This window comes from Streptomyces sp. NPDC087428 (genome assembly GCF_044744085.1).
GTDB lineage: Bacteria > Actinomycetota > Actinomycetes > Streptomycetales > Streptomycetaceae > Streptomyces.
This window is the reverse complement of the sequence record NZ_JBIUXR010000012.1, coordinates 228073-328042: the sequence shown is the minus strand read 5'-3', so window position 1 is coordinate 328042 and position 99970 is coordinate 228073. Positions and strand designations below refer to the sequence as shown.

Annotated in this window: 100 protein-coding genes; 56 read left to right on the top strand and 44 right to left on the bottom strand. The window is 71.3% G+C overall.

All coding sequences use genetic code 11. From position 1 onward, the window contains the following. Nucleotides 1–110: 110 nt before the first annotated feature. Nucleotides 111–1730 (top strand): amidohydrolase family protein, encoded by a 1620-nt coding sequence (locus ACIO3R_RS26715; protein ID WP_402109257.1) that lies wholly within the window; start codon nucleotides 111–113, stop codon nucleotides 1728–1730. A gap of 12 nt (nucleotides 1731–1742) precedes the next feature. Here the strand turns inward: ACIO3R_RS26715 and ACIO3R_RS26710 are convergent, their stop codons facing one another. Next, nucleotides 1743–2603 carry a siderophore-interacting protein gene (locus ACIO3R_RS26710; RefSeq protein ID WP_385036128.1) on the bottom strand — a complete coding sequence of 287 codons (861 nt, stop codon included), beginning with the start codon at nucleotides 2601–2603 and terminating at the stop codon, nucleotides 1743–1745. Between the two features lie 71 nt (nucleotides 2604–2674). Between ACIO3R_RS26710 and ACIO3R_RS26705 the strand changes: the two genes are divergently transcribed. After that, complete coding sequence (locus tag ACIO3R_RS26705; RefSeq protein WP_402109253.1) at nucleotides 2675–3505, top strand: TetR/AcrR family transcriptional regulator; 831 nt, start codon at nucleotides 2675–2677, stop codon at nucleotides 3503–3505. A 10-nt stretch (nucleotides 3506–3515) separates the two neighbouring features. Here ACIO3R_RS26705 and ACIO3R_RS26700 read toward each other — a convergent pair whose 3' ends face one another. Beyond that, nucleotides 3516–3692, bottom strand: a complete 177-nt coding sequence (locus ACIO3R_RS26700) for a hydrophobic protein (RefSeq protein WP_385036126.1) — start codon at nucleotides 3690–3692, stop codon at nucleotides 3516–3518. 110 nt (nucleotides 3693–3802) lie between these two features. Here ACIO3R_RS26700 and ACIO3R_RS26695 point away from each other — a divergent pair, with 110 nt between their 5' ends. Beyond that, nucleotides 3803–4654 carry a DUF1206 domain-containing protein gene (locus tag ACIO3R_RS26695; protein WP_385036125.1) on the top strand — a complete coding sequence of 284 codons (852 nt, stop codon included), beginning with the start codon at nucleotides 3803–3805 and terminating at the stop codon, nucleotides 4652–4654. A 137-nt stretch (nucleotides 4655–4791) separates the two neighbouring features. Here ACIO3R_RS26695 and ACIO3R_RS26690 read toward each other — a convergent pair whose 3' ends face one another. The 4 genes from ACIO3R_RS26690 to ACIO3R_RS26675 form a co-directional block, all read right to left on the bottom strand. Next, on the bottom strand, nucleotides 4792–5685 hold the full coding sequence (locus tag ACIO3R_RS26690) for a serine protease (protein WP_385036618.1): 894 nt from the start codon (nucleotides 5683–5685) through the stop codon (nucleotides 4792–4794). Between the two features lie 158 nt (nucleotides 5686–5843). After that, nucleotides 5844–6503 (bottom strand): response regulator, encoded by a 660-nt coding sequence (locus ACIO3R_RS26685; protein ID WP_402109251.1) that lies wholly within the window; start codon nucleotides 6501–6503, stop codon nucleotides 5844–5846. Continuing rightward, nucleotides 6500–7654: a sensor histidine kinase gene (locus ACIO3R_RS26680; RefSeq protein ID WP_385036616.1), complete on the bottom strand. Its 1155-nt coding sequence runs from the start codon at nucleotides 7652–7654 to the stop codon at nucleotides 6500–6502. The genes ACIO3R_RS26685 and ACIO3R_RS26680 overlap by 4 nt, the downstream gene beginning before the upstream one ends. Further along, entirely contained in the window at nucleotides 7651–8493 is an 843-nt protein-coding gene (locus ACIO3R_RS26675; RefSeq protein ID WP_402109248.1) for a lysostaphin resistance A-like protein, read from the bottom strand. Before ACIO3R_RS26675 ends, ACIO3R_RS26680 begins: the two co-directional genes overlap by 4 nt. Before the next feature lie 220 nt (nucleotides 8494–8713). Between ACIO3R_RS26675 and ACIO3R_RS26670 the strand changes: the two genes are divergently transcribed. The 4 genes from ACIO3R_RS26670 to ACIO3R_RS26655 all read left to right on the top strand — a co-directional run bounded on the left by ACIO3R_RS26670 (nucleotide 8714) and on the right by ACIO3R_RS26655 (nucleotide 11793). Beyond that, the gene (locus ACIO3R_RS26670) at nucleotides 8714–8926 is read left to right on the top strand and encodes a DUF4287 domain-containing protein (protein ID WP_385036614.1); all 213 of its coding nucleotides are present in this window, start codon (nucleotides 8714–8716) and stop codon (nucleotides 8924–8926) included. 76 nt (nucleotides 8927–9002) lie between these two features. Beyond that, nucleotides 9003–9836 (top strand): arylamine N-acetyltransferase, encoded by an 834-nt coding sequence (locus tag ACIO3R_RS26665; protein ID WP_402109246.1) that lies wholly within the window; start codon nucleotides 9003–9005, stop codon nucleotides 9834–9836. 226 nt (nucleotides 9837–10062) lie between these two features. Then, nucleotides 10063–11274, top strand: a complete 1212-nt coding sequence (locus ACIO3R_RS26660) for a pyridoxal phosphate-dependent aminotransferase (protein ID WP_385036612.1) — start codon at nucleotides 10063–10065, stop codon at nucleotides 11272–11274. A 102-nt stretch (nucleotides 11275–11376) separates the two neighbouring features. Then, nucleotides 11377–11793 carry a hypothetical protein gene (locus ACIO3R_RS26655; RefSeq protein WP_385036611.1) on the top strand — a complete coding sequence of 139 codons (417 nt, stop codon included), beginning with the start codon at nucleotides 11377–11379 and terminating at the stop codon, nucleotides 11791–11793. 63 nt (nucleotides 11794–11856) lie between these two features. On the opposite strand, the gene ACIO3R_RS26650 is transcribed toward ACIO3R_RS26655, so the two are convergent. Continuing rightward, a complete protein-coding gene (locus tag ACIO3R_RS26650; RefSeq protein WP_385036610.1) occupies nucleotides 11857–13683 on the bottom strand; it encodes a phosphoenolpyruvate carboxykinase (GTP) in 1827 nt (608 codons plus the stop codon). A gap of 213 nt (nucleotides 13684–13896) precedes the next feature. Here ACIO3R_RS26650 and ACIO3R_RS26645 point away from each other — a divergent pair, with 213 nt between their 5' ends. From ACIO3R_RS26645 to ACIO3R_RS26635, 3 genes are all read left to right on the top strand, one after another. Further along, entirely contained in the window at nucleotides 13897–14592 is a 696-nt protein-coding gene (locus ACIO3R_RS26645; protein ID WP_385353868.1) for a hemolysin III family protein, read from the top strand. A 206-nt stretch (nucleotides 14593–14798) separates the two neighbouring features. Continuing rightward, nucleotides 14799–16274 carry an MFS transporter gene (locus ACIO3R_RS26640; RefSeq protein WP_402109294.1) on the top strand — a complete coding sequence of 492 codons (1476 nt, stop codon included), beginning with the start codon at nucleotides 14799–14801 and terminating at the stop codon, nucleotides 16272–16274. Between the two features lie 11 nt (nucleotides 16275–16285). Beyond that, nucleotides 16286–16918, top strand: coding sequence for a TetR/AcrR family transcriptional regulator (locus tag ACIO3R_RS26635; RefSeq protein ID WP_385036608.1), 633 nt, complete (start codon nucleotides 16286–16288; stop codon nucleotides 16916–16918). Nucleotides 16919–16924: 6 nt separating this feature from the next. Here the strand turns inward: ACIO3R_RS26635 and ACIO3R_RS26630 are convergent, their stop codons facing one another. Next, nucleotides 16925–18970 (bottom strand): thioredoxin domain-containing protein, encoded by a 2046-nt coding sequence (locus ACIO3R_RS26630; RefSeq protein ID WP_385036607.1) that lies wholly within the window; start codon nucleotides 18968–18970, stop codon nucleotides 16925–16927. Nucleotides 18971–19156: 186 nt separating this feature from the next. Between ACIO3R_RS26630 and ACIO3R_RS26625 the strand changes: the two genes are divergently transcribed. Both ACIO3R_RS26625 and ACIO3R_RS26620 read left to right on the top strand, forming a co-directional pair. Then, nucleotides 19157–19723 (top strand): Uma2 family endonuclease, encoded by a 567-nt coding sequence (locus tag ACIO3R_RS26625; RefSeq protein WP_402109241.1) that lies wholly within the window; start codon nucleotides 19157–19159, stop codon nucleotides 19721–19723. Between the two features lie 160 nt (nucleotides 19724–19883). Then, on the top strand, nucleotides 19884–23138 hold the full coding sequence (locus ACIO3R_RS26620) for a tetratricopeptide repeat protein (RefSeq protein ID WP_385036619.1): 3255 nt from the start codon (nucleotides 19884–19886) through the stop codon (nucleotides 23136–23138). A 119-nt stretch (nucleotides 23139–23257) separates the two neighbouring features. Here the strand turns inward: ACIO3R_RS26620 and ACIO3R_RS26615 are convergent, their stop codons facing one another. Both ACIO3R_RS26615 and mca read right to left on the bottom strand, forming a co-directional pair. Beyond that, nucleotides 23258–23503, bottom strand: coding sequence for a hypothetical protein (locus tag ACIO3R_RS26615; protein ID WP_363022407.1), 246 nt, complete (start codon nucleotides 23501–23503; stop codon nucleotides 23258–23260). 1 nt (nucleotide 23504) lies between these two features. After that, nucleotides 23505–24386: a mycothiol conjugate amidase Mca gene (gene mca, locus ACIO3R_RS26610; protein ID WP_362953855.1), complete on the bottom strand. Its 882-nt coding sequence runs from the start codon at nucleotides 24384–24386 to the stop codon at nucleotides 23505–23507. A gap of 149 nt (nucleotides 24387–24535) precedes the next feature. On the opposite strand from mca, the gene ACIO3R_RS26605 reads away from it, so the two are divergent. Together ACIO3R_RS26605 and greA are read left to right on the top strand one after the other, a co-directional pair. Then, nucleotides 24536–24952, top strand: a complete 417-nt coding sequence (locus ACIO3R_RS26605; RefSeq protein WP_402109237.1) for a DUF4307 domain-containing protein — start codon at nucleotides 24536–24538, stop codon at nucleotides 24950–24952. Nucleotides 24953–25134: 182 nt separating this feature from the next. Continuing rightward, nucleotides 25135–25632: a transcription elongation factor GreA gene (greA, locus tag ACIO3R_RS26600; RefSeq protein WP_024488974.1), complete on the top strand. Its 498-nt coding sequence runs from the start codon at nucleotides 25135–25137 to the stop codon at nucleotides 25630–25632. Nucleotides 25633–25796: 164 nt separating this feature from the next. Here greA and ACIO3R_RS26595 read toward each other — a convergent pair whose 3' ends face one another. Both ACIO3R_RS26595 and ACIO3R_RS26590 read right to left on the bottom strand, forming a co-directional pair. Next, nucleotides 25797–26660: an ABC transporter permease gene (locus tag ACIO3R_RS26595; RefSeq protein ID WP_385035677.1), complete on the bottom strand. Its 864-nt coding sequence runs from the start codon at nucleotides 26658–26660 to the stop codon at nucleotides 25797–25799. Next, nucleotides 26657–27664 (bottom strand): ATP-binding cassette domain-containing protein, encoded by a 1008-nt coding sequence (locus tag ACIO3R_RS26590; protein ID WP_385035679.1) that lies wholly within the window; start codon nucleotides 27662–27664, stop codon nucleotides 26657–26659. The genes ACIO3R_RS26595 and ACIO3R_RS26590 overlap by 4 nt, the downstream gene beginning before the upstream one ends. Before the next feature lie 401 nt (nucleotides 27665–28065). On the opposite strand from ACIO3R_RS26590, the gene ACIO3R_RS26585 reads away from it, so the two are divergent. The 5 genes from ACIO3R_RS26585 (at nucleotide 28066) to ACIO3R_RS26565 (ending at nucleotide 33951) form a co-directional block, all read left to right on the top strand. After that, nucleotides 28066–29094, top strand: coding sequence for a LacI family DNA-binding transcriptional regulator (locus ACIO3R_RS26585; RefSeq protein WP_385035681.1), 1029 nt, complete (start codon nucleotides 28066–28068; stop codon nucleotides 29092–29094). Nucleotides 29095–29108: 14 nt separating this feature from the next. Then, on the top strand, nucleotides 29109–30500 hold the full coding sequence (locus tag ACIO3R_RS26580; protein WP_402109234.1) for an FAD-dependent oxidoreductase: 1392 nt from the start codon (nucleotides 29109–29111) through the stop codon (nucleotides 30498–30500). Nucleotides 30501–30520: 20 nt separating this feature from the next. After that, nucleotides 30521–31861, top strand: coding sequence for an MFS transporter (locus tag ACIO3R_RS26575; protein ID WP_385035685.1), 1341 nt, complete (start codon nucleotides 30521–30523; stop codon nucleotides 31859–31861). Nucleotides 31862–31919: 58 nt separating this feature from the next. Continuing rightward, nucleotides 31920–32954, top strand: a complete 1035-nt coding sequence (locus tag ACIO3R_RS26570; protein ID WP_402109232.1) for a zinc-binding dehydrogenase — start codon at nucleotides 31920–31922, stop codon at nucleotides 32952–32954. A 76-nt stretch (nucleotides 32955–33030) separates the two neighbouring features. Then, nucleotides 33031–33951 (top strand): carbohydrate kinase, encoded by a 921-nt coding sequence (locus tag ACIO3R_RS26565; protein WP_385035689.1) that lies wholly within the window; start codon nucleotides 33031–33033, stop codon nucleotides 33949–33951. A gap of 53 nt (nucleotides 33952–34004) precedes the next feature. Here the strand turns inward: ACIO3R_RS26565 and ilvA are convergent, their stop codons facing one another. Further along, nucleotides 34005–35234: a threonine ammonia-lyase gene (gene ilvA, locus ACIO3R_RS26560; protein ID WP_402109230.1), complete on the bottom strand. Its 1230-nt coding sequence runs from the start codon at nucleotides 35232–35234 to the stop codon at nucleotides 34005–34007. A 156-nt stretch (nucleotides 35235–35390) separates the two neighbouring features. Here ilvA and ACIO3R_RS26555 point away from each other — a divergent pair, with 156 nt between their 5' ends. The 4 genes from ACIO3R_RS26555 to ACIO3R_RS26540 all read left to right on the top strand — a co-directional run bounded on the left by ACIO3R_RS26555 (nucleotide 35391) and on the right by ACIO3R_RS26540 (nucleotide 37019). Further along, a complete protein-coding gene (locus ACIO3R_RS26555; protein WP_385035693.1) occupies nucleotides 35391–35921 on the top strand; it encodes a MarR family winged helix-turn-helix transcriptional regulator in 531 nt (176 codons plus the stop codon). A gap of 60 nt (nucleotides 35922–35981) precedes the next feature. Then, on the top strand, nucleotides 35982–36458 hold the full coding sequence (locus ACIO3R_RS26550) for a sigma factor-like helix-turn-helix DNA-binding protein (protein WP_385035695.1): 477 nt from the start codon (nucleotides 35982–35984) through the stop codon (nucleotides 36456–36458). Beyond that, the gene (locus ACIO3R_RS26545; protein ID WP_385035697.1) at nucleotides 36455–36706 is read left to right on the top strand and encodes a hypothetical protein; all 252 of its coding nucleotides are present in this window, start codon (nucleotides 36455–36457) and stop codon (nucleotides 36704–36706) included. Before ACIO3R_RS26550 ends, ACIO3R_RS26545 begins: the two co-directional genes overlap by 4 nt. 121 nt (nucleotides 36707–36827) lie before the next feature. Continuing rightward, complete coding sequence (locus tag ACIO3R_RS26540) at nucleotides 36828–37019, top strand: DUF1059 domain-containing protein (protein WP_250967994.1); 192 nt, start codon at nucleotides 36828–36830, stop codon at nucleotides 37017–37019. Nucleotides 37020–37122: 103 nt separating this feature from the next. Here the strand turns inward: ACIO3R_RS26540 and ACIO3R_RS26535 are convergent, their stop codons facing one another. Continuing rightward, a complete protein-coding gene (locus ACIO3R_RS26535; RefSeq protein ID WP_385035700.1) occupies nucleotides 37123–38268 on the bottom strand; it encodes a cystathionine gamma-synthase in 1146 nt (381 codons plus the stop codon). Nucleotides 38269–38334: 66 nt separating this feature from the next. Between ACIO3R_RS26535 and ACIO3R_RS26530 the strand changes: the two genes are divergently transcribed. The 3 genes from ACIO3R_RS26530 (at nucleotide 38335) to msrA (ending at nucleotide 40412) form a co-directional block, all read left to right on the top strand. Further along, complete coding sequence (locus ACIO3R_RS26530; RefSeq protein ID WP_385035701.1) at nucleotides 38335–39438, top strand: hypothetical protein; 1104 nt, start codon at nucleotides 38335–38337, stop codon at nucleotides 39436–39438. Nucleotides 39439–39540: 102 nt separating this feature from the next. Further along, nucleotides 39541–39663 (top strand): hypothetical protein, encoded by a 123-nt coding sequence (locus ACIO3R_RS26525; RefSeq protein WP_363022387.1) that lies wholly within the window; start codon nucleotides 39541–39543, stop codon nucleotides 39661–39663. A gap of 83 nt (nucleotides 39664–39746) precedes the next feature. Then, nucleotides 39747–40412, top strand: coding sequence for a peptide-methionine (S)-S-oxide reductase MsrA (gene msrA, locus ACIO3R_RS26520; RefSeq protein ID WP_402109226.1), 666 nt, complete (start codon nucleotides 39747–39749; stop codon nucleotides 40410–40412). Between the two features lie 129 nt (nucleotides 40413–40541). On the opposite strand, the gene ACIO3R_RS26515 is transcribed toward msrA, so the two are convergent. Further along, nucleotides 40542–40748 (bottom strand): DUF397 domain-containing protein, encoded by a 207-nt coding sequence (locus ACIO3R_RS26515; RefSeq protein ID WP_402109224.1) that lies wholly within the window; start codon nucleotides 40746–40748, stop codon nucleotides 40542–40544. Then, complete coding sequence (locus tag ACIO3R_RS26510) at nucleotides 40745–41440, bottom strand: DUF5753 domain-containing protein (RefSeq protein ID WP_402109291.1); 696 nt, start codon at nucleotides 41438–41440, stop codon at nucleotides 40745–40747. The genes ACIO3R_RS26515 and ACIO3R_RS26510 overlap by 4 nt, the downstream gene beginning before the upstream one ends. 107 nt (nucleotides 41441–41547) lie before the next feature. Here ACIO3R_RS26510 and ACIO3R_RS26505 point away from each other — a divergent pair, with 107 nt between their 5' ends. Next, nucleotides 41548–42147 (top strand): TIGR03086 family metal-binding protein, encoded by a 600-nt coding sequence (locus ACIO3R_RS26505; protein ID WP_402109222.1) that lies wholly within the window; start codon nucleotides 41548–41550, stop codon nucleotides 42145–42147. 97 nt (nucleotides 42148–42244) lie between these two features. Here ACIO3R_RS26505 and ACIO3R_RS26500 read toward each other — a convergent pair whose 3' ends face one another. The 5 genes from ACIO3R_RS26500 to ACIO3R_RS26480 all read right to left on the bottom strand — a co-directional run bounded on the left by ACIO3R_RS26500 (nucleotide 42245) and on the right by ACIO3R_RS26480 (nucleotide 45295). Further along, nucleotides 42245–42676 carry a hypothetical protein gene (locus tag ACIO3R_RS26500; RefSeq protein WP_402109220.1) on the bottom strand — a complete coding sequence of 144 codons (432 nt, stop codon included), beginning with the start codon at nucleotides 42674–42676 and terminating at the stop codon, nucleotides 42245–42247. Nucleotides 42677–42749: 73 nt separating this feature from the next. After that, complete coding sequence (locus tag ACIO3R_RS26495; RefSeq protein ID WP_402109218.1) at nucleotides 42750–43181, bottom strand: hypothetical protein; 432 nt, start codon at nucleotides 43179–43181, stop codon at nucleotides 42750–42752. 537 nt (nucleotides 43182–43718) lie between these two features. Continuing rightward, nucleotides 43719–44576: a helix-turn-helix domain-containing protein gene (locus ACIO3R_RS26490; protein WP_402109215.1), complete on the bottom strand. Its 858-nt coding sequence runs from the start codon at nucleotides 44574–44576 to the stop codon at nucleotides 43719–43721. Continuing rightward, complete coding sequence (locus tag ACIO3R_RS26485) at nucleotides 44560–45096, bottom strand: DUF6879 family protein (protein WP_402109212.1); 537 nt, start codon at nucleotides 45094–45096, stop codon at nucleotides 44560–44562. Before ACIO3R_RS26485 ends, ACIO3R_RS26490 begins: the two co-directional genes overlap by 17 nt. Continuing rightward, nucleotides 45077–45295 (bottom strand): hypothetical protein, encoded by a 219-nt coding sequence (locus ACIO3R_RS26480; protein WP_402109209.1) that lies wholly within the window; start codon nucleotides 45293–45295, stop codon nucleotides 45077–45079. The genes ACIO3R_RS26485 and ACIO3R_RS26480 overlap by 20 nt, the downstream gene beginning before the upstream one ends. A 406-nt stretch (nucleotides 45296–45701) precedes the next feature. Here ACIO3R_RS26480 and ACIO3R_RS26475 point away from each other — a divergent pair, with 406 nt between their 5' ends. Next, nucleotides 45702–46106: a YrdB family protein gene (locus ACIO3R_RS26475; protein ID WP_402109205.1), complete on the top strand. Its 405-nt coding sequence runs from the start codon at nucleotides 45702–45704 to the stop codon at nucleotides 46104–46106. A 78-nt stretch (nucleotides 46107–46184) separates the two neighbouring features. On the opposite strand, the gene gdhA is transcribed toward ACIO3R_RS26475, so the two are convergent. From gdhA to ACIO3R_RS26460, 3 genes are all read right to left on the bottom strand, one after another. Continuing rightward, nucleotides 46185–47561 carry an NADP-specific glutamate dehydrogenase gene (gene gdhA / locus ACIO3R_RS26470; RefSeq protein WP_363022453.1) on the bottom strand — a complete coding sequence of 459 codons (1377 nt, stop codon included), beginning with the start codon at nucleotides 47559–47561 and terminating at the stop codon, nucleotides 46185–46187. Nucleotides 47562–47910: 349 nt separating this feature from the next. Beyond that, nucleotides 47911–48177 carry a hypothetical protein gene (locus ACIO3R_RS26465; protein ID WP_385035716.1) on the bottom strand — a complete coding sequence of 89 codons (267 nt, stop codon included), beginning with the start codon at nucleotides 48175–48177 and terminating at the stop codon, nucleotides 47911–47913. A 60-nt stretch (nucleotides 48178–48237) separates the two neighbouring features. Further along, nucleotides 48238–48600, bottom strand: a complete 363-nt coding sequence (locus ACIO3R_RS26460) for a DUF1330 domain-containing protein (RefSeq protein ID WP_385035718.1) — start codon at nucleotides 48598–48600, stop codon at nucleotides 48238–48240. A 294-nt stretch (nucleotides 48601–48894) separates the two neighbouring features. Here ACIO3R_RS26460 and ACIO3R_RS26455 point away from each other — a divergent pair, with 294 nt between their 5' ends. After that, nucleotides 48895–49368 (top strand): RDD family protein, encoded by a 474-nt coding sequence (locus ACIO3R_RS26455; protein WP_402109288.1) that lies wholly within the window; start codon nucleotides 48895–48897, stop codon nucleotides 49366–49368. A gap of 180 nt (nucleotides 49369–49548) precedes the next feature. On the opposite strand, the gene ACIO3R_RS26450 is transcribed toward ACIO3R_RS26455, so the two are convergent. The 4 genes from ACIO3R_RS26450 to ACIO3R_RS26435 all read right to left on the bottom strand — a co-directional run bounded on the left by ACIO3R_RS26450 (nucleotide 49549) and on the right by ACIO3R_RS26435 (nucleotide 53994). Then, nucleotides 49549–50232, bottom strand: a complete 684-nt coding sequence (locus ACIO3R_RS26450; RefSeq protein WP_123461265.1) for an ABC transporter ATP-binding protein — start codon at nucleotides 50230–50232, stop codon at nucleotides 49549–49551. Between the two features lie 141 nt (nucleotides 50233–50373). Continuing rightward, a complete protein-coding gene (locus tag ACIO3R_RS26445; RefSeq protein ID WP_402109201.1) occupies nucleotides 50374–51843 on the bottom strand; it encodes an ABC transporter permease in 1470 nt (489 codons plus the stop codon). A gap of 177 nt (nucleotides 51844–52020) precedes the next feature. Beyond that, nucleotides 52021–53286, bottom strand: coding sequence for an Ig-like domain-containing protein (locus ACIO3R_RS26440; protein WP_385035726.1), 1266 nt, complete (start codon nucleotides 53284–53286; stop codon nucleotides 52021–52023). A gap of 285 nt (nucleotides 53287–53571) precedes the next feature. Continuing rightward, nucleotides 53572–53994 carry a hypothetical protein gene (locus ACIO3R_RS26435; RefSeq protein ID WP_402109199.1) on the bottom strand — a complete coding sequence of 141 codons (423 nt, stop codon included), beginning with the start codon at nucleotides 53992–53994 and terminating at the stop codon, nucleotides 53572–53574. A 107-nt stretch (nucleotides 53995–54101) separates the two neighbouring features. Between ACIO3R_RS26435 and ACIO3R_RS26430 the strand changes: the two genes are divergently transcribed. Beyond that, nucleotides 54102–54392, top strand: a complete 291-nt coding sequence (locus ACIO3R_RS26430; RefSeq protein WP_402109196.1) for a hypothetical protein — start codon at nucleotides 54102–54104, stop codon at nucleotides 54390–54392. A gap of 80 nt (nucleotides 54393–54472) precedes the next feature. Here the strand turns inward: ACIO3R_RS26430 and hutH are convergent, their stop codons facing one another. From hutH to ACIO3R_RS26405, 5 genes are all read right to left on the bottom strand, one after another. Next, nucleotides 54473–56023 carry a histidine ammonia-lyase gene (gene hutH, locus ACIO3R_RS26425; RefSeq protein ID WP_402109193.1) on the bottom strand — a complete coding sequence of 517 codons (1551 nt, stop codon included), beginning with the start codon at nucleotides 56021–56023 and terminating at the stop codon, nucleotides 54473–54475. 79 nt (nucleotides 56024–56102) lie between these two features. Continuing rightward, nucleotides 56103–57290 (bottom strand): diguanylate cyclase domain-containing protein, encoded by a 1188-nt coding sequence (locus tag ACIO3R_RS26420; RefSeq protein WP_385036750.1) that lies wholly within the window; start codon nucleotides 57288–57290, stop codon nucleotides 56103–56105. 96 nt (nucleotides 57291–57386) lie between these two features. After that, entirely contained in the window at nucleotides 57387–58199 is an 813-nt protein-coding gene (locus ACIO3R_RS26415) for an enoyl-CoA hydratase/isomerase family protein (RefSeq protein ID WP_385036748.1), read from the bottom strand. A gap of 76 nt (nucleotides 58200–58275) precedes the next feature. Further along, nucleotides 58276–59457 (bottom strand): adenylate/guanylate cyclase domain-containing protein, encoded by a 1182-nt coding sequence (locus tag ACIO3R_RS26410; protein ID WP_385036746.1) that lies wholly within the window; start codon nucleotides 59455–59457, stop codon nucleotides 58276–58278. A gap of 121 nt (nucleotides 59458–59578) precedes the next feature. Next, a complete protein-coding gene (locus tag ACIO3R_RS26405; protein WP_385036744.1) occupies nucleotides 59579–60481 on the bottom strand; it encodes a biotin--[acetyl-CoA-carboxylase] ligase in 903 nt (300 codons plus the stop codon). A gap of 133 nt (nucleotides 60482–60614) precedes the next feature. Between ACIO3R_RS26405 and ACIO3R_RS26400 the strand changes: the two genes are divergently transcribed. The 4 genes from ACIO3R_RS26400 to ACIO3R_RS26385 all read left to right on the top strand — a co-directional run bounded on the left by ACIO3R_RS26400 (nucleotide 60615) and on the right by ACIO3R_RS26385 (nucleotide 63273). Continuing rightward, on the top strand, nucleotides 60615–62198 hold the full coding sequence (locus ACIO3R_RS26400) for an acyl-CoA carboxylase subunit beta (protein ID WP_385036742.1): 1584 nt from the start codon (nucleotides 60615–60617) through the stop codon (nucleotides 62196–62198). 14 nt (nucleotides 62199–62212) lie between these two features. Continuing rightward, nucleotides 62213–62419: an acyl-CoA carboxylase epsilon subunit gene (locus tag ACIO3R_RS26395; RefSeq protein WP_362953928.1), complete on the top strand. Its 207-nt coding sequence runs from the start codon at nucleotides 62213–62215 to the stop codon at nucleotides 62417–62419. Nucleotides 62420–62495: 76 nt separating this feature from the next. Continuing rightward, entirely contained in the window at nucleotides 62496–62624 is a 129-nt protein-coding gene (gene mmpB / locus ACIO3R_RS26390) for a morphogenic membrane protein MmpB (RefSeq protein ID WP_093900106.1), read from the top strand. A gap of 31 nt (nucleotides 62625–62655) precedes the next feature. Next, a complete protein-coding gene (locus ACIO3R_RS26385) occupies nucleotides 62656–63273 on the top strand; it encodes a nucleoside triphosphate pyrophosphatase (protein ID WP_363022361.1) in 618 nt (205 codons plus the stop codon). A gap of 10 nt (nucleotides 63274–63283) precedes the next feature. On the opposite strand, the gene ACIO3R_RS26380 is transcribed toward ACIO3R_RS26385, so the two are convergent. After that, complete coding sequence (locus ACIO3R_RS26380; RefSeq protein WP_385036738.1) at nucleotides 63284–63742, bottom strand: hypothetical protein; 459 nt, start codon at nucleotides 63740–63742, stop codon at nucleotides 63284–63286. Nucleotides 63743–64130: 388 nt separating this feature from the next. On the opposite strand from ACIO3R_RS26380, the gene ACIO3R_RS26375 reads away from it, so the two are divergent. Further along, nucleotides 64131–65885, top strand: a complete 1755-nt coding sequence (locus ACIO3R_RS26375; protein ID WP_402109185.1) for an acetyl/propionyl/methylcrotonyl-CoA carboxylase subunit alpha — start codon at nucleotides 64131–64133, stop codon at nucleotides 65883–65885. Nucleotides 65886–66039: 154 nt separating this feature from the next. Next, nucleotides 66040–66627, top strand: a complete 588-nt coding sequence (locus ACIO3R_RS26370; RefSeq protein WP_385036734.1) for a TetR/AcrR family transcriptional regulator — start codon at nucleotides 66040–66042, stop codon at nucleotides 66625–66627. Nucleotides 66628–66679: 52 nt separating this feature from the next. On the opposite strand, the gene ACIO3R_RS26365 is transcribed toward ACIO3R_RS26370, so the two are convergent. Both ACIO3R_RS26365 and ACIO3R_RS26360 read right to left on the bottom strand, forming a co-directional pair. Beyond that, nucleotides 66680–67636 carry a DeoR/GlpR family DNA-binding transcription regulator gene (locus tag ACIO3R_RS26365; RefSeq protein ID WP_385354939.1) on the bottom strand — a complete coding sequence of 319 codons (957 nt, stop codon included), beginning with the start codon at nucleotides 67634–67636 and terminating at the stop codon, nucleotides 66680–66682. Between the two features lie 186 nt (nucleotides 67637–67822). Beyond that, the gene (locus tag ACIO3R_RS26360) at nucleotides 67823–69262 is read right to left on the bottom strand and encodes an NAD(P)H-quinone dehydrogenase (protein ID WP_402109181.1); all 1440 of its coding nucleotides are present in this window, start codon (nucleotides 69260–69262) and stop codon (nucleotides 67823–67825) included. Between the two features lie 249 nt (nucleotides 69263–69511). On the opposite strand from ACIO3R_RS26360, the gene ACIO3R_RS26355 reads away from it, so the two are divergent. From ACIO3R_RS26355 to ACIO3R_RS26345, 3 genes are all read left to right on the top strand, one after another. After that, the gene (locus ACIO3R_RS26355) at nucleotides 69512–69949 is read left to right on the top strand and encodes a gamma-glutamylcyclotransferase (RefSeq protein WP_024490113.1); all 438 of its coding nucleotides are present in this window, start codon (nucleotides 69512–69514) and stop codon (nucleotides 69947–69949) included. A 135-nt stretch (nucleotides 69950–70084) separates the two neighbouring features. Next, complete coding sequence (locus ACIO3R_RS26350) at nucleotides 70085–70909, top strand: purine-nucleoside phosphorylase (protein WP_385036728.1); 825 nt, start codon at nucleotides 70085–70087, stop codon at nucleotides 70907–70909. Between the two features lie 117 nt (nucleotides 70910–71026). After that, nucleotides 71027–72667, top strand: a complete 1641-nt coding sequence (locus ACIO3R_RS26345; protein ID WP_402109178.1) for a phospho-sugar mutase — start codon at nucleotides 71027–71029, stop codon at nucleotides 72665–72667. Nucleotides 72668–72819: 152 nt separating this feature from the next. Here the strand turns inward: ACIO3R_RS26345 and ACIO3R_RS26340 are convergent, their stop codons facing one another. Further along, nucleotides 72820–74232, bottom strand: coding sequence for an aminopeptidase P family protein (locus tag ACIO3R_RS26340; protein ID WP_385036724.1), 1413 nt, complete (start codon nucleotides 74230–74232; stop codon nucleotides 72820–72822). Between the two features lie 192 nt (nucleotides 74233–74424). Between ACIO3R_RS26340 and ACIO3R_RS26335 the strand changes: the two genes are divergently transcribed. Continuing rightward, on the top strand, nucleotides 74425–75408 hold the full coding sequence (locus tag ACIO3R_RS26335) for a LuxR family transcriptional regulator (RefSeq protein WP_402109175.1): 984 nt from the start codon (nucleotides 74425–74427) through the stop codon (nucleotides 75406–75408). A 68-nt stretch (nucleotides 75409–75476) separates the two neighbouring features. On the opposite strand, the gene ACIO3R_RS26330 is transcribed toward ACIO3R_RS26335, so the two are convergent. Together ACIO3R_RS26330 and ACIO3R_RS26325 are read right to left on the bottom strand one after the other, a co-directional pair. Then, complete coding sequence (locus ACIO3R_RS26330; protein ID WP_402109172.1) at nucleotides 75477–76139, bottom strand: choice-of-anchor D domain-containing protein; 663 nt, start codon at nucleotides 76137–76139, stop codon at nucleotides 75477–75479. 197 nt (nucleotides 76140–76336) lie between these two features. Further along, entirely contained in the window at nucleotides 76337–76975 is a 639-nt protein-coding gene (locus ACIO3R_RS26325; protein ID WP_402109171.1) for a PH domain-containing protein, read from the bottom strand. 146 nt (nucleotides 76976–77121) lie between these two features. Between ACIO3R_RS26325 and deoC the strand changes: the two genes are divergently transcribed. The 3 genes from deoC to ACIO3R_RS26310 are packed head-to-tail and all read left to right on the top strand — an operon-like array spanning nucleotide 77122 to nucleotide 80409. Beyond that, complete coding sequence (gene deoC, locus ACIO3R_RS26320) at nucleotides 77122–78069, top strand: deoxyribose-phosphate aldolase (RefSeq protein WP_363022449.1); 948 nt, start codon at nucleotides 77122–77124, stop codon at nucleotides 78067–78069. 5 nt (nucleotides 78070–78074) lie between these two features. Beyond that, on the top strand, nucleotides 78075–79511 hold the full coding sequence (locus ACIO3R_RS26315; RefSeq protein ID WP_402109168.1) for an aldehyde dehydrogenase family protein: 1437 nt from the start codon (nucleotides 78075–78077) through the stop codon (nucleotides 79509–79511). Beyond that, nucleotides 79504–80409 (top strand): aldehyde dehydrogenase family protein, encoded by a 906-nt coding sequence (locus ACIO3R_RS26310; protein WP_402109166.1) that lies wholly within the window; start codon nucleotides 79504–79506, stop codon nucleotides 80407–80409. Before ACIO3R_RS26315 ends, ACIO3R_RS26310 begins: the two co-directional genes overlap by 8 nt. A 56-nt stretch (nucleotides 80410–80465) precedes the next feature. Here the strand turns inward: ACIO3R_RS26310 and ACIO3R_RS26305 are convergent, their stop codons facing one another. After that, nucleotides 80466–80873, bottom strand: coding sequence for a hypothetical protein (locus ACIO3R_RS26305; protein WP_402109163.1), 408 nt, complete (start codon nucleotides 80871–80873; stop codon nucleotides 80466–80468). A 141-nt stretch (nucleotides 80874–81014) separates the two neighbouring features. Here ACIO3R_RS26305 and ACIO3R_RS26300 point away from each other — a divergent pair, with 141 nt between their 5' ends. From ACIO3R_RS26300 to ACIO3R_RS26290, 3 genes are all read left to right on the top strand, one after another. Then, nucleotides 81015–81653 carry a uridine kinase gene (locus ACIO3R_RS26300; RefSeq protein ID WP_385040835.1) on the top strand — a complete coding sequence of 213 codons (639 nt, stop codon included), beginning with the start codon at nucleotides 81015–81017 and terminating at the stop codon, nucleotides 81651–81653. A 255-nt stretch (nucleotides 81654–81908) separates the two neighbouring features. Further along, entirely contained in the window at nucleotides 81909–84086 is a 2178-nt protein-coding gene (locus ACIO3R_RS26295) for an alpha-L-rhamnosidase C-terminal domain-containing protein (protein ID WP_402109160.1), read from the top strand. 43 nt (nucleotides 84087–84129) lie between these two features. Further along, nucleotides 84130–86391, top strand: a complete 2262-nt coding sequence (locus ACIO3R_RS26290; RefSeq protein WP_402109158.1) for an alpha-L-rhamnosidase C-terminal domain-containing protein — start codon at nucleotides 84130–84132, stop codon at nucleotides 86389–86391. Between the two features lie 196 nt (nucleotides 86392–86587). Here the strand turns inward: ACIO3R_RS26290 and ACIO3R_RS26285 are convergent, their stop codons facing one another. Further along, on the bottom strand, nucleotides 86588–87349 hold the full coding sequence (locus ACIO3R_RS26285; protein WP_385036413.1) for a SigE family RNA polymerase sigma factor: 762 nt from the start codon (nucleotides 87347–87349) through the stop codon (nucleotides 86588–86590). A gap of 192 nt (nucleotides 87350–87541) precedes the next feature. Between ACIO3R_RS26285 and afsQ1 the strand changes: the two genes are divergently transcribed. From afsQ1 to ACIO3R_RS26260, 5 genes are all read left to right on the top strand, one after another. Then, complete coding sequence (afsQ1, locus tag ACIO3R_RS26280; RefSeq protein WP_026171255.1) at nucleotides 87542–88219, top strand: two-component system response regulator AfsQ1; 678 nt, start codon at nucleotides 87542–87544, stop codon at nucleotides 88217–88219. Beyond that, nucleotides 88216–89754, top strand: coding sequence for an ATP-binding protein (locus ACIO3R_RS26275; RefSeq protein ID WP_385036414.1), 1539 nt, complete (start codon nucleotides 88216–88218; stop codon nucleotides 89752–89754). The genes afsQ1 and ACIO3R_RS26275 overlap by 4 nt, the downstream gene beginning before the upstream one ends. Then, the gene (locus ACIO3R_RS26270) at nucleotides 89754–90368 is read left to right on the top strand and encodes a hypothetical protein (RefSeq protein ID WP_402109286.1); all 615 of its coding nucleotides are present in this window, start codon (nucleotides 89754–89756) and stop codon (nucleotides 90366–90368) included. The genes ACIO3R_RS26275 and ACIO3R_RS26270 overlap by 1 nt, the downstream gene beginning before the upstream one ends. A gap of 87 nt (nucleotides 90369–90455) precedes the next feature. After that, on the top strand, nucleotides 90456–91004 hold the full coding sequence (locus tag ACIO3R_RS26265; protein WP_385036416.1) for a VanZ family protein: 549 nt from the start codon (nucleotides 90456–90458) through the stop codon (nucleotides 91002–91004). A 94-nt stretch (nucleotides 91005–91098) separates the two neighbouring features. Next, nucleotides 91099–91305 (top strand): PspC domain-containing protein, encoded by a 207-nt coding sequence (locus tag ACIO3R_RS26260; protein ID WP_385036417.1) that lies wholly within the window; start codon nucleotides 91099–91101, stop codon nucleotides 91303–91305. Nucleotides 91306–91389: 84 nt separating this feature from the next. Here the strand turns inward: ACIO3R_RS26260 and ACIO3R_RS26255 are convergent, their stop codons facing one another. Next, nucleotides 91390–91725, bottom strand: a complete 336-nt coding sequence (locus ACIO3R_RS26255; RefSeq protein WP_385036418.1) for a hypothetical protein — start codon at nucleotides 91723–91725, stop codon at nucleotides 91390–91392. Between the two features lie 135 nt (nucleotides 91726–91860). Beyond that, nucleotides 91861–93015, bottom strand: coding sequence for an adenosine deaminase (locus tag ACIO3R_RS26250; RefSeq protein WP_385036419.1), 1155 nt, complete (start codon nucleotides 93013–93015; stop codon nucleotides 91861–91863). A gap of 113 nt (nucleotides 93016–93128) precedes the next feature. Here ACIO3R_RS26250 and ACIO3R_RS26245 point away from each other — a divergent pair, with 113 nt between their 5' ends. The 3 genes from ACIO3R_RS26245 to ACIO3R_RS26235 all read left to right on the top strand — a co-directional run bounded on the left by ACIO3R_RS26245 (nucleotide 93129) and on the right by ACIO3R_RS26235 (nucleotide 96184). After that, a complete protein-coding gene (locus ACIO3R_RS26245) occupies nucleotides 93129–93890 on the top strand; it encodes an alpha/beta hydrolase (protein ID WP_402109153.1) in 762 nt (253 codons plus the stop codon). 37 nt (nucleotides 93891–93927) lie between these two features. Beyond that, a complete protein-coding gene (locus tag ACIO3R_RS26240; protein ID WP_385036421.1) occupies nucleotides 93928–94395 on the top strand; it encodes an NUDIX hydrolase in 468 nt (155 codons plus the stop codon). Nucleotides 94396–94540: 145 nt separating this feature from the next. Then, the gene (locus ACIO3R_RS26235; protein WP_402109149.1) at nucleotides 94541–96184 is read left to right on the top strand and encodes a hypothetical protein; all 1644 of its coding nucleotides are present in this window, start codon (nucleotides 94541–94543) and stop codon (nucleotides 96182–96184) included. A gap of 198 nt (nucleotides 96185–96382) precedes the next feature. Here the strand turns inward: ACIO3R_RS26235 and ACIO3R_RS26230 are convergent, their stop codons facing one another. After that, complete coding sequence (locus ACIO3R_RS26230) at nucleotides 96383–96913, bottom strand: MarR family winged helix-turn-helix transcriptional regulator (protein WP_402109146.1); 531 nt, start codon at nucleotides 96911–96913, stop codon at nucleotides 96383–96385. A 58-nt stretch (nucleotides 96914–96971) separates the two neighbouring features. Between ACIO3R_RS26230 and ACIO3R_RS26225 the strand changes: the two genes are divergently transcribed. Together ACIO3R_RS26225 and ACIO3R_RS26220 are read left to right on the top strand one after the other, a co-directional pair. Continuing rightward, nucleotides 96972–97916, top strand: a complete 945-nt coding sequence (locus tag ACIO3R_RS26225; RefSeq protein WP_402109143.1) for an amidohydrolase family protein — start codon at nucleotides 96972–96974, stop codon at nucleotides 97914–97916. Between the two features lie 241 nt (nucleotides 97917–98157). Next, the gene (locus ACIO3R_RS26220) at nucleotides 98158–99795 is read left to right on the top strand and encodes a hypothetical protein (protein WP_402109141.1); all 1638 of its coding nucleotides are present in this window, start codon (nucleotides 98158–98160) and stop codon (nucleotides 99793–99795) included. The last annotated feature ends 175 nt before the right edge of the window (nucleotides 99796–99970 follow it).

The window sequence follows — 99970 nt, the reverse complement described above, 5'->3', positions numbered from 1 at the left end:
GCCCCCCGCCCCCCGGCCCCCGCCCCCCCCCCCCCCCCCCCGGGGGGGGGGGGGGCGCGGGGGGGGGGGGGGGCCCCCCCCCCCCCCCCCCCGTCCCGAAAGGCACCCCCATGGACCTCGTCATCCGCGACGCCCGCGTCATCGACGGCACCGCCACCCCCTCCTACCGCGCCGACGTCGCCGTCCGCGACGGCCGCATCGCGGAGATCCACCCGGAGCACGCCCCGGGCCCGCGCCCCTCCGCCGCCCGCACGCTCGACGCCGGCGGTCTCGCCCTCTCCCCCGGCTTCGTCGACATGCACGCCCACAGCGACCTCGCCCTGCTCCGCGACCCCGACCACAGCGCGAAGGCCGCGCAGGGTGTCACCCTCGAAGTCCTCGGCCAGGACGGGCTGTCGTACGCCCCCGTCGACGACCGCACCCTCGCCGAGGTCCGCCGGTCCATCACCGGCTGGAACGGTGACGGGAGCGACATCGACTTCGACTGGCGCACCGTCGGCGAGTACCTGGACCGGCTCGACCGCAACTTCGGCGGCCGGGGCATCGCCGTCAACGCCGCCTATCTGATCCCGCAGGGCACCGTCCGGATGTACGCGGTCGGCTGGGACGACCGGCCCGCCACCGACGCCGAGCTGACCCGGATGAAGGAACTCGTCGCCCGGTCCATGACCGAGGGCGCCGTCGGCATGTCCTCCGGGCTCACCTACACCCCGGGCATGTACGCGGACGACGCCGAACTCACCGCGCTCTGCCGGGTGGTGGCCCGGCACGGCGGCTACTACTGCCCGCACCACCGCTCCTACGGGGCGGGCGCGCTGGAGGCGTACGAGGAGATGGTGCGGCTCACCCGTACCGCGGGCTGCGCCCTCCATCTCGCGCACGCCACCATGAACTTCGGGGTGAACGAGGGGAAGGCGCCGGAACTGCTCGGCCTCCTGGACCGGGCCCTGGACTCGGGCGCCGACATCTCCCTCGACACCTACCCGTACACCCCGGGCTGCACGACGCTGGTCGCCATGCTGCCGAGCTGGGCGAGCGAGGGCGGACCGGAGTCGATCCTGGCGCGTCTCGCCGACGACACGGCGGCCGCGAGGATCCGCCACGCCATGGAGGTCGTCGGCGCGGACGGCTGCCACGGTGTGCCGATCGAGTGGGACACCATCGAGATCTCCGGCGTCAGCGTGCCCGGACTCGACGCGTACGTCGGCCGTACGGTGGCCGAGTCCGCGCGGCTGCGCGGCGAGGAGCCCTGGGTGACCGCGCGGCGGCTGCTGCTGGAGGACCGGCTGGGCACGACGATCCTCCAGCACGTGGGCCACGAGGAGAACGTCCGGCAGATCATGCGCCACCGCGTCCACACCGGCGGCAGCGACGGCATCCTCCAGGGCGACAAGCCGCATCCGCGCGCGTACGGCACCTTCCCGCAGTACCTCGGCCGGTACACGCGGGAGCTGGGCATCCTCACGCTGGAGGAGTGCGTCGCCCACCTCACGTCCCGCCCGGCGGCCCGGCTGGGGCTGACCGACCGGGGTCACGTGCGCGAGGGCTACCGCGCCGACCTGGTGCTGTTCGACCCGTCGACGGTGGCCGCGGGCTCGACGTTCGAACAGCCGCGCACCCTGCCGTTCGGCATCCCGCACGTGCTGATCGACGGCCGCTTCGTCATCGAGGACGGCAGGCGGACCCAGGTCCTGGCCGGCCGGTCGGTGCGCTCCGCGCCCCGCGGGTAGCCGCCGCCCGGCTCAGGCCCCGGCCGCCCGCTCCCGTGCCCACGCCAGGTCCTCCTCCGTGGGTGCGTCGTCCTGGGTGAGCGCCCGCCGCCAGTAGCCGCTGAACTCGACGGCGGACCTGGGCAGTCCGCGTTCCTCGACGAGGTGGCGGCGCAGCGCACGGACCGTGCCGGCCTCGCCCGCGAGCCAGGCGGCCGCGCCCTCCCCGGGCAGCGCGGCCGACCGGACCGCGTCCAGCAGCGATGCGCCCGCGTCCCGGTGCACCCAGCGCACGGTCAGCTCGGCCGCGGTGTCGAAGCGCTGCTCCTCCGCGGCGTCGGCGACCTCGGCGCAGACCGTCGCCCGCGCACCGGCCGGCAGCGATGCGAGGATCGTCCCGATCGCCGGGAGCGCCGACGCGTCGCCGGCCAGCAGCAGGTGCCCGGCCCCGGGCAGCGGCCGCGCGTACGCCGAGGACGGGCCGACCATGCCGGCCACGTCCCCGGGCCCGGCGGCGCGGGCCCAGCGGGTGGCGGGCCCGCCCTCGCCGTGGAGCACGAAGTCGACGGCCATGAGCCCGGAGCCGGGGTCGTACGAGCGGACGGTGAAGCTCCGCATGAGCGGCCGCTCCGGTTCGGGGATCGCGAGGTACGCCTCGTACCACCGCATGCCGTAGGTGTCCTCGGCGTCCGGCTCGGGCAGCCGGGGCACGCGCTGCCCCGGCCTCGGGAAGCAGAGCTTCATCTGCTGGTCGGGCCGGTCCTCCATGAGCGACGCCAGCGCGTCCCCGGAGAAGGTGATCCGCAGCATCCGCGGGGTGATCCGCTCGACATCCGCGACCCGCACGTACGACACAGCCAAGGTCCGCGCCACCGCGACACCAGCCTCTCTCACCGGGGTTTGATACTTTACGCCATAAGGAGTTGCCGGGGAACGAAGTTACTTTACGGCGTAAGGAGTCGCAAGTGGTGGTCTATGCCGGGCAGGGCGATGCCCGACGGTCGATGTCCCTGCTGTGGCGCTCGGCCGCGCCGGAGCAACCGGACCGCACCCCCGGTCCCGGCCCCAGGCCCGGACTGACGGTCGACGCGATCGTGGCCGCCGCGATCGCCGTCGCCGACGAGGACGGCATGACCGCGCTCTCGATGCGGGCGGTGGGCGAACGGCTCGGGCGAACGGCGATGGCGCTCTACACCTACGTTCCCGGCAAGAGCGAACTGCTGGACCTGATGTACGACGCGGTGCACGCGGAACTCCCGGCCGCCCGCTCCGGAGCCGGCGACTGGCGCACGGATCTGACGGACTGGGCGCGGGACACGCTCGCGTTCCACCTGCGCCACCCGTGGGTGCTCCAGGTCTCCCGGGCCCGTCCGGTGCTCGGCCCGCACGAGTACGCCGGCCTGGACACGCTCGTGCGCTGCCTCTACGGCACGGGGCTCGACGCCGGGGCCGTCAGGCGGCTGGCCGGGACGCTGTCCCAATTCGTACGGGGCGCCGCGCAGACCGTCGCCGACGCACGCGAGGCGGCGTCGGCGACGGGTCGGCCGGACGAGGAGTGGTGGTACGCCCGCTCGGCGGCGCTCGTCGAGCTGGTCCCGGACTTCGCGGACCGCTACCCGGAGTTGAGCCGGATGGAGCGGGAGTCGACGCCGCCGGAGCCGGCCGGGGACGACACGGTCCCGTATCCGGAGCGGGAGGCGCGCGCGACATTCGCCGCGGGCCTGGACGTGCTGCTGGACGGCATCGGGGCGGCGGTCCGGCGCAACCGGGGGTCAGGGCGTACGGACACGCCCTGACCCCCTCGGTTCACCAGCGGTACCACCGGCCGCGACTGGCTCCGGCCCCCGAACGCATGAGGAATCCGAGCAGCCAGACCACGAGCACGATGCCCGCTATCCACCAGAGCAGATTGAGCGCGAATCCGGCACCGAACAGCACCAGGACGAGCAGAAGAACGACTAGCAGGGGAACCATTTTTATCAACCTCCAGAAATCCGAGTTCCCGGGACCCGCTCATCCACACCTCGGAATCGAAATCCTTTCCGGACCGGGCAAGAACGTTTCCCCTCCGTTTTCCGGGGCACTCGGGGCGCATGAATATTTCTGCGACAGCCCGAAAAGGACATGGAAAGGCAAGACGCGCAGGAAGCGGTTCAGCGGTCGAGGCGGGCGGCCGTGCGGGGTTCGTGGCCCGTGGAGTCATCTACTTCCTGGTCGGCGTCCTGGCCCTGCGCATAGCGTTCGGCGACACCGGCGGTGGCGGCGGAAAGACGGCGGACCGGGGCGGGGCGCTCAGCGAGATCGCGCAGAAGCCCTTCGGGTCCGTCCTGCTGTGGGTCCTCGGTGTCGCCCTGGTGGGAATGGCCCTGTGGCGGCTGTCCGAGGCCGCGTTCGGGGCCGCGGGCCCCGACGGGCGGAAGGCGACCAAGCGGCTGGCGTCGGCCGGGCGCGCCGTCTTCTACGGCTTCATGTCCTACTCGGTCCTGATGTTCGCGGCGGGCGACAAGGGCAGCGGCAGCGGTTCCAGCGACGCGCAGTCGCAGGACGTCACGGCACGGGTCCTGGACATGCCGGGCGGCCGCTGGCTGGTGGGGGCGGGCGGCGTGGCCGTCGCGGGCGCGGGCCTGTGGATCGCCGGCCGGGCCGCGCTGCGCAAGTTCCACAAGCATCTGCGCACGGGCGAGATGTCACGCACCGAACGACGCGCCGTGGACATCACCGGCGTCTTCGGCGGGGTCTCCCGCGGGCTCGTCTTCACGGTGGCGGGCGGTTTCGCCGTGGCAGCCGCGGTGAAGGCCAGGTCCGGCCAGGCGAAGGGCATGGACGACACGCTGCGGTCCTTCACCGCGACACCGGCCGGCCCCTGGCTGCTGGCCCTGATCGCGGTGGGGCTGGCGGCCTTCGGCCTCTTCTCCTGCGCGAACGCCCGGTGGCGCCGGATCTGATTTCTCCCGCGTGAACGCCCGGTGGCGCCGGATCTGATTCTCCTGCGCGAACGCCCGGTGGCGCCGGATCTGAGGGAGCGGACGGGTCCGGGCGGGGCGGGAGTGTTCTCCCGCCCCGCCCGACCGCGCTCCCGCCGTTACGGCTTGGGCAGCTCGCACCCGGCCGCGTCCAGGTCGAACGCGTTGCCGGCGCCGATGCACGGCACGATGCCGTAGGTCTCCTGGGCGTAGTTGATGCCCTCGCGGACCGTCACCCGGCCGTTCTCATCGACCTCGCACGGGTTGTTGTCCGTGCACTGCTGACCGTCCTCGTTGCCGGTGTTGTTGACGGCGACGACCTTGCCGGTGGCGTTGTCGATCACCGGCGAGCCGGACGTGCCGCCGATGGTCTGGCAGGCGGAGGTGTAGCGGACCGAGTCCTTCCAGGTCCACTCCCCCTCCTTGAGGCGGTAGACGAACCCGTCGACGTTGCAGCTGTAGGTGCGCTTCCAGTACCCGGACGCGACCGTGATCGCGGTGCCCTGCACCGGGTGCGCGGTGTTGAGCTCCAGCGCCTTGATGCCGTAGCTGCTCTCGATCTGGGCGTACGTGGAGGTGAGTTGGTACACCGATATGTCGGTGTCCGTCATCGTCCCGTACGCGATCTTGCTCGCCCGCAGCGTGCCGACGCCGGTGCCCGCGTTGTTCAGCAGGGTGAAGGTGCGGGTGGACGGCTGGTCGATCACGACCTCGCCGGGCCCGGGGAAGCCGGACTCCATGCAGTGCCCGTTGGAGAGCACGAGCGCGGGATCGCCCGGCTGGGAGCCGGGCGTACGGACGACCGATCCCGAACAGTTGCTGAGCGCCACGGTCCCGGCGAAGCCGACGGCCTTGGTCCTGGCCTTCGCTCCGACTGCCGCGTGGCTCGATGACGCCGCCGCCTTGACCGTGCTGGGCGCTGCCGCGTCGTGGCTCATGGCCGCGGTCGCGGGTGCGGTGCCGGCTCCGAGGAGCAGAACGGCGAAGAGCGCACCGACGAGAGGCTTTTTCATGTGGGGGTCCCCTCTAGTGACCAGTGCAGAGCGTGTGGGGCCTCTGCGACCGGAGTTCTTCCGGTTTTGACATGCGCATGGTGGCGTATTGAGGGGAGCCGCACAAGGGGCGGATTCCGGCCGCCGGGTCCGTTCCGTTCGGCACGCGCCCCGCCCGCTCAGGTCACCAGGCCCTGGCGGTAGGCGTAGACGACCGCCTGGACCCGGTCCCGGAGCCCCAGCTTGCTGAGGATGCGGGACACGAAGGTCTTGACGGTCTCGTGACTGATCAGAAGGGTCACGGCGATCTCGCTGTTGGAGAAGCCGTCCGCGATGAGGCGGAGGACCTCCAGTTCGCGCGGGGTCAGCGGGATGTCGTGCGGGGTGCCGTCGACGGGCCGGATCCGGGCCGCGTACCGGCCCACCAGCCGGCGGGTCACCTCGGGGTCCAGCAGCGCCGAACCCGTCTCCACCGTTCTTATCCCGTGCAGCAGTTGGGCCGGCGGTGCGTCCTTGAGCAGGAACCCGCTCGCCCCGGCGCGCAGCGCCTCGTAGACGTACTCGTCCAGGTTGAACGTGGTCACCACGAGCACCTTGACGGGATGGGCCACCCCGGCGCCGGCCAGCAGCCGGGTGGCCTCGATGCCGTCGAGCACCGGCATCCGGATGTCCATGACGACGACGTCCGGGCGCAGTTCACCGGCCAGGTCGACCGCGGTCCGCCCGTCCCCGCACTCGCCCACCACCTCCAGGTCGGGCTGGGCGTCGATGATCGTGGCGAGGCCCGTGCGCACCAGGATCTGGTCGTCGCAGATCAGGACCCGGATGGGCGCGGTCACGAAGGGCTCCCGGCGGGTATGCGCGCCCGGACGACGAAGCCGCCGTCGGCGCGGGGGTCCGCGCTGAAGTCGCCGCCGAGGACGTCGACCCGGTCACGGAGACCGGCCAGGCCCCGCCCGCTGCCGCCGGGGACCTTGGCCCTCGATCCGGAGCCGTCCGTGCCGACCTCCACGGTGATCTCTCTTTCGCTGTGCCGTACGTGGACCGAGGTCCGGCTGCCATGGGCGTACTTGAGGGCGTTCGTCAAGGCCTCCTGCACGACCCGGTAGGCCACCAGGTCGGCGCTGCCGGTCGACGCGGCCGGGGTGCCCTGCTCGGTGAACTCCACCGGCTGCCCGGCGCGGCGGGTCTGCTCCACGAGGGTGAGGACCCTGCCGACGGTCGGCGTCCTGGCCTCGGCGCCGTGGTCGGGGTTGAGGAGGTCGAGCAGGTGGCGCAGATCGGTGATGGCCCGGCGGCCGGTGTCGGTGACCGTGGTCAGGGTCTCGTCGAGACGGTCGGGCGCGGCGGTCAGATAGCGTGCCGCCTCGGCCTGCACGACCATCGCCGTCACATGATGGGTCACCACATCGTGCAGCTCACGCGCGATGCGGGTGCGTTCGGCGACCCGGGTGTCCTCGGCGACGCGGTGACGGCGTTCGGCCTCCAGGGCGCGGGTGTAGCGCAGCCAGGTGCCGGTTCCCCAGGCGAGGGCGAGAGCCAGGTAGAACGCCACGAAGTCGGCGACGCTCTCGCCGGGCCCGATCCGGGAGAGCGCGACCGCCAGTGCCGCGTACCCCCCGGAGAGCACGAACGCGACGGGGCGCCGGTGCCGTTCCAGATAGGACCCCGCGCTCAGCAGGGCGATGGGCAACGCGGTCCCCGCGAGCAGGTGGTAGCCGCGGAGCTGGTCCAGGGCGAAGCCGAGCGGCACCAGCACGAGGCAGACCATCGGCAGCCGCCGCCGCACGGCGAGCGGGAGGCTCTGGAGGGCGACGGCGACGACGGCCAGCGCGTCGAAGGAACGTCCGGGCAGGCCGCCGACCTCCGTCCCCCGGTTGTGCAGGGCCGGCAGGAACGACGCGCCGAGGAAGACCAGCCCGAGGGGCAGGTCGCGGACCGTGACGTCCAACCGGTGCCACAGCTCGGGGAACTTACGGAGACTGGTCACCGGGAGACTGTAGTGGCGTCGGCCTCGGCCTCGACAACACGCCGGCCGCGCCGGGGCACCAGGTTGCCGCGCCGGTGGGCCAGCCACATGAACGCGATCGTCAGCAGCACGCCGAACAGCACGGAGTACACGCTCCCCTCCGGGCCGAAGTCACCGCCGGTGATCCACTTCGAGCCCGAGGTGGTGGAGTCGAGTATTCCCTTCGGGGTGTCGTTGCCCGAGACCTCCGTACTGAAGATGCCGGACGCGGCGAAGTTCCAGCCGAAGTGCAGGCCCATGGGCAGCCACAGCGTGCGGGTCGCGGCATACGCCGCGGCCAGCATGCCGCCGGCCTCGATGGCGATGGCGACGGCGCCCCACAGGCTCGCGTTCGGGTTGAGCAGATGCATCAGACCGAACAGCGCACCGGTCAGCACCAGCGAGAGCCAGGTGCCGCCCCACTCCTCGACGAGCCGGAACAGGACGCCGCGGAACACCAGTTCCTCCGTCACGGCGGCGGCCGCCATGAAGCCGAACAGCCCCACCGCGCCGGTGACCGAGCCCAGGCCGTCGACCTCGTAGTCACCGGCGAAGGCCAGGTTGGTGATGACGGCCGCGAACAGGGCGACACCGATCAGCACGCCACGGCCGGTCGCCGGCCCGGCACCCTCTGCGGACAGCTCCGTGACCGCGCGGCGCTCGGTCCGCCCCACCACCCACTTGTACGTACCCACCGCGAGCACGACCGCCAGGAGGCCGACAACGAGCGTGAGCCAGGGGTTCCCGTCCACCGCGGCAACGCAACGGCCACCGATCATCCAGGCGGCGACGACGGCCAAAAGCTGCCAGACGACTCTCATCAGAACTCCCTTTCCGGGCCGGCGGGCCCCTCGCCGCGGCTTCGCTCGAACGCTACGGATCGGGCGGCCCGGAATCGTCACCGCACGGTGGACACCCGCGCGTAGCTCGCACGGGGGACAACGCCCGCGCACGGCACCCGCGGCGGGAGTCGTGCTGCCGCCGCGGGCCTTCCCGGGCTCTCCCCGGGCCACTGTCGGACCCGCCTGACAGACTTCCGTCATGACTGATGCAGTGAAGGGACCCGCCTCCTATTTCCCGTCGATCGAGCAGAAGTACGGCCGCCCGGTCGCGGAGTGGAAGGACCTCATCCGCGCCTCGCCGCTGACGAAGCACATGGAGCTCGTGGCCTGGCTCAAGTCCGAGCACGCGATGGGACACGGCCATGCCAACGCCCTGGTCGCGCACACGCTCGCCGAGGACAAGGGCAAGTAGTCCGGGCAGCGGTGCGGGCGCCGGGCCGGCGGACACCCGGAGGCGTGGGGCCGGACCGGCTGCGTACCGTCGGAGCATGACCTCCGACCACGAGCACGTTCTCGACCTCGACGCCTATCTCGCCCGCATCGGCTGGAGCGGGGAGCGCCGGCCCACCGTTGCCGTGCTGCGCTCGGTGCACCGTGCGCACGCGCTGGGCATCCCCTTCGAGAACCTGGACCCCGTCCTCGGCACCGTGCCCTCGCTCGCCCCGGCCGATCTGGAGGCGAAGCTCGTCCGCGGCGGGCGCGGTGGCTACTGCTACGAGCAGAACACGCTGCTCACCGCCGCGCTGAGGGCGCTCGGCTTCGAGGTCACGCTGCTCTGCGCCCGGGTGGTGCTGGGCGCGCGCCCCGGGGACGTCCGGCCGCGGACGCACATGCTGATGCGGGTCGGGGTGCCGGGCGAGACGACGCCGTACCTCGCCGATGTCGGCTTCGGCGCCCGGGGCTCGCTGCTGGAGCCGATCGCGCTGGTCACGGGGGCCGAGCTGCGCGACGCCCCGCGCCACCACCGGCTCGTCCACCCGCCGCACGACGGGCCGCTGGAGCTGTGGGAGCTCCAGGCCGAGGCGGACGGCGGGGTGTGGGAGGCGCAGTACGCGTTCACGGTGGAGCCGTTCGAGGCGCCCGACTTCGAGGTCGTCAACTGGCACATCGCGACCAACCCGCGCTCGCCGTTCGCACGTCTGCTGTACGTCCAGCGCACCACGGAGGACGCCCATCTGGCGCTCTCCGGCCGCACCCTCGTGGTGACGTCGGACGACGGCGGGCGCGAGGAGCGGGAGCTGGCGGACGCGGCCGAGGTGGAGCGGGTCCTCGCGGACGCCTTCGCGATCCGGCTGCCGGAGGGGGCCCGGCTGCCGGAGTGACGGTCCGCCGCGGCGCCCCGTGGCGCATCTCACCCGTGCCGGCCCGTCACGTCCCGCGCCCACCCCTTTCCAAGCCCGGCCCCCGTCCGCGCCCCGGGTTCCCACGGTGCGCGGGCGGTGGGCGCATGGGATGGAAGCCCGGGGCGGGCCGGCCGGGCGACCCGGGTGGGTCAACCTGCGGGGAAAGGCCGGGCACCCCGCGAAACACAGTCGTAAGCTCGCAGACATGCAGGTCATCCAGTCCACGAAGCTCGCCAACGTCTGTTACGAAATCCGGGGCCCCGTGCTTGAGGAGGCGATGCGGCTGGAGGCAGCGGGCCATCGCATCCTGAAACTGAACACCGGCAACCCCGCCGCGTTCGGTTTCGAGTGCCCGCCGGAGATCCTTGAGGACATCCTGCGCAACCTCTCCGGGGCGCACGGCTACGGCGACGCGAAGGGGCTGCTGTCCGCGCGGCGGGCGGTGATGCAGCACTACCAGACCAAGGGGATCGACCTCGACATCGAGGACATCTACCTGGGCAACGGCGTCTCCGAGCTGATCCAGATGTCGATGCAGGCGCTGCTCGACGACGGGGACGAGGTGCTCGTACCGGCTCCGGACTATCCGCTGTGGACCGCGTCGGTCTCGCTGGCCGGCGGCACGGCCGTGCACTACCGCTGCGACGAGCAGTCCGACTGGATGCCGGACCTCGCCGACATCGAGCGGAGGATCACCGACCGCACCAAGGCCATCGTGATCATCAACCCGAACAATCCGACGGGTGCGGTGTACGACGACGAGATGCTGCGCGGGCTGACGGAGATCGCCCGGCGCCACAACCTGGTCGTCTGTTCCGACGAGATCTACGACCGGATCCTGTACGACGGGGCGACCCACACCCCGACCGCCGCCATCGCGCCCGATCTGATGGTCCTCACCTTCAACGGGCTCTCCAAGAACTACCGGGTGGCGGGGTACCGCTCCGGCTGGATGGCGGTCTGCGGGCCGAAGGCGCACGCCTCCTCGTACATCGAGGGGCTGACGATCCTGGCCAACATGCGGCTGTGCGCCAACATGCCCTCGCAGCACGCCGTGGCCACCGCGCTCGGCGGGCGGCAGTCGATCAACGAACTGGTGCTGCCGGGCGGCCGCATCCTGGAGCAGCGGGACGTGGCGTACGACCTGCTGACGCAGATCCCGGGTGTGACGTGTGTGAAGCCGAAGGGGGCGCTGTACCTCTTCCCGCGGCTCGACCCGAAGGTCTACAAGATCAAGGACGACCGGCAGATGGTCCTCGACCTGCTGCGGGCCGAGAAGATCATGGTGGTGCAGGGGACGGGGTTCAACTGGCCGGAGCCCGACCACTTCCGGGTCGTGACGCTGCCCTCGACCGAGGATCTGACGGACGCGATCGGCCGGATCGCCCGCTTCCTGGACGGGTACAGCCAGGTGTAAACCCGGTCCCTGCGATGGTTCCCATCGACCGGTCGCGAATCTGGACAACTTTAGACTGAATCCAAGCTAGGATGGTTCCACAGCATCACCAGGAGGCCATCCATGTACGAACCGATCCGCACCAAATCGGTCCACACACCGGCCGACCACGCCGACGACTTCCCGCACCGCACCCGCGAGGAAGAGCTGGACATCCAGCTCGCCGGACATCTGGCCGCACTGCTCGCGGTCACCGACGAACTGGGACTCGGCGAGGCGGGCGACCGCATCGCCGGACAGGTCGCACGGTTGCGCGGTACGCCGCCCACCCGGCACGCCGGTCTGACCGAAGCCCCCGCACCCGCCCTGCACCGCCGCGCCCACGCCCTCGCGGGCCGCGCGCTGGTGGTGGCGGCGTCCCGCGCCGACACGGCCGTCGCGATCCTCTCGGCCGAGCGCATGGACGCCCACGCCGCGGCGGCCCCGGCCGCTGCCGCCGACTCCCCCGCGACCCCGTCGCACCTGGTCGGCGCCCTCTGACGGCCCCGGCCCACGTGCCGTAGAGGCGCGTGGGCCGGGTGCCACCTACCGGCTCCCGGGGGATCAGCCCAGCCGCTGGACCAGGGCGCGGTACTCGTCCCACAGCTCCTTCGGCGCGTGGTCGCCGAAGGTGTTGAGGTGCTCGGGGATCAGCGCCGCCTCCTCGCGCCAGACCTCCTTGTCGACCTTGAGCAGGAAGTCCAGGTCCGACTCGGAGAGGTCCAGGCCCTCGGTGTCGATCGAACCCTTGGCCGGCAGGATGCCGATCGGCGTCTCGACGCCCTCGGCCTTGCCCTCCAGGCGCTCGACGATCCACTTCAGGACGCGGCTGTTCTCACCGAAGCCGGGCCAGACGAACGTGCCCGCCTCGTTCTTGCGGAACCAGTTCACGTAGTAGATCTTCGGCAGCTTCGACTGGTCCGGCTTGTCCGCGCCGACCTTGATCCAGTGCTTCATGTAGTCGCCCATGTTGTAGCCGCAGAACGGCAGCATGGCGAACGGATCGCGGCGCAGCTCCCCGACCTTGCCCTCGGCGGCGGCGGTCTTCTCGGAGGCGACATTGGCTCCGAGGAAGACGCCGTGCTGCCAGGTGAAGGACTCGGTGACCAGCGGTACGGCCGAGGCGCGGCGGCCGCCGAAGAGGATGGCCGAGATCGGCACGCCCCTGGGGTCCTCCCATTCCGGCGCAATGATCGGGCACTGCCCGGCCGGGACGGTGAAGCGGGCGTTGGGGTGGGCGGCGGGCGTGCCGGACTCGGGGGTCCAGTCGTTGCCCTTCCAGTCCGTGAGGTGCTCGGGCAGTTCCTCGGTCATGCCCTCCCACCAGACGTCGCCGTCGTCGGTGAGGGCGACGTTGGTGAAGACGGAGTTGCCCCACATGGTCTTCATGGCGTTGGCGTTGGTGTGCTCGCCGGTGCCGGGCGCGACGCCGAAGAAGCCGGCCTCGGGGTTGATCGCGCGGAGCCGGCCGTCCTCGTCGAACCGCATCCAGGCGATGTCGTCGCCGATGGTCTCGACGGTCCAGCCGGAGATCGTGGGCTCCAGCATGGCGAGGTTCGTCTTGCCGCAGGCGCTCGGGAACGCCGCCGCGACGTACTTCGACTCACCGCGCGGCGGCGTGAGCTTGAGGATCAGCATGTGCTCGGCGAGCCAGCCCTCGTCGCGCGCCATGACGGAGGCGATGCGCAGCGCGTAGCACTTCTTGCCGAGCAGGGCGTTGCCGCCGTAGCCGGAGCCGTAGGACCAGATCTCGCGGTCCTCGGGGAAGTGCGAGATGTACTTGGTGGAGTTGCAGGGCCACGGAACGTCCTCCTGGCCCTCCTCCAGGGGAGCGCCCAGAGTGTGGACGGCCTTGACGAAGAAGCCGTCGGTGCCCAGCTCGTCGAGGACGGGCTGTCCCATCCGCGTCATGGTGCGCATCGAGACGGCGACGTACGCGGAGTCGGTGATCTCCACACCGATCGCGGAGAGCGGCGAGCCGACGGGGCCCATGCAGAAGGGCACGACGTACATGGTGCGGCCGCGCATGGAGCCCCGGAAGACGCCCTGGTCCCCCACGAAGATCTCCCGCATCTCGGCGGGGGCCTTCCAGTGGTTCGTCGGACCGGCGTCCTCCTCCTTCTCGGAGCAGATGAACGTACGGGTCTCGACCCGCGCGACATCGCTCGGGTCGGAGGCGGCGTAGTACGAGTTGGGGCGCTTGATCTCGTCGAGTTTGGTGAACGTGCCCTTGGCCACGAGCTCCCCGCACAGGCGCTCGTACTCGGCCTCCGAGCCGTCGCACCAGACCACCCGGTCCGGTTCGGTGAGGGCTGCGATCTCGTCGACCCAGGAGACGAGCTCCTGGTGGTTGGTGGGAACAGTGAGGGGAGCCGCGATGTCGCGCGCCACGATCGCTCCTTGATGAGGGTGTCTGTCTGGAAGGTGCCCCGTGGGGGCTGCGACCCGGATGCTTCTACCCCTTCGAATTACCCCTGGCGCTCATCCGGTGCCGACCGCACTCATTTGATCATCCGACCGTTCCGCCCATATGTCCAGAGGGCCGCCCACGTGAGCATCACCACTCATATCCGCAACCTACGGTGGCGTAGGTACGATGCGGGAATGACTGCCGCCGCCGCGCCCGAACCCGCCGGGCTGGATCCAGCCGGGACCGCCGAAGTCGAACTGAAGCCACGGATGCGCGGCTGGCTGCACGCCGGCATGTTCCCCGCGGTCCTCATCGCGGGCATCGTGCTCATCGCGCTCACGGACACCGCGCGCGGCCGGATCGCCTGCGGCGTCTACATCCTGACCGCGTGCCTGCTGTTCGGCGTGAGCGCCGTCTACCACCGAGGCACCTGGGGGCCGCGCGGCGAGGCGGTGCTCCGCAGGCTCGACCACGCCAACATCTTCCTGATCATCGCGGGCACCTACACCCCGCTGACCCTGCTCCTCCTGCCCCGCTCCACCGGGACGCCACTCCTGTGGGCGGTCTGGGGCGCGGCGGTCGCGGGCATCGCCTTCCGGGTGTTCTGGGTCGGCGCCCCGCGCTGGCTCTACACGCCCTGTTACATCGCGATGGGCTGGGCGGCGGTCTTCTTCCTGCCGGACTTCATGCGGACCGGCGGGATCGCGGTGCTCGTGCTGGTCGTCGTCGGCGGACTGCTCTACAGCGCCGGCGGCGTCATCTACGGCATCAAGCGGCCGAACCCGTCACCGCGCGTGTTCGGATTCCACGAGGTCTTCCACTCCCTGACCCTGGCGGCGTTCGTCGTGCACTACGTCGGCATCTCCCTGGTGGCGTACAGCCAGAACTGAGCCCCGCCACCTCCTCAGCCCGCTCCCCCTCATGGCCGTGACTTCCGAGTCACGGCCATGACGCGCGTCCGGGCACGTATCCGGCCACCCCTCACCCTCGCATTGACACTCACCATCTTTTGAGAGTTACTGTCATTTGACTAACACTCTCAAAGGAGAACACCGTGAACCGACGCTGGTGGGCCCTGGGCGCGCTGGTGGCGAGCATGCTCGTCCTCGGCTTCGACATGACGATCCTCAACGTGGCACTCCCGACCATGGCCGGTGAGCTCGGCGCCTCCACCGGCGCGCAGCAGTGGATGGCCGACGCGTACGTCGTCGTGTTCGCCGCGCTGATGCTTCCGGCGGGACTGCTCGGCGACCGCTTCGGCCGCCGGCGGATGCTCATCACCGGCCTCGGCATCTTCCTCGTCGGCTCGCTCATCGGCACACTCGCCGACGACGTGCCGACCGTGATCGCCGCCCGCGTCGTGATGGGCGTCGGCGGTGCGCTCGTGATGCCGCTCGCCCTCGCCGTACTGCCCTCGCTGTTCGGTGAGCCGAAGGACCGGATGAAGGCCATCGGCATCGTCTCGGCCGCCTCCGCGCTCGGCCTGCCGCTCGGCCCGATCCTGGGCGGCTGGCTGCTCGACCACTTCTGGTGGGGCTCGGTCTTCCTGGTCAACATCCCGATGGTGGGCATCGGCGTCGCCGCCTGTGTGTTCCTGCTCCCGGAGACCCGCGACCCGGCGGCCCCCAGGGTCGATATCGTCTCCACCGTGCTGACCGCGACCGGTCTCGGCGCCCTGATCTACGCGGTCATCGAGGCGCCGGGCCGCGGCTGGGGCGACCCGCTGGTCCTGGCCGTGCTGGCGGCGGGCGTGGTCCTGATCACCGCACTCGTCCTGCGCGAGCGCAGGGCCGCCCGCCCGATGCTCGACATGTCCCTGCTGCGGCAGCGGGCGTTCCTGCTCAGCGCCCTCGCGGCGACGCTCGTGATGTTCGTACTGGCGGGGCTGATGTTCATCCTGCCCGGGTACCTCCAGGCCGTGCTGGGCAACGACGCCTTCGGCACCGGGGTGCGGATGCTGCCGATGATGGGCGGGCTGATCGTCGCCACCCGGGCGGGCGGCCCGGTCAACGCACGCTTCGGGGCCCGCGCCACGATGTCGGCGGGACTCGTCGTGCTCGCCTTCGCCGCGCTGCTCGGCAGCCGCACCACGGTCGACAGCGGCTACGGCTTCACCGCGCTGTGGCTCTCCGTCGCGGGGGTCGGCTTCGGCTTCGCCGTCGTCCCCGCCATGGACGCCGCGCTGGGCGCCCTGCCCCCGGACCGCGCCGGCAGCGGCTCGGGACTCCTGATGACCGTGCGCCAGACGGGCAGCGCCCTCGGGATCGCCCTGCTGGGCAGCCTGCTCGCCGGCGCCTACAGCGGGCGGCTCGACACCGCGGGCGTACCGGCCGCCGCCGCGGACACCGCCGGGGACTCGGTCGTCGCCGCCCACGCCGTCGCGGCCAGGCTCGGCGTGCAGCGGCTCGCGGACTCCGCCGACGCCGCCTACCTGCACGGCATGAGCCTGGTCATGCTGGTCATCGGCGCCACCGCACTGGTCAGCGCCCTGCTGGTCGGGGCCCTCATGACCGGCCCGGAGCAGAAGCGGAGCGAACCGGCCGACGTGGCCGCCACCCCGGTCGATGCCTGACAATGGCGACCATGGCCGCCACCTCCCGTACCCCGTCCCCCGCCGCACCCGGTGCACAGCCCCCGATGGGGCTGCGCGAGCGCAAGAAGCTCAGGACCCGGGTCGCGATCCGGCAGGCGACCTACCGGCTGATCTCCGAGCAGGGGTACGACGCGACGACCATCGAGCAGATCGCGGAGGCGGCCGAGGTGTCGCCGAGCACGGTGTTCCGGTACTTCGCGACGAAGGAGGACATCGTCCTCACCGACGAGTACGACCCGGTCATGGCGGCCGCGCTCCGGAGCCGTCCACTGGACGAACCTCCGCTGGAGTCCCTGCGGTTGATGATGCGGGAGGCACTCGCGTCGTTCATGACCGCGGAGGACGAAGAGCTGCGCCAGCGCACCCGGCTGATGGTGGAGGTGCCCGCCATCCGGGCGCGGATGACGGAGACCATGTCGGACACGGCGAAGCTCCTCTCCGAGGTGGTCGCCGAACGCGCCGGCCGCAGCGCGGACGACCTGGAGATCCGGGTCTTCATCGCGGCGGTGCTGGGCGCGCTGCGCGAGGTGACGCTGTACTGGGGCGAGCACGGCCTGGAGGGCGACATCGTGGAGATGATCGACACGGCCCTGGACACGCTGGGGGGCGGCCTGCGGCTGTGACGCCGGTCAGGACGCGGCGCCCCCGAGGGCGTCCGCCAGCACCGCCGGGTCCGTCGTCGGCGCCTCGCAGACGAAGTGCCTGCACACGTACGCGGTCGGCGCGCCGTCCACCATCGGACGGTCCGCCAGCAGCGGGAACTCCGACCCCGCCGTCTCCCCGGCCGCGACCACCGCGCCGGGCGCCCGTCCCAGCAGCGCCGTACGGTGCAGCTCACCGCCGACCGGCCCGGCGACGGCCACCTCGCGCGGCCCGTCGAGCAGCGCCTCGGCCACCGCGAGCCCCCAGCCGATGAACCGGGGCGCCTTCGGGCCCAGCGCCTTCACCACACCCAACGCCCCCTCGGCGGCGGTGCGGTGGGGCTCCGACCCGGTGTACGCGGCGTACGAGAGCAGCGCCCCGGCCGCCGCCGTCCAGCCGGCCGGGGTGGCACTGTCGGTGGGGTCCTGCGGGCGCCGGATCAGTTGCTCGGCATCGTCCGCGGTGTCGTACAGCTGGCCGCCCTCGCCGGTGAAGTGCTGGAGCACGATGTCCAGCAGGAAGCCCGCGAACTCCAGCCAGACGCCCTCGCCGGTGACCGCGGCCAGGGCGAGGAAGCCCTCCGCCACATCCCCGTAGTCCTCCAGCACCCCGGCGTGCTCACCGGCGCGGCCGTCCCTCGAGGTACGGACCAGCCGGGCGACCGGGCCCATGTGGAGGCGCACCAGCAGGTCCGCGGCCTCGGTGGCGCGCTCGATCAGGTCGGGGCGGTCGAAGTACGCGCCCACCTCGGCGAGCGCGGCGACGGCCAGCCCGTTCCACGCGGCGACCACCTTGTCGTCCCGCCCCGGCCGCTCGCGCAGCTCACGGGCGGCGAGCAGCCGGGCCCGCACATCGGCGGCCCGCGCGTCGTCCACGACCTGGCCCGTCCGCGGCGGGTGGTGCGGGCCCTTCGGCGGGAGCCGGAGCACAGAGGAACCCTCCTCGAAGGTGCCCTCCTCCGTCACCCCGAAGTGCTCGGCCGCGAACGCGGCGTCGTCCTCGCCCAGCACCTCGCGCAACTGCGCCGGCGTCCAGACGTAGTACGCGCCCTCGACGTGCCTGCCGTGGGCGTCCTCGCTGTCCGCGTCGAGCGCGGAGGCGAAGCCGCCCTCTGCGGTACGCAGCTCCCGGACCATGAAGTCGGCGGTCTCCAGGGCCACCCGGCGGGCCGACTCCGAGCCGGTCGAGCGCCACAGGTGGGCGTAGACCCGGCAGAGCAGCGCGTTGTCGTAGAGCATCTTCTCGAAGTGCGGTACGACCCACTCCCGGTCCACCGAGTAGCGGGCGAAACCGCCGCCGAGCTGGTCGTACATCCCGCCCCTGGCCATCGCCTCGCAGGTGTCGGCCGCCATCTGGAGCGCACCGTCCGCGCCGGTACGGGCGTGGTGGCGCAGCAGGAACTCGATCGTCATCGACGGCGGGAACTTGGGGGCGCCGCCGAAACCGCGGTTCTTCTCGTCGTACTCACGGGTCAGTCCGAGCAGGGCCTGCGCCAGCTCCGACTCGGCGGGCAGCCCCTCGCCGCCGTGCGCGAGTGAGCGCTCCGACAGATCCCGGACGATGCGCCCGGCGACCTCGCCGACCTCGTCGCGCCGGTCGGTCCAGGCGGCCACCACGCCTTCGAGCACCTGCCGGAAGGACGGCAGGCCGTGGCGGGACTCGGGCGGGAAGTACGTCCCGAAGTAGAAGGGTTCGGCGTCGGCGGTGAGGAAGACGGTCATCGGCCAGCCGCCCTGCCCGGTCGCCGCCTGCACGGCCTCCATGTAGACGGCGTCGACGTCGGGGCGCTCCTCGCGGTCGACCTTGACCGGCACGAAGTGCTCGTTCAGGTACGCCGCGACGTCCTCGTCCTCGAACGACTCATGAGCCATCACATGGCACCAGTGGCACGCGGAATAGCCGACCGACAGCAGAACGGGGACGCCGCGCCGCCGCGCCTCCTCGAAGGCGTCCTGCCCCCAGGGCCACCAGTCGACCGGATTGTCAGCGTGCTGCAGCAGATAAGGCGAGGTCACACCAGCCAGCCGGTTCATACGGCCCAGCCTCTCACAGGGCCCGATCGTGCCGGCGAAGCCCGCGCGGCCCCGCCGCGCTCCGGACAGGAGGAGGCAGCGGGGAGACGCCCTCGCGCGTCAGGCGCCCCGGCGGCACAGGACAGTAGGCTGAAACCGGCAGCGCGGGGACCCGCCGAGGCTCCTCGAACTCGAAGGAGGTACACCATGACCGCCGAGATGGTGGCGCCCGCCTGGATGCATACGCAGATCAGCGCGGAGCAGTACGACTCCTGGTCCGAGGAGCAGTGTGCCGGTATTGAGATCGTGGACGGGATGGTCGTCGTGAGCCCGAGCGCCTCCAAGCGGCACAACCGGCTGACCAGGATCCTGGCCAATGCGCTGGACGCCGCCGCGGGCCCGGACTGGAACGCCGACACGGACTTCGATGTCCGCCTCCAGGACGTCCCCCTCACCAACCGCCGTCCGGACGTCATCGTCTACCGGGCGGAGACCATCGACCTCACGCCTACCCGCCCCGAGCACGTGCTCCTGGTCGTCGAGGTGGTATCGCCCGGCTCGGAGACCACGGACCGGATCGTGAAGGTCGACCAGTACGCCAAGGCCGGCATCCCCTTCTACTGGCGGATCGAACAGGCCGCCACCGGTGTCCCCATCATCTATACCTACGTCCTCGACCCCGCCACCAAGACCTACCGGGACGGCGAAATGTTCACCGGCGCGGTCAAGGCCGCCGTGCCCTTCTCCGTGACGGTCGACCTGGCAGCCGTCTGACACCGCCCTACGTCGCACCCCCGCGCCCCGTTCCCCCTGCCGCTGTCGGCGCAGTCTCGCGGACGCCCTGTCGCGCACCGGCCGGAGGCAGGAGACTGGTACTCCGTGCTGCCGGGTGCCGGTCCGGCCGACGGGCGGGAACCGAGGGGGACTTATGCGGATGCGGGACGGCCACCGGGCGGATGCCGAGAGGCTGTTGGTGCGGGCCGTGGAGGAAGAGGCGCGGCGCACCGGCGGGCGGACGGACTCCGGCGTACTGATGACGCGTGCGCGGGGCGCCCTGGACACCATGGCGGCGGGTGCGGCCGAGGAGTACGCCGCGTACGTCCAGGCCCTCGACACCGCGGCGGCCGGGGAGATGCCGCTGGCGAACCGGCTCAACCGGACGACGCTCGGAACACCGTTGCTGGTCACCGGAGTTGCCGCGACCGCCGCCTTCGGCGCGGATCTGGCACTCGGTACGGCGTCGGGCCTGGCGCTCGGCGCGGGGGCCGTCGTCGCGGTCGCGGGCGCCACCGCGACGGTCGCCAAGGTCACCGCGTCGCACTGGCCGGCCGCGTCCCGCCGGGCGGGCGCCCTCGGACAGCCGGGCGGGACCGAGCAGTTGCGGCTCCAGTGGCTGACGGCGCTGGAGGTACGGGGCATCCGGCCGTTCCTGGACCAGCAGCGGATGCTGACCGCCTCGTCCCGCACCCCGGCGAAGAAGGCCGCCACCGTGCAGGCCCGTACGGCGCCGGCCCTGCGCGGCGGGGACCGCAGTGCGGCGGCGCGGATGCGTTCGCTCCTTGAGCAGTCGTTCGGCCATCTCCCGTCGCCCGAGGCCCGGTTCGCGGGGCGCCGGGCCGAGCTGGCGCGAATCGCCCAGTGGGTGCACGCGGCCCGTGCGTCGACGGAGACGAAGCCGACCGTGGTCGTGCTGCACGGCCCGCCGGGTGCCGGGCGCACCACGCTGGCCGTGCGGGCGGCGCACGATCTGAAGGACCAGTTCCGGGGCGCGTGCGTGGTGGACCTGCGCGGCGGTGCGGACGGTGAGCCGCCGCTGCCGACCCGTGACGCGCTGCTCCATCTGCTGAACCGGCTGGGGGCGCCCCGCGAGCAGCTGCTGTTCCGGGACGGGGGCTCCGCCGGCCGGTCGGCCGGGTCCTCCGCCGAGCAGCAGGTGCGCAGGCTCAGCGAGTTGTACCACCAGCACCTGACCGGGACGCCGGTGACGATCGTCCTCGACGACGCCAGTGACGTGGAGCAGGTCCGCACGCTGATCCCGGAGCGCTCCGACAGCCTCGTCCTGGTCACCGCCCGCGAGCCGCTCGATCTGCCCGGGTCCCTCCCGGCGTGGGTGCACCGGCTGGAGGTCGGGGCGCTGGACCCGGCCGGCGCGGAGGAGCTGCTGCGCGAGGCCTCCCAGGAGGAGGAGCAGGGCCTGTACGACTACCCGTCGAGCGAGGCGATCACCGAGCTGTGCGGCGGGCTGCCGCTGGCCCTGCGGATCGCGGGTTCCTCGCTGGGGACGCGTACCCCCGGCGCGCTGGCCGCTGATCTCGCCGCGTACGGCCCGGTGCCCCCGGTCGAGCGGGCGCTGTGGCTGCGCTACACCGACCAGCCCGAGCAGGCGCGGCGGCTGCTGCGCCGGCTCGCGCTGGCCGGGCGGGCCAGTCTGGGCGCCGCGGCGGCCGCCGCGCTGCTGTCGGCCGACGAGCAGGAGGCCGAGCGGCTGCTGACCGCCCTGTCCGGGGCGGGCCTGCTGGACCACGTACGCGGTTCGCGCTACCGGCTGCACGACCTCGTACGGGGCTTCGCCCTGGCCCGGCTGCTCGACGAGGAGGAACCGGCCGAGCGCACGGCCGCGCAGGAGCGGCTGATCGTCAACTACGCGGAGCTGGCCGGTGCCGTGATCCGGATGGTGGACGGAAAGATGTCCACCCGGGCCGGGCAGTTCGGCTCGCACGGCTTCACCTCCCTGGACGCGGCGCTGCGCTGGCTGGACGAGGAGTCGAGCTTCATCACGTCCGCGCTGCGGCACGCCGAGGGCGTCGACCAGGCGGCGGTGCTCGATCTGCTGGGCGCGCTGTGCGACTACTGCCTGCTGCGCGGCGACCTCTACCGGCTGGGTGAGATCAGCGAGTTGACGCAGGCGGTCGACCAGGGGCTGCTGGAGCGTTCGGTGCAGTGGCGTACCGGGATCGCGGCCCGCCAGCTCGGTGAGCTGGACAAGGCCCGCACCACGCTGTCCTCCGTCGTCGGCCTGTACCGCGAGGCGCAGAACGACTCGGGTACGGCGCTGGCGCTCTGTTCGCTCGGCATCACCCTGCACCACCAGGGCAATCTGACGGAGGCGGCGGCGCGGCTGCGGGAGGCGCTCGAACTACAGACCTCCGACGACCAGGCCGAGGACCGGGCCTGGTCGCTGCACGCGCTGGCCGCGGTGGAGCGCGACCGGGCGAACCCGGCCGAGGCGCTGACGCTCCTGGACACGGCGCTGGTCCTGCACCGCGAGGGCGAGTCGCTGCACGGGGAGGCCTGGACGCAGTTCCAGCTGGGTCAGGTGCTGCTGCGGATGGGTGATGTGGAGGGGGCCGAGCTCGCGCTGCGTACGGCCCTGGATCTGTACGGGCGTACCCGCGACGAGCGCGGCGAGGCCTGGGCGCTGACCCAGCTGGCCCGTGCGCGGCTGCTGGACGGCGATCCGGCGCCCGCGGTCGAGCAGCTGAACGCGGCGTTGTCCCGGCACCGCGACAACGAGGACGCGCGGGGCGAGGCGTGGACGCTCTACTACCTGGGCCAGGCCCTGGAGGAGACCGGCGAGACCGATCAGGCGGTGCGGCAGCTGGAGCGGTCCCGCACGATGTTCTCCCGGATGCGGGACGTGTACGGCCTGGCGTGCGCCCGGCACCACTCGGGCCGGGTCACCCGAGACCAGCGGGCCGCGCAGACGGGCAACCTGCGCAACTCCGGTTTCGCCCGCCAGCTCCTGGTGGACGCGCGGGCCGACTTCCGGCGCATCGGGGTCCCCCACGGTGAGGCCTGGACGTGTCTGGAGCTGGCCCTGATCGACGCGGGCAACCATCGCGCGCCGCAGGCGCTGGACCTGTGCGGCGAGGCGGCCGCGCTGTTCGACTCGTACGGCGACGCACGCGGCGCGGACTGGGCCCGCTTCCTGCGCTGCACGCTGCTGCCGTACGCGTCGCCGGGCGGCATCGAGGTGGGCACGGTGGTGGCGCAGCAGGAACTGGCCGACCTGACCGCGGCCGGCCACCCGACCCGGGACGGCAAGCTGGATGACTGCGCGGAGGCGTTCCGGGTGGTCCTGAACCGCGGAGTGGACCTGGAGGACGGCTGGCAGGCCTGGCGCCTGGGCCTGACCCCGACCCGTCACGCCCGGGAGATCATGGGCGTACGCGTCCCGGCCAGGCCGTGACCCGGCCGGCGGGCGCCCGGGGGCAGCCCTCGGGCCCGTCCGGCGCCTGAGGACGACCCCGGCCCCGCCCGGCGACCGAAGGCGGAGCGGCTACCGGACCCCGGTGCCGCCCCGCCCCCCTACTTCCGCTTCGCGGACCCCGCGGCACCGGCCGCGGCCCCCACAGCCGCCGCATCGCCGGGCGCCTCCGGCGCCTCCTCGAAGTCGACCTTCCCCATGTGCCGGTTCATCGACTTCATCAGCAGCCACACGCCGATGGCGAGCGCGGCGAAAACAATGAAGCCGAGGACCCCGGGGGTCACCTTGTTCTTGTCCAGTTCCTCGGCGAGCGGGACGAGGTGCGTCAGTGCCTGAGTCGCGTACATATCAGGCATTGTCGCGGATGCCCGCGAAGAGGTCGCTCTCGGGGAGGGAGGTATCGACGAGGGACTTCGCCAGCTCGTACTCCTCGGTCGGCCAGACCTCGCGCTGGATGTCCATCGGAACGCGGAACCAGCCGCCCTCCGGGTCGATCTGCGTCGCGTGCGCGATCAGCGCCTTGTCGCGGATCTCGTAGAAGTCCGCGCACGGAACATGCGTGGTCAGCGTGCGTTCGGCGCGCTCGAACTCCTTCCAGCGCTCCAGCCAGTCCGCGTACGGGGACTCCATTCCGCGGGCCAGCAGCGCCTCGTGCAGGGCGACCGTGCGCGGCTTGTTGAAGCCCTGGTTGTAGTACAGCTTCCGCGGCGCCCAGACCGGACCGAACTCCGCCTCGGGGAACCTCTCGGCGTCCGCCGCGCCCTCGAAGGCGATCATCGAGATCGTGTGGGTCATGATGTGGTCGGGGTGCGGGTAGCCCCCGTTCTCGTCGTACGTGGTGATGACCTGCGGCCGGAACGCACGGATCTTCGCGACCAGACGCCCGGCCGCCGTCTCCGCGTCCTCCAGTGCGAAGCAGCCCTCGGGCAGCGGCGGCAGCGGGTCGCCCTCGGGCAGCCCGGAGTCGACGAAGCCGAGCCACTCCTGCTTGACGCCCAGGATCTCCCGGGCCTCGTCCATCTCCTTCTTGCGGACTTCGTGGATGTTCTCCTCGATGTACGCGTCGCCCTGGAGTTTCGGGTTGAGGATGGAGCCGCGCTCACCGCCCGTGCAGGTCACTACCAGCACGTCCACCCCCTCGGACACGTACTTGGCCATGGTGGCCGCGCCCTTGCTCGACTCGTCGTCGGGGTGGGCGTGCACGGCCATCAGTCGAAGCTGCTCAGTCAAGACTCGATCCTCAGTGATTGATCGCCATCAGGGTGCCGTCCCGCGGGGACGTCGGTGTGGGGTGGCGGTCGGGTGACGGGTGGAGGCTTCTATAGTGACCGAACCGGGGGGCGGAAAATTCCTCAATCCCCGGTACGGGAGGAACGATCATGACTGCGGTGCGCGAGGCGCCCTCCGAGAACCGCTACGGCCGCTCCGCGGACCAGCGTGCGGACCGCAAACTCAAGATCATCGGCTCGGTGCTCGGCGCCGCTCTGCTCGGCGTGCTCGGCTGGATCGGTTACGACTACATCGCAGGTCAGGGCGTCAGTGCCGAGCTGATCAAGTTCAAGGTCGTCTCGGACGACCGGGTCGAGGTGCACCTGGAGGTCCGCAAGGACCGGAACGCCAAGGGCTACTGCACGATCCGCTCGCAGCGCGAGGACGGTACCGACGTCGCCCGCAAGGACTTCCGCTTCGACGAGGACACCGACCGGATCGACCGCGTCCTCTCCCTGCGTACGACGTCCAGGGCGACCAGCGTCGAGCTGCTGGGCTGCACGGACGACGGCGGGGCGTCGCATTGACCGCCGCACGCACCTCCTGATCCGCTCTTGGCGGCACTGACCTGCGGTTCCCTACATGCGGTCGGTTACCTTCTCCCCCTTTTCCTGGGGAATTGTTAGGCTCGTGGTTTCGCCCACCCGTAGAAGCGCATGCTTCGGGTAGGGCGATGCTTTGTATTCCCAGTACCGACGAGGAGCACCCTGTGACCCAGACCAGCGAAAACGTCACCTGGCTCACGCAGGAGGCGTACAACCAGCTCAAGGCCGAGCTGGAGTACCTGTCTGGTCCCGCGCGCACGGAGATCGCCGTAAAGATCGCGGCGGCCCGTGAGGAGGGGGACCTGCGTGAGAACGGCGGGTACCACGCGGCCAAGGAGGAGCAGGGCAAGATGGAGCTCCGGGTGCGCCAGCTGACCCAGCTCCTGGAACACGCGAAGGTCGGCGAGGCGCCGGCCGACGACGGTGTGGTCGAGCCCGGCATGGTCGTGACGATCGCCTTCGACGGCGATGACGACGACACGACGACCTTCCTCCTGGCCTCCCGTGAGTACGCGAGCGCGGACATCGAGACGTACTCGCCGCAGTCCCCGCTCGGCGTGGGCGTGAACGGCAAGAAGATGGGCGAGACCGCGGACTACGAGCTGCCGAACGGCAAGACCGCGACGGTGAAGATCCTTTCGGCGAAGCCGTACTCCGGCTGATCCCCGGACAGCGAAGGAAGCCTCCCGCCCGATGGGCGGGAGGCTTCGTCGCTCCGTGCGTCAGCTCCAGGTCAGCCGCTCGCCGTCCTCGTCGACGTGAGGCGGGGTGAGGGTCCACATCTGATGTTCTTCTGATGTGCGCCGGACGCGGCCTGGATTTGGGCTCAGTTTGCCGCCGAGCGGTACTTGCGCACCGCCAGCGCCCGGAAGACAGCGATGATCAGCACGGACCAGATGATCGAGGCCCAGATCGGGTGCTCCATCGGCCACGCGCCGGTGACCGTCTTCGGGACGCCCGGCATCGTGTTCCCGAAGAGTTCACGGGCGCCCGCCACAGTGGCACTGAACGGGTTCCACTCGGCGACATGCTGAAGGAACGTCGGCATACCGGTGACCGGCACAAAGGCGTTCGAGATGAACGTCAGGGGGAACAGCCAGATAAGCCCGCCGGAGGTCGCCGCCTCCGGGGTCCGTACCGACAGGCCGATCAGGGCGCCGATCCAGGAGAACGCGTAGCCCAGCAGAAGCAGCAGCAGGAAGCCACAGAGCACCTTCCCGATGTTCTCGTGGGTCCGCCAGCCGACGATCAGGGCGACTCCCGCGAGGACGACGAGCGTGAAGCTGGTCTGCACGAGGTCGGCGAGCGTCCGTCCGGTGAGGACCGCGCCCCGGGCCATCGGCAACGACCGGAAGCGGTCGATGAGCCCCTTGTGCATGTCGTCGGCGATGCCCGCGCCGGCGCCCGCGGTGGCGAAGGTGACAGTCTGGGCAAAGATGCCCGCCATCAGGAATTCCTTGTACAGCTGCGGGTCGGTGGAGCCGCCGACGCTGATCGAGCCGCCGAAGACGTAGGTGAACAGCACCACGAACATGACTGGCTGGATGACTCCGAAAAGGAGCATCTCAGGAATCCTGGTCATCCGGATCAGGTTGCGCCGGGCGATGACCAGGGAGTCGCGCACGGCCTGGCCGATACCGCCGCCGGCGCGTGGGGCGGGGGCCGCCGCCGTCTCGGTGAGTGCGCTCACTTCTCCGCCTCCGTCCCGGCCGCGACGGACTGCTCCGCCGCCCCGTCCCCGTCGTGTCTCTGCTCTTCCGCCGCGTGGCCGGTGAGGGAGATGAACACGTCGTCGAGGGTGGGGCGGCGCAGCCCGATGTCGTCGATCTCCACCCCTCGGGCGTCGAGGTCGCGGATGATCTCGGCGAGGAGCTTGGCCCCGCCGTCGACCGGGACGGTCAGTTTGCGCATGTGCGGGACGACCGCGACCTCGCCCTTGCCGAGGCGGCCGAGGGCGGTGCGGGCCGGTTCGACCTGGTCGGGCTGGTGGACCACGACCTCGACGCGCTCGCCGCCGATGCGGGCCTTGAGCTGGTCGGAGGTGCCGCGGGCGATGACGAGGCCGTGGTCGATCACGCAGATGTCGTGGGCGAGACGGTCGGCCTCCTCCAGGTACTGCGTGGTCAGCAGCAGCGTCGTACCGCCTGCCACGAGCTCCTCGATGACCTCCCAGAGCTGCTGCCGGTTGCGCGGGTCGAGGCCGGTGGTCGGCTCGTCCATGAACATGACCGGCGGGGAGACGACCAGGGCCGCCGCGAGGTCGAGGCGACGGCGCATGCCACCGGAGTACGTCTTGGCGGGGCGGTCGGCCGCGTCGGCGAGGTGGAACCGCTCCAGCAGCTCCCTCGCCCTGGCCTTCGCGTCGCGCCGGCTCATCTGGTAGAGCTGGCCGACCATCTGGAGGTTCTCGCGGCCGGTCAGGTACTCGTCGACGGCGGCGAACTGGCCGGAGAGCCCGATCGAGCGCCGTACCTCGTTGGGTCTCCTCAGCACGTCGATGCCCGCGACGAAGGCGCTGCCGCTGTCCGGCATGAGCAGCGTCGTCAGGACGCGCACAGCGGTCGTCTTGCCGGCGCCGTTGGGGCCGAGAAGGCCGAGGACGGTGCCCTCGGGCACGTCGAGGTCGACACCGCCGAGTGCGGTGACGTCGCCGAAGGTCTTCACCAGACCTTCGGCGTGAATGGCGCCTGGCATATGGGGTCCCCCGTGCGTTTGGGTGGCTTCCTCACAGATCCTAGATTTGCCCGTCCTGCCGCGCCCGGCGAACACACGAAGCGAACACACGAAGCGAACGCGTGCACGTCCGGGGCCGGACGCGGGCACAGTAACGCGATACATCGCGACACACAAGACATGCACCACCGGCCCGCCGCCCGGGACCGCCTCACCAGCCACCCGCGGGCACCTCCCCGGCCGCCGGAGAGATCACGCGGCGGGCATTGACGGCGGGGTGAGGCGTGCTTAAGGTAATCGCTAACCCCAACGTTTACCCCCCGGAAATCAACGCGACATGCAGGGTAAACGTTTACCTAGAGGGCGGACCACGGTGGGAAGGAAGCGCGATGCGGGCTGACGGGCGTGTGACGCTCAAGACGATGGCCGACTCCTTGGGAGTCTCCGTGAAGACCGTGTCACGGGCCCTGGCGGGCAAGGACTCGGTCGGCGAGGAGCTGAGGGCCCGTATCCGCGCGGAGGCCGACCGGCTCGGCTACGTGCCGAACTCGATGGCCAGGTCACTGGTCTCCGGCGACACCATGACCCTGGGCATGGTCATCACCCATCCGGCGAACCCGTTCTACGCGCAGCTGATCAGCGCCGTAGAGGAACGCTGCCGCGCGAACGGCTACTCACTGCTGCTCATGGTGACCGAGGAAGACCTGGAGACGGAGCGGGACGCGGCCAGGACACTCCAGCGGTGGGGAGTGGACGGAGCCGTGGTGATCCCCGTCCAGGAGGGCGCGGAGCACTGGCGGAAGCTGCGGGACTCCGGGGTGCCGATCGTGCTGGTCAACCGTGGACTGGACGGCTTCGCCTGCGACTTCGTCGGGGTCGACCACGAACGCGGGGCCTACGAGGCCGCCTCCCATCTGCTCGACACCGGTGCCTCCAGCATCCACCTGCTGGAGGAGGACGTGCCGTTCTCCTCGGCCGCCGACCGGCGCGCCGGTTTCCACCGCGCACTCACGGAGCGCGGCCTCCCCGTGCGGGACGACACCGTCACGCTGGTGCCGCCGTCCGCGCAGGGGCGGCGGGTGCTGCCGTGGGAACCGGACGCCGCCTACGAGTGCGCCCAGCAGCTGGTGAGCGGCCTCGAACCGGGCGCGGCGGTACTGACCGGGAGCGACTACTTCGCGCTCGGCCTGTACCGCGCACTGTCCGAGAGGGGCATCGACGTGCCCGCGCAGGTCGCGGTGATCGGGCACGGTGACCTGCCGTTCGCCGCGTATCTGCAACCCGCGCTGGCCAGCGTCCGGCCACCCGCCGACGAGATCGGCGCGAGGGCCGCGGACCTGCTGTTCGAACGCATCCAGGGCTCGGCCGCACCCGCCAAGACCATCTGTCTGCCGCCTGAGCTGAGGATTCGCGCCTCGGCCGGCGGCGACGACCGACGTACAGCCAACTGATGAGGAACATGGCGATGCCGCATACGGAAGAACAGCGGACCACGGTGTACGAACAGGCCCGGGACATCCCCGTGGTGGCCGACGTCGACGTCCTGGTCGTCGGCGGTGGTCCGGCCGGTGTGTGTGCCGCCGTCGCCGCGGCGCGGGCGGGCGCGAGTACGTTCCTCGTCGAACGGCACGGTTTCCTCGGCGGGATGTGGACCGCGGGAATGGTCCTCACGCTCGCCGGCTACAACTCCTGGCTGCGCCCGTACCAGCGCTGTGTGGACGGCGTTCCGGCGGAGTGGCTCGCCCGCGCCGCCGAGCAGGGCGGTGCGGTCGACGGCGACGGCTGGGTGCTGAACTCCGACCCCGAGGTCATGAAGCGCGTCGCCGACGAGATGATCGAGGCCGAAGGCATCGGCCTGCTGCTGCACAGCTGGGGCGCTCGCCCGATCGTCGAGGACGGGGCCGTGCGCGGTGTGTACGTCGAGAACGTCGACGGCCGGCGCGCCATCCGCGCCTCGGTCACCGTGGACTGCACCGGCAACGGCGACATCGTGGCCGGTGCCGGTGACGACTGGGCCAAGGGCAACACCCTTCAGCCGATGACCATGCCGTTCCGGGTGGGCAACGTGGCGACGGACCCGGAACGCGAGCACGCCCTACCGGTACGGATCCCGATCGGCCCGGAGGCGACCCTGCTGAAGGAGCCGCTGCTCGGGCGATACGCCTCCACCCGCAGGGACATCGATCTGGACATCGACGCCATGCGGGCGGCCAGGAAGCGGGGCGAACTGCCGCCGTTCGGCGGCCCGTGGTTCGGTGGCATGGAGAAGGACATCGCCTGGGTCAACACCACCCGTGTCATCGGCGACGCGTCCGACGCGGAGGATCTCACCCGCGCGGAGATCACCGGCCGCAAGGACTCCGTCGCCCTGCTGGAAGCCCTGCGCGAGCACAGCCCGGCGTTCGCGAACGGGCGCATGCTGCACACGAGCACCCAGATCGGTGTCCGCGAGACACGACGCCTCCTCGGCGAGTACACGCTCACCGGCGACGACATCCGCTCCAACGCCCGGTTCGACGACAGCATCGCGGTCGGCTGCTGGCCGATCGACGTGCACCCGGCCGGGGACGTCGGCGTGCACGCCATGTACGTACCGCTCCCTTACGAGATCCCGTACCGCAGCCTGCTGCCGCGGACGACCGACGGCCTGCTCGTGGCCGGCCGGTGCATCTCGGTGGACCGCGAGGCACTCGGCTCGGCGCGGGTCGGTGCCACCTGTGCCGCGACGGGCCAGGCCGCGGGTGTGGCCGCCGCGCTCGCCGCGGCCGACGGGAAGCAGCCGCGCCGGCTCGACGGCGAGCGGATCAGGGCGGCGATCCAGGAACAGGGCGGCCGCGTGACGCCGCCGGCGCAATGACACTTCACCAGGAGAACGCTGTGCACGCTCACGCAGAGGCGGAGAGCCAGAAGATATCCCCGCAGGCCCGGAAGGTCCTCGTGGCGGCGGGCATCGGTCATTTCATCGAGTGGTACGACGTCGGCGCCTACGGGCTGCTGGCCACCTTCCTCGCCGCGAACTTCTTCGTCTCCGGCAATCCGACGGCCGCGCTGCTGTCCACCTTCGCCGTCTCCGCCATCGGGTTCGTCCTGCGGCCGCTCGGCGGCCTCTTCTTCGGACCGCTCGGGGACCGCATCGGCCGGCAGCGCACCCTGGCCATCGTCGTTCTGCTCACCTCGGGTTCGACGTTCGCGATGGGCGTGCTGCCCACCTACGACAGCGTGGGCATCCTCGCTCCCGTACTGCTGGTCGTCGTCAGGATGGTGCAGGGCTTCGGGGCCGGCGGCGAGACGTCCAACGCGGTGGCGCTGCTGTTCGAGCACTCGCCGCGCACCCGCCGCGGGTTCATGACGAGCTGGATGGACGGGATCGGCTTCATGGCCTCCGTCGTCGGCTCCGCACTCGCGCTCGTGCTGATCAACGTGCTCGGGAACGACGCGATGACGGGCTGGGGCTGGCGGATCCCGTTCCTCCTCGCGCTTCCGCTCGGCGTCGTCGGTCTGTACATCCGGGTGAAGCTGGAGGACTCCCCGGAGTTCCGCGAGCTGGAGGCCACCGGCGAGGTCGCGCAGTCGCCGACGAAGGAGGCGTTCCGTACCGGCTCCAGGGCGATGCTGGTGCTGTGCGGCGTCCTGCTCCTCAAGGCCATCGCACACTGGGCGCTGGTGTCCTTCCTGCCGAGCTTCCTCAGCGGCGACCTCGGCTTCAGCACCAGTGAGTCCTTCACGACGACGACCATCGCCATCGGGGTCACCGCCGTCGCCGTTCCGGTCATGGGCGCCCTCTCCGACCGCGTCGGGCGAAAACCGATGCTCATCGCGGGCAGCGCCGGCTTCGTCGTGCTCACCTGGCCGGCGTTCTACCTGATGTCGCTCGGCAGCGTGGCGAACGCGATCATCGCCATGACGGTCCTCGGCCTCCTGATCGCGGTGTTCGACGGCGCGTTGAGCGCGATGATGGCCGAGCAGTTCCCCGCGCGGATCCGCAGCGGCGCGATGGCCATCCCGTACAACCTGGTGGTCTCGGCGTTCGGCGGCTCGGTCCCCTACGTGGCCACGTGGCTGGTCGCCAGTACCGGGAGCAAACTCGCCCCCTCCTTCTACGTGATGCTCCTGTCCGCCGTCACCCTGACCTTCGCGGTCACCTCGATCCGCGAGACCGCCCCCCGGCGGACCCCGGTCGCGCCGGAGCGGGACGCCGAACCGGTGCCGCAGCCGTAGTTCCCGGCCGGAGCATCCGCAGTCCGCACACCGCAAGAACCGAACGGAGCCCCTGACCATGCCTCAGCGAAATCGCCGTGTGCTCGTCCGGTCCATGGACGACATCAGCATCGAGGAGGTGCCGGTCCCCCGGCCCGGCGACAACGAACTCCTCATCCGCAGCAGCGTCGTCGGGATCTGCGGATCCGACACCCACGCCGCTCTCGGTCACCACCCCTTCATCGACCTGCCCTACCGGCCGGGGCACGAGGTGGTCGGCACGGTCGCCGCCGTCGGCGCGGGGGCCGAGGACTTCGCCCCGGGCACCAGGGTGATCGTCGAACCCAACCTGTACTGCGGCCGCTGCGCCCAGTGCCGCTCGGGCCGCTACAACATCTGCCGGGATCTGAGGGTCTTCGGCTGTCAGACTCCCGGCGGCATGGCCGACCTCTTCACGATCCCCGCCGACCGGGTCCACCGGGTGCCCGAGGCGATGTCCGACCTCCAGGCCGCGCTCGTCGAACCGCTCGCCACCCCGGTCCACGCCGTGGCCAGAGCCGGTGACCTCACCGGCCGCACCGTGGCGGTCCTCGGCGCCGGTCCCATCGGGCTGCTCGTCCTGGCCGCGGCCCGGCACGCCGGTGCCGCCCGGATCGTCGTCACCGACCTGCTCGAAACCAAACGGGAGCGAGCCGTGCGGCTCGGCGCCGACGGCGCGGTACCGGCCGACGCGGCCGGCCTGGCCGGGGAGGCCCGGGACATCCTGGGCGGTCCGGCCGACGTGGTCTTCGACTGCGTCGCCCGTGAACAGTCCATGGCCCAGGCCGTCGACCTGGTGGACAAGGGCGGCCGGATCATCGTCGTCGGCGTCGGAGCCCCCGGCCCCACGCCGGTCCGGCTGGACCTCGTCCAGGACCGCGAGATCCGCATCGAGGGCACCCTCATGTACACCGCCGACGACTACCGCACCGCCCTCGGCCTGATCACTTCCGGCGTCGTCGACACCGACGCGATCATCACCGGAACCTTCCCGCTGGAGGACGCGGCCGAGGCGTTCGCCGCCTCGCTCGCACCGGAGCACGTCAAGGTGCTGATCACCGTGACCGGACCCTGAGACCGCTACGGGCCCTGAGGCCTGATCCGCAATCCCCGGCGGGCCCCGGCCCACCACCGACGTAAGGAACCCTGTTGTGATCGTCGTCGCAGGTGAGGCACTGATCGACCTGGTGCCGGAGGCCACCGGGAACACCACGGCCGCTCTGGTGCCCGCCCGCGGCGGCGGACCGTACAACACGGCCGTGGCGCTCGCCCGCCTCGGCTCCCCCGTCGCCTTCTGCTCGCGGATCTCGACGGACGCCTTCGGCATGTCCCTGACCGGCCGTCTGCGTGAGGAGAACGTCGTCCTCGACCTGGTGCAGCGAGGGCCGGAGCCGACCACGCTGGCCGTCGCCGCCATCGAGGCCGGCGGCTCGGCCGCGTACACCTTCTACTGCCAGGGCACCGCCGACCGCCTCTTCACCCTGCCGGGCCCCCTGCCCGCAGAGACCCGGGCGGTGTCGTTCGGCACCTGCTCACTGGTACTCGAACCGGGGGCGAGCGCCTACGAGGAGCTGCTGCGCCGCGAGGGGCGGCACGGGCGCTTCATCACCCTGGACCCCAACATCCGCACCGGCCTCATCACGGACCCGGACGCCTACCGGGCCCGCTTCAGCCGCCTGCTGCCGTCCGTCTCGCTCCTGAAGCTCAGCGAGGAGGACGCGCAGTGGCTCGGGTACGACATCGCGGGCTGGCTGGCCGCCGGGCCGGCCGCCGTCGTGGTCACCCGGGGCGCGGCCGGCCTGACGGCCCACACGCGCGGCGGCGGCACGTACTCCGTACCCGGTGAGCCCGTCCGGGTCGTCGACACCATCGGTGCCGGCGACACCGTCAACGCGGCGCTGCTGCACGCCCTGTCCGAACGCGGCCTGCTGCACGCCGACGCCCTGGCCGCACTGACCGAGGACGGCTGGCGGCAGGTACTCGGCTTCGCCGCCCGTGCCGCGGCGGCCACCTGCGCGCGGGCGGGCGCCGAGCCGCCCTTCGCGCACGAACTGCGCTCCCCGCGCACCTGACGGGCCTCGTCCCCGTCTCCGCGAGGAGGCGGGCCGGGGCACCGCCGGATGGCTCAGTTCAGCACCAGATAGCCCGCGTCGCGCAGCGCGGCGGCGACCTCCGCGCAGTGCTCCGGGCCCTTCGTCTCCAGGTGCAGTTCCACCTCGGCCTCGGTGAGGCCGAGCCGGGGATCGGTGCGCACATGGCTCACGTCCAGGACGTTGGCGTCGGCCACCGAGAGCACGGCGAGCATCGTCGCCAGCGCACCGGGGCGGTCGGTGAGCCGCAGCCGCAGGCTCAGGTACCGGCCGGCCGCCGACATGCCGTGGGTCAGGATGCGCTGCATCAGCAGCGGGTCCACGTTGCCGCCGGACAGCAGCGCCACCACCGGCCCGCGGAACGACTTCGGGTCGCTCAGCAGGGCGGCCACCGGGCTCGCCCCGGCCGGCTCCACGACCATCTTCGCCCGTTCCAGGCAGAGCAGCAGCGCACTGGACAGCTCGTCCTCGGAGACCGTACGGACCTCGTCGACCAGATCCCTGATCAGCGGGAACGGGACGTCGCCCGGCCGCCCCACCTTCATGCCGTCCGCCATCGTCTGGAGCGAGCCGATCGACACCGGGTGGCCGGCGGCCAGCGAGGGCGGGTAGGCGGCCGCGCCCGCCGCCTGCACGCCGACGATCCGCACGTCGGGGCGGACCGCCTTCACCGCCACGGCGATCCCCGCGGCGAGCCCCCCGCCGCCTATCCCGACGACGATGGTGCGCACCTCGGGGCACTGCTCCAGGATCTCCAGGCCCACCGTGCCCTGCCCGGCGATGATGTCCGGGTGGTCGAAGGGGTGGATGAAGACCGCACCGGTCTCCTGCGCGTACTCCTGCGCCGCGGCCAGCGTCTCGTCGACGACATGGCCGTGCAGCCGCACCCGCGCCCCGTACTCACGCGTCGCGGCGACCTTCGGCAGCGGCGCCCCGACCGGCATGAAGACCGTCGCCCGTACGCCGAGCAGCGCAGACGCGAGCGCGACACCCTGCGCATGGTTTCCGGCGCTCGCGGCCACCACGCCCGCCGCACGTTCCACCGGGGACAGCCCCGCGATCCGCACGTACGCGCCCCGCAGTTTGAACGAACCGGTGCGCTGCAGGTTCTCGCACTTGAACCGGACGGGAGCGCCCACGAGGTCGGTCAGATGGCGGCTGCCCTCCATCGCGGTGACCCTGGAGACGCCGGAGAGCATCTTCTGCGCCCCCTTGATGTCATCGAGGATCAGCGGGGGAAACTGGGTGGCCGGCGGGAAGCTCATGCCACAAGTCTTGCAGCTGAAAGGGGTTGCGGCCGCCGCGAGGCGGGCCGTCCTGCGCCGATGTCCGCAGGTTTGTGCAGCGCTGGTACGCGTTGCCCCGGGGCCGCGTACTCTGTCCCCCACCCATCCGACACCGCACGAAGAGAGCCCCCGGCCATGCCCCCTCAGGACATGACGACTGCCGCGTCTCCCTCCGGGGGCGCCGCCCCCGAGAATCCGGGCCACGACCACCTGCTCGACGCTCTGCAGCACCAGGTGGCGGTCTTCGCCCGCCGTGCCGAGCAGACCCGCCTCGGCGGCGTCGGCCAGGTGCGCAATTCCATGGACCGGGCCGCGTATCTGCTGCTCAACCGGCTGGACCGGGAAGGACCCATGGGCGTCAAGGCGCTGGCCGCCGGGATGGGGATCGACTCCTCGACCGTGACCCGGCAGGTCGCGCCGCTCGTGGACACCGGCCTGGTCAAGCGGACCTCGCACCCGGAGGACGGCCGGGCCGTCGTCCTCCAGCTGTCCCCGCGGGGACAGGCCCGGCTGGACGAGGTCCGGGCCTCGCGGCGCGAGCTGATGTCACAGGTGACGGGCGACTGGGACGAGGAGGAACGCGACACGTTCTGCGCGCTGCTCACCCGTTTCAACGCGGCACTGGCCGCCCGGCAGAGCGCGCACCAGCCGCCCGCCGCGGGATAGCCGGACCCGGCCGAGGTCCCAGGCCTTGACCCGGGGCCCCCGGCGCGCTCGGATGACAGGGTGCGAGAGCGCCAGGCGGGCCGACAGCGGCGCCGCGCCCAGGAGTTCGAGGCCTTCGTGGCGGGCGCGGCCGGCCGGCTGCTGCACGCCGCCACCCTGCTCACCGCCGAACCCGCCCGGCCGCCGGGGGCCAACGAGCGCGCGCAGCGGCTGCTGACGGCCGCGCTGGCCCGTACGTACGCGGACTGGGACCGGCTGCACGGCGAGGATCCGTACAACCGCACCCGGCAGGACCTGGCCGCCCGGTTCGCGAGGGAGGCCTGGCGCCACCACCACCCGCGCGGCGGGCTGTTGGACGGGCTGACCCCGCAGGAACGGCTCGTCCTGGTGCTGCGGCTGCACGAAGGGGTCGCCGAGGAGCAGACCGCGGCGCTGCTCGGACTGCCCGTGGACCGGATCCGCGCGATCTGCAACCGCTCGGTGGCCACGGTGCGCGGGACCCGCGCTCCCACGGTCCGGCGGGGGGCCGCGCCATGAGCGGGAGCGGCCGCAAGGAGGACGAGGTCCGGCGGATCCTGGAGGGGCCGCATCCGCAGGTGCCCGCCGATCTGGCGGAACGGGCGGCGGAACTCGGTGCCAGGCTGCTGCGCCGGCGGCGGGCCCTGCGCCTGCTGGGGCTGCTGGGGCTGCTCGTCGCGGTGACGGCGTTCACGGTGTGGGCGGTCGCGGTCCAGCCCTGGCAGGCGCCGCCGGCCGAGACGACCCCGCCGCTGGGCGGCTGGTGACGGCCTCGGCCACGACAGCCGCCGTGGCCGAGGCCGTGAGCGCAGGCCGTACCGGGCCGGGCGGATCTATCCTGGAGGCACGCGTCACGCGCCGGTCCGGAAACCGGCCGAGGAGGCCGTCATGACCAGGAAAGTTGCTGACTGCCGCAAGTATCCGAGCGAGTCGAACTGCTCGCTGACCATCTCCGGTGAGGAAGACGAAGTCGTGCGGGCCGCGGCCGAGCACGCGGCCTCCGTCCACGAGCACACCGACAGCCCGGAGCTGCGGGAACAGCTCCGGGGCATGCTGGAGGACGAGAAGGCCACCGTCTGAGACGTCCGCCCGCGGCGGGAACGGAGCCGGTCGCCCGGCTTCCGTCCCCGCCGCCGCTCGTGGGCACGGGGCCCCTCGAACCGCGGGACCCCTCGAACACTGCCTAGCCGAGCGCCTGCGTCAGGTCGGCCAGCAGGTCGTCGCCGTTCTCGATGCCGACGGAGAGCCTGACCAGGTCGGCGGGGACCTCCAGCGGCGATCCGGCCGCCGAGGCGTGCGTCATCCGGCCCGGGTGCTCCAGGAGCGACTCGACGCCGCCGAGGGACTCACCGAGCGTGAAGAGCTTCGCCCGGTTGCAGACCTCGACCGCCGCCTCCTCGCCGCCCGCGACCCGGAAGGAGACCATGCCGCCGAACGCCTTCATCTGCTTGGCGGCGACCTCGTGCCCCTGGTGCTCGGGCAGTCCCGGGTAGAGGACCTGGGTGACCTTGGGGTGCCGGGTGAGCAGGTCGGTGACCTTGCCGGCGTTCTCGCAGTGCCGGTCCATCCGGACGGCGAGGGTCTTGATGCCGCGCAGCACCAGCCAGGCGTCGAAGGGGCCGGCCACGGCACCCATCGCGTTCTGGTGGTACGCCAACTCCTCCGAGAGTTCGGGGTCGTTGACGATCAGCGCGCCGCCGACGACGTCCGAGTGACCGCCCATGTACTTGGTGGTGGAGTGCACCACCACATCGGCGCCCAGGGCGAGGGGCTGCTGAAGGTAGGGGCTGGCGAAGGTGTTGTCGACGACCAGCCGCGCACCCGCCGAGCGGGCGACACCGGCGACGGCCGCGATGTCGGTGATGCCGAGCAGCGGGTTGGAGGGCGTCTCCACCCAGATCGCCTTGGTGCGCGGCTGGATCGCGGCCCGTACCGCCGCCACGTCCGAGGTGTCGGCGACCGAGAACTCCACGCCCCAGCGCGAGGCGACCTTCGCGAACAGCCGGAACGTACCGCCGTAGGCGTCGTTCGGGATGACCACGTGGTCGCCGGGCGTCAGCAGCGTACGGAGGAGGCAGTCCTCGGCGGCCAGACCGGACGCGAAGGCGAGCCCGCGGCGGCCGCCCTCAAGGGCCGCCAGGTTCTCCTCCAGTGCGGTGCGCGTCGGGTTGGCGCTGCGGCTGTACTCGTAGCCGCCGCGCAGCCCGCCGACGCCGTCCTGCTTGTACGTCGACACCTGGTAAATGGGCGGAACAACAGCGCCGGTGAGGGGATCGGCGGTGTTTCCCGCGTGGATCGCGAGAGTTTCGAAGCTGTGCTGGTCGCTCATGGGGCCGAGCGTAGTTCGTCGCGAGGGCGCTCACGGAGCACCGGGCCCGTCCGGGACAATGGGGGTATGGAGATTCTCTGGTTCCTGCTCGCGCTGTGCATGCTCGCCGCGGTCGTCGGCCCCTTCGTGCTGCGGCGCCGCGGCGGTATCCGCCAGGTGGCGCCCGGCTCCCCCGACGCCGCCGACCCGGACACCTACGGCTTCGCCCGCCAGGAGGAACTGGACATCCGGATGCCGGGCCCCGACCAGGACCTCCTGGACGTACTCGATGTCGTCCAGGGCACCCAGGAGTGGCGGGCGGCCTCGCAACTGCTGTCCGGGACGCCGAAGGAGGGCGAGGTGCGGTGGCAGCGGGTGCAGGCGTTCGCCGGTGCCGCCTCGCTGGAGCTGGCGCAGCGGCCGGGCGTCGGCGGGGCCTGGCTGCGCAAGTGGCGGGCCGAGTCCCCGAAGGACGCGGGCGGCGCGGCCGTGCACGCCGAGTTCCTGGTCCAGCAGGCCTGGCGCTCGTCCACCGTCGGTACGGACGACTTCCGGATCATCCTGGAGGAGGCCCGTACGGTCGTCGGCGAGGCGGCCCTGCTGGCGCCCGGCGATCCGGTGCCGTACCTGGTGGAGCTGGCGGCGGCGCGTGGGCTCGGCTACTCCCACGAGGAGTTCGACCAGCTCTGGGCGAAGATCATCGACCGGGCCCCCGCGCACATGGGCGCGCACATCGCGGCGCTGCACTTCTGGTGCGAGAAGTGGCACGGCTCCCGCGAGGAGGCCGACCGCTTCGCCACCGCGGCCGCCGCCCGCGCCCCGCAGGGGTCGCTGCTGGCCGCGCTGCCGCTCTTCGCGCTGTACGAGCACCTGCCCGAGGTCAACATGGTGCGGAGCTTCTACCGGAGCCAGGCGGTGACCAAGGCGGTCGAGGGCGCCCTGTTCGCGGTCCACGCGGCGCGCGCCGACGACCCGATGCTCGCCCACGTCCGCCATCTCCTGGTGCTGTTCCTGGTCCGGATGGAGCGCTGGTCGGAGGCGATGGGCCAGCTCGTCCACATCGACGGGCACGTGGGCGCGCTGCCGTGGACGGAGAGCTCCGACCCGGCCGCCGAGTACACCGTGTACCGGGCTCTCGCGGTCGCCGGCTACGAGGCGAACGGCGGCAGCCCGGCGACGCTGCTGCGGTAGCGGGACAGCCTCCCGGCCCCTAGCCATCCGCCGGTGTGCGACGGTGGGCACCGACAAGGCGCCCACCGCGCGGCCTGCTGACTGATGGGACCGGTACACCTCATGGCCCGACTGATACCCCTGATCCTGATCGGCCTCGGCCTCTACTTCTGGTTCAAGGCCCGCAAGCGGACCGCCGCCTACGTCGAGGACATGGAGTCCGACGACGGCACGCCCCGCCGCTGACCGGGCCACGGAACCGGCGGCGGAATCCACGGCGGTCCCGGTGCGTTGTACGGACAGCACGCCGACCCACGAGGAGCCCCCGCATGTTCCTGCACCGCCGTACCCCGCAGCTCCCCACCCCCCAGGAGGCGCTGCGCGGCCGCCCCACCCCCGAATTCACCGTCCCGTCCCGCCACACGGTCCTGGGCAACGCCCTGCTGGGCCCGTACCCGGAGGGTCTGGAGGTCGCGGACTTCGCGATGGGCTGTTTCTGGGGCGCCGAGCGCAAGTTCTGGCAGACGGACGGCGTCTGGACGACGCTCGTCGGCTACCAGGGCGGCTACACGGAGAACCCCGCGTACGAAGAGGTCTGCTCGGGCCTGACCGGTCACACGGAGGCCGTCCGCGTCGTGTACGACCCGAAGGTCGTCACGTACGAGCAGCTCCTGAAGCTCTTCTGGGAGTCGCACGACCCGACCCAGGGCTTCCGCCAGGGCAATGACGTCGGCACGCAGTACCGCTCGGCGGTCTACACCCACTCCCCCGAGCAGGAAGCGGCCGTGAAGGCGTCCCGCGAGGCCTACCAGAAGGTCCTCACCGGCTCCGGCCATGGCGAGATCACCACGGAGATCCTGCCCGCGGAGGGCCGCACGTTCTGGCCGGCGGAAGCCGCGCACCAGCAGTACCTGGACAAGAACCCGGCGGGCTACTGCGGAATCGGCGGGACGGGTGTCTCGTGCCCGATCGGGGTGGCTCCGGCCGGAGAGTGACGCGCCTCCCCCTGCGCGAGGCGATACGGCCTCGCACAACCAAGCCCCGGCAGGGATCAGCCGGGGCTTGTCGCTCGTCTGGTGGCTCACAGGCTCCAGCACCGATGGCTGGGGTACCTCTCGCACAGTTCAGATAGACGCCTTCGCGCCGCCGATGAAGTCGTCCCAAGCACGAGGACCGAAGCTGAGGACCGGACCAGCCGCGTCCTTGCTGTCTCGGACGCCGATCCCGTCATCGAAGCGGGCGGTCTCTACGCAGTTGCTGTTGGCTCCGCTGTAACTCGACTTCCACCAGTCGGCGGTCACAACCTGGAGGCCAGGGGGCAAAGTGTTCACTGATGCTCTTTCTTCTTGCTGGCGATGAGGGACATCGACTTGTTGAACGGCAGCGCGGCTGCGGTCAACCGTTCGTACGCTTCGGAGTACCGAGCAACGTCCGCCTCCTCCTCGATATAGAGGCTGCTATCGAGGTGTTCGAGCAAGGTGACGTCCAGCGCCCGTTGGCCGAAGCCCAGGATGGTGAAGCCTCCCGTTGTCCCAGGATGCAACTCAGCTTCCATTGGCAGCACCTGAATTCTGACGTGCGGATACTCGGCTACGTCCAAAAGACGTTGCAGTTGATCGCGCATGACCCCAGCGCCCGGGACTCGTGCGGTGAGGGCCGCCTCATGAATGATGGCTCGAAACGTCAAGGGCCTGGGTCGGCTGAGTACTGCCTGCCGCGCGATCCGTACCTCAACAAGTGGGTGGATCTCGTCCGGCGTCGCGGACATGCTGATGGCAGTGATCGCTGCACGGGCGTACGCAGCGGTTTGTAGCAAGCCAGGAATGAGCAACGGTTCGTACGCGTTCATGGACGCCGCGTCGGACTCCAGGCTGATGAGGTCTGCGTATACCGGGGCGAGATCGTACGTCTGCCACCAACCACGCTTGCCCCCATCGCGCGCCAGGGTGAGAAGGAAAGACCTCCAGGAACAGCGTCTATCGACTGGTTTCGGAGTTACTTGCTGATCAGTGGGGCCGCGCATATCGACGAGAAGTGGCGGCACTACCGGTTCAGTCCCGGAGACCCACCTTCGGGCTCGACGGCTGATTTCCGCCAGCACGTCACCTTCTGCACTCCTACGCTGCGGCCATGTCATACCGCTTCGCCGGCATCATCGACCGCTATCTGCTCTCCGGTTCCGAGTTCGCCCACAGGCTGCGCGCGGTACGGGCCGAGCAGTGGGCGGCACCCACCCCCTGCGCAGAGTGGGACGTACGCCACCTCGTCAACCACATGACCCGGGGAAACCTCAACTACGTCTCTCTGCTGTATGGCGGCTCGGCCGCCGACTTCCTCCGGCTCCGGGACGAGGACGCTCTGGGCAGCGATCCAGTGGGTTCCTACATCCGGTCGGTGCGGGAGTGCGCAGAGGCGTTCCGGAGGCCGGGCGTCCTCCAGCAGTCTCTCGACCACCCTCTCGGCCCGGTGACCGGGGAACAGGCCCTCGCAGTCCGCACCACGGACGCGACCATTCACACCTGGGACCTGGCCCGAGCCATCAACGCTCCCGAGACGCTCGATCCGGGGCTCGTCGCCTGGGTCGAAGAGCATCTCGGCGAAATCTACGCCGGCTTGGCGGAGTCACCCGTCTCCGCCGACACCACTCACCGCTTCTTCGCCGCGCCAGGGGCTCCGCCCGTGGCAGGGGAGGCCCGCCAAGCCCGGTTGCTGCGCCTGTTCGGCCGCTGATGTCGAAGGGCAAGGCGAGCTCGATTCTTGCTGGGCAGAGGCACTCCCTGCCTACCTGACCACGCGTCGGGCAACCCTCTCCATGAAAGCGTGAGGGCTAGGTTCGGTAGAGCGAAGAGCTCTCGGCCACCTGGGCAGGGCTGAGACCCTCTACGGTCAGGTTGCCGGTCCACAGGTGGTCTCGGTTGGCGTAGACGGCTTCGAAGCCGACGCGCTTCCCACCAGGCTCCAGCTTCCAGCCCTGGTCATGGAACTGGGCGATACGGCCGCTGCCGCAGACGAACGCCCGGGTTGCCTGGATCAGAATCCACTGTGCAAGTTCGGTGTCCCTGGCTGCGGGCCTGCCACAGGAACGGGCCATCTGCCACAGCCGTGGCCACTCGACACCAGGGGTCACTGGGCCGATCACGGCCACGTCACCGATCCGTCGTTCGTCAAGATGGTGGGTGGCGTAGCCGAAGACCGTACCGAACATTGCGAACACCGTGACCCGACCTCGTCCGGTCAGGCCCTCGTCATTGCTGCTCAACTTTGGAACCCTTGGCTGTGGCCGTCCGGGCGCCTTAGCCACGCCCGGACGGCTCCCGTTCAGTGCAGGTGGTTCAGCAGCCGTCGCCGTCACCGCAGCACGCGGGCGGGTTGCAGTCCTTGGCCGCGCCCCACAGCCGGTCATCGACGTGGAACCCGGCGGCCCTGACACGGTCCACCACGGCACCCATCAGCGGCCGAGTCCGGACGGTGGCCTTGGGCTCGTGTCCGAGGAAGAACCCGAACTGTTCGTCGCACCAGGCGGCGTACGCCTGGGTGTGGAGCACGAACGAGTGCCACCCGGGGTCCACGGCGCAGGACGGGGTCATGTCGAACGCGCGGGTGTCGCCCATGACCTTGAGAAAGGCAAGGGCCTGGTCCACGATCCGGCGGGCGGTGGACAACTCGTGTCCGTACTCCTCCGCGCAGAACTCCGACACCTTCTCGAACAGCTCGGCACTGACGAGGTCCCTTCCGCGCCGTAAGACGACGGGAGATTCCAGCATGATTGTCACAGTGAGTTTTCCTCTCTCTCGACAGTTGAGGACTGGTTACGCGGCGGGCGGGGGCGGAAACTTCTCGCCGCCCCCCTTGTCGCCTGGGCCGGTCATCGCCTCACCTCCTTCGGTTGATCAGGGGCCTTGGCTCGGTCTGGTGCCGGAGCGTTGCCCTCACCGGCGGGGCGGCACCCTAGTAGGGGGAGCAGGAGCGGGTCTGCCAGCCGCAGGGAGGGGAGGAGTCTGTGGCGTCCCGTTGCACGGGTGCGGCTGTCCCACCACGTCCGCACATCCATCAGTGCGCCTCCGCCTGGTGCCGGCGCAGCCTGACGTTGCTGTCGGACACTGCGCTGTGATCGCGCGCGGAACGGGCATTCTCCCTGGCGACCGAATGGGAGAGGCAAGTCGGACAGCCAGGAATTATTGAAGGTTCACACGGCAACTCCGTCAAGCGTTCCCTTTCAGTGGGAGCACCTCCAGGACCCGAATCTTTCCTTTTACTCTCCATGGGTCCATCATGGCTTCTCAAAGAGCCCTTGTGGAGCGCTAGTTACGTGGATGCATAAAACTGCCGGCTGCCTGTTCCAGGAAGGCGGATGCATCGTCGCCAGTCAGTGCGTGTGACCAGAAGAGTTCAAACAAACCAAGGTGCTGGGCTATGTCCCGAGGGTCACGCAGTACGACTTCACCGGAGAAAAGTTCGACGGTTACCAAGCGGTCGTCGTAGACCACGAAAATGTTCATGGGGGTGCCGGGAACATGCAGCCCCTGCGGGACTATCCCAATTTCGACGTTGGGTTTCGTGTTGATCTCGGCCATGTGTGAGCACTGGGCCGCCATGGCTTCGATGCTGGCCCGTTGCCACTTGACGGCTTGTTCGGTCATCAAGAACCAGAACGAGCGCGATGGATCGTCCAGGATGGCCTGGCGGTCCATGCGGGCCTGCACGGCGCGCGCAACATCTCTGGCCGGGTCGCTGGTCACCGTGGGCGAAAGGGTCTCGGTGGCGTACTCGCGCACGTGCAGCAGGCCGGTGGGGACTGCTGGGAGAAAATGCCGCATGACCCGCGAGGAAGTTTCAAGGGCTCTCAGCTCGGCTTGCTTGTGATAAAGGCCGACGCGAGCACAGGCACGCCAGGATGCATAGTCCACGTTGGCTCGGCGTGCCAGTCGAAGGAGTTCGCCGGTCACCTCGTCAGGCACGGTGAGGGCCTTGAGGATGCGCTCAACATCCATGACCGTTGGCAAGGCGCGACCGGTCTCAATCCGGCTGATCTTTGTTTGGCTCATGTTGCAGCGCAGCGCCAGGCGTTCGCCGCTGAGACCGGAAGCGCGACGGAGACCCCGAAGGGTCTCCGCCAAATCCTTCCGTTCCCGTGCTTGTTCCTCAGGTTCGATAGACACTGAACGGTGTGGCACTTTCTAGCGCGAGATCCCGCCACGCGAGATACTTTTCGATGTCAGGGTCCTGGATCAGTTCCCGATTGATCTGCGTTCCGTCGGGACGGTAGTTGAGATGCACCACGGTTGATTCGTCGAACAGCCAGAAATCCTGCTCCGGCAGTCCTGGATTCGACCGATCGGTCACATCAACTATTTGGTAGTTCTCTCCAGCTGCGACGTTTCCGGGAACGCACCATTCGAACAGGTACCGGCTGTACGGCGTGAGAGGGCGGCGCACGATCTTGGCTCGGGTCATCGTCCGCCCGGCCGCCGTGTGGTTCCGGATCGTCTGGTGCCATGACATGTTGAAGCCCTCAGGCATCGACGCACCGTCGAGGAAGTCGCGGACCGTCTCAGCCTCCGCAGGCATGGTGTAGGTCTGGTGGACTTCCAGCCTGAACGCGGAGCGCTCGAAGTCGCGGAAGTACGCCTGCCACTCGTCTCCGTCCAGCAGGGCGGGGCTAGAGCCATCCACGGGCACGTGCGGCCTCCTTGAGGATGTCTTCCGGGATCAGTACGACCGACTCGCCATCCGGCGTCGGGTGGGCCACGTCGTAGCCCTGGATGGCCAACATGCCCGGCTCCGGAGTGACGTACACGGTCGGGCAGTCGCCGTTCCCGCATTTGTCGTCGTCGCCGCTCCTGCACGGCCCGCCGGCAATCATCCGCAGTTCGTCCACTGAGACCCCCTCCGGTCTGTGTGGTCAGCAAGCTACGGAATGTCACGCCCGAGGGGCAAGGACGCTCCGCCGTCCAGTCACGAAGTCGCATAGACCCGCGGGCGTGAGTCACCGGCCCGGACTGCCTGAGCAGCCAGGACGGCGGCGGACTACGTGCGCTGTGCCTGACCACCCCTGGGGCATACCGGATTTCCCTCGGGCACTCGGCCGGTGGCGAAGGCCAGGCGGCCGGCCGTGGGAACGGCGCTGCGGTGCCTCGTCCCAGGCACCGCCCGCACGGAATCAGGCGCTGCGAGCCCCTCGTTCGGAGCTGATCGGCCACCGGGTATCCGTCCCGAAGGCTCACCGCGCCGTCGTCCGGGCCGGCCGCTACCCTCTCAGCAATCCGAGGGGGAGGGTGTGGATCATGATGCATGAACACCGGACGGGCGGCGGGGCCACTCCGTCGATAGCCGGGCATCCCTGGTGGGGGGCCAACGAAGTGCTCGCGTTCGTCCTGGAGCTGGTGGCTTTGGGCTGCCTCTTCGCGTGGGGTTACGGCCTCGCTGACGGGATGGCCGTCCAACTGCTGCTGGGCGTAGTGGTGTTGGCAGGCGCCATTGCCGTGTGGGGGCTGTTCTGTGCGCCGCGGGCGCGGTTCCGGCTGCCGCTGGCGGGGGTGCTGGCGTTCAAGACCCTGGTGCTCGGTGGCAGCGCTGTCGCGCTGTACTCGATGGGGCACAGCGTGGCGGGTGTGGTCCTGGGTGCCGTGATGGCGGTGAACACCGCCCTGGCGGAGACCTTCCGCAGGAGGCCGCCCGCCGGGGGCTGACGGCCGGCCCGCACAGACAGACCGCGGGCCCGGGACGCATGCGCGTCCCGGGCCCGTGTCAGTGCGTCTGGAACCCGGTCAGATCAGACCCTGCGCCAGCATCGCGTCCGCGACCAGCTCGAAGCCGGCGATGTTGGCGCCGACCACGTAGTTGCCGGGGCTGCCGTAGCGCTCCGCCGTGGTGTAGCAGGAGTCGTGGATGTGCCGCATGATCTCCGCGAGGCGCGCCTCCGTGTGGGCGAACGTCCAGGAGTCGCGCGAGGCGTTCTGCTGCATCTCCAGGGCGCTGGTGGCCACGCCGCCCGCGTTGGCCGCCTTGCCGGGGGCGAAGGCCACACCCGCGTCCTGGAAGACGCGGACGGCCTCGGGGGTGGTGGGCATGTTGGCGCCCTCGGCGACCGCCTTCACGCCGTTGCGTACGAGGGTCAGCGCGTCGGCCTCGTGGAGTTCGTTCTGCGTGGCGCAGGGCAGCGCCACGTCGCAGGGGACGTCCCAGACGCCGGTGCCGGGCACGAACACGGCCTCGGCGCGGCGTTCCGCGTACTCCGAGACACGGCCGCGGCCGGCCTCCTTGATCTCCTTGAGCAGGGCGAGGTCGATGCCCTTCTCGTCCACGACGTAGCCGTCGGAGTCGGAGCAGGTGACCACGGTGGCGCCGAGCTGCTGGGCCTTCTCGATCGCGTAGATCGCGACGTTGCCCGAGCCAGAGACGACGATGCGCTGGCCGTCGAGGGACTCGCCTCGGCTGCGGAGCATCTCGGCGGTGAACAGGACGCAGCCGTAACCGGTGGCCTCCGTACGCACCAGGGCGCCGCCCCAGCCGAGGCCCTTTCCGGTGAGGACACCGGACTCGAAGCGGTTCGTGATCCGCTTGTACTGGCCGAAGAGGTAGCCGATCTCGCGGCCGCCCACGCCGATGTCACCGGCGGGGACATCGGTGTACTCGCCCAGGTGGCGGTGGAGTTCGGTCATGAACGACTGGCAGAACCGCATGATCTCGGCGTCCGAGCGGCCCTTCGGGTCGAAGTCCGAGCCGCCCTTGCCGCCGCCGATGGGCATGCCGGTGAGGGCGTTCTTGAAGATCTGCTCGAAGCCGAGGAACTTCACGATGCCGAGGTTCACCGAGGGGTGGAAGCGCAGTCCGCCCTTGTACGGTCCCAGCGAGCTGGAGAACTCGACCCGGAAGCCGCGGTTGACGTGGATGTCGCCCGAGTCGTCCGACCACGGCACCCGGAAGATGAGCTGACGCTCCGGCTCGCATATGCGCTCGATGATCCGCGCGTCCACGAACTCCGGCCGCTGGGCCAGCACCGGGCCGAGCGTTTCGAGGACTTCCCGCACCGCCTGGTGGAATTCCTTCTCGCCCTGGTTGCGGCGGAGGATCTCCGCGTAGAGCGGCTCGATGACGCGGTTCTCGGCGGCGTGCGGCATTGCGGAGTCAGGGGTGGCCGTCATCTGATCAAGACCTTCCATGGGTCGGCTCATCGCGAAGGCGCCCCCGTCCCGGAGGGCGCCAGGTCCCCCCTCCCCATTGAGGGCGTCGCCCGGATAGCGCGGATACCGCGCTCACGACTGCGACGTACAGGACCGTTGTGGCCTACCGAGTGTCCCAGTGGGACCGCCGAATCCTCCATGGCATCCACATGGTGAATCCCGCAGGCCCGCGTACGGACCGGCCGCGGAAGCCTTGCCCCAGACCGGTTCCGGGCGGAACGACCGGGTTGGGGGGTATGCCCGGACACCCCCCGAAGTGGTGAACCTCACAGTGGGCCGACCGTGGCTGTGAGGCCGGAGTGCGCGGACCTCAGGACTCGCGCGGGCTGCGCAGCATCCACAGGCCCGCGGCCGACGCCAGGACGACCACTCCCGACACGATGCTCAGGGCGATGTTCAGGCCGCCCTGCCCGACCAGGAAGTTGAGGGAGACGTTCGCGACGATCGCGACGAGCAGTACGAACCAGAGCAGCGGCTTCACGGGTTCCTCCAGCGGGGGCGGGATACGGGCGCCTCGGCCTCGGTGGTGGCCCTGGGCGGCGCGGGTGACGCAGCCGCGTCCGGCTGCGTCACCCATCCTTCCGGCCGGCGTGCCCCGGCACGAGGGCGCCCGCCCCCCGGCCCGTGGTGGAGCGGGCTACACCACGGCTCCCGGCCGGAGCGCCTCTGCGCGCAGCGCGGCGGCGGTCGACCGGGGGTCGTAGTCCCGTGCGACACCGTCCACGAGCACCACGTCACCCGCCATGTTCCGGGCCCGCAGCGGGGCCAGCTCCTGGTAGGCGGGCGAGGCGAACCAGGCACGGGCGGCCTCGATCGCGGGGAACTCCAGGATGACGAGGGCGCCGGGCCAGCCGCCCTCCATGACCTCGACCGGTGTGTTGTGGACCAGGAACCGACCCCCGTACGGATCCATGGTCGACTGGATGCGCTCGATGTACTCCAGCACCTCCTCGTTGGCCGGGCCGTCGGGGTGCAGATGAGCGAGCGCGTACGCGGTCATGGTCACGTCCTCCGTCTTCCGTCCGCTGGTGCACACCATGCTGCCGGGAACGGCGGGGAGGGTCGATTACCTCTGGGGTAAGGCGGGCGGACGGGCCCGCGGTGACGGGTGATCAGACATGATGCCGTCATGAAGACTTCACGGGGGAACCGCGGTACGCAGGATCCTCATCAGCCTTACGGGTCAACGCGGTTGGCCGGCAACACACTGCTCGGACCCGGCCAGCCGAGGCCCCCGCACATACCCGGCCGGACAGGGCGGGCCGGGCATCGCACCCCGCCCAGGGCCGGGGAGATGCGCCGCTATCTCGCCGTCGGTCTCGACTGCTATCTCTGTCTGGTCGCCGCCGGGTTACTGGCCCGGCCGCACGTGGACTCGACGCCCCTCTCCGGGGACGTCGCCCTGCTGCTCGGGCCCGTGCCCGTCCTCTCGTTCCTCAATCAGGTGGTGCTCACCGCACTCGTCGGAGGCGGTGCCGGGAAATTGATCATGGGCATCCGGGTGGTGAGCCTGCCGGACGGCGGACGCCCTGGGCCGGGGCAACTGGTGCGGCGCTGGCTGCACGGCCTGTGCTGGCTGCCGCTCCAGCCCTGGTACGGGCTGCGCGCCCACCTCGCCCGTAAGGACGACGGCCCCGGCCCCGCGCCGCGCGGCTGCGAGGAGGGCGATCCGTACGCCGAGCCGTACGCCGACCCGGCCGGGGTGCGCCAGGTCCGCCGCACCGATCTGGTGGCGCACCGCCGGGCCGCCGCCGGACGGGCCACCTGAGGCCGCGTAGCGCCGCGTGAGGCCGCGTGAAGCCTTGGGGTGAACCCGCGACGCCGCCCGCGAACCCGGTGCGGGCCCGCGGACGGCGGTCGCTGTGGCGGTGAGTGCGAACCGTAGCCGTAGCCGTAAAAACAACAGCCACAGCGACGCGACAGCAACAGCCTTGCTCACAAGGGCCGTTCAGGCCGCCGCGTTCTCCGTGATGGTGACCTTGCCCTTGCGGATGGTCGCCAGCCGCGGCGCCCTGCGGGCGATCGCGCTGTCGTGGGTGACCATGATGAAGGTGAGCCCGTGCTCCTTCCACATGGTCTCCAGCACCTCCATGATCTCGTCGCGCATGGACTCGTCGAGGTTGCCGGTGGGCTCGTCGGCGAGCAGCACCTTGGGCTGCTTGACCAGGGCCCTGGCTATCGCCACCCGCTGCTGCTGGCCGCCGGACATCTCCCCGGGGAGATGTCCGAGGCGCTCGCCGAGGCCGACCGAGTCGAGCGCCTCCGCCGCGCGTCTGCGCCGCTCGGACGCCTTGCCGCCGAGGGGGACGAGGGCCGTCTCGACGTTCTCCTGGGCGGTGAGCGTCGGGATGAGGTTGAAGCTCTGGAAGACGAAGCCGATGTTCTCCGCGCGCACCTTGGTGAGCTTGGCCTCGCTGAGCTTCGCGAGGTCGACGCCGTCGAGTTCGACGCTGCCGGCCGTCGGGCGGTCCAGGCCGCCGAGCATCTGGAGCAGCGTGGACTTGCCGCCGCCGGTCGGGCCCTGGATGACCAGGCGGCCGCCGTCCTCGATGGTCAGGTCGACGCCGGCGAGGGCGTGGACGGTGGACTTGCCGCGCGTGTAGCGCTTGGTGACGCCTTGAAGCGTGTACATGGGTCAGCTCCTGCTGGACGGTGATCGCGGGTCCCGGATGAACGGGTGCCGGGTGAGGAGGTTCCCGGTGAACAGGTCCCGGACCACGGATCACGGGGGACGGGGGCCGGGACTCCCGGGCGTCGGGTGTCCCGCGAGGGGCTACTCGACGCGGCGCAGGGCGTCCGCGGGGCGCAGCCGGGAGGCGCGCCAGCCGCCGAAGGCGCCCGCGATCAGCCCGCCCGCCACGGCCAGGCCGACGGCGATCAGGATGATCGAGAGGGAGACGGGCGCGGTCAGGGCGATGTCGAGGGCCTTGGAGGCGCTCTGTCGGCCGGGGCCGCCGCCCATCATGCCGCCGCCCATCCCGCCGCCCCCGCCGCCCCCGGAGCCGCCGGAGGAGCCGAGCTGCGCGGTCAGGGTGGGGCTGATCGCGGTGACGGCGTAGGCACCGGCCAGACCGACCGCGATGCCGAGGACGCCGCCCATCAGGCCGTTGACGAGGGCCTCGCCGACGACCTGGCGGGTGACCCGGCCGCTCTTCCAGCCGAGTGCCTTGAGCGTGCCGAACTCCCGTACCCGGCGGCTGACCGCGGAGGAGGTGAGCAGGCCGGCCACCAGGAAGGCCGCGATCAGCACGGCGATGGAGAGCCACTTGCCGACGCTGGAGGCCAGGTCGGACGCGGTGGACAGGGAGCCGGAGACCGTGTCGGCGAGATCGGCGGAGGTGGTGACGGTGGTGCCGGAGATGTTCTTCTGGATCGTGGACTTGACGCTGTCGATCTGCTGCGAGTCCGCGGCCTTCACATAGACCGTGGTGACCTTGTTCTTCGCGTCGGCGAGGGTCTGCGCCCGCTGGAGCGGGATGTAGAGGTTGGCGGCCGCGTCGCCGCTGTCGGCGGCGGAGACGCCGACGATCGTGAACTTGGTGCCGTGGACGGTCACCGTCTTGTCGACGGTGAGCTTCTTCTCCTTGGCGTAGGCGGCGTCGACGACGGCCACCTTGCCGTTGGTCTCCGTGGCCTTGAAGGTCCGGCCCTTCATGATCTTCGACGAGGTCAGCGGGCCCAGGTCCTGCTTGGTGACGTCGGTGCCGTAGACCGTGTAGGAGTTGACGTCGAAGGAGGCGCCGCCACCCTTGACCTCGCCCTGGGGCTGGCCGCCGCCCCCGGCGCCGCCGCGGCCGCCCTGGGACGTACCGCCCTCCTGCTTGAACTCACCGCGCTTGAACTGGCCGTCCACCTTCATGACGGTCATGCTCAGTCCGCCGACGGCGTCGGCGACGCCGTCCTGCTTGTCCACCTTGTCGACCGTGGTGGAGGCCAGGGTCTGGAAGCCCTGGACCATGACCCGGTCCGTGCTCTGGGTCGAGTCGTCGCCGTTCTCCTTGGCGTCGAACTCGAACTTGGGCCGCTCCGTGCCGGAACCCGGAGCCGCGGCGGCCTTGGTGACGGTCATGTCGGTGCCGAGGCCGTACAGCGATTCCAGGACCTTGTCCTGGGCCTTGCTCATGCCGGAGGAGACCGAACTGACGATGATGACCAGCGCAATGCCGAGGCCGAGCCCCGAGGCGACGACGAGCGCCGCCTTTCTGCGGCGGCGCAGCTCGCGCCGGAGGTAGGTGAAGAACATGGCGCGAGGCTATGGACCGGTTGTGATGGTGGGTTAAGGCCACCATGAGATCCGGATGAGAACGCCCGGGAACGCCGCGGGCGGCGGCACCGGGATCCGTGGGGATCCGGTGCCGCCGCCTGCGGTGGGGGACTTGGGGCCGATCGGCGTCCTGCCCGGGGCGAGGAGGACGTCGGGTCAGGCCGCGGGAGCCGTCCACTGGGCCCAGCTCATGTTCCAGCCGTTGAGGCCGTTGTCGGGCTGGATGGTCTTGTCCGGGGAGTTCTTGATGATGACGACGTCACCGATCATGGAGTTGTTGTAGAACCAGGCACCGGGCGCGGAGGCGTCGCCGGCACCCTTCGTGTCGGAGAGACCGACGCAGCCGTGACTGGTGTTGGCACTGCCGAAGATCGACTTGGCGCCCCAGTAGTTGCCGTGGATGAAGGTGCCCGACGTGGACAGCCGCATGGCGTGCGGCACGTCCTTGATGTCGTACTCACCCTTGCCGTCGTCGTCGGTGAAGCCGACCGTCGAACCGTCCATCCGGGTCTCCTTGAACTTCTCGGAGATCACCATCTGGCCGTTGTACGTCGGGTTCTCCGAGGAACCGGCGGAGATCGGGATGGTCTTGATCGTCTTCCCGTTCTGGGTGACGGTCATCGTGTGCGTCTTGGCGTCCACGGTCGAGACCTGGTTGCGGCCGACCTTGAAGGTGACCGTCTTCTGCTGCACGCCGTAGACGCCGTCCGCGCCCTCGACGCCGTCCAGCGCCAGCTTCAGCGTGACGGTGGAGCCGCCCTGCCAGTAGTCCTCGGGGCGCAGGTCCAGGCGCTGTGCGTTGAACCAGTGGCCGACGACCTGCTGGCCGCTGCTGGACGTCACGGTGATGCCGTCCAGGACGGCCTTCTTGTCCGTGATCGCCTTGTTGAAGTTGATCGAGACGGGCATGCCGACGCCGACGGTGGAACCGTCCTCGGGGGTGAAGTTCCCGATGAAGCTGTTGGCGGGCGACACGGTGGTGAAGGAGGAGTTCTCGTGCGCCTCGCGGCCCTTCGAGTCCTTCGCCGTCGCGGTGATCTTGTACGTGGTCGAGCGCTCCAGCTGGGCGTCCGGCTTCCAGCTGGTGCCGTCGGCGGCGAGGGTGCCCTTGACGCTCGCACCGGCCGCCGTGGTCATCGTGACGACCGTGAGCTTGCCCTTGGCGACGGAGACCTTCGCGTCGTTGTTGATGCTCGCGTTGGTCGCACCGTTCTTCGGCGAGATCGCTATCTGCGCCTCCGAGGCCTCCTCGGCCGCCGCCTTGTCGACCTCGGCCGCCTGTGACTTCTTCGAGCTGTCGGGGCTGGCACCCTTGTCGCCGCCGTCGCTGCAGGCCGTGAGCACCAGCACGCCGCCGAGCAGTGCGGACGCGGCCATGAGGCCCTTGCGCCGCTTGCTGTCCGTCATCACACGCTTCTCCATCGTTGCCGAAATCCCCAAAAACCCCGAGTCAGGCCGTTGACCGGCGGTACCCCGTCAATGTTCCAAGAACACCTGGAAAGGGTTGCCCGTTCCACATCTGCGGAAGATGTGGGGAACACCACTCATCGACGCGGTGGTATCAGCGGTGGTTCCCGTGGTCCACCACGTAGGGGCCGCCGGTGTCCGACCCGGTTGTCCAGCAGTTCCACGACCCGGTGCGCCGGCTGTCACGCACACCGGCCCCGGCCCGCCGGAAGCGGGCCGGGGCCGGTGGTTCTCCACCTGCTACGCCCGCCGCTCCGCACTGCCGTCGTCGTCGTTCTCCTCCCCATTGTGCGGGACGCCGGCACCGTCTTCGTCGCCGTCGTCCTCGTCCTCGTCGTCATCGCCGTCGTCGAGGTCCCATCCGTCCGGGTCCTGCGGGTCGTAGGCGATGATCTCGCTGTTCCAGGAGGCCTGGGTCAGCTCGACCCCGGGCACCTCACTGACCAGGTCGAACGGGTCGATCAGCGAGGCGAGGGCCTCCGCGGCGTCTTCCCGGACGGCGGTCTCGGCATGCGTGCGTTCCTCGGCGGAATCGCCGCCGGGCTCACCGAACTCGGCCGCGAGGCTCTCCAGGGCGGTGCCGCTCAGGGCGTCGGCGTCCGTGATCTCCAACACCATTTCCACCTGAAGCCGAACATAACGTGATGTCTCAGAAGTGCTCATGTGCCGGAGCGTAAGCTCCCGGCCGCCGCGGCTTTCCTGCGACCCGCTGCTTTCACTAGCATCGGTCGCAGGCCTAACTCACGGCTGTCACAAGGGGGATCGATTCTGTGGCCATCACCCGCCGCCCGCTCCTGACCGCCACCGCCGCGGGAGCGCTGCTGTGCGCCCTCTGGTTCGTACCGACGGCCAACGCCACCGGCGGCACGGACGCCACCGCGGGCACACCGGGCCGGACGTCCGCCGTCGACGCCAACGGCACGGACGGCACGACGCTCGCCGACACCGGGACCGGGATCGACACGACTCCGTACCTGATCGGGGGCATCGCGTTCCTGGGCATGGGCGCGGGCCTCGTCACCTACTCCGCCCGCCGCGTCGGCCCGTCGCCGGCGCACTGACCCTCATACGGAGGCGGCCACCGGGTTCACCCGGTGGCCGCCTCCGCCTACGTCACTGGAACGAGCGACTCCGAAAGGCCCTAGGCGAGCCGCCCCGTCACCGGCTCCACCGCCGCGACCAGGTTCCCCGCGCGCACGAACGCGTCCGCGGCGGCCAGGTCCGGCGAGAGGAAGCGGTCCGGGCCCGGCCCCTCCACGCCCGCCGCCCGCAGCGCCTCGACGGCCGCCAGCGAGGCGGGCGCCGGGGTGAGTCCCTGCGCGGCGCGCAGCTCGATCGCGCGGGTCGCCGCGTACAGCTCGACGGCGACGATCCGGGCGAGGTTCTCGACGGCGGTACGGAGCTTGCGGGCGGCCGACCAGCCCATCGAGACGTGGTCCTCCTGCATCGCGGAGGACGGGATCGAGTCCGCCGAGGCCGGGACGGCTAGCCGCTTCATCTCGCTGACCAGGGCCGCCTGGGTGTACTGGGCGATCATCAGGCCGGAGTCGACGCCGGCGTCGTCCGCCAGGAACGGCGGCAGCCCGTGCGAACGGTTCTTGTCCAGCAGCCGGTCGGTCCGGCGCTCGGTGATCGAGCCGAGGTCGGCCGCGACGATCGCCAGGAAGTCCAGGACGTACGCGACCGGGGCACCGTGGAAGTTGCCGTTGGACTCGACCCGGCCGTCGGAGAGCACCACCGGGTTGTCGACGGCCGCGGCCAGTTCGCGGTCGGCGACGAGCCGGGCGTGGGCGAGGGTGTCCCGGCCCGCGCCGTTGACCTGCGGGGCGCACCGCACGGAGTAGGCGTCCTGGACGCGGGGGGCGTCGTCCTGGTGGTGGCCGGTGAGGCCGGAGCCCGCGAGGACCCGGAGCATGTTGTCGGCGCTGGCGCCCTGGCCCGGGTGCGGGCGGATGGCGTGCAGCTCGGGGGCGAGGACCTTGTCCGTGCCGAGCAGGGCCTCCAGGGAGAGGGCCGCGGTGATGTCCGCCGAGGTGTAGAGGTTCTGGAGGTCGGCGATGGCCATCACGAGCATGCCGAGCATCCCGTCGGTGCCGTTGAGGAGGGCCAGGCCCTCCTTCTCGCGCAGCTCGACCGGGGTGATGCCGTGGGCGGCGAGGAGCTCGCCGGCGGGGCGCACGACACCGTCGGGGCCCTCCGCGTCGCCCTCGCCCATCAGGGTCAGCGCGCAGTGCGAGAGCGGCGCCAGGTCGCCGGAGCAGCCGAGCGACCCGTACTCGTGAACGACGGGGGTGATCCCTGCGTTCAGGACGTCGGCCATGGTCTGCGCGATCCGGGGCCGTACGCCCGTGTGGCCGGAGGCGACCGTCTTCAGCCGGAGGAACATCAGCGCCCTGACGACCTCGCGCTCGACGCGCGGGCCCATGCCGGCGGCGTGCGAGCGGACGATGTTGCGCTGGAGCTGCGCGCGGAGTTCCGGGCTGATGTGGCGGCTGGCCAGTGCCCCGAATCCGGTGGAGACGCCGTAGACCGGCTCGGGCTTGGCGGCGAGCGCGTCGATGACCTCACGGGCCGCGGCGAGGGCGCTCACCGCGGCGGCGGAGAGCTCGACACGGGCGTTGTCGCGGGCCACGGCGATGACGTCCTGGGCGGTGGTACCGGACGTCCCCACCACGACTGTATGCATATCCATATTCAGAAGCGTACGGATTGAATCTCTTCATGTCACTAGTGGTCGCCCGGTTGACCCCTTACCGATCGGACCGGGCGGCTCAGGGACGGTTCCCGCGCAGCCGGCGCCGGTCGTGGGCGGGTTTGGGCGGGGAGTCGGCCAGCCGGATCACCTCGCCGTCGCGCCCCGCCACCACGGGCTCCGGCGACCGGGCCGCCTTCGCCCGGTACTGGGCCGCGTCCGCCAGCCGGAACAGCCGCCGCGCGGAGACGACCGGGCCGATCGGGTCCCCGGTCGAGGCGATCCCGCAGGCCACCCCGTTGCCGAACTCCAGCTCGGCCGCCCGCTCGCAGAGTTCGGTGGCCACCGCGACCACCTCGTCCGCCCCCGGGCCCACGGCCAGCAGACAGAACTCGTCCCCGCCGAGCCGGGCCGACAGGGCGCCGGGCAGCCTGGCGCCGCACCGGGACAGCACCGAGCCGAAACGTTCCAGCAGGCGGTCACCGACCGCGTGGCCATGGGTGTCGTTGACCCACTTCAGCCCGTTGAGATCGCAGACGACCAGGCTGACCACCGAACCGTCCACCCGGTGCCGCTCCACCGCCTCGTCCAGCCGCATGTCGACGGCCCGCCGGTTGGCGAGGCCGGTCAGCGGATCGGTGAAGGCGAGCTTGCGCACCTCCTCCAGGCGCTCCGTCTGGGAGATCCCGGCGGCCACGACGGCGGCCAGCACGGTGGCGAAGTCCGCGTCCGCGCGCCCGAACACCGGCTCCCCCACCGGACGCGCCACATAGAGCTCGCCCCAGGCCCGGCCGTGCAGCACGATCGGCGCCACCACGCAGCAGCCGCGCCCGCGCCGGCGCAGGGCCGCCACCCGCTGATGGCAGTAACCGTGCCCGTAACCGCGCGCACCCGCCGCCCCGGCCCCCCGCCCACCGTCCACGGGAGCCGGCTCCACCGGGCCCTCGGCGGTCTCCACCCAGGCGTCCGGCTCACCGCCCCCGGCCCACCGCTCGTGGAGGAACTCGGTGATCTCCGGGAACTGGTGCACCGGGTACGTCTCCTCGTCGGGGAACTCCTCCTCCCCCTCGGCCCGGTCGCCCGCGTTCACCAGGACCCGCAGCCGCCCGCGCCCGCGCTCCCACACCGAGAGGGCGGCGAAGCTGCCGCCCAGCGCCTCGCACGCACCCAGCGCGGCCGCTCGCCAGCACCCCCGCGGGGTGTGCGCCGCCGCCATCGCCTGCGCAAGCGACACCACGGCCCGGAGTCGCGCATCATCACCACCCATCGCTCCAGCCTATGTAGATTTGTGGTGATTTGATCAGTTTACGACCATGATCATGCGCGTTGCGTCGCCGATCGACTACTCGCAGTTACTGACGCGTCACTCCCCGGGCCAGTTCGGCTTCCGCTTCTCGTTGAACGCGGCGACGCCCTCCGCGCGGTCGCCGGAGAAGGCCACCGACCGCCACGCGGAGTCCTCCACCTCCAGGCCGGCCCGCAGATCGAGCCCGTGCCCGAGCCGCAGCGCCCGCTTCGCCGCGCGCAGCCCCACCGGGGAGTTGCCCGCGATCCGGCCGGCGAGGGCCAGCGCCTCGGAGCGGTCCTGCCCCTCCGCCACCAGCTCGTCGACCAGCCCCAGCTCACGGGCCTCCGCCGCCTCCACCCGGCGGGCGGTGAAGATCAGCTCGGCGGCGCGCGCCGCCCCGATCCGGCGCGGCAGCAGCTGGGTGCCGCCGCCGCCCGGGATGACGCCGACCGAGACCTCGGGCAGGCCCACCAGAGCGGTCCGGTCGGCGACGATCAGATCGCAGGACAGGGCCAGCTCGAATCCGCCGCCGAGCGCGAAACCGTGCACCGCGGCGATCGTCGGCATGGGCAGTTCGAGGACACCGGTGTAGGCGGCGCGGGCGGTGGGCCGCTGCCGCACCAGGTCGGCGTCGGTGAAGGAGTTCCGCTCCTTGAGGTCCGCCCCCACACAGAAGGCCCGCTCATGGCTGGAGGTGAGGACGGTGACCCGTACGTCCGGGTCGGCGGCGAGCGCGGCGCAGGCGGCGCCGATCGAGCGGGCCATGTCCGTGGACACCGCGTTCATGGCCTTCGGCCGGTCGAGGACCAGCTCGGCGACGTGCTCCAGGCCCTCGTGACCCCGTACGACGACGAATTCCCCGAACCGCTGCTCGGACGTGACGGTCATGACTGCACCCCTGTCGGTTAACGAGCGTTACCGCAGGGATCCTAGAGCGCCGCCCCTCAAGCCGGACGAGGCGAGGTCAGGACTGGCCGCGACGGGCCAGCAGCCACGGCTCGACGACCCCGAGGCCGCGCACCGGGCGCTGCCACATCGGCTGAAGCCCGTAGCGGTACTTGGGCACCGGCCCCGGCTCCTCGCCGTCCGCGCCCTCCTTCTCGGCGCGGGCCGCGGCCGCCGCGTCCTGCGCGGCCCTGGCCTCGGAGACGGGGGCGTCGCCGGTACGGGTCAGCTCCTCGGCGAACGCCCCGTCCACCAGGACGGCGTCCTTCGGAGCTATCGAGGTCAGCCGGCTGGCGAGGTTCACCGTGGTGCCGAAGACATCGCCCATCCGGGTGGTGACCGTGCCGAACGCGATGCCGACGCGCAGCGCCGGCATCGTCTCGTCCAGCGCCATGGCCTCGACGAGGCGCAGCGCGATCTCGGCCGCGGTGCCCGCGTCGTCGGCGGCGAAGAGGACCTCGTCGCCGAGCGTCTTGATGAGCCGGCCGCCGTGCGCGGCGACCAGGTCGGCGCAGGTGGTCTCGAAGGACTCGACGAGCTCGCCGAGCTCCTCCTCCTCCAGCCGCCGGGTGAGCCGGGTGAAGCCGACGAGGTCGGCGAAGCCGACGGCGAGCCGCCGGTCGACCATCTCGTCGTCGTCCGCGGCCTGCACGACCCGGCCGGTGGCGGCGGCGAGCTGGCGCCGCCACACGTAGACGAGGAACTCCTCCAGCTCCGGCAGGAGCAGCTCGACCAGGGGGTACGTGACCTCGGTCCGGGTCATACCGGGCTCGGGCGGCTCGGTCAGGCCCTCCAGGAACGAATCGATCTGCCACTCCGCCAGCCGGGCGGTGGTCTGCCCGGTGGACCGGGCCACCTGGATCGCCATGGGCTCGCTGAGCAGCCCGGCCTCGACCAGACCTGACAGCCGCCGCAGCGCCAGCACGTCCGCCTCGGTCAGCGCCTTGGCCTGTCCGATGTCGGCGAAGCCCATGGCCCGCCAGAACCGGGACGCCAGGTCCATGGAGACGCCCGCGGTCCGGGCGGCCTGGAACGGGGTGTAGCGCCGGTCGGCGCCCAGGATCAGCGCTTCCAGCCTGATCGCGAGGGGGTCGTCGGTCGGTTCCGCCGTGTGGTCGACTTCGTGATGCGGTGTCGCGTGGACCGATGGGTCCGACGGGGGCTCCGCGCCATCGCCGGAGGTCGTGTCGTCGACGGTCACCAGCCGCCTCCTGCCCGTTCCCTGCGCACTGCCCTGCCGATCTGTCGGTGGATCGCCTCAACGATACGGCAGGTGTGCCCTACCTCACGTCCCCAGGTCACCCGGATGCGGGGCACGCCGCTCAGGTCAGACCGCCTCCGGCCCCCCGCAGGTGCACGACGTCGCCGGCCGACACGGGCTCCTGGAGGCCGTCGCCGGTCGACAGGACCAGCCGCCCGTCCCCGTCGATCGCCACCGCCTCGCCCGTGAGGGTGCGGTCGCCCGGCAGCTGGGCCCGTACCGTGCGTCCGAGCGTCGCGCAGCTCGCCGCGTACGCCTCGCGCAGGCCGCTCGCGGCCGCGTCGCCGTCCGCCGCGCGCCACTTCCCGTACCACTGCTCCAGCGAGCGCAGCACGCCCCTGAGCAGCGTCTCGCGGTCCGTGGAGACCGCTCCGGCCAGGGCGAGCGAGGCGGCCGTGGGGGCGGGCAGCTCGTCCGCGCGCAGGGAGACGTTGAGGCCGATGCCGATGACGACCCCGTCACCGGCGCGTTCGGCGAGGATGCCGCCGGTCTTGCGCTCCTCGGTGGACGGGGCCTCCCCCGGGCCGGGGCCGCCGGAGTCCGTGGGGACGGTGACCAGGACGTCGTTGGGCCACTTCAGTGCCGTGTCGATGCCCGCCGACTTCGCCAGACCGGCCGCCACCGCGACCCCGGTGAGCAGCGGCAGCCATCCCCAGTGCCGCACCGGGATGTCCCCGGGGACCAGGTAGACGGAGAAGAAGAGGCCGGAGCGGGGCGGGGCGGTCCAGGTCCGGTCGAGGCGTCCCCGTCCGGCGGTCTGCTCCTCCGCGACCAGGACGGCGCCCTCGGTGAGCCCGGCGGCCCGCCCGACGAGGTCGGAGTTGGTGGACCCGGTGGTGTCCACGACGTCGAGGGAGCTCCACAGCCCGTCCGGCCGGAGCAGACCGCGCCGCAGCGCGGGAACGTTCAGGGGCGGCCGGTCCAGGTCCGACCAACGGTTGTGAGACGCATCCGAAGGTGTCATGCAAGCCACCCTAGGTGTGTCAAACGACGCACTGCCGAACCGTATCCGCGCCGATACGCTACGGGACAGTAGCCGTTCATCCGCTGATCAGCAGCACAGTCGTCCCCGTGACCAGGCAGGGAGCCGCAACCCGATGTCCGAGCCGGAAGAGACCGACATCCACACCACCGCGGGCAAGCTCGCGGACCTGCAGCGCCGTACCGAAGAGGCGACCCACGCGGGTTCCGCGCGCGCGGTGGAAAAGCAGCACGCGAAGGGCAAGTTGACGGCGCGCGAGCGCGTGGACCTGCTGCTGGACGAGGGCTCCTTCGTCGAGCTCGACGAATTCGCCCGGCACCGCTCGACGAACTTCGGGATCGAGAAGAACCGCCCGTACGGAGACGGTGTCGTCACCGGGTACGGCACGGTCGACGGCCGCCCCGTCTGCGTGTACTCGCAGGACTTCACCATCTTCGGCGGCTCGCTCGGCGAGGTCTACGGTGAGAAAATCGTCAAGGTGATGGATTTCGCGCTGAAGACCGGCTGTCCGGTCATCGGCATCAACGACGGCGGCGGCGCCCGTATCCAGGAAGGCGTGGCGGCGCTGGGTCTCTTCGCGGAGATTTTCCGGCGCAATGTGCACGCCTCGGGTGTCGTCCCGCAGATCTCGCTGATCGTCGGACCGTGCGCGGGCGGCGCGGTCTACTCCCCCGCTATCACCGACTTCACGGTCATGGTCGACCAGACCTCGCACATGTTCATCACCGGGCCCGACGTCATCAAGACGGTCACCGGTGAGGATGTCGGCTTCGAGGAACTCGGCGGCGCCCGCACCCACAACACCACCTCCGGTGTGGCGCACCACATGGCGGGCGACGAGAAGGACGCCATCGAGTACGTCAAGTCGCTGCTCTCCTACCTCCCGTCGAACAACCTCTCCGAGGCCCCGGCGTTCCCGGAGGAGGCGGACCTCGCGACCAGCGAGGAGGACCGTGAGCTGGACACGCTCATCCCCGACTCGGCGAACCAGCCGTACGACATGCACACCGCGATCGAGCACGTGCTGGACGAGGGCGAGTTCCTGGAGACCCAGGCCCTGTTCGCGCCGAACATCCTCACCGGTTTCGGCCGGGTCGAGGGTTATCCGGTCGGCATCGTCGCCAACCAGCCGATGCAGTTCGCCGGCTGCCTGGACATCAACGCGAGCGAGAAGGCCGCGCGCTTCGTGCGCACCTGCGACGCCTTCAACGTGCCCGTGCTGACCTTCGTGGACGTGCCCGGCTTCCTGCCCGGCGTCGACCAGGAGTACGGCGGCATCATCCGCCGCGGCGCCAAGCTGATCTACGCGTACGCGGAGGCGACGGTCCCGCTGATCACGGTGATCACCCGCAAGGCGTTCGGCGGCGCCTACGACGTCATGGGCTCCAAGCACCTGGGCGCCGACATCAACGTCGCCTGGCCGACCGCCCAGATCGCCGTCATGGGCGCGCAGGGCGCCGTCAACATCCTGCACCGCCGCACGATCGCCGCCGCGGAGGATCAGGACGCCACCCGCGCCGGGCTGATCGCGGACTACGAGGACGCGCTGCTCAACCCGTACGTGGCGGCAGAGCGCGGTTACGTGGACGCGGTGATCATGCCGTCCGAGACCCGGGCCCACGTGGTCAAGGGGCTGCGGCAGCTGCGGACCAAGCGGGAGTCGCTGCCCCCGAAGAAGCACGGCAACATCCCTCTCTAGAAAGGGCTCCGGCCATGATCAAGGTCGTACGGGGCAACCCGACCCCGGAAGAGCTGGCAGCCGCGCTCGCGGTCGTCCGGGCCCGCGCCGCCGCGGTGGCCGCCGTGTCGTCCGGCGCGCCGGAGCTGCCCGGCCAGTGGTCCGACCCGGGCCGGGTCGCCCGGCGCGGCCGTCATCTGCCGGGGCCGCGCGCCTGGGCGCGCACGTACTGGCCCGGGTAGCCGGCAGGAGGCTCCCGTGGGTGGTTGAGTACGCGTACTCAGGCGCCCGCGCGGCCCGCGCGGCAGGATCGTGGGCATGCTGTGGTCGGACCCCGAGAACAAGCCGCCGAAGGAACTGCGCGACGCCCAGGACATGATGCGGCGCGCGGGTCTGGTGCTCGCGCTGGCCATGGTGGTCGCCATGTTCGTGCTCGGCACCCGCTGACCGTGCGGGAGGCGTGCGGCTGATTTGTACGATGGCGCGCATGACTGATCCCGCACCCCGCCGTCTCGTGCTCGCCTCCGCCTCCCCCGCCCGCCTCGGTCTGCTCCGGCAGGCCGGGTTCGCTCCCGAGGTGATCGTCAGCGGGGTGGACGAGGACGCGCTGAGCGCCCCGACCCCCGCCGAGCTGGCGCTGGTCCTCGCCGAGGCCAAGGCCGCGGCCGTGGCCGCGCTTCCGGAGGTCGCCGGCGCCCTGGTCATCGGGTGCGACTCGGTGCTCGAACTCGACGGCGAGGCGCTCGGCAAACCGGCCGACGCCGAGGACGCCACCGCCCGCTGGAAGTCCATGCGGGGCCGGTCGGGGGTGCTGCGGACCGGTCACAGCCTGACCGACACCGCGGCCGGGCGGACGGTCTCGGAGACCGCGTCGACGACGGTCCGCTTCGGTGAGCCGACGGACGCGGAGATCGCCGCCTACGTGGCCTCCGGCGAACCGCTGCACGTGGCGGGCGCCTTCACCCTCGACGGGCGCTCGGCGCCGTTCGTGGACTCCATCGACGGCGACCCGGGCAACGTCATCGGGCTCTCGCTGCCGCTGCTGCGGCGGCTGCTGGGCGAGCTGGGCATCCCGGTCACCGATCTCTGGGTCTGAGCGGGGCCCGTCAGGCCGGGGCCGGGGCCGCCGGCGGCTCCGTACCCGCCTCGGCGGCCGGCTCCTCGCGGTCGGCGCCGTACAGCACCAGCGTCAGCACGAGCAGTCCGAGCACCACCATCATGAACACGAACGCGGTCCAGCCGACCGGACCCACCGTGACCGCGCCCAGCACCCCGTGGATGACGGCGCAGCAGATGAGGACGATCCGGGCGATCCGGCCCGGGGCCCGGTCGCGGATGCCGGTCAGCAGGAGCAGCACCCCGCACAGCAGCAGGAACAGTCCGGAGACTCCGCCGAGCGCCCAGGTGCCGTTGGCCATGGCGCCGGGGTCCATCCCCGCCAGGGACATGTCCTGGTTCTTCACGACGGTCGCCATGACGCCGTTGACGACCACGATGCCCACGGCTTCCGCGAACAGCGCGATCGCGGCTATGAAAGCCACCGGCCTGCGCACCATGGCGCTCACCCCCTGTTACCTGCAGTACGTGCGATAGCGCGGACCCTACTAATCGGTAATGCTCCGGACAAGGGGTTGGCCGCCTTCGCGCCGCTGCGGCCTCCCGGCGGGTCCCCGCGGGGAGGGCGGCCGGGCGGCGGGCAAAGAATCGCACAGCCGTTAGTAGGAATCAGACAAAGAAACACCGGGCGTCGCTGCCCGTACCGACAGAGACCTGGACCACACCTCGTGGCTACTGTGCGGTTATGGATCCCGGCGTACCGTGGTGCCACAAGGGATTTCGCGACTTGAGCAAGCCTCGAATCACACTCCGTGTGGGCAAGCTCACCATTGGGGACGGGTCGTAGGGCCGTGTCGGTAGTCCCTAAACTCAGCTTGTTTCAAGGAGGGAGCCATCGTGCGCAAGGTGCTCATCGCCAACCGTGGCGAAATTGCTGTCCGTGTTGCCCGAGCTTGCCGGGACGCGGGAATCGGGAGCGTGGCCATCTACGCGGACCCGGACCGCGACGCTCTGCACGTGCGGGCGGCCGACGAGGCATTCGCCCTGGGCGGTGACACCCCGGCCGCCAGCTATCTGGACATGGCCAAGGTGCTCCAGGCTGCCAAGGACTCCGGGGCGGACGCGATCCACCCGGGTTACGGATTCCTCTCGGAGAACGCCGAGTTCGCCCAGGCCGTGCTGGACGCCGGGCTGACGTGGATCGGCCCGCCGCCGCAGGCGATCCGGGACCTCGGTGACAAGGTCGCCGCCCGTCACATCGCGCAGCGCGCGGGTGCCCCGCTCGTCGCGGGCACCCCGGACCCGGTCGAGGGCTCCGCCGAGGTCGTCGCCTTCGCCGAGGCGAACGGGCTGCCGATCGCGATCAAGGCCGCCTTCGGCGGTGGCGGGCGCGGGCTGAAGGTCGCCCGCACCCTGGAGGAGATCCCGGAGCTGTACGACTCCGCGGTCCGTGAGGCCGTGGCCGCGTTCGGGCGCGGGGAGTGCTTCGTGGAGCGCTACCTCGACAAGCCGCGGCACGTGGAGACCCAGTGCCTGGCCGACTCCCACGGCAACGTGGTCGTCGTCTCCACCCGTGACTGCTCGCTCCAGCGCCGGCACCAGAAGCTGGTCGAGGAGGCCCCGGCGCCGTTCCTGTCCGAGGCACAGAACGCCGAGCTGTACGCGGCGTCGAAGGCGATCCTGAAGGAGGCCGGTTACGTCGGCGCCGGCACGGTCGAGTTCCTCGTCGGCACGGACGGCACGATCTCCTTCCTGGAGGTCAACACCCGCCTCCAGGTCGAGCACCCGGTGACCGAGGAGGTCACCGGCCTCGACCTCGTGCGCGAGATGTTCCGGATCGCCGACGGCGAGGAACTGGGCTACGGGGACCCGGTCATGCGCGGCCACTCCTTCGAGTTCCGGATCAACGGCGAGGACCCGGGCCGCGGCTTCCTGCCCGCCCCCGGCACCGTCACCCTGTTCGCCCCGCCGAGCGGCCCCGGTGTCCGCCTGGACGCGGGCGTCGAGTCCGGCTCGGTCATCGGCCCCGCCTGGGACTCGCTGCTGGCGAAGCTGATCGTGACCGGTGCGACGCGTGAGCAGGCGCTCCAGCGCGCGGCCCGTGCGCTGGGCGAGTTCACCGTCGAGGGCATGGCCACCGCCATCCCCTTCCACCGTGCGGTCGTCGCGGACCCGGCGTTCACCTCGGACCCGTTCCGGATCCACACCCGCTGGATCGAGACCGAGTTCGTCAACGAGATCCCGGCGTTCGCCGCTCCGGCCGACGCCGAGGCGGACGAGGAGTCCGGCCGCGAGACCGTGGTCGTCGAGGTCGGCGGCAAGCGCCTGGAGGTCTCGCTGCCCTCGTCGCTCGGCATGAGCCTGGCCCGCACCGGACTCGCGGCGGGCGCCAAGCCCAAGCGCCGCGCGGCGAAGAAGTCCGGCTCCGCGGCCTCCGGCGACACCCTCGCCTCCCCGATGCAGGGCACGATCGTGAAGATCGCCGTGACCGAGGGCCAGGAGGTCAAGGAGGGCGACCTGATCGTCGTCCTGGAGGCCATGAAGATGGAGCAGCCGCTCAACGCGCACCGCGCCGGCACGGTCAAGGGCCTGGTCGCCGAGGTCGGCAGCTCGGTCTCGTCCGGTGCCGTCATCTGCGAGATCAAGGACTGACCCCCGCTCCGTCCGTTCCACCGGCGCCCCTGTCACCTCGTACGACGTGGCAGGGGCGCCGTTCGTGGGCCGGGGGAACGCCGCCTGCGGCGCACCGGCCCGGACGCGCGATGGCATCCTGGACCCCCGCGGCGGAATCAGGGAGGACTGCGCGATGGCGATGAGCACGGCAGGGACACCGGCCCGGCCCATGCGCGCCGACGCGCGCCGCAATTACGACCGGCTGCTGGCCGAGGCCCGTACCGCGTTCGCGGAGCACGGCACGACGGCGTCCCTGGAGGATGTCGCGCGGCGCGCGGGGGTGGGGATCGGCACGCTGTACCGGCACTTCCCGACCCGGCACGCGCTGATGAGCGCGGTGTTCCAGGAGGCCGTGGCCGACCTGATCGCCCGCTCCCGCGAGTTGGCCGGGACGGAGCGGCCGTGCGACGGGCTGGTGGAGTGGCTGGGCGCGATCATCACTCATGCGGGTGAGTACCGCGGGCTGGCCCAGGCGCTCATGTCGACGTGCCGGGACGAGACTTCGGCGCTGTCCCCGTGCAATGTGCCGCTGCGCGAGGCGGGTTCGGTCCTGCTGGTCCGTGCGCGGGCGAGCGGGGCGGTGCGGGCGGAGGTCTCCATCGACGACCTGATGCAGCTCACGAACGCGATCGCGCTGGCCGCGGAGCAGTCGCCGGACGATCCGGGCCTGGCGGGGCGGCTGCTGGCACTGACGGTGCGGGGCTTGCGGGCGTCGGGCTGAGGGCGGCCCGCCCCGGCGGCTCCGCGCCGCGAACGCCGGCGGGGCCGGAGCACTACCGCCGGCGCAGGTCCGCCACCCGGGCCCGCTCCCCCTGCTCCGCCAGCACCGACGCCGTGCCGCGTAACTGCTGCGGCCCGCCCCCGTGCGTCCGCCGCTGCCCCGGCAGGGGCATGTCGCGGCGGTTGGTCCGGCCGGGCGGCGCGGGGTCCGCCGGGGTCTGGGCGCCTCCGGCGCCGGCCACCGCGATCTGCACTCCCTGGTCCGCCAGGGCCTGGAGCTCCGCCGCGGCCCGGTCGTCGTGCGCGGCCGGTTCGTCCGTCACGAGACGGGTGATGAGGTCGGTCGGCACCGTCTGGAACATGGTGTCGGCGCCGAGCTTGGTGTGGTCCGCCAGGACCACCACCTCCCCCGCCGCCTGCACCAGCGCCCGGTCCACGCTCGCGGAGAGCATGTTGGACGTGGAGAGCCCGCGCTCGGCGGTGAGCCCGCTCCCGGACAGGAAGGCGCGCGAGACCCGCAGCCCCTGGAGCGACTGCTCGGCACCACTGCCCACCAGGGCGTAGTTGGAACCGCGCAGGGTGCCTCCGGTCATCACCACTTCCACCCGGTTGGCATGGGCCAGCGCCTGGGCGACCAGCAGCGAATTGGTCACCACGGTCAGACCGGGGACCCGCGCGAGCCGGCGGGCCAGCTCCTGCGTGGTCGTACCGGCGCCGACCACGATGGCCTCGCCCTCTTCGACGAGACCGGCGGCCAGATCGGCGATGGCCGTCTTCTCCGCGGTCGCGAGATGGGATTTCTGCGGAAAGCCGGACTCCCGCGTAAAACCGCCCGGCAAAACCGCACCGCCGTGCCGGCGGTCGAGGAGTCCTTCCGCCTCCAGTGCCCGCACGTCCCGCCGTACGGTCACTTCGGAGGTCTGGACGACGCGGGCGAGCTCACGGAGCGATACCGCCCCGTTGGCACGCACCATTTCGAGGATCAATTGACGACGTTCTGCAGCGAACACGAAACTGACAGTAACGCCATCACCCGAGAGTTTTCAGCAGTTTGCGCCGAATAGCAGAAGTTGTACATACAAGGGGCCGCCAAGTGGTATAGGCGGCCCCGTTGTTGTTCCCTACTGATCGCAGGCGGTCGCCGGACCGCCCGAGTTGCCGGGAGTCACCGGGTAACGCCCGGCCCCCGAGGGGTTCTACGCCTCGCCCGCCTGCTTGCGGGTGTGCAACTGACGGGCCACTTCCGCGATCGATCCCGACAGGGACGGATACACAGTGAAGGCGTTTGCGATCTGTTCCACCGTCAGATTGTTGTCGACCGCGATCGAGATGGGGTGGATCAGCTCACTCGCCCGCGGTGCGACGACACAGCCGCCGACCACGATGCCGGTACCGGGCCGGCAGAATATCTTGACGAACCCGTCCCGGATGCCCTGCATCTTGGCGCGCGGGTTGCGCAGCAGCGGCAGCTTGACGACGCGGGCGTCGATCCTGCCCCCGTCGACGTCGGACTGGCTGTAGCCGACCGTGGCGATCTCCGGGTCGGTGAAGACGTTCGAGGAGACCGTCTTCAGGTTCAGCGGTGTCACCGCGTCACCGAGGAAGTGGTACATCGCGATCCTGCCCTGCATCGCGGCGACCGAGGCGAGCGCGAAGATCCCGGTGACGTCACCGGCCGCGTAGACGCCCGGCGCGCTGGTGCGGGAGACCTTGTCGGTCCAGATGTGGCCCGAGTCCTTGAGCTTGACCCCGGCCTCCTCCAGGCCCATGCCCGCGCTGTTCGGGATCGCGCCGACCGCCATCAGGCAGTGCGACCCGGAGATGACCCGGCCGTCGGCGAGGGTGACCTCGACGCGGTCACCGACGCGCTTGGCGGACTGGGCGCGGGAGCGGGCCATCACGTTCATGCCGCGGCGCCGGAAGACGTCCTCCAGGACGGCGGCCGCGTCCGGGTCCTCGCCCGGCAGCACCCGGTCACGGGAGGAGACGAGGGTGACGCGGGAGCCGAGGGCCTGGTAGGCGCCGGCGAACTCCGCGCCCGTGACACCCGAGCCGACCACGATGAGCTCCTCGGGGAGCTCGTCGAGGTCGTAGACCTGGGTCCAGTTCAGGATCCGCTCGCCGTCGGGGAGCGCGTCCGGGATCTCCCGGGGGTGGCCGCCGGTCGCGATCAGCACGGCGTCGGCGGAGAGGGTCTCCTCCGTGCCGTCGGCCGCGGTCACCACGACCTGGCGGGAGCCGTCGGCGGCCTGGAGGCCCGCCAGCCGGCCGCGTCCGCGCATCACCCGCGCACCCGCACGGGTGACGGAGGCGGTGATGTCGTGGGACTGGGCGAGCGCCAGGCGCTTCACCCGTCGGTTGACCTTGCCCAGGTCGACGCCGACCACGCGCGCCGCCTGCTCCTTGTGCGGGGTGTCGTCCGCGACGATGATGCCCAGCTCCTCGTACGAGGAGTCGAAGGTGGTCATCACCTCTGCCGTCGCGATCAGGGTCTTCGAGGGCACGCAGTCGGTGAGCACGGACGCGCCGCCGAGGCCGTCGCAGTCGACGACGGTCACCTCCGCGCCGAGCTGGGCGCCCACCAATGCCGCCTCGTACCCGCCGGGTCCGCCGCCGATGATCACGATCCGGGTCACGAAAAGTCCGCCTCGCGTTTCGTCCCGCGGCCGTCTGCTTCCCCGGCCGGGGTCCAGGGGGTCGCCCCGGGTGAATGCAGTACGTACTTCATTGTCCCGCACGCGCCAAGGTGCTTCGCCCCGGGGCCCTCCATACGTGCACCGGGCCCCCGGGGCGGGGGCCGGGGCCGCAGGTGGCGCACCCCCCGGGCGGGCGTCTTCCTCCCAGGAATCGACCTCCCCGCGGCCACCTCCCGTACCCTCGACCCCATGTCGCTCTACGCCGCATACGCCGGCAACCTCGACGCGCGGCTGATGACGCGCCGCGCACCGCACTCGCCGCTGCGCGGAACCGGCTGGCTGAACGGCTGGCGGCTGACGTTCGGCGGGGAGCAGATGGGCTGGGAGGGTGCGCTGGCCACGGTGGTCGAGGCGCCGCGCTCCCAGGTCTTCGTCGCCCTGTACGACCTGGCGCCGATGGACGAGGACTCCATGGACCGCTGGGAGGGTGTCGGCCTCGACATCTACCGGCGGATGCGGGTCCGGGTGCACACCCTGGACGGCGAGGAGCCGGCCTGGATGTACGTGCTGAACGGCTACGAGGGCGGGCTGCCCTCCGCCCGCTACCTCGGCGAGATCGCGGATGCCGCCGACTCCGCGGGCGCACCGCACGACTACGTGATGGAACTCCGCAAGCGCCCCTGCTGAGCCCGGACAGCGCCCGCGAGCCGCCTTTCCGCAGGATCGCCGCCCCACCGCTTGTGGGAACGCACGAACAGCTGCTTTCAGACTCTGTACGGGAGCATCTACGCGCGTAGGGAATCAGCGGTTACGCTCATCCGCGTGAACGCATCAGTTATTCCGGACCACATCCAGGGCGACCCGCTGGCCGCCGCCGCCGACGCCGCCGCCCGCCTGCGCGAGCTGACCGGTGCCGAGACCCACGACGTCGCACTCGTGATGGGCTCCGGCTGGGCACCCGCGGGCGATGCGCTCGGCATTCCGGAGGCCGAGTTCCCGGTGACCGCGCTGCCGGGCTTCCCGGCCCCCGCCGTCGAGGGCCACGGCGGCACGATCCGCTCGTACCGGATCGGCGAGAAGCGCGCCCTGGTCTTCCTCGGCCGCACGCACTTCTACGAGGGCCGCGGCGTCGCCGCCGTGGCGCACGGGGTGCGTACGGCTGTCGCGGCGGGCTGCGGGACCGTGGTGCTGACGAACGGCTGCGGCGGGCTGCGCGAGGGCATGCGCCCCGGCCAGCCGGTCCTGATCAGCGACCACATCAACCTCACGGCGGCGTCGCCGATCATCGGCGCCAACTTCGTCGACCTGACCGACCTGTACTCCCCGCGGCTGCGGGCGCTGTGCAAGGAGGTCGACGAGACCCTCGAAGAGGGCGTGTACGTGCAGTTCCCCGGCCCGCACTACGAGACCCCGGCCGAGATCAACATGGTCCGGGTCATGGGCGGCGACCTGGTCGGCATGTCCACCGTGCTGGAGGCCATCGCGGCCCGGGAGGCCGGGGCCGAGGTCCTGGGCATCTCGCTGGTGACGAACCTCGCCGCCGGGCTGAGCGGGGAGCCGCTGAACCACGAAGAGGTGCTCCAGGCGGGCCGCGACTCCGCGACCCGGATGGGCTCGCTGCTGGCGCGTCTGCTGGACCGCATCTGACCCGGACCGTTTCGGGGGCACCGCCCCCAGACGGGAAGAGGCGGGGAGGGGGAGAGGCCCGCCGCGGGCGCGCCCCCGCCCGGCAACCCCACCAAGAACACAAGGAAGGCGGACACCGTGCAGCAGGACCTCATCGCTCGGGCCAGGACCTGGCTCGCCGAGGACCCCGACCCCGAGACCCGCGACGAGCTGGCCGAGCTCATCGAGACCGAGGACCTCGACGGGCTCGCCTCCCGCTTCTCGGGCACCCTCCAGTTCGGCACCGCGGGCCTGCGCGGTGAACTGGGCGCCGGTCCGATGCGGATGAACCGCGCCGTCGTCATCCGCGCCGCCGCCGGACTCGCCGCGTACCTGAAGGACCAGGGGCAGGCCGGCGGCCTCGTCGTCATCGGCTACGACGCCCGCTACAAGTCCACCGACTTCGCCCGCGACACCGCCGCCGTGATGACCGGCGCCGGCCTGCGGGCGGCGGTACTCCCCCGCCCGCTCCCCACGCCCGTGCTCGCCTACGCCATAAGGCATCTGGGCGCCGTCGCGGGCGTCGAGGTGACCGCGAGCCACAATCCGCCGCGCGACAACGGCTACAAGGTCTACCTCGGCGACGGCTCACAGATCGTCCCCCCGGCCGACGGTGGGATCGCCGCCGCGATCGACGCGGTCGGCCCGCTGGACACCGTGCCCCGCCCCGGCGACGGCTGGGAGATCCTCGGCGAAGAGGTGCTGGACGCCTATCTGGCGCGTACCGACTCCGTGCTCGACGCCGGATCGCCGCGCACCGCCCGTACCGTCCACACCGCGATGCACGGCGTCGGCACGTCCGTGCTCACCGCGGCCTTCGAGCGGGCCGGCTTCCCCGCCCCGGTCCTGGTCGCGGAACAGGCCGAGCCGGACCCCGCGTTCCCCACCGTCGCCTTCCCCAACCCGGAAGAGCCCGGCGCGATGGACCTCGCCTTCGCCACCGCACGCCGCTCGGACCCCGATCTGGTCATCGCCAACGACCCGGACGCCGACCGCTGCGCCGTCGCCGTCCCGGACCCGGCCGCCGACGGCGGCTGGCGGATGCTGCGCGGCGACGAGGTCGGCGCGCTGCTCGCCGCCCACCTCGTGCGCCGCGGGGTCACCGGCGTGTTCGCCGAGTCGATCGTGTCGTCGTCCCTCCTCGGCCGGATCGCGGAGAAGGCGGGCCTCGGCCACGAGGAGACGCTGACCGGCTTCAAGTGGATCGCCCGGGTGGACGGTCTGCGGTACGGCTACGAGGAGGCGCTCGGCTACTGCGTCGACCCGGACGGCGTCCGCGACAAGGACGGCATCACAGCGGCGCTCCTCGTCGCCGAACTCGCCTCCGTGCTCAAGGAACAGGGCCGCACGCTGCCCGACCTGCTGGACGACCTCGCGGTCGAGCACGGGCTGCACGCCACCGACCAGCTGTCGGTCCGGGTCGAGGACCTGTCCGTCATCGCGGACGCCATGCGCCGCCTGCGCGAGCAGCCGCCGACCGCACTCGCCGGCCTCGCCGTCGTCTCGGCCGAGGACCTTCTCCACGGCACCGAGCTGCTGCCGCCCACCGACGGGCTCCGCTACCACCTGGAGGGCGCCCGGGTGATCGTCCGCCCGAGCGGCACGGAGCCGAAGCTCAAGTGCTACCTGGAGGTCGTGGTGCCGGTCGCCTCGGCCGACGAGCTGCCGGCGGCCCGCGCAAGGGGCGCGGAGCTGCTCGCGGGCATCAAGCGGGACCTGGCGGCCGCGGCCGGGATCTGAGGCGGGCGGGGGCCACGACACGCCGCCCCCGCCTGCACGGAAATCGCAGGCACGGAAATCGCAGGCACGGAAATCGCAGGCACGGACAGAGGGAGGGCACCCCCGCTCCGGGCGGGTGCCCTCCCTCTGTGCCGGTGACGGCTCCGGCGTACTCAGCCGGCGAAGCGCGCCATCCACGCCTCGACGTCGTCCGCCGACCGCGGCAGCCCGTCCGACAGGTTCTCGTGACCGTCCGCGGTGACGACCAGGTCGTCCTCGATCCGGACGCCGATGCCGCGCCACTCCTCGGGCACGGTGAGGTCGTCCGGCTGGAAGTAGAGGCCGGGCTCGACGGTGAGCACCATGCCGGGCTCCAGCACGCCGTCGACGTACTCCTCGTTCCGGGCGTGGGCGCAGTCGTGGACGTCCAGACCGAGCATGTGCCCGGTGCCCGCCATGGTGAAGCGGCGCTGGAGGCCGAGTTCGTACGCGCGGTCGGCCGGGCCCTCGATGAAGCCCCACTCGACCAGCCGGACCGCGAGGTGGCGCTGCGAGGCCTCGTGGAAGTCGCGGTACGCGGCGCCCGGCTTCACGGCGGCCATGCCCGCCTCCTGGGCCTCGTACACCGCGTCGTAGACCTTGCGCTGGAGCGGCGTGAAGGTGCCGTTGATCGGGAGCGTGCGGGTGACGTCGGCGGTGTAGAGGGTGTGGGTCTCCACGCCGGCGTCGAGCAGGAGCAGGTCGCCGGGGCGCACCGGGCCGTCGTTGTCCGTCCAGTGCATGATCGTGGCGTGCTCGCCCGCGGCGCAGATCGAGCCGTAGCCGACGGCGTTGCCCTCCAGGCGGGCGCGGCGGAAGAACGTGCCCTCGATCCAGCGCTCGGACGAGGCGACCGCGCGGGAGAGTTCACCGATCACGTCGGTGAATCCGCGGACGGTGGAGTCGACTGCCTTGCGCAGCTCGGTGATCTCCCAGTCGTCCTTGACGAGACGGAGATCGCTGAGCGCCTCCTCCAGCTCGTCGTCGCGCTCCTCGTCGGTGGTGACGGCGTCCTCCAGGGACGGGTCGATGCCGCGGACGATGCGGGTCGGCGCGCCGGAGCCGGCGGCCAGGGTGTCGGCCGCGGTGCGGACGTCGCGGCAGGGCAGGCCGAGCACGAGCTCCGACTCGGCGAGCGTGCGGCGCCGGCCCATCCACAGCTCCGCGTGGGGACCGGTCCAGAACTCGTCGTTGTCCCGGCTGTCGCGCGGCAGCTGGAAGCAGTAGGCGTCGTGGCCGCCGTCCGCACGGGGTTCGAGGACGAGGGCGCCGTCCCGGGCCCGGTCGCCGGTCATGTGCACATAGCCCGTGTAGGGGCGGAACGCGTAGCCGTCGTCGTTCGAGCGGACCTTGAGGTTTCCGGAGGGGATCACGAGGCGCTCGCCGGGGAAGCGCGCGGAGAGCGCGGCGCGGCGGCCGGCCGCGTAGGGGGCCTGCTCGCTCAGCTGGAGGTCGTGCCGCTCGGTGTCCGCCCAGCCCGTCCGCATGAGTGCGGACAGTTCCTCGGAGATCCCTGGGTAGAGACGGTTCTTGCGGTCTTTCGCCACGTCGTGCACCTGCTTCCGGGTGGGTTCCTCGGCTGCGAGGGGTGTACGTCCCGGGTACGGACCGGTTTGCCCTCGCTGCCGCCGGTCGGCGGCGGCACTCGGACGGTATCCCGCACGCCGCGCGAGCGGTGCGAAGGAGTGCCACTGGCACAAATCGGCCACGGCGGACGGGAGCCGTTGGATAATACGGACATGACGAACGCGAAACTCGGTGAGGCCCTCCGGCTCCTGGGACTCGGTGACGCGGCGGGCCGGGTCTATCTGGCGCTGCTCGAACTGGCTCCGGCGCCGCTGGCGGCGATCGGCGCGGCAGCCGGCCTGGCAGGGGCGGAGCTCGACGCGGCGTACGGCGCGCTGGTCGACGCCGGTCTGGCCGGCGCCGCCGGGGAGGACGAGGACGTGGTGGCCCCGGTGCCGCCGGCCGCGGGCCTGGAGATCCTCGCCCGGCGCCGGGCGAGCGAGGTCGAGGCGTCGCGCATCGCCGTCGGGGGCGCGTTCGACTCGTTCCGGCGTCAGCGGCTCGCGGCGTACAACGACCATTTCGTCGAGGTCGTCACCGGAGACGCCGTGGGACCCAGGATTCGCCAGGCCTGGGCGAGCGCCCGCGATCAGATCCGGCAGTTCGAGTCGCCGCCGTACTTCCCCCTGCCCGGCGCCACGGAGGACGCGCTGGCCACGCTGGCGCGCGGGGTGACGCAGCGTGTCGTGTACTCGCGGGAGTCGCTGGAGCATCCGGGCCATCTGAAGGACGTCATCGAGCCGTGCGTCAACGCCGGTGAGCAGGCCCGGGTGCTGCCGTCCGTGCCGGTCAAGCTCGTGATCATCGACGACGCGTACGCCCTCGTGTCGCTGTCGATCAAGGAGGCCGACGTGCACAACACGATGCTGGTCGTGCAGCCGTGCGGGCTGCTGTCCGCGCTGATCGCGCTGTTCGAGCAGTCCTGGCGGAACGCCCTGCCGTTCCACGGCAGCACCACCCGTCCGGGCGGTCTGCCGCCCGCCGACCGCCGTCTGCTGTGGCTCCTGGCGGGCGGCGCGAGCGACGAGGCCATCACCCGCGAGCTGGGTATCAGCCGCCGCACGCTGTTCCGCCGCCTCCAGGTCCTGATGGCCCGGCTGGGCGCCGCGAACCGCTTCCAGCTGGCGTTGCAGGCGCAGCGCAGCGGCTGGCTGTGAGCGCCGGCGGGCGGCGGTCGCACGGCGGGGCCGGACCCGCCCCGGCGGACCCGGCCCCGCCCGATGTCCTACTGGTGCGCGCCGGTGCGGCCCCGGCCGCGCCGGGTGAGAACGAAGCCCGCCGCGCCCAGGGTGACCGCCGCCAGGCCGAGCAGCACGCCCTGCCCGGTCGAGCCGCTGCCCGTCTCGGCCAGGTGGGGCGGCTCGCTGTGGCCGGGCCAGGCGGGGCCCGTGTGGCTGGGGTGGGACGTCGGCCAGGTGTGGGTCGGGGTGGGCGTCGGGGTCGGGGTCGGCGCGGGCGTGGGCGTGACCGTCGCGTTTCCGGTGACCTGCGCCGTGACCACGTAGACGGAGCCGTCGTCGTCGGCCGTCAGGGAGACGGAGCCCGTGTAGGGGCCCTCGGCCGTGGGTGTCCAGGTCAGTTCGAAGGTGCAGGACTCACCGGCCAGCAGTGCCGCGTCCAGGTCGCAGGTGCCGCCGGTCCGGGTCACCCCGTCGGGCAGGTTCAGCGGGAGACCGTCGAAGCCCACCGCCCCGGTCCCGTTGTTGGTCAGCGTGAGGGTGACGGTGCCGGTGTCGCCGACCTCCACCGTCCCGAAGTCCCCGCCGGTGAGCGTCACATCGCCCGGTGCGCGGTAGGGCGCGGTGACGGCGGCCGTGGCCTCGGCGGTACGGGCCTGGGCCGCGGGGGTCAGCGCGAGGCTCACGGCGCAGGCGGCAAGAGCGGACATGGCGAAACGTGCAGAGCGTCGGCGCGACAGCACGAGAGGGCTCCCTTGATCGATGGGTAACCATCTCACTATCGGCAGAACATATGATTTGCCCGGACAAGACTCCATACGTGGGCATGGCGTCAGCCGTGACCACGCACCCGCGCCGCACCGGCCCCGCTCACCGAACCGGCCCGCCGCGCGCCCCGCCCCCGGTGTCAGCCGATCGCGGCGATCACCACGAGCAGCACCGCGCCCACCACGGCCGGCGCGATCACCTCGTACGCCCAGCGCACCGACTTGACGACGTCCCCCGCCACCGGCGTCTCACCCGCCCGTTCGGCGAGCTCGCGCAGGTCCACCACGGCCTGGTCGGCGCCCGCCGTCAGGGCCCTGGTGGCACGCACGTCGGCGGTCACCGGCGTCCGGCCGTACGGATCGTCCATCGACTCGCGGGACTGCCGGCGGGCCGCCTTCTTGCGCTGCCGCAGCGAGACCGGCACCGCCCAGAGCTGGTACTTCGTGCCGTCCTGCGTGAACAGCTCGCTGGAGTAGCTCGCCCGCACGGTCGCGACGTCGGTCCACGGCAGGGTGATCGTGCGGAACGGGTTGCGGACCCGGATGCGCCGCTCGCCGGCGAACACCACGGGGCGCAGGGTGAAGGCGACCACCAGCGGGATCGCGGTGAGCAGCCCGGCCAGCGCCAGCCACGGCGCCCGGCCCTCGCCCCGGATCGCGGCGTCCAGGCCGATCCAGAGGATGAGCAGGAGCAGCAGGGCGCCCCCGACCAGCCCGGCGGGCGACCGGAACGTCCGGTCGGCGTAGGTGGGCTCGGCGGGGGGCGTGGGGCTCGTCATGAGCCCGATTCTGCCTGACGGGCGCAAGGGATGCGGGGGCGGCTTCCCGTCCGCCGGGCGCCCGGCGTCGTGGAGCCGTGCGATACACGAACGGCATGGGCCCCTGTACAGGCCGCTACGCGCGTAGATATGCTCATCTGGTGACCATGCCCACCACTGCACCCGCATTCGCCGACGCGACGGCGTCCGACAGTGCGCTGCGCCGCTTCCTGCACGGGCTGCCCGGCGTCGACGCCGTCGGCCTCGAAGCGCGCGCCGCCTCGCTCGGAACCCGTTCGATCAAGACGACGGCCAAGGCGTACGCCATCGACCTCGCCATCTCGATGATCGACCTGACGACGCTGGAAGGCGCGGACACCCCGGGCAAGGTCCGGGCGCTCGCCGCCAAGGCCGTCCATCCCGATCCCACCGACCGCACGGCCCCGCGCACCGCCGCCGTCTGCGTCTATCCCGACATGGCGGCGACCGCCGTCGCCGCCCTGGCCGGCTCCGGTGTGAAGGTGGCGTCCGTCGCGACGGCCTTCCCGGCCGGCCGGGCCGCGCTCGACGTGAAGCTCGCGGACGTCCGCGACGCCGTCGCCGCCGGGGCCGACGAGATCGACATGGTGATCGACCGGGGTGCCTTCCTCTCCGGCCGTTACCTGAAGGTGTACGAGGAGATCCTCGCCGTGAAGGCCGAGTGCGGCCGGGCCCGGCTGAAGGTCATCTTCGAGACCGGCGAGCTGTCCACGTACGACAACATCCGGCGGGCCTCCTGGCTCGGGATGCTGGCGGGCGCGGACTTCATCAAGACGTCGACCGGCAAGGTCGGGGTCAACGCCACGCCCGCGAACACCCTGCTGATGCTGGAGGCGGTGCGCGACTTCCGTGCGCAGACCGGCGTCCAGATCGGCGTGAAGCCGGCCGGCGGCATCCGCACCTCCAAGGACGCCGTCAAGTTCCTGGTCCTGGTGAACGAGACGGCGGGCGAGGACTGGCTGGACAACCACTGGTTCCGCTTCGGCGCCTCCAGCCTGCTGAACGACCTGCTGATGCAGCGCCAGAAGCTCAGCACCGGCCGTTACTCCGGCCCCGATTACGTGACGGTGGACTGATCCCCATGGCATCTGCATTCGAGTACGCACCCGCTCCCGAGTCGCGTTCGGTCGTCGACATCGCGCCCTCGTACGGCCTGTTCATCGACGGCGAGTTCACCGAGGCCGCCGACGGCAAGGTCTTCAAGACGGTCTCGCCGAGCAGCGAGGAGGTCCTCTCCGAGGTCGCCCGCGCCGGTGCGCAGGACGTGGACCGGGCCGTGAAGGCGGCCCGCGGGGCGTTCGGGAAGTGGTCGGCGCTGCCCGGCTCCGAGCGCGCCAAGTACCTGTTCCGGATCGCCAGGATCATCCAGGAGCGCTCGCGCGAACTGGCCGTCCTGGAGACCCTGGACAACGGCAAGCCGATCAGGGAGACCCGTGACGCGGACCTCCCGCTGGTCGCCGCGCACTTCTTCTACTACGCGGGCTGGGCCGACAAGCTGGACCACGCGGGCTACGGGGCGAACCCGCGCCCGCTCGGCGTCGCGGGCCAGATCATCCCGTGGAACTTCCCGCTCCTGATGCTCGCCTGGAAGATCGCCCCGGCGCTCGCCACCGGCAACACGGTGGTCCTCAAGCCCGCGGAGACGACGCCGCTCTCCGCGCTCTTCTTCGCGGACATCTGCCGCCAGGCCGGACTGCCCAGGGGCGTCGTCAACATCCTCACAGGCTACGGGGACGCGGGCCAGGCCCTCGTCGAGCACGGCGACGTCAACAAGGTCGCGTTCACCGGTTCGACCGCCGTCGGCAAGGCCATCGCCCGGTCCATCGCGGGCACGGACAAGAAGGCCACCCTGGAGCTGGGCGGCAAGGGCGCCAACATCGTCTTCGACGACGCCCCCATCGACCAGGCCGTCGAGGGCATCGTCACCGGCATCTTCTTCAACCAGGGCCAGGTCTGCTGCGCGGGCTCGCGGCTCCTCGTGCAGGAGTCGGTCCAGGACGAGGTGCTGGACGCCCTCAAGCGCCGGCTGACCACGCTGCGCCTGGGCGACCCGCTGGACAAGAACACCGACATCGGCGCGATCAACTCCGCGGAGCAGCTCTCCCGGATCACCGCGCTCGTCGAGACCGGCGAGGCCGAGGGAGCCGAACGCTGGTCGGCCCCCTGCGAACTGCCCTCCTCGGGCTACTGGTTCCCCCCGACGCTGTTCACCCACGTCACCCAGGCACACACCGTCGCCCGCGACGAGATCTTCGGCCCGGTGCTGTCGGTCCTGTCGTTCCGCACGCCCGACGAGGCGGTCGCCAAGGCCAACAACAGCCAGTACGGCCTCTCGGCCGGCATCTGGACGGAGAAGGGCTCCCGCATCCTCGCGGTGGCGAACAAGCTCCGGGCGGGCGTCGTCTGGGCCAACACGTTCAACAAGTTCGACCCGACCTCGCCGTTCGGCGGGTACAAGGAGTCGGGCTTCGGCCGCGAAGGCGGCCGTCACGGTCTGGAGGCCTACCTCGATGTCTGACGAGCGACGACGCGTCTTCAAGACCTACAAGCTGTACGTCGGGGGCAAGTTCCCCCGCTCCGAGAGCGGCCGGGTGTACGAGGTGACGGACTCCAAGGGCAAGTGGCTGGCACACGCGCCCCAGTCGTCCCGCAAGGACGCCCGCGACGCGGTCGTGGCCGCCCGCAAGGCGTTCGGCGGCTGGTCGGGCGCGACCGCGTACAACCGCGGCCAGGTCCTCTACCGCGTCGCGGAGATGCTGGAGGGCCGCCGGGAGCAGTTCGCACGGGAGGTGGCGGAGGCCGAGGGCCTCTCGAAGTCCAAGGCCGCCGCCGTCGTGGACGCGGCGGTGGACCGCTGGGTCTGGTACGCGGGCTGGACCGACAAGATCGGCCAGATCACGGGTGCGGTGAACCCGGTCGCGGGCCCCTTCCTCAACCTCTCCGCCTCCGAGCCGACCGGTGTGGTCACGGTCCTGGCCCCGCAGGCCTCGTCGTTCCTCGGCCTGGTCTCCGTGATCGCCCCGGTGATCGCCACGGGCAACACCGCGGTCGTCATCGCCTCCGCGGACGCGCCGCTGCCCGCCCTGTCGCTGGGTGAGGTGCTGGCCACCTCGGACCTGCCGGGGGGTGTGGTCAACATCCTCTCCGGCAGGACGGCGGAGATCGCCGCGCCGCTCGCCTCCCACCAGGACGTGAACGGCATCGACCTCACGGGCGCCGACGCGGACCTGGCGAAGGAGCTGGAGGTCGCGGCGGCCGACAACCTGAAGCGGGTCCTGCGCCCACAGGCCGTGGACGGCGCCTCCGGCGCCGACTGGTCGGCCGATCCGGGTACGCACCGGCTCACCGCGTTCCTGGAGACCAAGACGGTCTGGCACCCGACGGGCGCGCTGGGCGTTTCGGGCTCCTCGTACTGACGCGCACGCGGGCGTGGCCCGTGCCCCGGAGCCCCGGGGCACGGGCCACCTCCGTGTCAGCGGTGCAGCAGCCCGGTGACCTGCCCCACCAGGGGCAGGTCCTTCAGTGCGCCGCCGCTGGTCAGCGGGTCGGTGAGCAGGGCCGTGGAGACCGGCTTGAAGTCGGCGACCTGGGTCCCCACCGCGTTGTCCAGCGGGTCCGTGCCGGTGCCGGCCAGCGGGTCGAGCCGCAGATGCGTCACGGGCGCGATGCTGTTGTCGAGCGCCCCGGCCACCGCCCCGCCCGCGGCATGGGTGGCCGCGCCGAGGCCGGTGCTGTCGGAGCCGGCGGCCGGCGCGACGGGCAGCGGCGCCGCCTGGGCCACCGCACCCCCCGCGCCGAGGGCGGCTCCCACCGCGGTGACGGTCAGGCCTGCCCGCAGCAGAGCGCGGCGCCGGGACTTGGAAAGTGCGTGACGTGCCATGGATTTCCCACCTGATCGGGCCGATCGAAGCATCAATCGAGTAATCGTCTGGAAGCACAGCGTAGTTGAGGTGTGATGCTCGATACCAACAAGACCTCCGGGGGGTCCCCTGTGCGGGTCAATGCCTCACACTCATGTCCTGTGAGTTCCCAAGCGCTTTCGACCCGCGTCGTCCTGCTGACGGGCCCCTCCGGCTCCGGCAAGTCCTCCCTCGCCGCCCGCAGCGGCCTTCCGGTGCTGCGGCTGGACGACTTCTACAAGGAGGCCGGTGACCCCACGCTGCCGCTCGTCCCCGGCAGCCCGGACATCGACTGGGACTCCGCACGGTCCTGGGACGCCGACGCCGCGGTCGCCGCGATCACCGCGCTGTGCCGCACCGGCCGCACCGACGTGCCGCTGTACGACATCGCCACCAGCTCCCGTACCGGCCACGAGGTCCTCCACATCGAGCGCACCCCGCTCTTCGTGGCCGAGGGCATCTTCGCCGCGGACGTCGTCGAGCGGTGCCGGTCACTGGGGGTGCTCGCCGACGCCCTGTGCCTGCGCGGCCGCCCGACGACGACGTTCCGCCGCCGGCTGCTCCGGGACCTGCGCGAGGGCCGCAAGTCCGTGCCGTTCCTGCTGCGGCGGGGCTGGCGGCTGATGCGGGCCGAGCGGCGGATCGTGGCACGCCAGGCCGAACTGGGGGCGTACCCCTGCGGCAAGGAGGAGGCCCTGGGCCGGCTCGCCGCGGCCGCGGCGGGACACTGCCGGGCACGATCGGTGCGCGGGGCGGTGTAGCGCCCCCCGGCCGGATCGGGCCGCGTTCGCGCGGCGCATTCCCGCCGGACGGCTTCCGGCGATGTTCGGCATACCTCTGTACGGGCCGGACCGGCCCGTATACCTTCGCCCTGAGGCCACGGATTGAAACGATTCACAGTGCGTCGGTCCGGCCACCGTCATGGCCTGGACCGACCGCTCCGCCCTGCCCGCCCGCTGTCGCACGGCCTCGCGAACGCCCCATGACAACGTTTCCCTCATGAGAGAAGGATCGTCATGCACCACGAATCGGGAGAGGGTCCGCGTCGGCGCGCCTTCCTGGCCGGCGGACTGGTCGCGGCGGCCGCGGCGGCCGGTGCGCTGCCCGGCACCGCCGGGGCGGCGGAGCCGGACGGTGTGCCCGGCGCCGCGCACCCGGCCACCGCCCCCCGGCCGTACCGCAAGGCGCCGGCCGGCCCGTGGGACGCCCACAACCTGTCGCCCGCGAGCCGCACCGTGCGTCCGGTGGCCGTGTACACCACCACCGGCACGGTCGAGGGCGCCGCGTCCCTGACGTCCCGCCACGGCTCCGGTGCCGCCCGGCTGACCGGGGCGGGCTCCTCGGTCACGCTGGACTTCGGCCGGGAGGTCGGCGGCTTCGTCGCCCTCGCCGTCGCGGGGAGCAGCGACGAGGGGCAGGTCGTGGGGCTCACCTACAGCGAGCTGTCCACCTATGTCAGCCCGTCGGCGAGCGACGGCTCCAACGGCGGCAGCAACGACGAGCCCGCCGTGCGGTACCCGGCGCCGCCCGGGGGCCGGGTGGACACCTCGAAGGACACCCCCGTCGCGGAGGACGGTTCGGCGCGGGCGGTCGCTCCGGCGTCCCAGCAGCGGGGCGGCTTCCGGTACCTGACCGTCGTCAACGAGACCGGCGCGACGGTGGCCCTGACCGGGGTGACGGTGCGGGTGACCTTCGCGCCGGACGCCCGCGACCTGCGCGCCTACCCCAACTACTTCCACTGCGACGACGATCTCCTGAACCGGATCTGGTACGCCGGTGCCTACACCGTGCAGACGAACATCGTCGCGAGTGACGAGGGACGCGTCTGGGGCCCGCCGGACGTCGGCTGGGCCAACGACGCCCGGGTCGGGGAGCTGGGCAGCACCGTCCTGGTCGACGGCGCCAAGCGCGACCGCACGGTCTGGCCCGGGGACCTGGGCATCTCCGTGCTCACCGACCATGTGTCGCTGGGCGACCTCGTCACCGTGCGCAACGCCCTCCAGACCCTGTACAACCACCAGGACCCCACGAGCGGGGCGCTGCCGTACGCGGGGCCCGCGGTCAACTTCATCGGCAACTCCGACGCGTACCACCTGTGGACGCTCATCGGCACGGCCTCCTACGCCCAGCTCTCCGGCGACCTCGACTGGACGCGCACGGTCTACGACGGCTATCTCAAGGCCCTCGCCCACGTGGTGGCGAAGATCGACACGGACGGGCTGCTGAACGTGACGGCCGCCGCCGACTGGGCCCGCACCGATGCCGACGGCAAGAACCTCGAAGCCAACGCGATCATGTACCGGGCGCTGGTCACGGCGGGCCCGCTCGCCCGCTCGATGGGCGACGGGGCGACCGCCGCCGACTGCGCGGAGCGTGCGCGGAAGCTCAGGCTGGCCGTCGGCACCCAGGGCTACTGGGACGCGTCGGCGGGGCTGTACCGGGACAAGCCCACCGGTGCGGGCGCGGAGCTGTACCCGCAGGACGGCAACGCGCTCGCCCTCTGGTTCGGCCTGGTGACCGACCCCGCGCGGGCGCGGACCGTGAGCGCGGCGCTGGCGAAGCGGTGGACCCCCGTCGGGGCGCTGACACCCGAGAAGGGCGCCGACGCCGTCCACCCGTTCCCCGGCGGCATGGAGGTGCACGCCCACTTCGCGGCGGGCCGCGACAGGACGGCGCTGGAACTGATCCGCCGCGAATGGGGCTTCATGCTGAACGCCCCCCACGGAACCGCGAGCACCTTCTGGGAGGGGTACCGCACCGACGGCACCTCCGACTACAGCGGCTCGTACATGAGCGCCGCCCACGGCTGGTCGACCGGCCCGACGTCCGCGCTCACCTACTTCCTGCTCGGCATCGCGCCGTCGGCGGACGGCGGCACGGGCTACTCCGTGACCCCTCGGCCCGGTGGACTGCGGCGTGCGGAAGGCCAGTTGACGACGCCCGCGGGAGTGATCCGGGTGTCGTGGCGGGCCCGGTCGCACGACGGCTTCGACCTGACGCTCAGCGCGCCGGCCGCGGTGGTGGACGAGGTCTCGGTGCCCGTGCCCGAGGGGAGCCCCTGCGTCGTGCGGGTCGACGGGAAGCGCGTCTGGGACGGGACGTCCCTGGCCCGCGGGGCCCGTGCCGTACCGGGCCGGGTCGTCCTGTCCGGGCTGTCCGGCCGCACGCACGAGGTGACGGTACGCCGACGCTGAGCCGCCCTTCCCGCAGCGCACCACGAACAGGAGCCGGAATCAGATGACCACACGTTCGAGAAAACGCCTCACGGGTCTGGCCGCTGCCGTGAGCGGTGCCCTCCTGCTGGGCGTCCTTCCCGCATCGGCGGGGGCGGTGTCCCCCGCGCCGCGTCCCGGCGCCGGGCTGTCGGCCGGGCACGCCGGTCCCTGGGACGACGCGGGCTACCGGCCGCAGCCCGGCCGGTGGAAGCCGTACGTCCTCGCGCCCACCGGGCACGACGTCGAGCCGGTGTCCGTGCTCTCCGCCGATCCGCGTGGCGGAGAGATCGAGGGCGACCCGAAGGCCGTCCTGGGGAGGACCCGGCACCCGGTCCGGCTGGTCAGCACCGGAGACCGCACCCGGTCCCCGCTCGTCACCCTGGACTTCGGCAAGAACACCGGCGGGAAGATCCGGGTCCGGGTCGCCGGGGCGTCCGCGACGCCGCCGAAGCTGCATGTGTGCTTCAGCGAGTCGCGGCAGTTCGCCGCGACCGGCCCGCAGGACAACGACGGCCAGGCCGCGCACGCCCCGGGCTGCGACACCGCGAACATCTGGAACGGCTACCCGGGCACCGCCTACACCTACGACTCCGACAGCCACACCCTCGAACTCGACCCGGCGGAACTCCCGGCCACCCTGACCGACCCGCAGCCGCGCGGCGGATTCCGCTACGCGACCCTGTTCCTCGACGGTCCGGGCTGGGTGGACGTCGGCGCGGTGTCGCTGGACTTCACCGCCGTCCCCAAGCAGCCCGACCCGGCGGCGTACAAGGGCTGGTTCCTCTCCAGCGACAACGAGCTGAACAAGATCTGGTACGCCGGCGCGTACACCGTCCAGCTCAACACCTGGATGTCGGACACCGCGAAGAGCTGGCCGTACGAGCCGGGGGAGGCGGACCACGCCGACGACCGGGTGCCGCACGCCGATCCGCGTGAGGAGGTCATCTTCGACGGCGGCAAGCGCGACCGGATCGTCTGGCAGGGCGACCTCGCCGTCCAGGCACCGGTGACGTACCTGAGCACGAACGACGTCCCGGCGGTCGAGAACTCGCTGTCCTCCCTCGCCGCGCAGCAACTGGACGACGGCTACGTACCGGCCGCGAGCCTGGTCGGACCGCACAACCAGGACGAGCTGCGCACCTACGGCGAGTACGTCACCTGGTTCGTCCACAACCTCTACACCCACTGGCTCTACACCGGCGACCGCGCCTATCTGGACCGGTGGTGGCCGCAGCTGACCCGGGCGACGGGCTGGCTGGAGAAGGTACGCGGCGCGGACCCGAAGGGCCTGATCGCGTTCCGGGACTCCGGCTCCTGCGGGCACTACGGCTACAGCGACTGCGGTCACGAGACGTACGTCAACGCCCTCTACACCCGCAATCTCGACGAGATGGCGGAGCTCGCCGGGGCCAGGGGCGCCGCGTCGGACGCCGCCGGGTACGCCTCGCGCGCCACGGAGGTGAGGAAGGCCGTCAACGAGCAGCTCTGGGACGAGAGCGCCGGCGCCTACCGGCTGTCCCGCGAGATTCCGGACGCCTATCCGCAGGACGCCAACGCCACGGCGGTCCTGGCCGGCATCGCGGACCCGGTGCGGGCCGGGCGGGCGATGGAGTACCTGAAGCGCAACAGCTGGGGACCGTACGGCGCCCTGACCGTTTCGCCGAGCACGCCCAACGCCTCGATCAGGCCGTCCTACGAGCCGCTGCCGAGCGGCTTCGAGGCGGACGCGCGGCTGACGGCGGCCGGTCCGAGCGGCGGGACGCAGCAGAGCGCCCTGGAGCTGCTCCGTACGTTCTGGGGCCATCAGCTCGCCCAGGACCCGGGCGGCACGTTCTGGGAGAAGGCCGATGTGAACGGGGAGCCGGGCATCAAGCAGTTCACCAGCCTCGCCCACGGCTGGGCGTCCGGCCCGACGGTCACGCTGTCCAACCAGGTGCTGGGCGTGCGGCCGACCGGTGCCGGCTTCTCGGCGTACGCGATCGTGCCGCACCCGGGCGGCCTGCCCTGGGCCCAGGGCAGCGTCCCGACACCGCACGGTGACATCACCGCCTCCTGGCGTTCCGGGGCCGGCGGCTTCGTCCTGGAGGCCACGGCTCCCCGGGGCACCTCGGGACGCCTCGCCGTCCCGACCGGCGGGAAGCGGGTGCGGGTGACGCTCGACGGGGTCACCGTCTGGAACGGTTCCCGGGCGGTCGGCGGCGCGAAGGCCACCACCGACGGGGCGCGGGTGTACGTCGACGGTGTCCGGTCCGGTCACCACGTGCTGCGCGCGCACCGCGGCTGACCGCGGTCCGTCCGTACCGGTCACGGGTGCGGGGGCCGCTCGCCATGAGCGGCCCCCGCGCACGCGCCGACGGGGCCGGACGGGACCCCCCGGCCCGTCCGACCCCGTCGGCGTTCTCCCCCGTGCGCCGCCGCCTCCCCCGAAGCAGTGGCCCCGTTTCCCCCGTTCCCCGTTTCCCCCGTTTCCCCCCGTCGCCTCAGGCCACCAGCTCGCCGAAGGACTCCTCCTCATCACGTCCGAAGCTGAGGACCTCGTCCTCACGCAGCCGGCGGAGCGACCGCCAGATGCTGGACTTCACCGTGCCGACACTGATGTCGAGGATGGACGCGATCTCCGGGTCCGTACGGCCCTCGTAGTACCGCAGGACCAGCATCGTGCGCTGGAGCTCCGGCAGCCGCGCCAGCGCCTGCCAGAGCACGGCACGCAGCTCGGTACCGCGCATCGCGTCCGTGTCGCCCGCCGTCTCCGGCAGTTCCTCGGTCGGGTATTCGTTCAGCTTGCGCCTGCGCCAGGCGCTGATGTGCAGATTGGTCATGGTACGGCGCAGATAGCCGCCGACCGCCGCCTTGTCACTGATCCGGTCCCAGGCCCGGTACGTCGAGAACAGGGCGCTCTGCAGCAGGTCCTCGGCCTCGAACCGGTCGCCGGTCAGGTGGTAGGCGGTGGCGTACAGGGAGGCACGGCGTTCCCTGACGTAGGCCGTGAACACCGCTTCGGCGTCCTCGTCCCGCGCCGGGGCCCGCCGGTCCCCCGTGGCCTCCCCGTACGTGCTTCCCCCGTTGGTCCCGCCCGTTGCGGCGGGTGCGTCGACCACCGTCATGTACGACGGGTGCTGACGCCCGACGCCACGAACGCACCCCCGTCCGTTCAATGCGGCGCCGGACTTCTCGGCGGTCCTCCCGACGTCGTGGAGACGCGTGACAACTGCGCTTGCGGTGATGCTGTGAGTTGCGTTCATCTCGCGCCCCCCGTCGGTGGTGTCCGTCCGTTCCTTGTGTCAACGAGCTTGCCGGGGCAGTTTCATGGCCCTGTCCCCCGACTGTCACAGGCCTGTCACAGGGCCCGGCGCGGGTGCGATCCGGAGGTGCCGGATGCATAAGGGGGGACCAACTGTCGAACTAGGGCTCCACCATGGGTCAGAATGACCAGCGTGCCTTTCCTGTTGCTGATCGAGGACGACGACGCCATCCGCACGGCCCTCGAACTCTCGCTGTCACGCCAGGGCCACCGTGTGGCCACCGCGGCGACGGGAGAGGACGGCCTCAACCTGCTGCGAGAACAGCGGCCCGACCTGGTCGTACTGGATGTGATGCTGCCCGGGATCGACGGATTCGAGGTGTGCCGGCGCATCCGGCGCACCGACCAGCTGCCGATCATTCTGCTCACCGCGCGCAGCGACGACATCGACGTCGTGGTCGGACTGGAGTCCGGCGCCGACGACTACGTGGTGAAACCCGTGCAGGGCCGGGTGCTCGACGCCCGGATCCGTGCGGTGCTGCGCCGGGGCGAGCGCGAGTCCACGGACTCCGCGACGTTCGGGAACGTGGTGATCGACCGGTCCGCGATGACCGTCACCAAGAACGGGGAGGATCTCCAGCTCACGCCGACCGAGCTGCGCCTCCTGCTCGAACTGAGCCGCCGCCCCGGCCAGGCCCTGTCCCGGCAGCAGTTGCTGCGGCTGGTCTGGGAACACGACTATCTCGGTGACTCCCGGCTGGTGGACGCCTGCGTCCAGCGGCTGCGCGCGAAGGTGGAGGACGTACCGTCCTCGCCCACCCTGATCCGTACCGTGCGGGGCGTGGGATACCGGCTGGACTCGCCGCAGTGAGCACGGCTGTGCGGCGGGGCCTGCTCGCCGGGCTCCGCTGGACCAGCCTGCGGTTGCGGCTCGTCGTCGTGTTCGCGCTGGTGGCGCTGACCGCCGCGGTGTCCGCGTCCGGGATCGCGTACTGGCTGAACCGCGAGGCGGTGCTGACCCGTACCCAGGACTCGGCGCTCGGGGACTTCCGCCAGGAGATGCAGAACCGGGCGGCCTCGCTGCCGCTCCGGCCCACCAAGGACGATCTGGACCACGCCGCCGCGCAGATGGCGAGCAGCAGTCCCGGTTACAGCGTGCTGTTGATCGACGAGCGCGATCCGGGCAAGCCGATCGTCGGCAACTCCGACGTGGACAGCTTCACCCGGGACAACGTGCCGAAGTCGTTGCAGGAGCAGGTCGCCAGGAAGCAGCCGGTCAAGGCGGGCAACAAGTACGGCTACCACCTGTTCTGGCAGCGGACCTCGATCCGCGGCACGCCGTATCTCGTCGGCGGTACGAAGATCATCGGCGGTGGCCCGACCGGCTACATGCTCAAGTCCCTCGACCAGGAACGGCAGGACCTGAACTCCCTCGCCTGGTCACTGGGGATCGCCACCGCGCTGGCGCTGGTCGGCTCCGCGCTGCTCGCCCAGGCCGCCGCGACGACCGTGCTGCGTCCGGTGCAGCGCCTCGGCGACGCCGCCCGCAAGCTCGGCGAGGGCAAGCTCGACACCCGCCTCGTGGTGTCCGGGACCGATGAACTGGCCGATCTCTCCCGGACGTTCAACAGAACGGCGAGCTCCCTGGAGAAGAAGGTCGCGGACATGACCGCGCGGGAGGAGTCCAGCCGCCGCTTCGTCGCCGACATGTCGCACGAGCTGCGCACCCCGCTCACCGCGATCACCGCGGTCGCGGAGGTGCTGGAGGACGAGGCCGACAACCTCGACCCGATGATCGCGCCGGCCGTGCACCTGGTGGTCAGCGAGACCCGGCGGCTCAACGACCTGGTGGAGAACCTGATGGAGGTCACCCGCTTCGACGCGGGCACGGCCCGTCTGGTCCTGGACACCGTCGACGTCGCGGACCAGGTGACGGCCTGCATAGACGTCCGCGCCTGGCTGGACGCGGTGGATCTGGACGCCGAGCGCGGCATGATGGTCCGCCTCGATCCGCGCCGGCTCGACGTGATCCTTGCGAACCTGATCGGCAACGCGCTGAAGCACGGCGGTTCGCCGGTGCGGGTCACGGTACGGACCGAGGGCGACGAGCTGGTCATCGAGGTCCGCGACCACGGTCCCGGTATCCCCGAGGACGTACTGCCCCATGTCTTCGACCGCTTCTACAAGGCCAGTGCCTCCCGGCCGCGGTCGGAGGGCAGCGGTCTGGGACTGTCGATCGCCATGGAGAACGCGCACATCCACGGCGGTGACATCACCGCCGCGAACTCTCCGGACGGCGACGGGGCGGTGTTCGTCCTGCGCCTGCCCCGCGACGCGGAGGCGCTGAGCGGCACCGCGGAGGGCCCCGACGCGGAGCTCCCGGACGAGGAGGACGACGCGACGTGATGCGCAGCGAACGCCGGGGCCGACGCCCCACCGCGATGGTGGCCGCAGCCGCGCTCTGCGCGGTACTGGCCGCGGGCTGCGGGATCAGGACGACATCGGTGCCGGTCGACGCGGGGCCCGCGCCGTCCCGGGTGCCGTGCGCGATGCCCGCGCCGGACGCCTCCGCAGAGCCCCGGCAGAGCCTCTCGGCGGAGATCTACCTCGTCTGCAACTCGCAGCTGGTCACGGTCGACCGCACGGTCCGGGTCCAGGAGGCGAAGTCCGACCGGATCACCGTCGCCGTCGCCCTCCTGGACGAGCTGCGCAGGGAGCCCCCGGCCTCCGAGCGGCAGGCGGGCTTCTCCACGGACGTCCCGTCGGCGCTGCGGGTCAGCGGACCGCGTGCGGGCGACCCGAAGGGCGCGCTGCGGCTCAGCGAGCAGCCGGAGGACCTGACCCCCGTGGCACTGGCCCAGATCGTCTGTACGTACACGGAGAGCGAGCCGCTCGTCCACGAGGGCACGGTGATGCTCGGCGGTCCGGGGGCGTACGCGCCGCGCGGCTACCTGTGCACCGCGGAGACGAAGGCCAGCCCGAAGGCCGTACCGACCCTGGGCGCGGTCCGGCTGCCCTGAGCGCGCCGCCTTGACCTGCCGCACGGTGAGCCATGTCTCCCCCGCGGGAGCGGAACCGATCCTGCCGCTGCCCGCGTCTTGGGGAACGTGCGTCAAGGTTCGGGCGGCCAAGCCGTCATCCGCTTCCGCGCGGCCGGAGTGTCCCTCCTCCTCGTGCATCTGCTGCTCGTCGGGTGGCTGACTCTTCGCCCGCTGGACGTGCCGTGGATGACCGCCGCCAACCTCCAGCCGTTCGCCGGTATCAAGGCGGACCTGACCATGGGCCCGGTCGCCGCCGTCCGCCGGATCGGCGGTGGGCTGCTGCTGCTGGCGCCCCTGGGCGTACTGCTGCCGATGGCCGGGGGCCGGCTCTTCGTCTCGCCGTGGTCCTCGCTCGCCCGTACCGTCGCGGCCGGGGCACTGATCTCGCTGGCCATCGAACTGGGCCAGACCGGCGTACCCGGCCAGGTCGTCGATGTCGACTCGCTGATCCTCAACACCATCGGTGTGGCGTTCGCCCACGCGATGTTCGTACCGGCGTGCCGGGCGCGGCTGCGCCGTCGCAAGCAGCGGCGCATCCGGGTCCTGCCCCCGGCCGGCCATGACGTCCCCCAAGGGGCGACCCCGACGATTCCCAGGGTCGGCATCGCCCCGTAGGCCGATGCGTCGCACCCGCTCGGCGAGTCACCATGGATGTATCGGGAGCACAACGGATTCGCTCCCCCGTCAACGGTTCGCGAAGGAGCACACCATGGCCGCACTTGCCCGCCCCCGTGAGGGACGCATGATCGGCGGAGTGTGCGCAGCGCTGGCACGGCGCTTCGGCACCTCCGCAGGGACGATGCGCATCATCTTCCTCGTCTCGTGCCTGCTGCCGGGCCCGCAGTTCCTGCTCTACCTCGCTCTGTGGGTGCTGTTCCCCGAGGAGCGTTCGTCGTCCGCCACCGACGCCTGGTAGCCCCGGGGCGGTACTGCCGTACACATGCCTGTGGGCGGGCACCCCGGTCGGGGTGTCCGCCCACAGGCATGTGACGTACGGGTGTCAGCGGCCGAGCGGCAGGCCGTTGGCCGACAGGCCGCCGGTGTTCAGGCCGCCCGTGGGCAGCCCGCCGAGGAGGCCCTTGCCGGGGGCGCCGAGGAGACCCTTGGCGGGAGCGGTGACGTCCTTGACGACCTTCGTCTGGCTGGTGCCGAGGAGGTCCGTGGCGGTGTCCTTGACCGGCAGCGTCGAGGTGGTGTTCGCCAGCGCGCCGGCGACGGGCAGGACGCTCGCGGTGTCGAGCGGCAGGGCGGCGGCCGACGCGGTGCCGGCGGCGGCAGCGGCGAAGGCGGCACCGACAGCGGCGACGCCGAGAATCCTGACAGCAGACTGCTTCATGTGAATGTCATCCTTGGGGAAGGGGATGTGAGCGGCTCTGCAACGTAGCCAGTTCCCTGCCATTCCCGCAAACATCCGGAAAACGCGAAAACGGCCGGGATTCGCCTTCCCGGCCGTTTGTCGTGGAGGGTCCGATCAGCCGGCGACGGAGGTGGAAACGCTGGTCGCAGCGGTCTGCTCGAAGAGCCATTCGGACTTCAGCTCGGAGTATCCGGGCTTGATGACGTCGCTGATCATCGCCAGACGTTCATCGAAAGGAATGAATGCTGATTTCATCGCATTGACTGTGAACCACTGCATGTCGTCGAGCGTGTATCCGAATGTCTCGGTCAGCTTCTCGAATTCCTGACTCATGCTCGTACCACTCATCAGCCGGTTGTCCGTGTTCACGGTGGCCCGGAAGTGCAGCCTGCGCAGCAGCCCGATGGGGTGCTCGGCGTACGAGGCGGCGGCACCGGTCTGGAGGTTGGAGGTCGGGCAGAGCTCCAGCGGGATGCGCTTGTCCCGTACGTAGGAGGCGAGGCGGCCCAGCTTCACGCTGCCGTCCTCGGCGACCTCGATGTCGTCGATGATGCGGACGCCGTGGCCGAGCCGGTCGGCGCCGCACCACTGGATGGCCTGCCAGATCGACGGCAGCCCGAAGGCCTCGCCCGCGTGGATGGTGAAGTGGTTGTTCTCGCGCTTGAGGTACTCGAACGCGTCGAGGTGCCGGGTGGGCGGGAAGCCCGCCTCCGCGCCGGCGATGTCGAAGCCGACGACACCCTGTTCCCGGTAGCGGTTGGCGAGTTCGGCGATCTCCAGCGAGCGGGCGGCGTGCCGCATCGCGGTGAGCAGGGCGCCCACCCGGATCCGGTTGCCGTCCCGGCGGGCCCGCAGCTCGCCCTCGCGGAAGCCCTCGTTGACCGCCTCGACGACCTCCTCGAGGGAGAGCCCGGCCTCCAGGTGCTGCTCGGGGGCGTACCGGATCTCGGCGTACACGACACCGTCCGCGGCCAGGTCCTCGGCGCACTCGGCGGCGACCCGGACCAGCGCGTCACGGGTCTGCATGACGGCGCAGGTGTGCGCGAACGTCTCCAGGTACCGCTCCAGCGACCCGGAGTCGGCGGCTTCCCGGAACCAGACCCCGAGCTTGTCGGGCTCGCTCTCCGGGAGTCCTTCGTATCCGCTCGCCGCGGCGAGGTCGACGATCGTCCCGGGGCGCAGTCCGCCGTCGAGGTGGTCGTGGAGAAGGACCTTGGGCGCACGCCGGATCTGATCCTGGCCGGGCACATTGAGGGTCGGGCTCATCATCCACGCACCCTACCGCCTACGCGCGTAGAGCGCTGCTGGGCGCCGCTCGTCGATGCGTAACAGTGACCGCGAATACGGGTGGTGTACACCTGTCCTTCTGAGACTGTTGCGTCATGGCACAGCGCGCACTACCCCTGCCTGCTGCGAGGCTGGGACGGGCCGTCACCACGGCCGGAGCACCGACCGCGGTCAGCGGTGTGGTTCTGCTGCTCCCGGACGGCGAGCCCCACTCGCACCGCCGCCCCTCCCCCCTCTCGCACGCCCTCCAGATCCCGCTGGCCCGCACCCTGGCCCGCGCGGGCCGGGACGACGGCCTCACCGCCCACGTCGTCCGCTACCGCGGCCGCGGCTGGAACGCGACGGACGCGCGGCTCGCGGCGGACGCCGAATGGGCGGTGGACGAGGTGGTACGCCGCTACGGCGACGTCCCCGTCTGCCTGGCCGGCCACGGCATGGGCGGCCGCGCGGCGCTCCGCGCGGGCGGCCACCCGGCGGTCGGCGCGGTCCTCGCCCTGGCCCCGTGGCTGCCCTCGGACCCGGACGCCGAGCCGGAGCCGGTGAAGCACCTGGTCGGCCGTCAGGTCCTGCTGGTGCACGGCACCAACGACGCCCGCGCCGACCCCGAACTCTCCTTCCGTCTCGCGGAGCGCGCCAAGAAGTCCAACCGCGACACCTGCCGCTTCGAGGTCCACTCCGACGGCCACGCCCTGCGCCAGCACCACAGCGAAGTGGCCGCCCTGGCAGTGGACTTCGTCCTCGGCTCGCTCTTCGCCCACGCCTACGCCCGCCCGGTCGCCGACGCCCTGGCGGCCCCGCCGCCGCTGGGTCTGCGGATGCCGCTGGCGGCGGGGTTCGGCAAGTCGCTGGGACACTGAGGGTGAGCGGGACAGGACCGAACAGGAGGCACGGGCGATGAGTTTCCGGCTGGCGGCGTACGCCGTGTGCGTCGAGGACGGGCGGGTGTTGCTGGCCCGTCACGTATCGGCGAACGGTACGAGCACCTGGACCCTTCCGGGCGGCGGGGTCGAGCAGGGGGAGGATCCGTTCGACGCGGTGATCCGGGAGGTCGCCGAGGAGACCGGCTGCGACGCGGTCGTCGAACGCCTGCTGGGCGTGGACTCGCGGGTGATTCCCCCCGCCGAGGCGCGGATGGGGATCGCGCACCAGAACGTCGGCGTCTTCTACCGGGTCCGCATCACCGGGGGCCGGCTGCGGCCCGAGCCGGACGGCGAGATCGCCGAGTCCGTCTGGACCCCGGTCCCGGAGGTCGCCTCCCTGCGCCGGTCCTCGCTCATCGATGTCGGCCTCGACCTGGAACGGACCGCTCCGGCGACCGGCCACGTCGCGCCCGTCACGGTCGGCGGCCTGGTCCAGCACTGAGGCGGCTGCGGAGTCCCGGCCTCCGATTTGGGTCCCGGTCTGGGCCTTTGGGCACTGTCGGTGGGCCCCAGGGGCACCGCTACGGTTCGCGTCCCGGTGGGCGCATCGCCCCCGGTGACTCTGGCGAGCCACGACGAGGTGTCACGTGAACTGCAGAGAACGGGTACGCCACAGCGTACGCACGAGCACGGGGCAGACAGCGATCGAGTACCTGGCCCTGCTGGGGGTCGTCGTCGCCGTGGTCGGCGCGATCGTCGCCACCACCATCGGCGGCGACATCACCAGCTCCGCACACGTGCAGATCTGCCGCCTCGCGGCAACGACGGGCGGCGGCGGCGAATGCGCCGATGACAACGCTGTCACCGACGGAGGTGACGACACCGACGGCGACGACCCCACCGAACCCGTCGAACCCGTCAGCGCCCCCGACGAAGAGACCGGCGACTCCGGCGGCGTACCGGGCGGCAAGCCCGGCGACGAGTCCGAGGACAAGCCCGGCAAGACCGACGGCAAGGGGAACGCGCTCCCCAGCCTGTGCTCCGAGCCGCGGGAACGGTCAACGCACTCGTCGATATCCGTCGGGGCCAACTCGATCCTCGGCAAGACGGCCGCCTGGGGGTTCTCCACGCTGCTCAACTTCATCGTCGACAAGATCAGCAACGAGAAGAACAAGGAGAAGCGGGTCAAGCTGGCGCTCGACGACCTCTCCTACTGCCTCCCCGACTACAACATCGTCATCGCACAGCCGCACGAGGGAAACCTCCAGCAGATGGACGGCGCCGCGGTGATCGACACCGTCGAGATCAGCGGCACGACGTACCGCGTCTACGCGTTCAAGACCGGCACGTTCACCTGGGCCGACGACGCCGAGCTGGGCTGGAAGAACCGTGCGTTCAAGGGCTACTTCGATGTCAGCGAGGACAAGCACACCGTCACGTTCCAGGAACCGCCCCACCCCAGGCGGAAGAAGGACTGGAAGCCCGGCGACGAGGGCTGCCAGATCGAGGGCCAGGAACCGCCCGACCGGAACCGGTACTACAACACCTACTCCCCGCTGGACAACGGCGGGTCGTCCGTGGCGGTGCGCAGGCTGGTGAACGACATGCGGCGCTGCTACCCCGACTACAACGTGGTCGCGATGCACTCGGAGCAGTCGTCGCACTGGGTCGACAAGCCGGACTCGTTCATCAACGAGAGCCGGTACCGGCTGAACTCCCCCGAGTACCACAGCCAGGAGACCGGCGACGACATCGCCTCCGGCCGGGCCGTGTTCGACGTGTACGTCTTCGACAAGGGCAAGTTCAGCAACGACGGCGACGGCGGCTACATCAACTGGGCGTTCTACGGCGACTTCGACCGGGACGGCTCGGAGGTGACCTTCGAACAGCCGGAACCCGCCGACCTGGACGCCGACTCCAACTCCTCCGGAACCGAGTCGGTCAACTTCAACGACGGAGCGCCGAAGTACAAGGACGACGACCGGCCGTACCCCGGCACCGACTACGACGGCAAGGTGCCCGGCGACGATTCCGAGCTCACCCAGTCCCTGATCGACGAGTACGGCCGGGCCTTCCCCGACACGAACATCATCGCGGTGAAGAACTTCAACGACTTCTCCTTCTCCGGGGTGTCGGGCCTCGAACACCTGGCGGTGGTGGACGGCGTCGACATCTTCTCCGTCAAGAACGGCACCGTCATCAACAACGGCGACGGCGGCTGGAAGAACTGGGGCTTCACCGGCACCTACGACCGCGACAAGGACTCCAACGAAGTGACCTTCAGGCGCTGAGGGCCGGGACGAGCGCGACGGGCGGGGCAGTGCTCTGGCCGGCGTTCACCGGGGCGGTCGGCGAGCAGGCCGGCCGCCCTCTCGACCGCCCGGGTGCGTCGGCCTCGGCCGCACCGGGCCGCTCACTCCGCTGACCGGCCAGAACGGCCCCGGCGGCCAGACGCCGGTTCGGCACGGAACGGCCGGAGTCCGGGCCGCTCAGTGCTGCCCGGACTCCGCCTTGGCAGGTTGGGGGATGGTGTCGCCGATGACGGCGGCGAGGCGCTGGAGCTGTGCGGCGAGTTCGCGGCGTTCGGCGGGGGTGAAGTGGGACAGCGCCTCGGACTGACGGGCGCGTAGTTCCGTGCGCATGGCCGCGAGCCGGTGTGCGCCGTCCTCGGTGAGGCGGATGAGGACCTGGCGCTCGTCGTGCGGGGAGCGTTGCCGGGTGACCACGCCCGCCGTTTCGAGCTGCTTGAGCATGCGGGTGGCGGTGGGGACGCTGACCTGGGCGGTCGCGGCGAGCCTGCCGACCGGCTGGCCCTGGCCCCGGGCGTCCGCGGCGAGGGGTTCCAGCAGGGTGAGCTGGGCCATGGAGAGCCCGGCCCCGGAGTGACCCATGGTGGCTGCCCTTGAGTGACGCATGGCGTAGAACAGCCGGTCAGCGGCGTGCGCCAGCTCCCGCACGCCCGCCTCGTCGCCGGCCGGGGCCTGGTCGTCGCCCTCTTCGTGCTTGCTCGTCTCCCGCATGACTGTTAGCTTACTCAATGTAATCCTTAGCAAGCTAATCTTTAGGAGGCTGTGAGTCATGGACTTTCCCGCTCGCATCGATGTCCACCAGCACATCGTCCCGCCGGTCTGGGCCGACGCCCTGGCCGCACGCGGCCTGGACTCCGGCGGCTGGGCCATCCCGGCCTGGAGCCCGCGGAGCGCGATCGCGATGATGGACCGGCAGGGGATCGCCACCGGCGTCATGTCCGTCACCTCGCCCGGCACCCACCTCGGCGACGACGCGGCCGCCCGCGACCTGGCCCGCGCCGCCAACGACTACGGCGCCGAGGTCGTCAAGGACAACCCCGACCGCTTCGGCCACTTCGCCTGCATCCCGCTGCCCGACGTGGACGCGGCCGTCGCCGAGGCCGTGTACGCACTCGACGTCCTGGGGGCCGACGGAGTGGTCCTGATGTCCAATGCCCACGGCAAGTACCTCGGCGACCCGGACTTCGAGCCGCTGTGGGCCGAGCTGGACCGACGCGCCGCGAACGTCTTCGTGCACCCCGCGCAGCCGCCGATGACGCTGCTGCCCGGCACGCCCGCCCCGCTGGCGGACTATGTCTTCGACACCACCCGCACCGCCCTGAACATGGTGCTGAACGGTGTCATGGACCGCCACCGCGACGTGCGGGTGATCCTCTCCCACGGCGGCGGCTTCCTGCCGTACGCCGCCTACCGCTTCTCCGGCCTGACCTCCACCGTCGTGGACCGGGACCGCAAGGCGGAGGACATCCTGCGCGACCTGAAGCGGTTCTACTTCGACACCGCCCTGTCCGCGAGCCCCTCCGCGCTGCCGGCCCTGCTCGCCTTCGCCAAGCCCGGTCACGTCCTCTACGGCAGCGACTGGCCCTTCGCCCCGCAGGAGGCCGGCACCTACTACAACCACTTCCTGGAGAGCTACCCCGACTTCACCACGGGCCAGGCCCGAGCCATCGACCGCGACAACGCCGAGGAGCTCTTCCCCCGCCTCGCCCGCTGACCGCGCCGTCCCCGCGCAGGCCCGAGACACCTGCCGCAGTGGCTGGAACACCGGCGCGAGCGCCGGCCCGGGGCCCGCCGGGAAACGGGCAGCCGGCCTGCCCGTATGTACGCACCCGCGATTTGGGCCCCGGTATGGGCCTTTGGGCACTGTCCGTGGGCCCCCTTGCCGTCGTTACGGTTCGAGCCCCGGTGGGTGTCCGCCCCCGGTCAGTCGGGGGCGAACCACGACGAGGTGACACGTGAAGCACAGCGAGCGGATACGCCTGGGCGTACGCACGAGCACGGGGCAGACAGCGATCGAGTACCTGGCCCTGCTGGGGGTCGTCGTCGCCGTGGTCGGCGCGATCGTCGCCACCACCATCGGCGGCGACATCACCAGCTCCGCACACGTGCAGATCTGCCGCCTCGCGGCAACGACGGGCGGCGGCGGCGAATGCGCCGATGACAACGCTGTCACCGACGGAGGTGACGACACCGACGGCGACGACCCCACCGAACCCGTCGAGCCCGTCAGCGCCCCCGACGAAGAGACCGGCGACTCCGGCGGCGTACCGGGCGGCAAGCCCGACGACGAGTCCGACGACAAGACCGGCAAGACCGACGGCAAGGGGAACGCGCTCCCCAGCCTGTGCTTCGAGCCGCGCGAGCGGTCGTCGAACTCGTCGGTCTCGGTCCCCGGCAACGGCCCCGTCAGCACGGCGGCCGCCTGGGGGTACTCGTACCTGGTCAACTTCATCATCGACAAGGTCAACAACGAGAAGAACAAGGAGAAGCGGGTCAAGAAGGCGCTCGACGACCTCTCCTACTGCCTCCCCGACTACAACATCGTCATCGCGCAGCCGCACGAGGGAAACCTCCAGCAGATGGACGGCGCGGCGATGATCTCGACCGTGGAGATCAGTGGCACGACGTACCGCGTCTACGCGTTCAAGACCGGCAAGTTCACCTGGGCCGACGACGCCGATCTCGGCTGGAAGAACCGCGCGTTCAAGGGCTACTACGACATCAGTGACGACAAGCGCACGGTCACGTTCGACGAGCCGCCCCGCCCCAAGCGGAAGAAGGACTGGAAGCCCGGCGACGAGGGCTGCCAGATCGAGGGCCAGGAGCCGCCCGACCGGAACCGGTACTACAACACGTACTCCCCGCTGGACAACAAGGGTTCGGCGCAGGCGGTCCGGATGCTCGTGAACGACATGCGGCGCTGCTACCCCGACTACAACGTGGTCGCGATGCACTCGGAGCAGTCGTCGCACTGGGTCGAGAAGCCGGACTCGTTCATCAACGAGAGCCGGTTCCGGCTCAACTCCCCCGAGTACCACGACGAGGAGACCGGCGACGACATCGCCTCGGGCCGGGCCGTGTTCGACGTGTACGTCTTCGACAAGGGCAAGTTCAGCAACGACGGCGACGGCGGCTACACCAACTGGGCGTACTACGGCGACGCCACCCGCGACGGCTCGGAAGCCACGTTCAAGCAGCCGGAACCCGCCGACCTGGACGCCGATTCCACGTCCACCGGCACGGAGTCGGTCAACTTCAACGACGGCGCACCGAAGTACACGGAGGGGACGTACCCCGGCACCGACTTCTCCGGCAAGAAGCCGGGTGACGACGCCGAGCTGAACCAGTCCCTGATCGACGAGTACAGCCGCGCCTTCCCGGACACGAACATCATCGCGGTGAAGAACTTCAACGACCTCTCGTTCTCCGGAGTGTCCGGCCTCGAACACATCGCGGTGGTGGACGGCGTCGACATCTTCTCCATCAAGAACGGCACCATCATCAACAACGGTGACGGCGGCTGGAAGAACTGGGGCTTCGCCGGCACGTACGACCGCGAGAAGGACTCGTCGGAGGTGACCTTCAAGCGGTAGGGGGCGTCGGCCATCGGCCGCCCCGGTCGGTCGGACGGGCCCGTTGAGGGCGACTGTCACGGCCGGCCGGGGCGCGCGGGTGTGGCGCCCCGGCGGTCGGGGCGGGTGGGGCGGCTCGGTGGGTGCACCGGCAGGCTCTCGGCGTTGCGCGGGGGTGACGAAAGCAGCTACCGCG

Bases quoted from the DNA above. Each gene is read 5' to 3' on its own strand.
- ACIO3R_RS26715 (WP_402109257.1), top strand. From the start codon at position 111: ATGGACCTCGTCATCCGCGACGCCCGCGTCATCGACGGCACCGCCACC.
- ACIO3R_RS26695 (WP_385036125.1), top strand. From the start codon at position 3,803: ATGAATATTTCTGCGACAGCCCGAAAAGGACATGGAAAGGCAAGACGC.
- ACIO3R_RS26690 (WP_385036618.1), bottom strand. From the start codon at position 5,685: ATGAAAAAGCCTCTCGTCGGTGCGCTCTTCGCCGTTCTGCTCCTCGGA.
- ACIO3R_RS26675 (WP_402109248.1), bottom strand. From the start codon at position 8,493: ATGAGAGTCGTCTGGCAGCTTTTGGCCGTCGTCGCCGCCTGGATGATC.
- ACIO3R_RS26670 (WP_385036614.1), top strand. From the start codon at position 8,714: ATGACTGATGCAGTGAAGGGACCCGCCTCCTATTTCCCGTCGATCGAG.
- ACIO3R_RS26665 (WP_402109246.1), top strand. From the start codon at position 9,003: ATGACCTCCGACCACGAGCACGTTCTCGACCTCGACGCCTATCTCGCC.
- ACIO3R_RS26660 (WP_385036612.1), top strand. From the start codon at position 10,063: ATGCAGGTCATCCAGTCCACGAAGCTCGCCAACGTCTGTTACGAAATC.
- ACIO3R_RS26655 (WP_385036611.1), top strand. From the start codon at position 11,377: ATGTACGAACCGATCCGCACCAAATCGGTCCACACACCGGCCGACCAC.
- ACIO3R_RS26645 (WP_385353868.1), top strand. From the start codon at position 13,897: ATGACTGCCGCCGCCGCGCCCGAACCCGCCGGGCTGGATCCAGCCGGG.
- ACIO3R_RS26640 (WP_402109294.1), top strand. From the start codon at position 14,799: ATGCTCGTCCTCGGCTTCGACATGACGATCCTCAACGTGGCACTCCCG.
- ACIO3R_RS26635 (WP_385036608.1), top strand. From the start codon at position 16,286: ATGGCCGCCACCTCCCGTACCCCGTCCCCCGCCGCACCCGGTGCACAG.
- ACIO3R_RS26630 (WP_385036607.1), bottom strand. From the start codon at position 18,970: ATGAACCGGCTGGCTGGTGTGACCTCGCCTTATCTGCTGCAGCACGCT.
- ACIO3R_RS26625 (WP_402109241.1), top strand. From the start codon at position 19,157: ATGACCGCCGAGATGGTGGCGCCCGCCTGGATGCATACGCAGATCAGC.
- ACIO3R_RS26620 (WP_385036619.1), top strand. From the start codon at position 19,884: ATGCGGGACGGCCACCGGGCGGATGCCGAGAGGCTGTTGGTGCGGGCC.
- ACIO3R_RS26615 (WP_363022407.1), bottom strand. From the start codon at position 23,503: ATGTACGCGACTCAGGCACTGACGCACCTCGTCCCGCTCGCCGAGGAA.
- ACIO3R_RS26605 (WP_402109237.1), top strand. From the start codon at position 24,536: ATGACTGCGGTGCGCGAGGCGCCCTCCGAGAACCGCTACGGCCGCTCC.
- ACIO3R_RS26590 (WP_385035679.1), bottom strand. From the start codon at position 27,664: ATGCCAGGCGCCATTCACGCCGAAGGTCTGGTGAAGACCTTCGGCGAC.
- ACIO3R_RS26585 (WP_385035681.1), top strand. From the start codon at position 28,066: ATGGCCGACTCCTTGGGAGTCTCCGTGAAGACCGTGTCACGGGCCCTG.
- ACIO3R_RS26580 (WP_402109234.1), top strand. From the start codon at position 29,109: ATGCCGCATACGGAAGAACAGCGGACCACGGTGTACGAACAGGCCCGG.
- ACIO3R_RS26570 (WP_402109232.1), top strand. From the start codon at position 31,920: ATGCCTCAGCGAAATCGCCGTGTGCTCGTCCGGTCCATGGACGACATC.
- ilvA (WP_402109230.1), bottom strand. From the start codon at position 35,234: ATGAGCTTCCCGCCGGCCACCCAGTTTCCCCCGCTGATCCTCGATGAC.
- ACIO3R_RS26555 (WP_385035693.1), top strand. From the start codon at position 35,391: ATGCCCCCTCAGGACATGACGACTGCCGCGTCTCCCTCCGGGGGCGCC.
- ACIO3R_RS26545 (WP_385035697.1), top strand. From the start codon at position 36,455: ATGAGCGGGAGCGGCCGCAAGGAGGACGAGGTCCGGCGGATCCTGGAG.
- ACIO3R_RS26540 (WP_250967994.1), top strand. From the start codon at position 36,828: ATGACCAGGAAAGTTGCTGACTGCCGCAAGTATCCGAGCGAGTCGAAC.
- ACIO3R_RS26535 (WP_385035700.1), bottom strand. From the start codon at position 38,268: ATGAGCGACCAGCACAGCTTCGAAACTCTCGCGATCCACGCGGGAAAC.
- ACIO3R_RS26530 (WP_385035701.1), top strand. From the start codon at position 38,335: ATGGAGATTCTCTGGTTCCTGCTCGCGCTGTGCATGCTCGCCGCGGTC.
- ACIO3R_RS26525 (WP_363022387.1), top strand. From the start codon at position 39,541: ATGGCCCGACTGATACCCCTGATCCTGATCGGCCTCGGCCTCTACTTC.
- msrA (WP_402109226.1), top strand. From the start codon at position 39,747: ATGTTCCTGCACCGCCGTACCCCGCAGCTCCCCACCCCCCAGGAGGCG.
- ACIO3R_RS26510 (WP_402109291.1), bottom strand. From the start codon at position 41,440: ATGCGCGGCCCCACTGATCAGCAAGTAACTCCGAAACCAGTCGATAGA.
- ACIO3R_RS26505 (WP_402109222.1), top strand. From the start codon at position 41,548: ATGTCATACCGCTTCGCCGGCATCATCGACCGCTATCTGCTCTCCGGT.
- ACIO3R_RS26495 (WP_402109218.1), bottom strand. From the start codon at position 43,181: ATGCTGGAATCTCCCGTCGTCTTACGGCGCGGAAGGGACCTCGTCAGT.
- ACIO3R_RS26475 (WP_402109205.1), top strand. From the start codon at position 45,702: ATGATGCATGAACACCGGACGGGCGGCGGGGCCACTCCGTCGATAGCC.
- gdhA (WP_363022453.1), bottom strand. From the start codon at position 47,561: ATGACGGCCACCCCTGACTCCGCAATGCCGCACGCCGCCGAGAACCGC.
- ACIO3R_RS26465 (WP_385035716.1), bottom strand. From the start codon at position 48,177: ATGGGTGACGCAGCCGGACGCGGCTGCGTCACCCGCGCCGCCCAGGGC.
- ACIO3R_RS26460 (WP_385035718.1), bottom strand. From the start codon at position 48,600: ATGACCGCGTACGCGCTCGCTCATCTGCACCCCGACGGCCCGGCCAAC.
- ACIO3R_RS26455 (WP_402109288.1), top strand. From the start codon at position 48,895: ATGCGCCGCTATCTCGCCGTCGGTCTCGACTGCTATCTCTGTCTGGTC.
- ACIO3R_RS26450 (WP_123461265.1), bottom strand. From the start codon at position 50,232: ATGTACACGCTTCAAGGCGTCACCAAGCGCTACACGCGCGGCAAGTCC.
- ACIO3R_RS26445 (WP_402109201.1), bottom strand. From the start codon at position 51,843: ATGTTCTTCACCTACCTCCGGCGCGAGCTGCGCCGCCGCAGAAAGGCG.
- ACIO3R_RS26440 (WP_385035726.1), bottom strand. From the start codon at position 53,286: ATGGAGAAGCGTGTGATGACGGACAGCAAGCGGCGCAAGGGCCTCATG.
- ACIO3R_RS26435 (WP_402109199.1), bottom strand. From the start codon at position 53,994: ATGAGCACTTCTGAGACATCACGTTATGTTCGGCTTCAGGTGGAAATG.
- hutH (WP_402109193.1), bottom strand. From the start codon at position 56,023: ATGGATATGCATACAGTCGTGGTGGGGACGTCCGGTACCACCGCCCAG.
- ACIO3R_RS26420 (WP_385036750.1), bottom strand. From the start codon at position 57,290: ATGGGTGGTGATGATGCGCGACTCCGGGCCGTGGTGTCGCTTGCGCAG.
- ACIO3R_RS26415 (WP_385036748.1), bottom strand. From the start codon at position 58,199: ATGACCGTCACGTCCGAGCAGCGGTTCGGGGAATTCGTCGTCGTACGG.
- ACIO3R_RS26405 (WP_385036744.1), bottom strand. From the start codon at position 60,481: ATGACACCTTCGGATGCGTCTCACAACCGTTGGTCGGACCTGGACCGG.
- ACIO3R_RS26400 (WP_385036742.1), top strand. From the start codon at position 60,615: ATGTCCGAGCCGGAAGAGACCGACATCCACACCACCGCGGGCAAGCTC.
- ACIO3R_RS26395 (WP_362953928.1), top strand. From the start codon at position 62,213: ATGATCAAGGTCGTACGGGGCAACCCGACCCCGGAAGAGCTGGCAGCC.
- mmpB (WP_093900106.1), top strand. From the start codon at position 62,496: ATGCTGTGGTCGGACCCCGAGAACAAGCCGCCGAAGGAACTGCGCGAC.
- ACIO3R_RS26385 (WP_363022361.1), top strand. From the start codon at position 62,656: ATGGCGCGCATGACTGATCCCGCACCCCGCCGTCTCGTGCTCGCCTCC.
- ACIO3R_RS26370 (WP_385036734.1), top strand. From the start codon at position 66,040: ATGGCGATGAGCACGGCAGGGACACCGGCCCGGCCCATGCGCGCCGAC.
- ACIO3R_RS26355 (WP_024490113.1), top strand. From the start codon at position 69,512: ATGTCGCTCTACGCCGCATACGCCGGCAACCTCGACGCGCGGCTGATG.
- ACIO3R_RS26335 (WP_402109175.1), top strand. From the start codon at position 74,425: ATGACGAACGCGAAACTCGGTGAGGCCCTCCGGCTCCTGGGACTCGGT.
- ACIO3R_RS26330 (WP_402109172.1), bottom strand. From the start codon at position 76,139: ATGTCCGCTCTTGCCGCCTGCGCCGTGAGCCTCGCGCTGACCCCCGCG.
- ACIO3R_RS26325 (WP_402109171.1), bottom strand. From the start codon at position 76,975: ATGACGAGCCCCACGCCCCCCGCCGAGCCCACCTACGCCGACCGGACG.
- deoC (WP_363022449.1), top strand. From the start codon at position 77,122: ATGCCCACCACTGCACCCGCATTCGCCGACGCGACGGCGTCCGACAGT.
- ACIO3R_RS26315 (WP_402109168.1), top strand. From the start codon at position 78,075: ATGGCATCTGCATTCGAGTACGCACCCGCTCCCGAGTCGCGTTCGGTC.
- ACIO3R_RS26310 (WP_402109166.1), top strand. From the start codon at position 79,504: ATGTCTGACGAGCGACGACGCGTCTTCAAGACCTACAAGCTGTACGTC.
- ACIO3R_RS26305 (WP_402109163.1), bottom strand. From the start codon at position 80,873: ATGGCACGTCACGCACTTTCCAAGTCCCGGCGCCGCGCTCTGCTGCGG.
- ACIO3R_RS26295 (WP_402109160.1), top strand. From the start codon at position 81,909: ATGCACCACGAATCGGGAGAGGGTCCGCGTCGGCGCGCCTTCCTGGCC.
- ACIO3R_RS26290 (WP_402109158.1), top strand. From the start codon at position 84,130: ATGACCACACGTTCGAGAAAACGCCTCACGGGTCTGGCCGCTGCCGTG.
- ACIO3R_RS26285 (WP_385036413.1), bottom strand. From the start codon at position 87,349: ATGAACGCAACTCACAGCATCACCGCAAGCGCAGTTGTCACGCGTCTC.
- ACIO3R_RS26270 (WP_402109286.1), top strand. From the start codon at position 89,754: ATGCGCAGCGAACGCCGGGGCCGACGCCCCACCGCGATGGTGGCCGCA.
- ACIO3R_RS26260 (WP_385036417.1), top strand. From the start codon at position 91,099: ATGGCCGCACTTGCCCGCCCCCGTGAGGGACGCATGATCGGCGGAGTG.
- ACIO3R_RS26255 (WP_385036418.1), bottom strand. From the start codon at position 91,725: ATGAAGCAGTCTGCTGTCAGGATTCTCGGCGTCGCCGCTGTCGGTGCC.
- ACIO3R_RS26250 (WP_385036419.1), bottom strand. From the start codon at position 93,015: ATGATGAGCCCGACCCTCAATGTGCCCGGCCAGGATCAGATCCGGCGT.
- ACIO3R_RS26245 (WP_402109153.1), top strand. From the start codon at position 93,129: ATGGCACAGCGCGCACTACCCCTGCCTGCTGCGAGGCTGGGACGGGCC.
- ACIO3R_RS26240 (WP_385036421.1), top strand. From the start codon at position 93,928: ATGAGTTTCCGGCTGGCGGCGTACGCCGTGTGCGTCGAGGACGGGCGG.
- ACIO3R_RS26230 (WP_402109146.1), bottom strand. From the start codon at position 96,913: ATGCGGGAGACGAGCAAGCACGAAGAGGGCGACGACCAGGCCCCGGCC.
- ACIO3R_RS26225 (WP_402109143.1), top strand. From the start codon at position 96,972: ATGGACTTTCCCGCTCGCATCGATGTCCACCAGCACATCGTCCCGCCG.